A 115,343-nucleotide genomic window follows, 5' to 3' on the forward strand; every position below is an offset into this window, starting at 1 on the left:
GGCTTGGCGCCGCCATTTGTCTGATCGGCGTCTCCATTATTCTCTGGGCACCACGACATTAGAAAGGACATCCAGGTTATGAACTTATCTTCCATTTCGGCAGCCATCGCGCCGCTTGATTTAAGAAGCTGTTTAATCCACACCCAAGGCAGGCTGGTGCTTGAACATTACCGGAACGAACAAATTGTGGACGAGCTCGCCAAAATTAACTCCTGTACGAAGAGCTTTCTCTCCGCCCTGTTCTGCATCGCCTGGGACCGCGGTCTCCTGCCGCCTCCCGACACTCCGATTCGCTGCTTCTATCCGCAGCTGGAGGAAGATCCGGATGAGCGAAAACGTGAGATTACGTTGCGTCATCTGTTAACCATGACGGGCGGGTGGAATTGGACGGAGTTTGGCGGGCATAACTCTTTTCCGCGGATGACCCGTTCGCCTAATTGGGTTCAGTTTGCGCTGGATCAGCCGATGGCTGACCGCCCCGGTGACCGGATGGAGTACAACTCCGGCGCGTCGCAGCTGCTGTCGGCGATCCTGGTCCAAGCCTCCGGTATGCCAGTCGCCCAATTCGCCGAGGAGCATCTGTTCGGCCCGCTGGGCATCGAGACGTACCGATGGGGGCAGGATCCGCAGGGCATCCACACCGGCGGATTTGGCATGTGGCTTCGTCCAACGGACATGTTGAAATTTGGTTTGCTCTACTTGCAGGGCGGTGAATGGGAAGGCCAGCGGGTGATCCAGGCGGAACGTTTGGCGGAATCCGTAAAGCCTGCGATTGATGTCGAAGCTCCTTGGCGCGGCTGTTATGCTTGGCATTGGTGGACGGACGTCTATGGAGAGGACGGGCAGTCGAAATTTGATTTTTTCTATGCTCGCGGATATGGGGGGCAGTTCATTTATGTCATTCCACTCTTGGAGACGGTTGTTGTGCTGACTAACGATAAACGGAAGCGGGACCGACCTCCAACAGAACTGTTCCGTTTATGGATTGCACCTTATTTATAAGGAAAAAAGCGGTAATCCCGCAGTCATCTCAGATGACAGTGGGACAGCCCATTCCAGCGAATTGGAATGGGCTACTTTTAGGTGCGGGTTAAAACTCCACCCGCTTGCTCCAGTGCTTCCTCGGTAATCTGCTTAATATCAATGGGCGAGCTTGTCCCTTCGAGCACCATGTCCGTCAAAATTTCACGGAGGAAATAATCGACGCAATGGAGCCGAATATTTTTGATTTTGATCAACGCATCGCGGTACATCTTGACGAACTCTTTCTCCGTATTGCCCCGCTGCAGCTCGGCAAATGCTTCATAGACCTGATCCAGCTTGTCGGCAACTTCCAGGATCAGCCCTTCAACAGAACCGTCTTTTCCTTCGCGGAGCTGGTTGCGAAAGATCGGCTTAAACTCCACAGGAATATGTTCGTCGATGAAATTGTGCACCATGCCTTCTTCAACTTGCTGAATCAAGTTCCTGAGCTCGGCCGAGGCATGTTTGACCGGTGTTTTGATATCCCCGATAAAAATCTCACCATAATCATGGCTGCTCGTGATTTCGTACAGTTTTTTCCAATCTATAGCAACGCCGTGCTGTTCTTCAATATCAGCTAAAGTCTTGGCGTACTGCACAACCTTCCAGGAATGCGCCGCCACGCTATGTTCTTCGAACTTGAACCTTCCGGGACAGCGATAAATGCGTTCCAATTCGTTTAAGGAGCGAAAATAAGCATGGATTCCCATCGGATCAGCCATCCTTCTGTTTAGGTTTTACCTCTAGTATAGATGGCGATTGTTATCGGCATGTCAAATCCTGCGTTTCCCTTAGCGATCCTTGGGCTCGTTCATCCCCGTCTTTAATCCCCGCTTTCACGAATCAATGGCGCAAATTTCCCTTTGACTTGGGCCGCTAGCTGATGAGGCGTCAGTTCCATCTGCAACCCAATCCGTCCCGCCGATACAAGAATCGTTTCCAATCCTTCGGCCCGGCTGTCGATAAAGGTGGGGAACAGCTTCTTCATCCCAATCGGAGAGCAGCCGCCGCGGACATAGCCGGTATGTTGCTGCAAATCCTTCAGCGGCAGCATCTCAATCTTTTTGACCCCGGCGGCTTTGGCCGCCTTCTTCAGGTCCAGCTCCTCAGCAACCGGAATAATAAACACAAATAACGATGAACCTTGATGCGCCACCAGCGTTTTGTAGACTTGTTCGGCGGGTTTGCCGATCTTCTCCGCCACCGCTGTTCCATGAATTTGCCCGTCCTCGGCATCGTAAGCAAAGATTTGGTATGGCGTTTTGGACTTGTCCAGCATGCGCATGGCATTGGTTTTGACTTCGGCCATGGGTCTCCACTCCTCTAATCTTCCAGGGTTCTGTATAGAAATTATCGTAGCATTTTTGCAGGAAACAGGACAGGCCGGGGACGGTTTAATTTGTTTTTCCGACCAGTAAGCTTTAAGCCGTTGCCGGCGGCTTCGTTTCGGTAGGGAAGGGATCGTCTGCATTCCGCAAGGCATCCGCTTTCCCTCGGTTTAGATTCAGTTTCATCACGACGGCGATTCCTAAGCCAAAAAACAGCAGCAACGACAAGATCCCCATGCGCGAATTGCCGGTAATTTGTCCGATGAGCCCAAAAGCAAACGGTCCAAAGATGGAAGAAATCTTACTTGTAATATTGACGAAACCAAAAAATTCGCCCGTCCGGTTCGGCGGCATCAGCTCACTTAGAATCGAGCGGGAAATCGATTGGCTGCCTCCCTGCACGAGACCCACCATCACGGCGAGAATATAAAAATGCAACGCGCTGCTCATGCCAAAGCCCAAGAGAACGATAACGACGTAGGTCCACAGCGTAGCGATCAACACGCGTTTGGGGCCGAGACGCGTTGCCGCTTTTCCAAGCAGGATGGTACTGGGAAATCCCACAAATTGCGTGATCAACAGGGCCAAAATCAAATCGCTCGTGCCAATCCCCAAGGTCGTGCCATAGATCGTCGCCATCAGGATAATCGTATTGATCCCATCATTGTAAAACCAGAAGGCCGCGATCATCCGAAACAGCTGCGGATAACGGCGAATATCCTTAAACGTACCGCCAAGCCGCTTGGAGGCGGCCCGCAGGTATCCTCCAGCGGTAAGGCCGGATGCTTGTTTCGGGAGGTTGGGTACGTTTCGCATCAACGGCAGCGAGAAGACAAGCCACCAAAACCCCACGGTCAAGAAAGAAAGCTGGGTGCCCGCAAGCTCATCCTTCATCCCAAACCATTGCGGCTGTTGGATCATCAGCAGGTTTACCGCCAGCAATATCCCGCCGCCGATATATCCGGCTGCATATCCTTTTGCCGAAACGTCATCCCGGTATGGCGAGGGTACCAAGTCAGGCAGCAACGCATCATAAAAGGTGAGGCTCCCGGAGAAGCCGACGGTGGTCACCACAAGTAAAGCTGAAGCAAGCAGCCAATCCCCCGGTCCGACGAGCGCGAACCCAAGCGTCCCTGCGATGCCAAGCAGCGCAAACCAGGTCAGGAACGTCGTTTTGCGGCCCGATAAATCCGCGATGGATCCCAGCAAGGGAGAGATAATTGCCACCAGCGCCATGCCGATAGAATGCGTATAGGCCAAATAGGAAGCCGCAGTTGTTTCACTTAACCCTTGCGCAGCCACCCCGGCGTAAAAGATGGGCAGCACGGCAGCCAACACCGTCGTCGCATAAGCGGAATTGGCCCAATCATACAGAATCCAAGCACGGATTGCCGATTTATTCATTTGGGGCTTCCCCTTTCACTAACAAATGGTTAGATTATAATCAAATAACGTTAACTGCGTGTATCGTAATGGTTTGCGCTGAATTAAATCGTTATCGTAAAATAGACCCTTGAAACTTTCAACTTCAGTTTGGAATAGAACGGAGAATGGATATGGCTGATACGTTAAAATCGATTTATAGTGAGGAATTTCTGCGTGAATTCGGCAGCAAAGTGAAGGAGTCCTACGCTTCCTTCGATATGGAACGATTCGTGGCTGACGTGATGGACGAAACTTGGGACAACCTGGAGCTCAAGGCGCGGATGCGGCAGATCTCGTTAAAGCTGGGCGCTTTGCTGCCCGCAAGGTTTTCGGAAGCGCTTGACATCTTGTATGCCATTGATGAAACCTGCGTGGGGTTCCCCTACCTGTTCTTTCCCGATTTCGTTGAGGTGTATGGTAAGGCCGAATCGGACTGGGAGCTTGCAATGCAGGCGCTGGAGCGTTTTACATCGAAATCGTCCGCAGAGTTTGCCGTCCGTTCGTTTATTGAACGGGATCCCGAGCGGATGATGCGGCAGATGCTGGCATGGGCGAAGCATGACAATGAGCATGTACGCCGCTTGGCCAGCGAAGGCTGCAGGCCGCGCCTGCCGTGGGGACAAGCTTTGCCGATGTTCAAACGCGATCCGGCGCCGGTCCTGCCGATCCTGGAGCAACTGAAGGCCGATCCGAGCTTGTATGTCCGCAAGAGTGTGGCCAACAACCTGAACGACATCGCCAAGGACCACCCGGACTTGGTCCTGGAGATCGCCCGGCGCTGGAAAGGATCCCACCCGCACACCGACTGGATCATTCGCCATGGCTGCCGGACGCTGATCCGCCGCGGCGGTCCCGAGGTGCTGGAGCTGTTTGGTTACGCCACTGGCGAGGACAGCAAGCCTCTGGCAACCGATGCGTCGCTCGTCATCGAGCCAAACGCGCTGCGCATCGGCGATAGCAGCGAGCTCCGTTACGAGCTGACGATCCGTTCAGGTCAACCGGCCAAGGTGCGCATTGAATACGGCATCGATTTCGTCAAAGCCGGAGGTCGCACGTCGAGGAAGCTATTTTTGCTCTCGGACAGAACAGTTGCCGGCGGTTCACGCCTCAGCGGCTCCCGGCGGCATAGCTGGGCCGACTTGTCCACCCGCCGCCATTACCCCGGCGAGCACCGCATCGTGCTGCTGGTCAACGGCGTGGAAACGGCGGCAACCCATCTAATGCTGCAAGCTGGTGACGAAGCATAAGAAGTAATCTGGTTGAGCTTGTAATACTTATACGTCTTGAAATCTAAAGAAAGACCTGATCGTAATGATTCAGGTCTTTTCTGTGCTTGTATCTATTCAATGGATTCCGGGGCACCAGGCTTGTCCGAAGCTCCCATTAGCGCATGTCCTACCTTGGTCAAATGGGTCCGCATAAGGTCGGCCGCCGCACGCGGATTCTGTTCTCGGATCGCCTCCAGCATTTGGCGGTGCTCCTGGAACAGGCGGTGCGCCGATTCCTGCTCGCTGAACAGCCACAAGCTCCGGCTGTCGCGGATGGTACGCATCATCATGGCCGAGATACTTTCCATCATTTGACGGAGCAACGGGTTTTGCGTCGCCTTGGCAATTGCCAAATGAAAATTGACGTCATGCACCTGGCTAATTTCCTCGTTCCCGATCGCTTCCTCCATCAGACCAACGATCTCTGAGAGCTCAGCCAAATCAGCTTCACTCCGATGGAGTGCCGCCAGCTCGATGCTCCCGACCTCCAGAATGCTGCGCACCTCCAGCAGCTGCTGCAAGTCCTCGCGGTTCTTGATTTGCTGGGCCGCCATCGATTCCAACGCCTGCGCCCGGACGTAGGTTCCGCCTCCCTGCCTCGTCTCCAGCAGGCCCCGGGCTTTCAAATGGCTGATCGCTTCGCGGACTGTGGAACGGCCAACGCGATAGCGTTTGGCCATATTTTCGATCGTCTCCAGCTTCTCGCCCGGCTTCACCTTCCCGGTTTCAATGATCCGCTCCAGTTCCTCGGTGATGATTTCGTAATTTTTTTTGCCTAAATCCATGACTTCTCCCTCTTCCGACCGCAGCCTTCCTAAAAACAAACATCATTCTTAAATTACAGTCTATACAATTTACCAGCGATATGGTAGATTTATTTCAAATTTAAAATTCATCTGATGACCTGACTAATTATAAGTTTATACCAGAAAGCGGGAGGAATGAGAATTGATTAGTCCCGAAGTGAAAGCGCAGCTTCAAGCCCTCGTCGGCGACAAATGGGTGTTGGACCGTCCTGCCGAGCTGTATGCCTATTCCTACGATGCCACGCCGATGTACCAAGCCTTGCCTGACGCGGTCGTGTTTCCCGCCTCGGCTCAAGAGGTTTCCGGCATTTTGCAGTTGGCCGATACGCACCAGATTCCGATTATCACCCGGGGATCCGGCACCAATCTGGCTGGCAGCACCATTCCAACCCAAAGCGGGATCGTGCTCAACATGAACCGGATGAACCAAATCCACGAAATTGATACGGAAAATTTGACGGCGACGGTTGGCCCCGGAGTTGTAACCGCCAACCTGCATCAAGCCGTAGAAGCAATGGGCCTGTTCTATCCGCCAGACCCCGGGAGCATGCGGATTTCCACGATTGGCGGAAATATCGCCCAAGGGGCCGGCGGGATGCGCGGACTCAAGTATGGTGTAACGAAGGATTATGTCATGGGACTTGAATACGTGCTGCCTTCGGGCGAGATCCTGCGCTGCGGCGGGAAGAACGTCAAGGACGTCGCCGGCTATGATATGACACGATTACTCGTTGGTTCCGAAGGAACGCTTGCCGTCATCACGGAGGTTACGCTCAAGCTGCTCCCCTTGCCGGAAACAAAGCGAACGCTGGTCGCTTATTACCGGAATCTGGTGGATGCGGCCAAAACCGTCGAAGCCATCATCGCCTCTAAAATTATCCCGGCCACCGTGGAGTTCATGGATCAAGGAACGATGAAGGTCGTGGACGATTTCGCGGGCCTCGGTCTCCCCTTGGAAATGAAGTCGATGCTGCTGATTGAACAAGACGGCCCGGCCGAGGTCGTTGACCGCGATATCGAGCGAATCGCTAGGATCGCCAAAGAACATGGCGCTGCCGGAGTAGAGGTGGCAAGCTCCCCGGAGGAAGGCGCGAAGCTGCTGGCCGCGCGGCGTGCGGCGTTGTCCGCCCTCTCTCGGCTCAAGCCAACCACGATTTTGGAGGACGCCACCGTTCCTCGCTCCCGTCTGGCGGAAATGGTGGAGGAAGTCGAACGGATCGCCGAGAAGTATGGATTGCAAATCTGTACGTTTGGTCATGCCGGCGACGGAAACCTTCATCCGACCTGTATGACGGACGAACGGAACCGGGAGGAAATCGAACGCGTTGAGAAGGCGTTTGAGGAGATTTTTCACGCGGCGATTCGCTTGGGAGGGACGATTACCGGCGAGCATGGCGTTGGCTTGGCCAAGAAGGACTTCTTGCACCTGAAGACCGGCGAAGCCAGCCTGGAACTGATGCAGCGCATCAAAGCCGCCTTTGATCCGAATGGAATCCTGAATCCCGGCAAAATATTTACCGTTTCTAATCGGCGAAGATTGGTGGTGCAGCGATGAGCGGAGAAAAACATATGGTACGCAAGGAGTTCACCTCCCCTGTCTGCGGCGGAACTGCGACACTCCCTTTGCCCCATTCGGACGGTAACCGCCTACAACCCTTTAATCTCGATGAAATTATGAACTGCATGCACTGCGGTTTCTGTCTACCTACCTGCCCGACCTATCAGCAAACGGGTCTGGAAACGTACAGTCCCCGCGGACGGATCGCTTTAATGAAGGGCGTGGCTACTGGTCAGCTCCCTGTAAATGAGGAATTCGAGCAGCATATGAACGCCTGCTTGGGCTGTCGGGCTTGTGAAACGGCCTGTCCGGCCGGCGTGCCTTACGGAAGTTTGCTGGAAACGGCTCGCCAGGTCGTACAGGAAACGAAACAAGAGACAGTGAAGCCCTCAGCTTTGCGCAGCTTGATTTTCCAACGAATTTTCCCGTATCCGAAACGCGTTCGTCGTCTGGGGAATATCCTGTGGGGCGTTCAAGCGCTGGGTCTGCAAGCCTTTGCCAATCGGACCGGCCTGATCCGGGTACTGCCTAAGGCGCTGCGCGAAATGCAAAAGGCGGTCGAAACGGTTGCTTCCCCGCGCGAGCGCCGTAAGCGGGAACAACGAATGAAAGCTGAAGGGGAAACCAAGCTGACAGTCGGATTGTTCACCGGCTGCGTGATGGACGTGATGTTCTTCGAGACAAATCAGGCAACGGCGCGGCTGTTAACGAAAGCCGGCTGCGACGTCGTGTTTGTCGAAGCGCAAAACTGCTGCGGGGCCATGCATGCTCATTCCGGCGAGATGGCCGGCGCCAAGGAGTTAGCCAAACGGAATATCGAGGCGTTTGAGCAGGCCGGCGTTGACTTCATCGTCAACAATGCCGGAGGCTGCGGGGCGGCGTTAAAGGAATACAGGCACTGGTTCAAAGGCGATCCGGTTTGGGAGGAACGGGCCAAGCGGTTTGCTGCCCGCAACCGCGACGCGAACGAGCTGCTGGCCGAGCTCCCTCCTCTCCAGTTCAGCAAGCCGCTGAATTGCAAAGTCACGTATCAAGATTCGTGCCATCTCGCCCACGGTCAAGGTGTGCGCAACCAGCCCCGAGAGCTGCTGCGCCGCATCCCGGGACTGGAGCTCGTTGAAATGCGCCAGCCGGATAGCTGCTGCGGCTCGGCTGGTACGTATAACCTTACTCAAATTGAGATGTCGATGCAGATCTTGGACGACAAGATGGAACAAGTCCAGGATACGAAAGCCCACCTCATCGTCACCTCCAACCCGGGCTGTCTGCTGCAAATGAAGCAAGGAATTCACCGAGCCGGCTTGAATGGGCAGATGGAAGCCGTGCATATTATGGATCTATTAGACCGGGCCCTGTAGGTTCTGCTGATCAGACCACAAATAAAAGGCGTTCCCTTGATGTAACCTTAAGGGAAACGCCTTTTGTGCGCCCGGGCGGCTTAGCCCCGCCCGGGTGCAAGCGCGCGCAGCGCCAGCATGACCGCGCCGTAGGCTGCGTCATGCTTGGGCAGCGTGCAGGTGAGCCTAGGGAAGCGCTCGTTCAGCGCTTCCCTGACGCCCGCCTGCACGTGCGCGCTGCGGAGCAGCACGCTCCCGGCCAGCGCCAGCTCGCCCTCCTCCAGGGCGAGCCGGCTGGCCACGGGAGCGGCCATCTCCGCCAAAGCGATCGCGCTGCGCCGCGCGATCGCCAGCGCCGTGCTGTCGCCAAGCTCGCAGGCTGGCGACAGCAGCGGGGCCAGTGCGGCAATGTCCTTCTTGTTCGTGTCCTTGCTGTACACGAATCCGATAAGCTGCCGCACCGAATCGATCTCCAGCTGCGCATAGACCAGCTCCGTGATCGCCGTGGGGCCGCTTCGTCCGTCCGCCGCCCGGACGACCGCGCTCAGCAGCTCGCGGCCAATGGAATAGCCGCTGCCTTCGTCATCGATCAGGTGGCCGCAGCCCCCAGTTCGATGCGTTTCCCCGCGAGCGTTCCGCCCGAAGCAGATCGACCCGGTGCCGGCGATCAGGATCAGGCCGTGCGAGCGGTCTAATGCGCCGCACAAGGCGGTTTCGTGATCGCCAACCAGGTCGAGCCCGCCGCGGTAACTGCCGGATCGGATCAGCGACGTCAGCCGCTCCGCAGCAACAGGGTTGCTAATCCCCGCCGCTCCGAGGCACATCTGCACGCAATGTTCTAGCCCTCCGCAAACCTCCGCTACGATCCGCAGCAGATGATCTAGCGTTTGTTCCACCGATCCGGCATCCTGACCGTTGAGATTAAGCGGACCGACGGCGAACGAGCGAACAACATTCCCCGTCTCATCCGCCACCGTCGCTTTCGTTTTGGTACCGCCGCCGTCGATGCCAACGACATATCTCACCCTAATATCGCCTCCCTTGTCTGCTGCTAATCAATCCGATGAACAACGTCTAAACCTCCGATTTAGCCGCCGATCCCCCTCAGGCATAGAGATGATATTGCTGCTTCATCTCGGCAAACGCCTTGCTTTCTTCCCGAAATTGCTCCAGCATCTCCGGAAGCGGCAAGGTCCCTTCGCGAAGGAGCTTGTCACCGCTCAGCATATCGATGAACGACAAGCGGTTCTCCTTCATCGGCGGCAGGAAAGCAAACGCCTCATAGTTTCGACGAATCGTATCCAGTAGGATATATCCGGTCTCGACCGCTTGCAGCGCCCGAGGATCGGTCACATATAACTGGACGCCGCCGCAGAGCTCATCCTCGTGTTTGGACGTCGTTGGCTTAAAATACACCGGTCGGAACAACACGCCCGGCAAACGCTTCGCATTCATTTCCACCGCCAGTTTCTCCGGTTCAATATAAGGCGCGCCAATCATTTCAAACGGGAAGGTCGTGCCGCGCCCTTCCGATAGATTTGTCCCTTCAAACAAGCAGGTGCCCCCATACAATAAGGCGGTCTCGAACCGAGGTATATTCAGCGACGGGTGTACCCAGATCCGGCCGGTTTCCGGATAGAGCATGCTCCGGTTCCACCCCCGGCATGGGATCACATGCAGTTCGGCGTTCCAGCCCATTTGCTCGTTGACCATGCGGGCCACTTCCCCGGCAGTTAAGCCGTACCGCACGCAAAGCGGGTAGTTGCCGACAAAAGACTCAAACCCCGGCTTGAGCACATTGCCTTCCACCGTGACGCCATCCAGCGGATTTACCCGATCCAGCACAATAAAAGATTTGCCCGCTGCAGCACAATCCTCCAGCGCGTAAAGCAAGGTATAAATGTAAGTATAGTACCGTATGCCCACATCCTGAATATCATAGACGACCGCATCAACTTCCTCTAGCATCTCTGGTGTCAGCCGCTTGGAATCCTTCCGGTAAAGGCTATGTACCGGCACCCCCGTGATCGGATCGATATAGCTGTCTACCAGAGCACCGGCTGCCTGATCGCCGCGAACGCCATGCTCGGGCGAGAACAATGCCGTCAAATGAAACTCGTCATGCAGCACCTGAATCGTAGACACAAAGTCCGAGGTGAGGCCGGTCGGCGCTGTGATCAACCCAAGCCGATGGCCTTGCAGCAGCTTGGCATATTCCGAAAGCCGATCAATCCCGTTTTCAACCATGATGATGCCATCCTCTCTCATGAATTGACGTTGGCCAACTGTCATTCCCGCTCCGGAGGCGAATAACTGATCTTCCCCATCACCACAGGATGAGCCGCCCCGGTTACCCGCGGGAGATTGTTTGGCACCCCGTCCAGCGTGCAGCCGGCTAATAACGCAAACGCCACCGCCTCTTTGGCGTCGCTGTGAAACCCCAGATCCTCTTGAGTCATCACGGCAACCCCCATCGCATTCATCTCGTCCTGCAGCTTGCTCATCAGCACGGGATTATAGCTCCCGCCTCCCCCAACGATCAACACATCGGCCGCATGCTGGGCCCGGACAAACCGGCGATACCCTTCGCCGATCGTCCACGCCGTAAGCCGGGTGACGGTAGCCACCAAATCCTCTGCCGAAAGGCCATACCGAGCCTGATCCTCCAGCAGGCGATCCATGTAGGAAGCACTAAAAAGCTCTCGACCGGTTGACTTCGGAATCGGCTGCTGGTAATAGGGCTCGCGCTTTAATTCTTCAAGCAATCCAGCATGCACTTGGCCGCGCCGGGCCAGACTTCCGCCGACATCCATCGTTGCCGCTCCTTTCGTAAGCCGCGTCACCACCCCGTCGATCAACACGTTCCCGGGCCCCGTATCAAACGCATACACCTCATCGGGCCGGCAGTTTTGGGGTAGAACGGTCATATTGCCGATCCCCCCGATATTTTGCAGCAGCAGCGTCCGCTTCTCCTCCCGGTACAGCAAATATTCCGTATACGGCACAAGCGGAGCCCCTTGACCTCCCACCGCCATATCAGCGACGCGAAAATCGGAGACGCAAGGGATTCCCGTCCGGGCCGCGATCACAGCCCCTTCCCCGATTTGTACGGTATACCGTAAATCAAGGCCGTCCTCGCTACCCGCGTCCGGCGCATGATAAATGGTTTGGCCGTGGGAGCCGATCCAGGCGATATCGCCGGGGGTTAATCCCGCTTTCCGAATCACGGCCAGCGCTGCTTGGGCGAACAGCTCGCCTAGCCAAACGTTCAGACGGCTCACCCGGTCGATCGTCGCTTGCCGGGGATCAAACATCGCAAAGATCTCTGCTCGGACCTGATCCGGATAAGACGTGTTCTCATACGCCACCAGCTGGACTTCCGGTTTTTCGCTCCCATCAAGCTCACCGCGAATGGCCACCACGGCGGCATCGATGCCGTCGACCGAAGTTCCCGACATTAAACCAACCGCATAGCGGTAAACCGCAGAGGTTCCGTTTGGACGTTCCATCTCCTCACCTCCATGTTCAACCCTTCACCGCTCCAACGGTGACGCCTTCCAGGAAATATTTTTGCAAGCTAAAGAACAAAACGAACATGGGCAAGGCCGAGATCGTTGCCCCCGCCATCATGGGAGCAAAATACGTGGTGTTCGCGAATCGGAAGTTTTTGAGCCCCACCTGAATCGTTTGCATGTCCATCGTGTTTGTCACAAGAAATGGCCAGAAGAACGTGTTCCAGCTATCCATAAAGGTTAAAATGGCCATGACCGCCATCACAGTTTTGGAGAGGGGGAGAACGATCTTGGTGAACATTTGAAGCTGGTTGCAACCTTCCACCTTCGCGCATTCCAAAATTTCCGTCGGAATGGAGGTCATAAACTGCTTGGCTAGGAAGATGTTGAATACCGTGACCAGTCCCGGCATAATCAACGCACTATACGTATTTTCAATTTGAAACACGTTAACGATCAAAATGTAAAGCGGCACTTGAGTCACTTGATACGGAATCATCATCGCGCAGAGCATAATCGAAAACAGCACCGATCTGCCGCGGAAACGGATTTTGGAGAAGGCGTAACCAGCCAAGGTCGCAAAGAGGACATTAGACACCATTACGCTGGTTGCCACAATCAGCGAATTTAACAGCCAGCGGTAGGAATACTCGCTATAGTCGAAGAAAAACTTGTAGGAATCCAGCGATATTTTGCCCGGCCACAACGAATAGCTTAAGGCCCCCGCTTCCACGGGATCGCCGAAGGAGGAAATAATCATGAAGTAGATCGGAAACAGCGTCGCCAGCGCAAAAAGCAGAAGAACGATCATGAGCCCTGCGTTGCGGATTCGCCTAACGTATGGATGGCCGGTATGGGTGCTGTATAGTGCCATGGTTCATCCTCCCTCCCGCGCTAATATTCGATGTCGCTGCCCATAAATTTGAACTGGAGCAGCGAAATGCCGGCAATAATCACCGTCAGAATCAAGGATTGTGCCGCCGCCTCTCCGAATTCAAAATACTTGAAGGCATTGTTGAAGATCAGCAACCCCACCATCGTTGTCGCGTTGTCTGGACCGCCTCCGGTCATCAGATAGGCGTTCTGGAACACTTGGAAGGAGCCGATCACGCCGGTGACCAACAGGAACAGCGTTGTTGGCTTAAGGCACGGGATCACGATGTGCCAGAGCTTCTGGAGGAACGAAGCCCCATCTAGCTCCGCCGCTTCGTAGTAACTATTATCAATGCCAAGCAGCGCCGCCAAATAGATGATAATGCTCGTGCCGTGACTGGACAGCCATGCCATCAACACCAGCGAGAACATCGCCGTCGAGCTGGTGCCCAGCCAGTTCTGGTTCGTGATGCCAAACAGGCCCAGCAGCTGGTTTAAGATCCCGCTCGTCATCGGATCAAAGATCCATAGCCAGACGACCGACAAGGCCACACCGGAAGCCACCGCCGGCAAATAATAGATCGCTTTAAATGTCGTTTGCATTCCTTTACGCAGCGGATGGATCATAATCGCGATGACAAAAGACAGGAACAAAGATACCGGAACCGTCAGAAGCGTATAAACGATCGTGTTCTTGATCGATTTCCAAAATAAGGTATCGGAGAAGGTGTTCACATAATTCTCCCCCCCGACAAACTGGGAACCCAGCGGTTTGTATTCCTGAAAACTAATGATCAAAGCACTGACAACGGGATAGGCCGTAAATACTGCATAGACGACCAGCGCCACGGCGATAAAAGCATAAGCCCAGCTAGTGTCTCCCTTGATCCGCAGCATTTTCTTCTTTGTTGGGCCTGCCGTCCGCATTTTTGCCAACTGGGCCATCGTGTCCAAACTCCTTTTCGCTAGTGTAAAAAAAACGGTTCGGATAGCCGCGGTCCATCACGCACGGCTATCCGATCCTTCATTTGCTAGTCGATCACAACGCCGTCTTCCCCAAACATCTTAATCGCTTCTTTTTTGACGGCTTCATACATTTCCTCCGGCGTAATCTCGTCAGCTAACAAAGCTTGCAGCTTCGGAATGATCACTTCATCCTCCAGCTTGATCGCCTGTGCACCAAGCTCTACCGGGATGTCCGGACGTGCCGGGTTGGCATGCGATAACAGGGTTTCGACCGCGGCCACGTTATCCGGGTTACGGTTCACCGTCAGGTCCTTCGCTGCTTCTCTGCCGCTCTTCGTAATGTGAGCCGCAAACAAGTCATTGTTCGTCAACGCTGCTACTTTGCCGCTGGCCAGGAAGTAAGCCGCCTTCACGACGTTAGCCTTATGCTCGGCCGTGGGCTCCTTCTTGCCGCGGAAGGTGACATAACCGTCCACGACCGTGCTGGAGATCGGTTCTTGGCCCAGGAATGTTGGTACAGGAAGCACGATGTATTCAACCGGAATGCTGCCAGCTACCGCACTGCCGTCATTCGCCTTCAGCTTCTCGTTGTTTTGGTTCGCCGAGTTCTCGAAGGTGGCCAACCCTTTCCCGGTAATCATCGTTTGACCGGTCAGGAACATGTTCCAGCGTTTGCCGGCATCGACGGAGCTCAGCTCCTTCGGCATCGAGCCGTCATCGATCATCTGCCGGACCGCCTTCAGCACTTCCAAGTAATTTTTGCTGGTGTAAGCAAATTTCAGGTCCTTGGTGAACGCGGCTGGCATTCCGGCATTTTTGATAAGGATGTTCAGATAATCCTTGGCCGTCACCCCGGCTGTTGCGAACACGAAGCCGTACCGTTTGATCGTATCGCCTTCCTTCACGACGCCTTTTTTGATCGCTTCGCGGAACTCTTCGTACGTCCAACCGTTTTGCTGCACGCTTTTCCAATCGATTCCCGCTTCTTCAAGGAACTGCTTATTGCCGCCAAGGGCGTGAACCTCCATGTAGGCCGGGAACCCGTACAATCCATCCGCTTTCTTCATGTATTCGAGCGGCGTCGGATCAAAATCCGCGACCATTTCCGGGGTCACTGTATCGGTGATGTCCATCAACATCCCTTGCTGCACGTATTTGGAGATCCCATCCGATCCGATAAAGGCAATGTCTGGGGGACTGCCGGCGTTAACCTGCGTATCCAGCTTCTGCGTCATGTCCTCCCAGCTGGCCGGTTCAATCTTTAAGGTTAAATTGGGATAAAGGGCGTTGAAGTCCTTCTCGATTTCCTCAAAACGACTTTGGAAGTTGCCAGAAACCGGCGGGAGTAACGCGGTGATCGTGTCTTTGGCCTCGGCAGGCGCTTCAGCGGCGCCATTCGTGTTGTTGGGAGCGGCGGAATTGCCGCCGTTCGCGGCTTTGTTCCCCGACCCGCATGCCGTCAATAAGCTGATCGACATGGTTAATGCCAATACGGATGCCAATACATGCATTTTTCTCATAGCAAAAAATCCTCCCCCTGGATTATCGTGCTAAACCACTTTGTTTTGTGTGCGAATAGCCAGCTTGAGATTTCCGTCACACTCGCTTAATACGCGCTCGGCCTCCTTGGCCTTCATCCCCGTCTTAATCATCAGGATCGCAAGCTTGCAGTTCAGCGATGCCTCTTCCAGCACTTTCGCAGCGGTTGCGCTGTCGACGCCGGTGGCGATTTTGAGGATGCGGATGGAACGGTCATACAACTTCTTGTTGCTAGCCTTCAAGTCCACCATCAGGTTATTGTACGTTTTCCCCAGCTTCACCATCGTGCAGGTCGTGAGCATGTTAAGCACCAGCTTCTGCGCCGTTCCCGCCTTCAGACGGGTTGAACCCATAATCGCTTCCGGCCCTACGACAGGTGAGATACAAATATCGCAGACGGCCTCCAGCTTGGATGCCTTGTTGTTGACGATGCCAATGGTCGTCGCCCCCAGCTCGGCAGCTTTCTTCAGGCTGGCGATGACGAAGCTGGCGCTGCCGCTGGCAGAAATACCGATCACAGCATCCTTGTTCGTCACCCCAAGCCGTTCGATTAATGCGATCCCCTCCTCTTCGTTATCCTCATAACCTTCGACAGCTGCTCTTAAAGCGATGTCTCCACCAGCGATATGCCCTTGCACCAGCTCAGGATCAACGCCGAAGGTTGGTGGACATTCCGAAGCATCCAGCACCCCCAATCTACCAGAAGTTCCTGCCCCGATATAAAACATTCTCCCCCCCTGCATCAGCAGTTGGTGCAGAAGATCCACCGCCTTGGTGATCTGCGGAATTTCCGCAGCAACGGAGGCGGGCACCGTGGCATCCTCCCGATTCAGCAGACGCAGCATTTCTTCGGTCGAGCATTCATCAATCCTTAGCGTGTTCTGGTTGATAGCCTCCGTCGTCAGACCTGCATAATATTCTTCCATGGCGTCTTCATTCTCCTCACTGATGATCTGGTTTGATCCACCCTTTACTTGAGTCTTAGTTTACGGTGGTAAACTTTACCCCGTCAATAGTTTTTGAAATAAAATTTTACTATGTAATATATTTTTGATTTTTTACTCCTTTTTTCAACAAAAAAAGACATTGGATCGTCAGGATCCCATGTCTCGTGGAGTTGATACTCTTATCTTTTGTGTTTCGCGGCTAAAATACTGTGCGTTTTGGTCAAATACTTCTTCACATTTTGATATTCCGCACTGGCCACCCCAGCAAACAGCATATCAATGATCGTTAGCATCGCAATCCGGGAACCCATCGCCCCGCTACGCATGGTGATCTCGGGTGTGGAAATGCCAAGCAGGATATCCGCCTTATCTGCAAGCTCACTTTTGTTGTATTTGGTAATGGCGACGGTCGTAGCGTTGTTCTTCTTGGCAATCTCCAGTGTCTCTATGATTTCCAAGGTATTTCCGGAGTTAGAGACGAAGATGGCAACGTCACCTTTGCCAAGCAATGTCGCCGCGGTCAACTGACTGTGCCCATCGGTGTACGAATGACACATTTTATTAATTCGTGAAAATTTCTGTTCCCCGTCCTGACACACCAATCCGGAGGCGCCGATCCCAAAGAACACAATGCGGTTGGAGGCACGCAGCGCTTTAACGGCACGGGCAACCTCACCGCGATCCAGCACGCTTAACGTATCCTCAATGGACTTCATATTGTTGCGCGAAATGTTGGCGATAATCGTATCCAGGTCGTCGCCCGGTTGGATATCCGTGTACTGGTCCTTCCGCTCGTCGTCCATCGAGCCAAGCGCCGCTGAAATACTGACGATAAAGCTACGGTAACCGCTGTATCCCATCGTTTTGCAGAACCGAAGCACAGAAGCATCGCTTGTTTTGCTCAGCTTGGCCAAGCTTTTGATCGACAGGTGGGGAATGTCTTCCGTATTAGCGAGAATATATTCCGCTACCATGCGCTCGACCGGCGTCAGATTCTCCTTCATATCGCGAATTTTGATCAAAATATTATCATGAATTGCCATCTTCATACCTACTTCACTATTTGGATATGTTTACTAGACTTGCAATCCTATCTTAAGCGCAAAGCTGACAAAAAACAAGCAAACCATGTGAAATTTTTTGGAAATTCATTCATTAAGTTTTGGAATTTTATTTTAAAGTATAAACATCTTTATGATATTAATTTACGAATTATATTATCGCAATGTAAACAAAAAGTCTCTATCTTACTGAATATATCCCTTATCTCTCATCAAATGTTCTTTCTAAAATAGTGTAAATAAATTGGAGTTAATATCTCCCAGTAATGGATTTTGTCTGATTCGAGTTCGCGGATTCTGGGTATGATGTAAGGGAGTCAAATGTGAATAAGCGAGCGATTTTAAGGGAGGAGATTGATATGCCGATTGACGCATATTTGTATTTCGACGGCAACTGCCGTGAAGCGGTTGAGTTTTACGCCCAGGCGTTTGGCGTGGAGCGGCCGCAAATCATGACCTACGGCGAAGCGCACTCCGCAGAGCCGGATTATACGCTTCCTGAAGAGGCGAAGGATCGGGTCATGCACGCCAACTTGAAGATAAGCGGCAGCAACCTGATGTTCTCCGATGTGTTCCCGGGTTCCCCTTATACCGTTGGAACCAATATCAGTTTGGCGCTGATCAGCACCAATCGGGAGGAAATCACTACCGCGTTTGAGCGCCTCAAAGAAGGCGGCTCGGTTAAAATGGAGCTGCAAGAAACGTTCTGGAGCCCTTGTTACGGCAACCTAAAGGACAAATACGGCATCGAATGGCAGCTCAGTTATGACGACGGGAGAAACAGCAAGTAAACCTGCCATTTCTATCCCAAGTAGTACGAACAAAAAAACAACCCCTTCTCTTTTGATTGAGAAGCGGGTTGTTTCCTCTGGATTGATGAAATTTTAGACAAACACATGTACTAATTCAATATTTCGTTCTCTCGACAAATCCCGGAACTGCCATTCGTCGATTTGCACCAACGGTTTGAAAATATCGGTAGGGTTGTTCCATACGATCGTCGCCGTTTCGCCGTTGCTTAGTTTCACTTTCTTCCCGATGAAATTCGGCAGGAGATTGGCAGTCAACGCTTGAACCGCCTTCTCATTCAGCTTGCCGAATCCGAGATTATAAATGTTTCGCAGCACGGTCAAGATATCCTGCCGCGAACCTGATGCGTCTGGAGACGTCATCGCTATGTATTCATTGGCTACCGCAACAATTTCGGCATAAGGATGGATTTTCTCTTTGCGTAAGCTGGCCGGAAAACCGGAGCCGTCCTCCCGTTCATGATGCTGAAGTGCGACGAGGGCCGTCACTTCTTCCCCTGTCGATCGGCGGATGATTTCATAACCGTAGGAAGTATGACGATTCATTTCCTCCCGTTCTTCCCCAGTTAATTCATGCTCGCGGTTGCGAAGCGATTGGCGTACCTGGCTCTTCCCGATATCGTGCAGATAACCCGCTTTGCTGATTTCATAACATTCATTAGGCGGGTGTCCAAGCCAGGTGGCAATATAATAGGACAACAGACCTACCTGCAACGAGTGGTTATAAATATTAACATCCTCTTCAGTGAAGGCGATCAGGAGTGACACGACATCCTTATTTCGATCCAGGACCTCAAGCATGGGCACTAAATGCTGCTCAACCATGGATTGATTAAACTTCCCTGTCGTCAGCGCCTCTAAAAATAACGTCTGATACCCCTTCACCGTAAAATAAAAGTTATCGCGCAAACGCTGGATGAAGCTTGAATTCTTACCAGAGTTCAGGGCAACTTCCCCTTCGCGCAATTCGATATCGACGTAATCGATACTTTGCCGAATCAGCAGGGCAATTTCCTCCGCATGAATGCTTGTCCCCTTCGGAAGAATGTGCAAACCGGCTCGATTAAACACATCGGTTCTCAGACGGTCCCCTTCCTGAAGCTCCATGACGTGAGTTCTCATATGACCCCCCCTTCTTAATCTGCGCGTACATCGCCTAAAATCTACCTTATACTTATAAATATCGCGCAAACACACTCCGCCCTGAATAGTCCTAAAGGCGTGTTTTGATGGGGTGGCTGCTGCTGCCTTGTTCACTGAAATCCAGGCCAAAAGACCTTAGCTCGTCACTTCCGCTTCCATGGCGGATCTCCATACCCACCTCAGCTATTGTCCTCCTTTCTCATTTGGTTTCCACCGTTGAGCCTCGAACTTTGGTGCGGGCCTTAAATTGGGGCCGCTTCGTGAGCATCGGTAAGGGGGCTCGAATGACCATATCCCGCCAGTCGCGATAAAAGCTGGGGGACAACGGCGTTAAATAAGGAACCCCGGAGCTGTTCAGTCTCGATAGGTGAATGCAGATCATGATGAGGGTCAGGATGATCCCGTAGAAAAGGCCAGCTTGGAAGGAATCATCCCCTGGTGAAAGGACACCAGGGCGATATATAGCGACGGAAATGTTAACGAAATAAAAACCGCCGTATAACATTATTCTTGGCATGAGAACCCTTCTCCAATCAACTGATCCTTTCGATGATGTCGTTACCCTTTATTACCAACTTGCTTCAAAAATAATCTCGTTGCGATTGACTTTGGTTTTTACTCCGGTTCTGCTAAGAATTAGAATATTTCTCCTGTAAACGGCGCATCTTAACTGGGAATAGTCGGCTAGGAAGGAGGACGTTCCATGCCCATCATCAGAAAGCTGCAGCGCCGAAAGCACTCCATCGGGGGAAAGTCTGGCAAAACTCCGACACTTCCCCCAAGCCGTGCGGATTCGCCCGCTCCCGCTGCCGATCAAAGCTTACAAGCTCGGTTAGATTGGTTGAAGCAGGTGCTAAAGGACACCTCAGACATCATCTATCGGGAATTTACAATCAGCTCAGGGCAACCGTGCGCCTTAATCTATGTGCGCGGGATGATTGCGCAGGAGACGGTCCAGCAATTTATCGTTCGCAGCTTGCAGCGAGAATCCGCGCAGCTGCAAGAGAAAGATATTTATCAGTTCCTGTTCGAAGACAAGGCACTAAGCGTATCTCAAGCTACGGTCATCGATGACTTGAATCAAGCGGTTCAAGCCATCCTGAATGCCGGAGCTTTGCTAATGATCGACGGGGATATGCGGATGTTGACATTCTCCATTTCGGCTTACCCGACGCGCAGCATCGATGAAGCCCCCAATGAATCCGTCATCCGCGGGTCGAGAGAAGCCTTTATCGAGGATTTGGAGAAGAACCTGACCATGATTCGCCGCCGGATCAAGAGTCCGCATCTCAAAACGCCAACGGTCAATAAAGGCCGGGAAACACGAACCGGTATCGTGCTGGCTTATGTGGAGGACGTATGTAAACCGGAACTCGTGAAGGAAGTGCAGCGTCGACTTTCTTACCTCGACATGGACGGAATTCTGGGCTCCGCCTACGTGGAAGAAATCATCGAGGATAACCCTTATTCGCCTTTTCCGCAACTGCAGTACACGGAACGCCCTGACGTCGTCACCGCAGCGCTGTTGGAGGGGAGAATTGCCATCATCGTAGATGGTTCACCGATCGTGTTGCTCGCTCCGGTGACATTGCCGATGCTGCTGCAATCGGCAGAGGATTATTACCAGCGTTATATCGCGGCGAACTGGATTCGCTGGATTCGTTATTTTTTCGTATTTGCTTCTTTAACCTTGCCGTCGATTTATATCGCAGTGACCACGTTTCATCCGGAAATGATCCCTTCACAGCTGCTGATTACGATCGCCGCTTCGCGGGAAATCGTTCCCTTTCCGGCGCTATGGGAAGCATTTGCGATGGAACTGGCGTTTGAAGCTCTCCGCGAAGCTTCTATTCGGATTCCAAAATCGATCGGGCAAGCCGTATCCATTATCGGCGCCTTAATCATTGGCACCGCCGCCGTCCAGGCGGGTATTGTCTCGGCGGCCATGGTGATCATCGTATCATTAACGGGGATTGCTTCGTTTATCATCCCCCATTTCGATTTAGGTTTGGCGTTTCGATTGCTGCGTTTTCCGATCATGATCTTAGCTTCCATGTTCGGATTGTACGGTTTGACCTGCGGGTTAATTCTGATTTACATCCATATGGTCAATTTGAGGTCCTTTGGGATTCCCTATATGTCCCCGATTGCCCCGCTGATGGGCAAGGATTTGGGCGACACGTTCCTTCGGGCTCCCTGGTGGAAAATGCGTAAGCGCCCGTTGCAGCTCTCGAACAACGAAATCCGGCAAAACTCAAATCCACGGGGTTGGGCAAAGGAGAAAGGTGAATTGGAGTGACGAGAATCCATCGCGCTATCGTAACTGCAATTTTGGTTTTCTTGCTCTTCATCGGCGTTGGCGGATGCTGGTCTGTCCAGGAGCTAAACAACCGGGCGTTTGTGAACACGGTGCTGATCGATCGAACAGAGGACGGGCAGACGGAGCTGACCTTAGGAATTCCGCTCCCCAACCGGATGATTCCGGGGGAATCCGGCGGGACAGGACAACCCCAAGGGGATCCGTTTAGCTTTGTGACCAGGCGAGCAGAAAATCTAAGCCAGGCCTTAAATTTAATTCAAATCGACGTGCCCCGGAATATTACCTTTGGTCAAACCCGCATCGTCGTGATTGGCCGAAGACAGGCGGAGTATGGCTTGGACCAGGTTGTCGAATTCGTCTTCCGCCAGCCTTCCTTCCGACTGAGTGCTAGCTTGTTTATAACACCCGGCGATGTTAAAGAGATAACGAAAGCACCGATGGTGTTTGAACGTATTCTCAGTGACATCCTGCGAAAATACGTCAACAATCACTATGTACTAGACACCACAATCAAGGATTACAAGCTGGCATTATATGAAGGAGGGGATATTCTAATCCCGCTGATGTATTTCGGGGAACTCCCAGGAGTGGCGCAAGAGGATCCGAAGAAGAACCGTTGGATGGGTTCCGGAGGTGCAGCGATCTTCAGCAACGGTAAAATGGCAAAGACCGTGCTCACCCCTCTCGAGCATCAAACCGCGCTGTGGATCAGCTCCCAGCTTAAAAATACGACGCTCACGATCTCCTCTCCCACCGATGGGAAGGAGATGAGCTTTTACATCGAGGAAATAAAGACGGACATTAAACCGAAAGTACAGGGAGATCAGGTCTCGTTCCGGCTCGTTAGCAGTGCCAAAGCTTATGTGGAATCCTCGCTCTCTCACATCGATTTGAAGGATCCGCAAGTTATTCAACAATTGGAAGAAATCCTGAGTAAAGACGTGGAAGAGCAGTTCATCCGCGTTCTGAACAAGACCCGTCAAGCCCGTTCCGACGCTTTCCTCATGAGACAATATCTGGATTGGAAATATCCAAAAGTTTGGCATACGATGCAGGATCAATGGAAAAATTATTACGCCAACGAACTCCCGATTGAGGTTGACGTTAATATCCGTGTAAACCGTACGGGCGGCGTTTATCGTTCGGTGGTTCACGAAACCAATAGATAGCGAGGGATCGACGTGGTCTATATTGGTATCCTGTATGTACTCATTATGACGGTAGACTGGATGATGCAGAAAAAAGAGGGCGTCCAGCTGAAAACCCGAATGACCGTACTGCTCGTCTCCATCTGTTTCTTCATCACCTCAGAAGTCACATTTAAACTGAAGGAACAATGGAATGTGATCATCATGTTCCAATATTTATGCCATACATTGCTGGGCAGATCGTATTGACACGGGACTTTAGGAGGCGGAAAGCATGCTTAATAACATTACAACCAATCAAATATTTGCGCTTTTCAGCTTGCAATCCTTCACCACAGTCATCGCCTTTTATACAGCGATGCTGCTCGGAGGCAGCAAGTATTCCACGCCGATGGCCGTCTTGGTAGGCGCTTTGCTGGGGCTGCTATTTTGCTACCCGGCCTATAAGCTCGCTTCCTCCCGCCCCAACGAATTTTTTGTTCAATTCGGGAGCAAAGTGGTGGGCCGCCCCCTTCATTTCATTTTCGTCCTTTATATCGTGCTGCTTCATCTCTTTCTGGCTGCCCTCAATTTAAGGGAGCTTGCTGATTTCTTGTTATCGGAATATTTGATTGGTACGCCGGATTGGGCGGTGGTTGCCATCTTTGGAGTATGTGTTGCCTATGCCGTACGCTGCGGGATCTTGACCATCTTCCGAATGGCAGAAGGCTTTTTTCTTGTTTTTGCCGCCGCCTTAATCTGTCTTCCGTTCATCGGATTTCAAGAGATGGAACTGGATATGTTCACCGCCTTGATAAACCATCTGTCGGTGAAGGATATGTGGGCCTCAATTGTAGATACCATGGCTATTTTTGGCGAGATGGCTTTCTTGTTTCTGCTTTTCCCTTATCTAGAAACGCCAAAAAAGGTGTTCCGAACCCTTTTCTGGGCTACACTCACTTCGCTGCTGTTGATCCTGATGCATCTCATTCCGATTCTGCTGACCTTTGGACCGAAGCTGGGAGCTAATCTGGTCTACCCCGACATGGAACTGGTTCGTTTCATTCGCGTTGGCTCGTTTATCGAAACAATGGACCCGATCTTAATTAGTTTGTGGTTAACCAGCATCTTTGTGAAAATGTCGTTTATTGTTTACACAGCGGTCTTATGTCTCGCCCAGTTGGCCGGCGTAAAGGATCACAAACCCTTCACCTTGCCGGTTGTCGCCTTTGTGTCCATATACTCCTTGTCCATTGTTAGAACCCCGCCGGAAATTATTTCTTTCCTGTCCTGGGAGGGGGCGCTTCTGTTCTGCTTTGCCGAGTTTATCATCCCAAGTATTTATTGGTTCATCGGCGCAATACGCAAAAAATCCTCCGGGTCCAAAACAACAAAACCCGCCGGGAGCACTCCGACGGGTTAAGGCTTATTTCGTCGAAAGCCAAGCCCGTTCCTGATTCCATCGCAAAGCGACCGGCGTTTCAAAGAAATCGGATAACCCGGTTTCGTTCAGGACATCCGATGTTTTCCCTTGCGCGTACACTTCTCCCCGCCGAAGCAGCAGCGTATGCGTGAAAATCGGCAAGATTTCCTCGGTATGGTGCGTCACATACAGCATATGCGGCGTATTCGGTTCGGCGGCCAGCTGTGCGATGCTTTCCAGAAGCCCTTCCCGGGAGATGAAATCCAGCCCGTTCGTCGCCTCGTCCAAGATGAGAAGCTGGGGCGAGGCCATCAAGGCCCGGGCAATCAACAGCTTTTGCTGTTCCCCCTGGGAACACGTCTGGTAAGCCCGTCCATGCAGGTGGCTGCAGTGGAGCTGGTTCATTAAGGCTGCAGCCTGTTCATAATCCTCTGTCGTTGGCTTCTCGTAAAGTCCGATGGATGCAAATTTGCCGCTCACCACAAGATCCTCGGCTTTTTGCTCCCCGTGCAGTCTGGCCTGCATCGAAGAACTAACCCACCCAATCGTTTTGCGCAGCTCCCGCAAATCTACTTCGCCAAACCGGTTTCCCAGTACGCTGATTTGGCCGGACGTCGGCCAGAGGTAGCCGCTGATCATATTAAGCAGCGTCGTCTTGCCTGAACCGTTTAAGCCCAGCATCGCCCAATGCTCTCCCTCGCGGACCGTCCAATCGATGCCGTTTAATACGGCCTTCCCATCCCGGAACCAAGTCACTTGATTCATTTCGATGATATCCATTCTTAGTACCTCCGAAAAAATAAGTAGATTTGCAGTACTCTCAAGCTACCCCCGTCCTTGCGGTTTGTCAAGCGCCGGCTGTTGATGGTTTCGCGTGCCAATTTCCTTTCGATCCGCTAGAATACAAATGAAAGGAAGTGAGGTATCATGAATCCGACATGGACTTGGGCTGACGTGGAAGCCCTTCAACAACGCGTAGAGCAGCATGACGGGATTGCTTTGAAGTTAAATTGGGATACCTTGCACTCCCGTAAGGAAGAGAGTGCCGCAGATCTGGTAGAGTTCCGCGAAGGGCAACTGGTAGCCTTCTTGGGATTGTATCCGTTCGGAAGCACGTTGGAAGTCTGCGGCATGGTTCACCCGGATTACCGTAGACAAGGTATCTTCACTTCCCTGCTTAGACGCGGATTAAACACGGCTACTTTGGGTTCGTATCCGAAGATCCTATTGAATGCTCCTGGGAACTCAGACTCGGCCAAGCAATTCCTGGCCGCCTATCCTTGCCGTTTTGAATTCAGCGAATATCAGATGAAATACACCCCGGAAGCAACTGCGGTGAATGCCCCGTCAAGAACGGCACAGATCACGCTTCGCTCGGCTGAGGCAGCGGACCGACCGCTGCTCGCTCGCCTCGACCAGGAGGGGTTTAATCTCGCTGCGGAGGAAACCCGATTGTTCTACGAGAAGTTAACCGAGGAGGAGATCCGCCAGAACGAGCTGATCGTGCATGAGGGCGAGGCCGTCGGGAAAATTCGCGTTTCCCCCCGCGAACGGGAGGCTTGGATTTATGGATTTGTTGTTACTTCATCCCACAGGGGTCAAGGCATCGGCGGTACCGCCTTGCGGCAGGTCGTTGAACGTGAAAGAGCAAAGGGCTTCGACGTTTGGCTGGAAGTAGCACTGAACAACCCCCAAGCCAAAAAGCTTTATGAACAGGCGGGGTTCCGGGTATGCCGATCCCAGGACTACTATGCTTATTTGCGCTGATCTTGAAACGAATAAGACCGCAGGCTCCCCTTAAGAGCTTCTGCGGTCTTCGTTGCTTTAAGGCATTCAAATGTCCGAACTGGGCATGTATTTGATGGACAAGCCGCCGGCCATGATTTTGTAAGCCCAAAGCTTCGTGGCGCGATAGGCATTGTTGTTTTCCTCAAACAGTTTTTGTTCATGCCCTTCGTTCACAAACGCCTGGACTACGCGGATCCCGCCGATGTTCTCCTCTACGCGGGAATTGAAATCAGCGAGCGCGGAAAACAAGCCGCGGTAGGTCTTGGTCATTTTTGCATTGAAATAAAGCGCTGCCACCACGGCACAGCTGAAATCTAGAATAAACAAATGTTTATAAGGTCGGTAATATGAAAAAAACGACGTAACATTTCCAAGACTCTCTCCTTGCCTCTCCAAAACTTGGCGTTTTAATGAAAGACTACCACAGTCGCGGAATTAATTGAAGATCGTTTTCACCAGGAAGGTAGCATGCCGATAGAAAAATAAGGTACAATAACTACCGAATCTACAGAACTTAAGGACATGCCCAAACGGGCGGGCCGCATGAGGCGGCGGAAGGAAGGATCAACACATGTATGTAGCAAACGATTGGCAGGATTATGAAGTAATGGACACCGGAAACGGGGAAAAGCTGGAGCGCTGGGGGGATATCATTTTGCGGCGCCCCGACCCGCAGATCATCTGGCCGATCGCCAATGAGGATCGCCGCTGGCACGATGTGCACGGGCATTACCACCGCAGCTCCTCCGGCGGCGGACAGTGGGAGATGAAGAAGCAGATTCCCGACCGTTGGACGATTTCCTATGACCGGCTGAAATTTTATATCCGCCCAACCAATTTCAAACATACCGGATTGTTTCCGGAGCAAGCCGCCAACTGGCGGTGGATGATGGACAAGATCGCCGGCGCGGGTCGGCCGATTCAGGTGCTGAACCTGTTTGCATATACCGGCGGCGCCACCGTAGCCGTAGCTTCGGCCGGCGCTTCGGTCGTTCACGTCGATGCAGCGAAAGGGATGGTCCAATGGGCTAAGGAGAACCTGGCGCTGTCCGGTTTGGCCGACCGCCATGTACGCTTCATCACGGATGACGTGTTCAAATTCGTGCAGCGGGAGCAACGGCGCGGCAACCGTTATGACGCGATTATCATGGATCCTCCGTCCTACGGGCGTGGTCCGGGCGGTGAGATGTGGAAGCTGGAGACGAGCCTCTACCCGTTCGTGGAATCTTGCTTGTCGATTCTGTCGGACAAGCCGCTCTTCTTCCTCATCAACTCGTATACGACCGGCATTTCCCCTACCGTACTGAACAACATTCTGACGATGACCGTCAAGAAGCGTTACGGAGGACGGATCTCGGCCGGCGAACTGGGACTGCCGATCACCCGCTCGGGGCTTCACCTCCCTTGCGGCATTCTCGGACGCTGGGAGGAATAATCAATGGATTCCGAAGCTAAGCGGACCTCGGGGCAGCCGGCGATGGCAATCCTTTACGAAGACAACCATCTGCTCGGTATCGAGAAGCCGGTGAACATCCCCACCCAGGAGGATGCCAGCGGGGACCCCGATCTGCTGAATTTGCTGAAGGCGGACATCAAGGAGCGGTATGGCAAGCCCGGCAACGTCTATCTCGGACTTGTCCATCGGCTGGACCGTCCGGTCGGGGGCGCCATGATTTTTGCCAAGACATCAAAAGCCGCTTCGCGGTTAGCGGAGATGGTGCGGAGCCGCCGGTTCAGCAAAACGTATGTCGCCGTCGTACACGGAACGCCGCCGCAGCGGCAAGGTCGTTTGACGGATACGCTGCTTAAAGACGAACGCACCAATACGGTGTCTGTCGTTCCCGCGGGGACACCCGGCGGCAAAGAAGCCCGGCTTGATTACCGGGTGCTCGGCACCTCCGCATCGGAGCGGCTGAGCCTTGTGCAGGTGGAGCTGCACACCGGCCGGCCGCACCAGATCCGGGTGCAAATGAGCCAAATCGGCTGCCCCCTGTATGGCGATCAGAAATATGGCGCGGGGCGGAATAAACCAGGCCAACAAATCGCACTTTGGTCGCTGTACGTCGGTTTTCCGCACCCGGTGACCAAGGAGCCGATCGATCTGGTCTCCCTCCCGCCGCGCGCGTATCCCTGGGATCGGTGGGAGGAAGGAACGTATACCCGCCTCGCAGCGCTGCTGCAGGCCGGGGGAAACGGAATAGAAATGTAAAAAAGGCGGGACGTCCGGAGCTGATTATTCAGCTCCCTGACGTCCCGCCTATTCATTGACTCCCTCGTAGGCAAGTTCCTTATTTCGTTCCGGAAATTTTGCCCAGCAGAAATACCAGCAGTTGTTGATTATGGGTGGAGATGCGATTCAACACGCCGCTTAAGTAAGTGTTGCGAACTTCGATGCCCCGCCGGACTTCGGATTGTCCTTTATCAGTAATCGACACCCATACGTTGCGGCGATCGTTCTCGTCCCGGTCACGGCGGATCAGTTCGCCCCGCTCCATTCGGTCAAGCAGCATCGTCACTGCAGCCGGCGTCGTGGAGAGAAACGGAATCAAATCGGACGGCTTCAGATTGCCCTGCTGCTCCAGCAGCTCCAGAACGGTCAACTGCGACGTCGTTAGCGTGGGAGCCAGCTCCTCCTCCATGTGGGCCTGATAATCCTTCACGATGAGATCAAGCAATCTGGCAAATTCAGCGGTATGCAATCTTATCCCTCCTTGCCTTACATCACCACTTGGATAATTCGCTGCTTCCTTCGCAAATTCCTGCTGCCTTGAAGCAATTATCCGGTGGTTTGCGGCAGAGGGGGCACCGCACTGGTTGTTTTATCGGACAGGATACCGCCAGCCGAACGTATCCTCCCGTTCCCCGCGTTGGATTCCTGTCAGCGTGTCGTACAGTTTGGCCGACAATTCTCCGGTCTGGCCTCCGGCAATCTCCATGTCATGACCTTCCCACGTCATGCTGCCGATCGGGGAAATGACCGCCGCAGTTCCAGTGCCAAACGCTTCTTCAAGCCGACCTTCCTTATGAGCCTCAAACAGTTCTTCGATCGAGATCCGGCGTTCCTTGACGGGAACTCCCCACGCCCTAAGCAGCTGAATGACTGAGTCCCGCGTGACGCCAGCCAGGATGCTGCCATTCAGTTCCGGTGTCACAACTTCCCCGCCAATTTTGAAGAACACATTCATGCTGCCCACTTCTTCGATATACCGTTTTTCGATGCCGTCAAGCCATAGCACCTGGGAGTAGCCAAGCGGTTTGACGTCCTCCTGCGCTTTGATCCCTGCGGCATAGTTCCCGGAGGTTTTCGCTTCGCCTGTACCGCCGCGAACCGCCCGGACGTACCGATCCTCCACGTAAATGCGCACCGGATGGATGCCTTCCGGATAATAAGCCCCAACCGGCGACAAAATGACGATCAACCGATACTCCTCCGCAGCCCGCACGCCAAGCCCTGCTTCGGTAGCGATAATAAAGGGGCGGATATACAAGGAATTGCCTTCGCCTTCCGGCATCCACTCCTCCTCCAGGGCGAGCAGACGGCAGATGCCCTCCAGCACTTCCTGCGGATCAACTTGGGGAATCCCAATGCGTGCGCACGAATGGTTCAAGCGGCGCAAATTCATATCGGGCCGGAACAATACCAGCTCTCCCTGCGGTGTCCGGTACGCCTTCATCCCCTCAAACACCTCTTGCCCGTAATGGAACACCATCGCCGATGGATCCAGCGAAATCGGTCCGTACGGCACGATTCGCGGATCGTGCCAGCCTTGATCTGCCGAATAATCCATAAGTAGCATATGATCGGTAAAATATTTGCCAAAGCCCAGCTGATCGGCAGCCGGCTTCGTTTTTTTAGCCGTAGTTAATGTGATGGACCAATTTCCCATGTTAAATTTCCTCTTTTCCCATATCGGATTAACGAACTGACGAAGCAATGAATTCTCTGTCTTTCACTATACCGATTCTTTCTTCATTGATCAATAATATCGTTTCAATTATAATCATTGACAATATCTATGTATCGGGGAGAATCATCCGCTATGGAGCATCGTCTATTGGAATATTTCATCGCAGTCGGCGAGGATTTGCATTTCACCAAAGCCGCGGAAAGACTGGGAATTACGCAGCCGACGCTCAGCCACCAAATTCGCTTGCTGGAGCAAGAGCTTGGGACGGCCCTCATTCAACGGATTGGCAAAAAAAACCATCTGACTCAAGCGGGTTCAATCCTGTTGGAGCACGCCCGCCGAGTGATCTATGAGGTGGAACAGGCTAAATTGGAAATTGGCCAGCTCACCGGCGTCCAGCGCGGACAGCTCCGTATCGGCTGCTCCGGCAACCACCTGCTGGAAGATAAGCTGATCTCTTTCCATCGCCAGTACCCCGGGATCGAGCTGACGGTACTTGAGCTTGCTACTGAGGAGACAAGAGCCGGACTGCTCGCCAACCAGCTGGATCTCGGCGTCGTGTTTCTGCCGCTCCAGGACGAGCACATCGTCAGCCGCCCACTGTTCGACGAGGCGCTGGTGCTGGTTGTCTCCAGCCAGCACGCGTATGCGGAGCTGCCGGAAGTGACGCTGGAGCAGGTCGCGCAGCTGCCGCTTGTGTTATTTCCGCCGAAGTTTTACGTTCGCCAGCTGCTTGATACAGCTTGCGCTGAACAGGGGATCGAGATCCGGCCGGTCATGGAGCTGTCGACGATTGAATCGCAGGTACAGATGGTCATCCACCACGTTGGGGGAACGGTTCTCCCCGGCTCCTATGCCCGGACGTTGACCAGCACGAATCGCCGCAGCGGAATCACCTTCATCCCGTTGGCAGAGCCCGTACCGCACAAAAACGTCGGGTTGGTCTACCGAAGGAGCACGTTTATGGACCCTACGCTCCAAGCGTTTATCCGTCATTTAACCGAGGAAGACACTCAAGCCCCCGTCTCAGCTCCTAAACGTTAATCCTTTCGATCGCAAAGCCTCTTTAAGCTTAGGTATGGAAGCTGGCCCCATGCCATGAAATCGCAGCACCTCTTGTTCACTCAGCTCAGCCAGCTTCTCCAAAGTCGTTACGCCATTCGCTTCCAAGGCCCGTCTAGCCGGTGCAGATAACCGCGTCAGAAAGTCCGCTGCCGGTTCACGCTCCTGTTCACAGATGGGACAAGTCGGACAATCACTGCTTTTGTAGTAGGTATGCCCCTTCGGGCAGGTCCTTTGCGTTTTTGCTTGTGCCGCCATCGTATATTCCATCCCTTCACCACGGATTGATGTAGATCCTAAAAAAAACTCCGGGAAAGTTTCAAGCCCTTCCCCGGAGATTATCGCTTATTCTTTGACGAAGAGATCCACGATCTCGTCGTTTTTGTCCACGGACATCATCGCTTTCCCGATCGACTTCCGGTCCGCTATCGGAGCATCCTCCGAGCTGAAGGTGTGCATCTGCCCTTCCTTCGTGACCGCCTGCAGCAGCACCGGCTCCTTGCAGTGAACGCCGCCGACCAAGCGGCTGCCGTTCGGTTTGACCCGCTTGCCTTCCTTAAATTCAAACGTCTGAACGCCTTTGCCGCCCCGGCTTTGAACCGGATAATCCAGCAGCAGGCTGCGCTTAGCGTAAGCCAAGTCGGACACGACGAGCACTTCGCCTTCCTCGCCTTCGACCCAGAGCGCGGAAACAACTTCGTCATCGTCCTTCAGGTTGATTCCGCGTACCCCTGCCGATACCCGTCCCATCGGGTTCACTTCGTCTTCGGCGAACCGAATCGCCATCCCCTGCTTCGTTAGCAGCAGGATCTCTTGGTTGTTCCGGCTGACGGTGACACTCAGCACTTCATCGCCGTCGCCAACCTTGCAGGCAGCTACCGCGCCGGAGCGCTTCTTCTCGTATTCTTTCAGCTCCGTCCGCTTCACCTGACCGTTCTTCGTCACGAAGACCAAACTGAGCTCCGGATTCTCATCGAAGCTTTTCACCGGAATGACGCTGACAATGCGATCTTCCTTGGCGAGCGGGATCACGTTGACGATCGCCGTCCCGTTATCCTTCCATTTGAACTCTGGAATCTGGTGCACCGGCAAGAGGAAGTATTGGCCCCGCTGCGTAAAGATCAACAGGTTCTGCAGCGTATCTACCTCTAGCAGATACTTAATGTAGTCGCCTTCCTTGACCCCGGAGCCATCCCGCTCCCCGCCGGATCGAGTAAACGACAGCATGCTGGTGCGCTTGATGTATCCCTCACGGGAAATCGTGACCAGCACATCCTCTTGGGCAACCAACACTTCGAGGTTGACCTTGAGCTCCTCGACCTCGTCCTGAATGTGCGAGCGGCGGTCGATCCCATATTTATCGCGGATCTCGATCAGCTCTTTCTTGATCAATGCGATCAGCTTCTTATCGCTTTCCAAGATGCCGCGCAACACGGTGATTTTCTTCTGGATGTCCTCCAGCTCTTTTTGCAGCGTCGTAATTTCCAGATTGGTCAAACGGTACAGCTGCAGGGTCAAAATCGCATCCGCCTGCCGTTCGGTAAACCCGAACATCCATTGCAGGTTGTTTTGCGCATCTTGACGGTTCTTGGAAGCTTTGATCGCCGCGATAACCTCATCCAAAATGTTAAGCGCCTTGACCAAGCCTTCCAATACGTGAGCACGGTCCTCCAACTTCTCCAGCTCATATTGCGTCCGGTAGGTCACAACCTCGCGCTGGTGGGCAATGTAGGCTTCGAGCATCGCTTTGAGCCCCAGCTGACGCGGCGCCTTGTTGACGATCGCCACCATGTTGAAGTTGTAAGTGACTTGCAGGTCGGTTTTTTTCAGCAAATACGCCAAAATCCCCTGTGCATCCGCATCCTTCTTCAACTCGACGACGATGCGCAGTCCGTTCCGGCCGCTTTCGTCCCGCACTTCGGCGATGCCCTCCACTTTTTTCTCCAGACGGATGTTTTCCATCGCCGTAACCAAGCGCGACTTCACCACCTGATAAGGAATTTCGGTGATGACAATCTGCTGCTTACCGCCGCGGAGCGTTTCGATTTCCGTTTTGGAGCGCAAATAAATCCGGCCTTTGCCGGTCTCATAAGCTTCCCGAATGCCTTCCTCGCCCATGATAATTCCGCCCGTCGGAAAATCCGGTCCCTTGACGAACAACCGAATTTCCTCCAGCGTCATTTCCGGCTTCTCCATCAAGGCGATGCAGGCATCGATCACCTCGCGCAGATTATGCGGCGGAATTTCCGTTGCAAACCCTGCGGAGATCCCGCTAGCCCCGTTGACCAGCAGGTTTGGGAACCGCGCCGGCAATACGACAGGTTCCTTCGCCGTGTTGTCGAAGTTGTCCTTGAACGGCACGGTCCGTTTCTCAATATCTCGCAATAGCTCCATCGCGATCGCCGACAGGCGCGCTTCGGTATACCGCATCGCCGCTGCCGGGTCATCGTCCTGCGAACCCCAGTTGCCGTGACCGTCGATGAGCGCATGGCCCATCTTCCATGGCTGCGCCATCCGCACCATCCCTTCGTAGATCGAAGAGTCCCCGTGCGGATGGTAGTTCCCCATGACGTCCCCAACCGTCTTCGCCGATTTACGGTACGGCTTGTCCGGCGTATTGCCGGAGTCGTACATTGCATACAAAATCCGGCGTTGGACCGGCTTCAACCCGTCGCGAATATCAGGGATCGCCCGGTCCTGAATAATATATTTGGAATACCGGCCAAAGCGGTCGCCTACAACCTCTTCCAAGAACGCCGGCAAAAAGTTTTCCAGCATGCTCACATCAATTCACCTTCTATTCCTCAAACTCCGTGAAATCCACGTTTTCCACGATCCATCGCTTGCGCGGATCGACCTTGTCCCCCATCAGCGTAGACACGCGGCGCTCCGCTTTGGCGGCGTCTTCGATCTGCACCTGCAGCATGGTCCGCGTTTCCGGATTCATCGTCGTTTCCCACAGCTGTTCGGGATTCATTTCTCCCAAACCTTTGTAGCGTTGCAGCTCGAAATTTTTGCCGAATTCCTTCAGATAGTTTTGCAGCTGCTCGTCGGTCCACGCATATCTCACCGTCTCCAGCTTGCCGGAACGGCGGGTAATCTTGTACAACGGCGGCTGCGCGATATAGACCCGTCCTGCATCGATCAGCGGCTTCATATAACGGTAAAAGAACGTCAGGAGCAGCACTTGAATGTGTGCACCGTCCGTATCGGCGTCAGTCATGATGATGATCTTGGAAAAGTTACTGTCCTCCAAGGCGAATTCCGGCCCGATGCCCGCGCCAATCGCCGAAATGATCGCCCGGTACTCGTCGTTTTTGAGAATATCCGCAAGCTTGGCCTTCTCCGGATTCATCGGCTTCCCTTTCAGCGGCAAAATCGCCTGAAGCTTCGAATCACGCCCTTGCTTGGCCGAACCGCCAGCGGAATCCCCTTCCACGATAAACAGCTCCGTACGTGTATAATCCTTCGATTGCGCCGGCGTCAGTTTGCCGCCAAGGTTGGAGCTTTCGCTCCGCTTCTTGCCCGAACGCATTTCGTCGCGGGCTTTGCGAGCGGCTTCCCGCGCTTTGGAGGCTTGGATCGCCTTCTTGATCAGCGTCTGGGCGACCTGCGGGTTCTCTTCCAGGAACACCGCCATTTTCTCGCCGACTACCGATTCCACCGCGCTGCGCGCCGATGCGCTTCCGAGTTGGTCCTTCGTTTGACCTACAAACTCCACCTCGGACATCTTAACGCTGATTACGGCCATCATGCCCTCGCGCAAATCATTACCCTCGAGGTTTTTGTCCTTTTCCTTGAGCATTCCGTTCTTCCGGGCATATTCGTTCATCACGCGGGTGTAAGCTGTCTTGAATCCGGTTTCATGCGTTCCCCCGCCCCGAGTTGGGATGGAGTTAACGAACGACACCAGCGTTTCGGTATACCCTGCATTGTATTGCAGCGCCACTTCGACTTCGATGTCATCCCGCTCCGCATAGAAGTGGATGACATCATGCAGCACGTCCTTTCCGTCATTGAGGAACTCAACGAACTGGCTGGCTCCGCCCTCGTAAAAAAACTCGTCAGAACGGCCAGCCCGCTCATCCTTCAAGGTCACCTTCAGGCCCGAATTCAGAAACGCGATCTCTTGCAACCGTTCCGCGAGCGTATCGTAGTTTAATCCGATCCCGCCGGAGAAGACGCGAATATCCGGTTTAAACGTCACCTTCGTGCCGGTCTTGTTCGTATTGCCGATAATCTCCAGCCCTGTGACCGGCTCACCGACGTGTTCAATGCCTTTCTCGTCAACCCAATATTCGAAGCGCATCCGGTGGATTTTTCCGTCTCGATAAATTTCCACTTCGAGCCACTCGGACAAGGCGTTCGTTACCGATGCACCAACGCCGTGCAAGCCGCCGGATTTCTTGTAACCCGCTCCGCCAAACTTGCCGCCTGCATGCAGGATCGTATAAACGACCTGCGGCGTCGGAATGCCGGTTTTATGCATGCCGGTTGGAATCCCCCGGCCGTTATCGAGTACGGTGACAGATCCGTCCTTGTTCAGCGTAATATCAATTTTCGTGCAGTACTTCGCCAGATGCTCGTCGACCGCGTTGTCGACGATCTCCCATACCAGATGATGAAGTCCCGACGAGCTCGTACTGCCAATATACATCCCTGGCCGTTTGCGTACCGCGACAAGCCCTTCGAGCACTTGAATGTCGTCCGCGTCGTATCCCGAAGACGGGCCATCGGCATTCGTGCCGGGTACGTCCTCGAACAAATCGATTTGTTCGGCCATCATGCTCCCCCTTTAATTCTTTAGTCTACCTCTGTATGTAGTAGTCGAACAGATGTTTTGGTGCCTTTGTCCATTTTAATTCAAAATATCTTGTTTCGTAAAGACAAGGAATGAAACGACGAGGGCGCAAGCCCCCCAAATCGCCAGCACAGCCAGCGAAAATCCCAGCGTCATCCCCTCGATCGGAGCCGGTGTCCCCGCCAAATAATTCGTTAAACCGAGATTCACCATAAACAAATATTTGGCGCTGGTCCAGGAGGAAGCCATATTCGTCAAAATATTGCCGGCAATCAGCGTCGCCATCATAATGACAATGCTCGCCGACGTGCTGCGCACCAGCACCGACACCATAAACGCCAAGGCGGCCACCACCACGCTGACAAACCAGATCAGGCCGGCCTGCATGAAAATATACAACCATTGCGGCACTGCATGCACACCCGAAATGTCTACTTCGGCCCCCCGCAGCTGGAATCCTGTAAATACCGGCAGCGCCCATCCGCGGTAACCAAAAAATAACCCTGAAATTAAATAGCATATCAAACAGGTTGATACAATGATCAAGGACACAAACATCATCAGCGTGATGAGCTTGCTTAGCAGGATTTTCCATCGCCTTACCGGCCGAGTAAGCAGCATTTTGACCGTTCCACTCGTCCGTTCCGAAGACACAATATCCGATCCTACGCCCATAATTAACAGCGGAATGAACAGCGTAGCTGCGTTATCCAAGAACTCCCGAGTAAAAGATACGCCGCCCGGTTCTCTGGGATTCACGTCATGCTCCAAATAATATTTCAACTGCTGAATATAAATTTTACGGTATTTCTTCCATTCCTCCGGCACCCGGTCGCTGCCCAGGGAATTCTGATTGTCTGTGATCGCTTGTTGCACTTCCCGGCGCCAGTCCGTCCCGAACTTCTCCCGTTTGTCCTCCGCTTGTCGCAGTTGGGCGTATGCAAACATCGGGACCAGCACGATCAACACGAGCAAGATGACGTAAAAGCGTTTCTTTTTAATCATCTTGATCGTTTCATTTTTTACTAAAGGAAGAATGTTATTCAATGCTTTCACCTTCCGTCATCTCCAGGAACATCTGCTCGAGCGTCGGATTCACCTTCTGCACGGCCTCTACCCGGATCCCTTCCTGCACCAGACGCTGTACGAGGCCAGGGATCAATTCCGGCTGCATTTGAGTTACGATCGCCTGGCCCTGGATTCCCGCCATAATCGTATCGTCCAAGACGTTTCCGGCTTCGGTTACCACGTTGACCCCGCTTGCCGACCGCAGCAGCCGCTCGCCAGGCTCCCGGGGCTCCAATTCCCAGACCACATAACTTCGATTCGCCTGGATCAGCTCATCGACTTTGCCGACGGCGAGTACACGCCCGCGCCCGATAATCGCCACTCGATCGCACAGCAGTTGAATTTCGCTGAGCAGGTGGCTCGATACAAAAACGGCCATCCCTTCTTCCGCGAGCCGGCGGATGAAGCTGCGCATTTCTTTGATCCCCTTGGGATCCAGACCGTTTGTAGGTTCGTCCAGAATCAGAAGCTTCGGCCGGCCCAACAACGCTTGGGCAATACCCAACCGCTGCCGCATGCCCAGCGAATAGGTTTTCACTTTGTCGTCGATCCGGCCCGTTAGCCCAACCATTTGCACAACTTCTTCAATCCGCTTCCCATCGATGCCCGAAATCATGCGGGCGAAATGCTCGAGATTCTCCCGCCCGGTTAAATAGCTGTAAACCTCGGGATTTTCCACGATGGACCCAACGCATCGGAGCGCCAGCTCCGGTTCCCGTTGTACATTGTATCCGCAAATATGTACTTGGCCTTCGGTTGGCCGAATTAAATCGACGAGCATGCGGATCGTGGTTGTTTTGCCGGCTCCGTTGGGACCAAGGAACCCAAAGATCTCTCCGGCGTACACCTCGAAATTCACTTCATGCACGATCCATTTACGTCCGATTTTCTTTTTGAGCCCCTGCACCCTTAGGACAGGTTGACGCTGCTTAGCGATGATCGGCTGCCGTGCTGCCATGGCGTTCACTCCTTCATTTAGACTCCAGCATTAAACCGTCATTAGCGCGCGATGCTTTGGACCATCCGTTCGGCAATCGCCTGGTAGCCATCTCCGTTCGGATGAAAATGGTCGCTCGACAAATAACGGGACGAGTTATTCGTAAACAAGTCATAGGTTGGCACGACCAAGGTGCCGTCATATTCCCCAAGCGTTTTCATCGCCATCGCGTTCCAGCGCGCTACCGCATCGTTACCGATTTCGCGCATCCCATCAAGATCGCTGAACGGATTATATAAACCCACGTAGACGAGGAGCGCTTGCACGTTGATTTTCTTGATTTGTGCTACGATTTTTTCAAAATCCGCCGAGCTCTTCTCAATCGCCGCTTCGATTTCCGTCTGGGTTGGGACTTGCTGTCCCGAGGTTAACGCCTCCGTGCCGTCAAACAGATCATTTCCCCCAATCGACAACAGGATAATCCCCGACTGCTGCAGGGCATATTTCACACCCGGATCGTCCAGCATCGGCAGCAGTTCCTTCGTTGTCAGACCGTTAATTCCCAAGTTATTGACCAGTTTAGACGTGGCGCCCTCTTTATTAAAGAGATCCACCGTCCGGCGGGCAAATCCGCTGCCTGTATCGTCCCCAGTCCCTTTGGCCAAGGAATCCCCGATGGCCGTCACATCCCAGGCCCCCGCTTTCACGGCGGGTTCCGTTTGGGACGGTGAAACTGTCGAATGGCCAGCGGCTGCCGACGGATCGGCAATATCCGACACCGCATATACGAATCCAGCGAGCAGAATTAAAGTCGATACCAGTGACGCCAATCCCGCCCACCGCCAAATCCGGGACGTCCTGCTCATGTAACCCCTCCTGTTTCCTCGCAGTCCCTCATTTACGCTAACTATGAGTAACTCTCCAACTTATGTAAATAACATAAAACTTCTTGCAAAGAGATGCAAATTTTCTCGAAAAAAGGACTAGCATTTTTAGAACTGTAGAGTTATAATAGTTCTTGTCCTTAAGAAACCTTCACATTAAGGAACCTTACATTAAGGGTTATTAGCTTAGCTGGTAGAGCAGCCGACTCTTAATCGGCAGGTCGCAGGTTCGACCCCTGCATAACCCATTTATAGCATCCTCCACTGCATTGGCAGCTTGGGGGATGTTATTTTTTTGTGTGCTTTCGGCGAAAAAAAGCGCGGGAATCGAGGGGATCGCCTCGTTCTCGCGCTTCATCGGGCTTCATCGCGCTTTGGAACAATAGTTGCTTAAAGATTATCGCCTTAATTGGCTCGAATGACTTTGACGTCGGCCGGAATCACCTTAACGCCTTCGTACAACATAAACCGCCCGTTCTGCCATTCGATCCGCAGCAGCTTGCCGTCGTCTGACTGGTACTGCCACACATGCTGTTCCCCGCCTTGAAGGAACGGCGTCTTGCCAACCACAGATACGTAACCGCCGTACTCTTCCTCCAAATAATACAGCGTTCCGTCAAGATCCATCTGGCCCGGCACCTCGGTCGGATCGTTCAGCCGTCCGTCAATCGGCTGATAGAGATGATACTGCAGCGTCTCACGATCCTCGACCAGCAGATAACGGATCTGACTGCCGTCCTGCAGCGTCAGCATAACCGCGTTACGCCCGCGATTGCCGACCCGGCCGGTCACCTCGTAGGAAATGAGCGATACCTCGCAGATATCGCCCGGGGCCAGCGATAGCATGCTCTTCTCTACGACAGGCGGCGCCGGTTTGGCAAACAAATTGCCGAGTCTTTTCCATACGCTCATATTTGGTCTAGCCTCACTTTAGAATCAAGTCGCTTATTTTTTATCCTCATATAGCTTCATCATCTCGGCCAATTCTGCTTCCACGGCAGAATCCTTGTTCAGGCTTTCGAACTCTTCATCCAAGGATTTAGCCTTAGAGTTCAGCTCATTGCTGGCTTCGGCTTGGGCTTCCATTTGCAGCATCTTCTCTTCCATCCGCTTCAGGCCGTTTGCCGCGGAATCGGAGTTAAACCCGGACATCGTCTTGTTGATTTCATTTTGCGCTTTAGCTGCATTGTATCTGGCAACCAACGTTTCGCGTTTATTCTTCATTTCCGTCAGCTGTTTGCGCATTTCCTCAAGCTTCGCCCGAAGATTGTCGGCAGCGGCTTTGTTTTGCTCGTAGCTTGCCTTGTATTCCGCCATTTTTGCCTCAGCGGCTTTCTTCTCTTCAAGTGCGCGGCGAGCCAGGTCAACGTTTTGCGCTTGAGCCGCCTGATGCGCCTGCTGGGTACGCCGCTCGACCAACGCTTGCTGCTCTTCATACAAGCCTTTAAACTTCTTCTCAATCGCGATTTGGGCGGCAACCGCCTTCTCCGCATCTTCGAGATCTTCTTGCATATCCCGGATATATTGGTCGGTCAATTTGATCGGATCTTCCGCTTTGTCGATCAAAGCGTTGATATTAGACATGGTCAAATCGCGTAATCTTTTGAAAATGGACATTTGCTTTTCCTCCCGATTAAAATATCAGATTATGCTTATGTTTACGCTGCAAAGTTCGGGAGGTTTCAATAAAATATCTCAGATTAGACGATGAGCATGAAAGATTGATTTAAAGAGCTTTGGTGGCCGCCGGGTGAAATGTTCTTACGATCGCTGTTGCTCGCGGATTTCTTGGATTCAGTAAACTCCAACACTGTAGAAATCCGCTCCCAAAGGCGACCACTTCGTTTCTCCCGCACCTGATCTCTAACGGAACGTAGAGACGTTATTTAAACATTTCCCGGTCATTTCCCGTTCTAACGGAACCGGAAGCCGTTATTCACCTCAAAATGGACCCAATAGAGCCAAATTCACCCGAATAAGGTCTCCTCGTTCCGTTAGAATTCCCAATCATGCACCTAGAGCCAAATAGCATCTCTCAGTTCCGCTAAAACTCCATTATCCCGTTGAATCACTCTACGTTGGTCCGTCAGCCGACTGCTCAAACACACTTTTCGCTCCCCAGACTCCGCTAAAATACATCAAAGAGCCCGGCTGTCTAGCCGGGCTCTTCCTGCATCCGCCCACATTTCCGGCGTCCTATTGCTTGAAGAAAAGAATAACGAACCTAAGGGAGTTTACGTCCGCATTTGGGAGCCGCTTGTCTTCCTTCCCTCTCATCGATGGACAAACGGCGGACAAGAGCGGCTCGTGGTCGTTATCCTTTTTCGTGGATCAGCAATAGGATGAAGGGAACTTCCTATTTCCCAATAAACTCCTGCACCCAATACCCATTATAATACCCGACGCCGATCAGCTTGTATTTAGGGTTGAGGATATTCGCCTTATGGCCGGGACTCTCCATCCAATCCTTGACCACTTCCTCAGCGGTGCGTTGCCCTTTGCCGATGTTCTCTCCTGCGTAGATGTAGGTAATGTTGAACGCGTCCATCATGTCGAAGGGAGAGCCGTATTTCGGTGATGTATGGCTGAAATACGCGGTTTTGAACATGTCGATGGCTTTGGTTTTGGCCATTTTGGTCAAATTGGTATGTACGATCAGCGGCTTCAGACCGGCTTTCTTACGCTCCTGGTTGACGAGTTCAACTACCTTGGACGCGTTCTGTGTCTGGATCTTCAGGTAGACCGCTGCAAGCGACTTCGAGGAATTGCTGGCGGCAGCTGCGGCATACGCAGTATCCGTACCGAATCCAGTTCCTCCTTGCCACGTCGTCATAACCAAAACCAAGGCTGCAATCAGCAGCCCGGACAAACCGATTTTGCTCCACTTCTTCATGATGGCTTGCTCCCCCCAGCCGATTTCCTATCGCCGATTCTTGTCTTATGATTCTTGTCACATTTTAACATATTTCGACGGCTTCCGCTTGCGTAAAAAATGGAAAAAAGGACGGCACAAAAGCCGCCCTTCACTTAACCCTAAATGACCTTATTTCTTGCTTGCGTATTTCCGCATATCGAACGCTACCGCAGCAACGATGATTGCACCTTTGATGATTTGTTGCCAGTAAGGACCTACGCCTACGAACGTCAAGCCATAGTTGATGACCGTAAAGATCAGCACGCCAGCCATAATGCCTGGAACCGTACCAATCCCGCCGGTGGTGGATACGCCCCCCACGACGCAGGCTGCGATCGCATCAAGCTCGTACATGTTCCCGTAGTTGTTCGTAGCACCGCCGGTTCTGGCTGCTTCCAGCACACCAGCCAAGCCGTAAAGCGCCCCGGCGATCGAGTAGATCATAATCAAGTTTTTGGAGACGTTAATCCCCGATACTTTCGCAGCTTGCTGGTTGCCGCCGATGGCGTACATATTTTTGCCAAGCCGGGTTTTATTGAACATGACCCAAACGATCGCACAAACGACAATCGCAATAATGACGATATATGGAATCGAGAAGCTCCAGTTACTGAACAATGAACCTGAACCTAACGTTGTAAAGTCGTCGCGCAATCCGCCGATCGGCTGGGATTGGTTCGGCTCCGTATCGAAATATAGGGAGTTGATCCCGTAGATGGCAACCATGGTGCCCAGTGTAGCGATAAACGGCGGAACCTTAAACTTGGATACGATAATCCCGTTGATCAGACCAAAGATCAGACCTACAACAATTGCGATCAAAATCGGTACAAACAACGGAAGCTCCGGCAGGTTCGGGAAAAAGCGACGGGCATAACCGACCTCTTGCAGCATGGAGGCAGAGACGACAGCCGTCAATCCGACCATCCGGCCCGCGGACAAGTCGGTACCGCCGGTAATGAGGATAAACGCAACCCCAAGGGCGATGATAACCCGGGTGGACGATTGGATCAAAATATCGCGAAACGTATTTAGTCCGATAAAGCTTGGATCATAAGCGGCGATGCCGATAAGCAGCACGGCCAAAACGATATAAATGGCATTTTCGGTCACAAAGCTCTGAATTTTCTTTGTATTCATGATTTTCTCCTCCTTCAAATCCTTAGTGCTGGGCTGCCAGACGCATAATTTCTTCTTCCGTAGCCTTATCTCCATCCAATATTCCCGTCAGACGGCCTTCGGACATTACCATGACACGGTCGGACATCCCAAGCAGTTCAGGCATCTCGGATGAAATCATGATGATGCTCTTGCCTTGCTGTGCCAAATCCGCAATAATGGAATAAATTTCGTATTTTGCCCCGACGTCGATCCCGCGCGTCGGTTCGTCCAGCAGTAAAATTTCCGGGTTAGTGAGCAACCAACGGGCCAGCAACACCTTTTGCTGATTCCCGCCTGAAAGGTTCATGATCAGCGTTTTAGGCGACGGCGTTTTCGTCCGCAGCTTCTCAACCATTTGATTGGCTTCAGCCTTTTTCTTCCGCTCATTCAGCAGGCCAAAAGGCGTCACATAACGGTCAATGTTGGCAATGGCCGCATTTTCATGAACAGACAATACCGGGAAAATACCGGTTGTCCGGCGTTCCTCCGTCAATAGCGCCAATCCGTATTTTTTGGCTTCACTGGCGCTGCGGATCTTCACCTCTTTGCCGTGAATCGAGATGGTGCCGGACTGAATTTCACGAAGGCCAAACAACGCTTCGATTAACTCGGTGCGCTGCGCCCCAACCAGACCGCCTACGCCAAGGATCTCCCCTTTGCGCAATTCGAACGATACATCTTTAAAAGATTTTGGATCGACGGACGTCAGATGCTCTACCTTCATAATGACGCCGTTTGGCTTGTTGTGGCGATCCGGGAATCGCTGCGTGAGATCGCGCCCAACCATCTTGGAAATAATGAGGTCGGTCGTCATCTCCGACGCTGGCCACGTCCCAATCTTCTTGCCGTCACGCATGATCGTTACATCGTCGGAGATCCGCAAAATCTCCTCCATCTTGTGCGAGATATAGATGATCGACACCCCGCGCTTCTTCAAGTCGTTGATGATCCGGAATAGATGCTCAACCTCTACGCTTGTCAAGGAAGAGGTAGGTTCGTCCATCACGATAATCCGCGAGTTAAACGATACCGCCTTCGCGATCTCGATCGACTGGATTTTGGAAACGGACAGCTTGCCGACAATCGTATCCGGATCCAAATCAATATCTAATTGTTTAAACAGCTCTTCCGTATCCTGATACATCTTCTTATGGTCGACGAATTGGAAGGGTCCCCATCCTTTCATCGGGAAACGTCCGAGCCAGATATTTTCCATCACATTGCGGAAAGGTACCGGATGGAGCTCTTGGTGAATCATCGAGACCCCAAGCTTCAGCGCATCGCTGGAATTGTTGATTTCCGCTTTTTGACCATTCAAATAAATTTCACCGCTGTCCGGCTTATAAATCCCGAACAGACATTTCATCAGCGTGGATTTGCCGGCCCCATTCTCGCCCATCAGCGCATGAACGGTACCCGGTCGAACCTGCAGTGTTACGCCATCCAGCGCTTTAACGCCGGGAAATTCCTTGGTAATGCCCTTCATTTCGAGCATATATTCAGACATGGTTTTCGCCCCCTGATCATTTCTTCCGCTTTAGAGGCACAGCATCGTTTCCTCCTGTGTTCCTATCCCCTGTGAAAAAACAGGAGGTCCGTACCTTTCGGCATCGAACCTCCCATGTTGTTCTAGCGAATATGAGAAGTCCTGCTGATTGACCTGCTCGCCGTACTCTTATTTGAATTCAGCAGCGTTTTCCTTCGTTACTTTTTGGTATGGAATCCACACATATTGATTGTCGGTGATATCAAAACCTACGTTGTCTTTGCTGATCGCTTCGCCTTTGGCCAGCAAGGAAGCCAGGATAACCGCTGCTTTCCCTTGGTTCTCCGCATCGTTCAGAACCGTACCCAGCAATGTACCTTGTTCAAGCGCTTGCAGGGCTGGTGCCGTTGCGTCAACGCCTACAACCGGCATGTATTTGTCACCCGTGAAGTAACCAGCAGCTTTCAGAGCTTCGATCGCGCCGAGTGCCATGTCATCGTTGTTCGCAAGTACGGCTTCAATTTTATCGCCATTTGCGGCCAGGAAGGCTGCCATTTTCTCTTGGCCTTTTACGCGGTCCCACATGGCTGTGTCTTCAGCAACTTTTTCGACCTTAATGCCGGCATCTTCAATCGCTTGGACCGAATATTGCGTACGCAGCTCAGCATCTTGGTGTCCAGGTTCGCCCTTCAGCATAACGTATTGCAGCACGCCGTCACCATTCTTATCTGCTTCCGGATGAGCTTTCCAGTAGTCCACGATGATTTGACCGGACAGTGTACCGGATTCTTCAGCTCTCGCACCAACGTAGTAAACTTTATCCCATTTCTTCATATCTTCCGGCAACGGTTCGCGGTTCAAGAATACAACCGGTGTGTCCTTCGCTTTAGCTTTGTCGATAATGACGCCTGCTGCCGTCCGGTCAACCGGGTTAACAATCAGCGCATTCGTCTTCTTCGTCAAGAACAAGTCGATTTTATCGTTTTGCGTAGGCTGGGAGTTTTGGCTGTCAACGATATCCACTTTCGCGATCCCGTCAGCATTTTTCTCGATCGAGTTACGAACGCCTGTCATAAACGTATCGTCAAATTTGTAAATCGCCACACCTACGTTTGGAGTAGAACCCCCATTTCCTCCGCTGCTCTCTTTATCGCTGCTGTTGGAGCATCCGACCATCGTCGCTCCCAGCATGGCTGCAGCCAGCATGACCGTTGTAAGCTTCTTCATATTTTTTGACCTCCTGAAAGTGTATTTCTAAGTGATATCCTCTTGGATACGTTTTCATTATGCATGGTTTCGGGCACCTTGCGAATCCAAAATTCTAAGATTTTTCTATCAAAATTCTGATGATGTCGAATTAAATATCTAAATCCTTATATCGATAGTCGCAAAAAAACATCAAACAGCAAGCGCCCCGGATTCCCGGTAACCACTTGCTGTTTGCTCGTCCCAGCTTCAACTCTAGAACAACTTGGCTACGCCAACCGTCCACTTCACTCATTTCACGAACGGAAACAGAAGCTTCTGGTTTTCAGGCCACAGCATATTATTCAGGTCGATCAGCTTCGTATCCGTTGGGATTCGATCCTCAAGCTTCTCGCCGCGGGCCGCCTGGACAGCGGCAGCAACCGCCATGTACCCGTTGTTGAACGGGTTCTGTACGACCATCGCCTGCACCTTTTCCTCCTGCAGGAGTTCAAGCATCTCCGGCGGATTATCGAAGGCGATCATCTTCACCTTGCCGCCGTATCCAAGCTCGTCGACGGCCCGGCCTGCGCCAATCGAAGATTCGGCGCTTAGTGAAACGATGCCGTTCAGATTCGGGAACCGCTTCAGCATATCCGCCGTCAGCTTGTAGGCGAGATACTCGTCCGACCCGCAATACTGAATATCGACGACATGGACATCGGGAAAGCGTGCGACGTAATCAAGGAAGCCTTCCTCACGCTGGTTGGCGTTACGGGCGCCTTTCACAAAATTAATAATCCCGATTTCGCTCACAGGCCCGGTGAGATCGACCAAGCGTTCGGCCGCTTTCTGGCCGGCCTCGTAATTGTTTGTCCCCACGAACGTCTTTACCTTGGTGGAAGCGACCTCCGAATCCATTGAAATGACCGGGATGTCGTAATAGGATGTCCGGTCCGTCACCTGCCCCAGCGCTTCATAGTCGGAAGCCGCCAGGATGATGGCGTCCGGACGCCGCTCAATCGCCTCTTCCATCAGGCGAATTTGGCCTTCGACATCGTTTTCGTTCTCCGGGGCGACAAAATTCAACCGGACATTAAACTCCTTGGCCGCGACCTCCGCCCCCAGCTTGGTCGTTTTCCAATAATCGCCGCGATCCATCTTGACGATCATGTCCACGTCGTAAATTTGCTGATGATCCGCCCCGCTCCCGGGACCTCCGCAGGAGGACAGCAAAGTGATCAGCGCTCCTGCCATCAACAGAATGCCAGCTCGATAGATGCACTTCGGCAACCGCTTCATGACTGCATCCCGCCTTGTTCCAGACTTTCCGGCTGTACAGCCGGGATCGTAATCGTGACCGTCGTGCCTTCCTCCGGTTCACTTTCGAAATGAAGCCCGTAACCAGGACCGTAATAGAGCGTGATGCGTTCCTGCACGTTTCGTACCCCCACCCCTGAGCCGCTTTCGCTGCGGATGTTTCCACTGAACAGCTTCTCCACCGTATCGGGAGACATGCCGATGCCGTTGTCACGGATCCGGAAGATCAGGTTTTCTCCTTCCAAACGGGCCTCGATGTCAATGAATCCTTGCTCGGCCGATTTTTCGATCCCGTGATGGATGGCATTTTCGACAAGCGGCTGCAAGATCAGCTTTAAGGTCGAGCATTTCAACGCAGCTTCATCCGCCCGTATCTCATACCGGAACTTGTTCTTGAACCGGATCGTTTGAATGATCAAATAATGCCGCACATGCTCCAACTCGTCCTGCACGCTGATGATATGTTTCCCCTTGCTCAAGCTGATCCGGAAAAACCGCGACAAGGACGTAATCGTCGTCACGACCTCCTCGTTCCGTCCCAGCTCGGCCAGCCGGGTGACCGAATTTAACGTGTTATAGAGAAAATGTGGGTTGATTTGCGACTGCAGCACATCCAGCTCACTCTTGCGTTTGGCTTCCTGCTCCTGGATGATCTGATCCATCAGCTCGCGGATCCGGCGCAGCATCAAGTTAAACCGTTTGGACAGCTGCTCCACCTCATAAGCGCCGCTAACATAGACATTTGTTCCGAAGTCTCCGCGTTCCACCATTTGAACCGAGCGTTCAAGCTTGCGAATCGGCTGCGAGATCCGGGCCGAAACATAAATGCTGATGAACAGAATGATGGCGATGGCCAGAGGTAAAAACCAGGACAAAAAGTCGCCAACTTCCCGTTTCGTCGTCAAAAATTCATCCGCATAAGCCACCCCAACGATTTTCCAGCCAGCTGGCTTTACGGTCTGAATTGTAATGATCCGCGGCTCCCCTTCCAACTCATCGTAATAACGGCCATACGAATAATTCAGCACCGGCTCCAGATTTTCATATTTCAACCCGGCATAAATGAGCTGTTGCTGCGGATGGTATACGATATTTCCCACGGCGTCTATGATGTACACGTACCCTTTTTTGCCTAAGCTGATCCGCCCGCTAAGTTCGTCGATGGTACGGAAGTTGATATCAATCACCAATACGCCTTGCTTCATCTGGCCTTGATCCCGGTAGTCCACGGTTTTGCTCATGGATACGACCCAGCGGTACTGCCATTTGAACAGGTTCTGAATATGCGGCGGAGTAAATTGCAGCTTCCCGGGATTCTGAACCGCAGATTCGAACCATAATTGCTCCTGCAGCCGTGTGTTTTGCCGCATCGGAAGCGTCGGCACGTTGCGCACCAGCTTCCCATCCTCGGTAAACAGCGCCATGGAGACCAGATCTTCGCGAGTACTGAGTACGGTCTGCAACTGTTCTCCAAGCTGATCGTTGGTGGGCAAGTTGGGGGAAACGGAGATTTTTTGCTCCACGAGGTCAAAAATATCCTGCATCCCGCTGACATACAGCTCCAGGTTGGAATGAACCTGTTCAATAATTTGCTCCAGGCTTAAGTAAACGTTCTCTTCCGCAACCTTAGAGAAGCGGTTGTATAGCAACGTCGTGACTAATACAACCGCCAATACGGTAACGGTAATCGAAGATAGAGAAATAAGCACCTGAATATTACGAACATGAAACCCTTGAAACAGACGCGTGAACGAACGCCACAACTTCATGAGCTTCTCGCTCCGATACGATATTCTTTCGGGGAGATGCCGAATTTTTTGCGGAAGCAGAAGCTGAAATAGTTCGGATCGGCAAACCCCACGCGCTCGGCGATCTCAAAAGCCTTCAGATCCGTCGTTGCCAGCAGGTCCTGCGCGGCATCCATCCGTACGCCCATCAGGTAATTGACAAAGGTCGTCTTCGTTTCTTTCTTGAAAATGTTACTGAAATACCCGGTACTGATATGGAGATGCTGACATACCTTAGCGATGGAAATATCATGGTCACCGTAATGCGCCAAAATATATTCCTTCGCCTCGTCCACCAGCTTGTTGTAGCTGGATTGCCGGTCCGTGGCGATGGATTGCTTCAGCTTCATGCATATATCCAGGAACCAGGCTTTTGCTTCATCGGCATGCGAAAATTTGACGAACTGTCCGAGAAATCCAGCCCCATCTCCAAACAATTTGTCGAGGTCAACACGGATGTCCTTGGCGACCTTGATCACTGCGGTCAACAACTCCAGCAAATACAATTGGAAGTCTTGATACGATGCTTTGCTGTCCGTTAATGCCTTGAACAGTTCCTCCAGAAGATTAACCAGCTCCTGGTCACTGCCAACCTTCAAGCAACGGACCAGCTCTTTCTCCTTCATCTCATCCAACGACAACGGGTCCGTTTGCCGCGATTCCACGTCCTCAATCCAAATCACTTTGTTTCCCCCGAGAATGACGCGGTAATCGAGTGCCTTCACCGCCTCTTCATAGGAGCCGGCAAGCTCGCTTAATTGCCCCACCTCAGAACCGGCGCCAATCGTCACCGTCAGCTTGAGGAAGCGCTCCACGCTAAAACGGATTTCTTCCAATAATTGCAGCGTTTGATCCGCAAGCGGTTTGTCCGCACCGGGTTCCCCTACGCTGAGCACCACCACCTCGTCATGATGGATGAATGCCCTGCCTTTCGGATGGAGCCGGACGATTTCCTCCGCAATGTTAAAGACAGCAAAAAGCTGCAGTTGGGTGTCATTCGTATCTTTCAGAGACAACGCTGTACCGTTACCGGGTTCGTGGCTTCCGTCTGATCCCCGCCAAGCTGGCGCGGAATCGATGCGGATCGCAGAAACCATGTATCGATCCCCGCTGAGGTCTAGATCATAATGCTCACATTTCTCACGAATTTCCGCTTCTTGCAGCCGCCGGGATACGAGTGAAGACAAAAATAGACTTTGCAGGATCGGCAGATTTTTACGGTAGTGCTCGGTCAGCAGCTGCACATTTTCCTTCGCAGCCACTTCCTCGTCGAGCTGCAGCTTCACCTTACGTAAAATTTCGGCCAATTCTCCTGCCGAAAACGGTTTCAAAACATATTCATCGATTCCCAGTCGGATGGCCTTCTGTGCATATTCAAATTCCTCGTATCCGGTTAATATGATGATCTTCGTTGCCGGATACCGTTCACGGATCCACTCGGAGAGCTGCAATCCGTTCATAAACGGCATTTGAATATCCGTCACCACAACGTCCGGCGCATGCTTCTCCACGAGCTCAACCGCTTCCTTGCCGTTCTCCGCCGTCTCTTGGACGACGTAACCGAGACCTTCCCAATCGATTAGGCCTAATAGGCCTTCCCGCACATCTTCTTCATCATCGGCTAAGATCAATTTATACATCGATGGACCATCCTCTTCCATGCCCTGATTTCCCCCCGATTTTAACGTATCGGTCCGCAAAAGTAAATTACGGATCACACGGAGCGGCTAGAAGGAACCAAGACCTTAGTCTAGTTTGTTTTCCGCCTTCGGTCCGTTTTGGGATTCCCATAATCCAAGTACCATGTTAATATTCAATGGAACTATCATCAACAGTAAATGGTGGTCGAAATGATGAACAATGAGAAGAAAATTTATGTCCTGCTAAGCAATCCGACAACACTTGTGGCCAAAATGATCGGCCTATATACAAGAGCGCCTTACAATCATGCCTCGATCGCATTTGATCCCGAGCTGCGTGAGGTTTACAGCTTCGGGCGCAAACACCCTTTCATCCCTATCTTTGGCGGCTTCGTCAGAGAGGACATTCATTCCGGAGTATTCGAGAAAGCAACCTGCGCTGTATACAGCTGCAAGGTTAGCGCGGAGAATTACATGCGCATGCGAAATTTTGTGAAAACCTTCGAGGATAACGACGAGCTTTACACCTATAATTTCTTGGGACTCTTAGGGATCATCTTAAATATGGAGCTTGGCGGAAAAAATTCTTTCTTCTGTTCTCAGTTCGTCAGCCGGGTATTCCAAGAAGCCGGCGTCAACCTTCTGGAGAAATCCGCGGGATTAACAACGCCGTCCGATCTTTGCGGCTGTCCGCACCTCCAGCTCGAGTTCCGCGGGCGCCTCGATACGTACCGCGAGCGGTACTGCTATTCGCGCCGCACGGCAGCAGCATACGAGCAAAGCCGGTATTATGCGGCAAATTAATATTCGGCAAAACAAAAACCACGTAGTTTAGGCTACGTGGTTTAATCTGAATTCGGAAGGATTTTTTCGTTAGCCATAAGGTACTTACTCTCCGTGCTCCTTTGCAGGATTATCCCTTTTGATAAGGAGGGACTGTACTCTCTGTTTCTTCGCTCTCTTATTCTATCTAATCAGTTTTACATTCTCCTGATCCAATGGGATAATCGTGCAAAAAGTGTCCGGACAACGATAGGGATCGACCTGCAGCAGGGCTAAGCCAAATAAGCTTCCTTCACCTGCTCATTGGAGAGCAACAAATCGGCTTCGTCCTCCATCAGGATTTCTCCGGTTTGCATCACATAGCCGCGGTGCGCGATTTGCAGCGCTTGAAAAGCGTTTTGCTCGACGAGCAGCACGGTCATCCCCTCGCGGTTTAACTGCTGGATCATCTCGAAAATTTGCTCGACGATAATCGGAGCAAGCCCCATCGACGGTTCGTCCAACAACAGAATTTTTGGCTGCATCATCATGGCCCGGCCGATGGCCAGCATTTGCTGCTCCCCGCCGCTCATCGTCCCGCCCGTTTGCGCCATCCGTTCCCTAAGGCGCGGGAAATGGTCGAACACCCGCTCCATCCGCTGCTTGATCACCTTCTTGTCCCTCACGGAAAAAGCGCCCATCTCCAGATTCTCCTTCACCGTCAACCGCGGGAAGATCCGCCGTCCTTCCGGCACATGTGCGATCCCCGCCAACGCCGCTTGATGCGGGGGTAAGTTGGACATCTCCGTACCGTTAAAGCGGATGGTGCCGGTCGTGTTCACCTGGCCGCAAATCGCCTTGAGCGTCGTGGACTTACCGGCTCCGTTGGAGCCGATCAACGAAACGATCTCCCCTTCCTCTACGGTTAAGGATATGCCTTTTAAAGCTTCGATCGCTCCATAATAGGCGTGAACCTCTTTCAGCTCCAGCAAGCTCATGATATCACCTCGAATCGGACGGTTTCGCCGCTGCCTTGAACCGCGCTTTTGCCCAAATAAGCTTCAATCACTTTAGGGTGGGAACGAATATGATCCGGCCCGCCTTCCGCGATTTTCGTTCCGTAATCAAGCACCAGGATATGCTCGGATAACTCCATCACCAGCTTCATGTCATGCTCGATCAGGATGATCGTCATCCCCGTTTCCTCCTGAATGCGCCGGATCAAGCTGATCAACTCGGTTGTCTCGCGCGGGTTCATCCCGGCGGCTGGTTCGTCCAGGAGCAGCACTTTCGGCTTCGCCGCCAGCGCCCGGGCGATTTCGAGCCGCCGCTGCGCGCCGTACGGCAGGCTCGCCGCCTGTTCGTTCAGCAGCTCTTGCAGCCCGACGAACTCCAGCAAACGGTAAGCCTCTTGATGCACCTGTTCCTCCTCATGTCTGGCTCGGGGCAGCGAGAGCAGCGTACCGAAGATTCCTGTCTTCAGATGGGTATGCATGCCAACCATCACATTTTCCAGCACGGTCATGCTGCCAAACAGGCGGATATTTTGGAACGTCCGGGCGATTCCCAGACTGACGACCTGATGGGGCTTGACGCCAACGATAGACTCACCATCCAACTCAATCGCGCCTTCGTCCGGGGTATAAATGCCGGTGATCATGTTAAAAAAGGTCGTTTTCCCGGCGCCGTTTGGGCCAATTACAGCGGAAATTTTGCCGCGGGGAAACGCAAAGTCGACGCCTCCAACCGCCGTCAGTCCGCCAAAGCGCTTCACGAGCTTGCTTACCTTCAGAATCGTCGTCATTGGCTCACACCTCCGCTTTGTTGATTGGCCGGCGGCAAAGTGGATAACGTATTGCCGGAACGCTGCGCCTTAAGCCGCTCGGCATCCACCTTCTTGTTCTTGGCGGTGATCAAGCCGTTTGGCCTGAAGATGGCGACGAGTAACAGGATTACACCAAAGATCAGGCGTTGCATCTTGGAAGGCGAAATCGAGCTGGGAAGCTGGATGACTCCCTGCAGTGTCAACTGGTTTAACCAGTTGGTGAGCTCCGTCAGCACCTGTAAATTCAGAATTGTAACCAATGCCGCGCCGAGTATGACGCCAGGCACGCTGCCCATGCCGCCCAGCAGCACCATCACCAGAATCGTAATCGATTCAAGCAGCGTAAAGCTCGTCGGATCGATAAACGTTTGCTTCGCCGCAAACACCACTCCCATCATGCCGGAAAAGGAAGCGCCAATCGCAAAAGCAGTCAGTTTGGTGCGGATGAGCGGAATGCCCATCGATTGTGCGGCGATCTCGTTCTCCCGAATCGCCTTCCAAGCCCGTCCCAGCCGGGAATGCTCCAACCGTTTCACGCCGAAAATGACGATCGCCAATATAAAAAGGACGATAAAGTAAAACTGGTTCGGAAACGTAAAGGATAGACCAAACAAGCTCGGCGGCTGAATCGAGGCCAACCCCATCGCCCCGTTCGTAATATTCACCGGTTTATCCAAGTTGTTAAAAATAATCCGGATAATTTCCCCGAACCCAAGCGTAACGATCGCCAGATAGTCGCCCTTGACCCGCAGTACCGGCAAACCAAGCAGCAGCCCAAACAACGCAGCCATAAAGCCGCCAAGAACGATGAAGATCCAGAACGCGCCTCCAGGCAGCGGAAACAGCTGGCCGGAGATAAACTCGTTGGCCTGCGGCGTGGCAAAAATGGCGTACGTATAAGCTCCAACCGCGAAGAACGCAACAAAGCCAAGGTCGAGCAGTCCGGCGAATCCGACGACGATGTTCAGCCCTAACGCCATCGCGATGTAAATGCCGCACTGCGTAGCCACCTCCATATACGACTGATGGGCCGGGCCGCCGGAAGTAGCAAACGGAATGACCACCAGCAGCAGCGCCGCGCCAACCGCCCATTTGATCGAGGTTCGGAAGGTCGTCAAATACAGCAGCAGCAAGGAGCCAAGTAAGAGGAGAAAGGCGATTACCGATTTATTCGAAAAATATACGCTTGCCGCCGTAACAATGACAAACAGTGTAAATAACAAAGCTTGGGCAAGTTGGCTTTGGCCCAGCCAGAGCTTCAGTTGATTCATGGCAGATCACCTACACTTTCTCTTTCACGGCTTTGCCGAATAACCCTTCCGGCTTGAAAATGAGCACCGCGATCAGGATCAGAAAAGCGACGACGTCTTTATACTCCCCGCCCAGCGCGCCGCCTGTGATGACGGACAGGTTCGCGGACGAGAACATTTCCAGTACGCCAATGAACAATCCGCCAAACATGGCACCCCGGATATTGCCAATGCCGCCAAGTACCGCTGCGGTGAAGGCCTTCATCCCCAGGATAAACCCGATATATGGATCGATGGTGCCATACTGCTGGGCGAACAGAACGCCGGTCCCGCCGCCAAGCGCCGATCCGATAAAGAAAGTCAGCGCAATCACCTTATTGACATTAATGGACATCAGCGACGCCGTCTCCCGGTCCTGGGCTACCGCCCGCATGGCGGTTCCCCACTTGGTACGGTTTACGAAAAAATCAAGCCCCGCCATCAGAACGACGGCCACCGCCACAACAATGATCGTATTCGACTTTAGAAAGGCGTCGTCAAACCCGCTCCATAAGGAGGATGCGCCTAGCTTCAGATTTTCCCCGTAAAGTGAAATGCCGGTAACGATAAAATTTCCGGTACGGAGATCCGCGATAAATCGGACGATGTCCTGCAGCAGAAAGGATACCCCGATCGCTGAAATCAATGAGATGAGCTTGGGAGCCCGGCGGAGCGGGCGATAAGCCACCCGCTCGATACCGATCCCCAGCAACCCGGTTGACAGCATCGCCATCGCCAGGATCAGAAAATAAGCAAGTGCGGCGGGCAGCCCGCTGAGCCAACCGGCCGAGTTCATCGTCAGCAAGACTGCGGTGCCCACAAACGCGCCGGTCATAAAGATTTCCCCATGCGCGAAATTAATAAATTCGAGTATGCCGTAGACCATCGTATAGCCGATGGCCACCACCGCGTAGACTGCACCTAACGTTAATCCGTCCACCAAAACCTGGGGGAGTGTTTGCAGGATCATATCCATTTGTCCTTACCCCTTCTGCGTTATTGCCGTTCGTCGATTACTTCGGCTGTTCGATTTCGGATACCATCGTGCCAGGATAAGTTGGTGAATCGAATTTATAAATGAAGACCTTGGCATATTCGTTATCGCCTTTGTCGTCAAAGCTGACTTTCGTGGCGATGCCTTCGAAATCGGTTGTCGCCCGGACCGCATCACGGACCTGTTCACGGGTTGGCAGTTTGCCGCCGTTGTCTTCGATCGCTTTTTTCACAGCATTCAAAATAATATTCATCGAATCATAGGCATAAGCGGAGTAGTTCTCCACGGATTTGCCAAACTTCGCTTGATATTTGTCTGCCCAGTCCTTGTTGGATTTCGTAACGTCTGTAGACACGGAGCTGTACGCGACTTCCGTCAGCTTGTCACCGGCGATGTCCACCATCCCCGAGGAATCGAGCGCATCCCCGCCCATGATCGGCACCGTAATCCCCTTCTCCCGGGCCTGTTTAACAATCAATCCGGCCTCGGCATACATCCCGCCGAAGAAGATGAAGTCCGGCTTCTTGCTGAGCACCTGGTTCAGCACGCCGTTAAAGTCCTTCTCACCCACCGTGATCCCTTCGTATCCGGCGATCGTCGCCCCCAGCTCTTCAGCCGAGCTGAGGAAGGCATCGGCCAACCCTTGGCCATAAGCCGTTTTATCTTGGATCACAAAAATATTTTTCGCACCCACCGTCTTCACGGCATATTCGGCACCCGCTGGTCCCTGGAAGTCGTCGCGAGCGACAATGCGGTTGGCGATCTTCAGCTTCCGGTCGGTAAAGTCCGTTGCCGTACTGGCCGGGGACACCATCGGAATACTATATTTCTCATAGACGACCGAGCTCGGAATCGATACCCCGGAGTTCAAATGCCCAAGCACCGCCAATACCGCTTGATCCGCGCCGATCAATTCGGCGTTGGCGACGCCTTTCTTCGAATCGCCTTGGTCATCGTAAGGAACGAACTGCAGATCAAATCCCAGGTCCTTAAACTCAGCCTGACGCTCCTCCAGCGCCATCTGCCCCCCAAGCTTAATCGATTCCCCTTGAATGGCCGAGCCCCCGGATAACGGGGATTGCGAGGCGATCTTAATGACCGTAAGTCCCCCTCCAGCAGCGCTGGTATTTCCAGCTGCCGGTTTTGCCGCGTTGCCGGACGAATTACACGCCGAGAGCAACCCGATCATTAAACAAGCGCTAACCAGCCAGGCAATTCTTTTTTTCCCCTTCATACACATCCTCCTCAGATCAATCTTGTTCTAGGGCTTCGCCCCATTTATGTCATGTATAAGTCACTTTGTCTAACATAAATCACTTATTATTCCGTTACTTATGTTAGTATTAGTGACATCTGAAATCACCTTACTCCCTCGACTACGTAAAACTACAGTTTCCAACTTGTTCTCCAGCCAAGAAAGTAAAATAAATTTACACAGATGTCTCCCGCCTTCCCTGCAAAACACAAAAAAGCCCCGCCCTTCAAAAGGGCGGAGCTATATCGCGTACAACGCAGTTTGATTTAATTTCTCAGCTTAGTTCAACGGCTTATTCATTCGGTAGCCGGTGCATCTGAAGCCGCAATGTTCATAGAACGCTTTAGCGGACAGATGGTTCTCGCGGGCTGTAGATAATACCAGATCTGTGCTGCCCCGTTCACGGGCCCACATCTCCGCCGCTTCGATCAACCGTCTTCCGATCCCTGTGCCGCGGTGTTTCTCGTCAACGACCAATGCCGTAATCCGGGTTACCGGTCTACTCATGTCATGCGTCTGAAGCTGCTTAAGAAAAGCTGTCCCAACGATCACGCCGTCTAGTTCCGCAACCAGGTTGCCTAGCAACAGCTGGCCTTCCAACATCTCTAAACGTTCCTTTAATACACTGGCCGTCATCGGATAACGCAGTTGACGCATTAAAGGAAGCATGTGTTGAACATCGTCGCAACAAGCCTTGCGAATGACCAAAGCCGGAGCTAACGCCTCACTACTCAATTGGACCAAACCACCTTTAATAAATTTGCCGTTTTAGTATCCTATTCTATTTTCCGGCTTTACGGGCAAGATTGCAATAGTTCTAATTAAATATCTAAATATTTTTCGATAAAAAGTTACAAATACCGAAATTGTGCTTGGACCAAGCCGTAATAGATTCCCTTTCGTTCCATCAATTCCCGGTGAGTGCCCGATTCTCTAATCTCACCATGATCCAGCACGACGATTTTGTCAGCACTTCGGATGGTGGAGAGCCGGTGAGCTACGATAAACGACGTTCTCCCTTTGAGCAGCACCTTCAGCGCTTCCTGGATCTTGAGCTCCGTTTCCGTATCGATGCTGGCCGTTGCCTCGTCAAGGATCAGAATCCGCGGATTAACCAGCAACGCCCGGGCAAAAGATAGCAGTTGGCGTTGACCCATGGACAGCACATTGCCTCGTTCCTCCACCTCGGTATCGTAACCGTTTGGCAGTTTCACGATAAAATCGTGGGCATTCACTGCCTTAGCCGCTGCTTCCACTTCCTCGTCGGTGGCCTCCAATCGGCCAAAACGAATATTCTCCCGAATCGTTCCCGAGAAAATAAACGTATCCTGGAGCACTACGCCAATTTGACTGCGGAGGCTTTGGACCGTCACGTCGCGGATGTCATGACCATCGATGACAACCGATCCGCCGCTAGGATCGTAAAACCGGCTGAGCAGGTTGATGATCGTGCTTTTCCCTGAGCCGGTGTGGCCAACGAGGGCGATCGACTGGCCGGGTTGTACCTCCAGGTCAATGCCTTTTAAGGCAGGGCGTCCTTGTTCATATTCAAAGACGACGTGGTTAAAGCGGATCTCGCCCGTAATCACCGGCAGCGGCTTGGCTCCCGGCTTATCGGCGATATTCGGCTCCTCATCGATAAATTCGAAGATCCGTTCAGAGGAGGCCATCGCCACCAGGAGTTGGTTGTACATTTGTCCCAGGCGGTTGATCGGGTCCCAGAAATTACCCACATAGTTGCTGAACGCCACCAACAGACCAATCGTCAGTTCACCGGACTGAATCAGGTAGACGCCTAGTACAAACAAGACAAACGTGCCGATCCCCCCGGTGATTTCGATTAAGGGGCCAAACGCCTGGTTCATCGCTGACGCTTTATCCCACGATTTCTTGTTGCTCAGGTTCATCGAATCGAAGTACCGCATATTCTCCCGCTCTTGTGTGTAAGCCTGAGTTACGCGAATCCCCTGAATCGACTCGTTCAAATGGGAGTTAATCCGCGAGTTCTTCATGCGGACTTCCTGCCAGGCCATCCGGATTTTTTGCCGCAGTTTGGTGGAGATCAGGAACATGATCGGGACGGTGACCATCACCGCCAGCCCGAGCTTCCAGTTGATCAACAGCAAAATCACGACGATCCCGGCCAGCTGCACGCAATCGATCATCAGGTTGACGACCCCGTTGGTGAACAGATCCTGCAGGGAATTGACGTCATTGGTGACCCGTACCAGCACCGAGCCGGCCGGACGTTTGTCAAAGAAGTTAAACGAGAGCTTCTGAATATGCTTAAACAAATCGGCGCGCAAATCATAGATGACCCTCTGCCCGATGATATTCGTGAACTTGATCCGGTAAACGCCGGAAGCCCATTGGATGAGGTACAGGACAAGGACGGAGGCGGTGATGCCGTACAGCAGCGATAAGTTGGTCTGACCGTTCGCCGGTGCGATCGCGCGGTCGATGGCCAGACTCGTCAAGTAAGGTACGGCCAGCTTCGTCACAGTACCAAGCACCGTCATCAGGATGATCAAAGGCAGCATCTGCTTGGCATACGGCTTCATATAAGCAAAGAGCCGGCGGAATTGCTGCCAGTCAAAGGCTTTGTCAATCAGCTCATCGTCCTGGTACACAAACCGCTCTTCGATTTTGCCAAGGCCGGCATCCTTGCCGGACTTGGGTTTCGACCTGGTCGCGGTATAGGTATTCACGCATCTCCCTCCCCTTCATGCCCAAGGGCTCCAGCCAAATGGTCTGCATATTGGATACGGTACACATCTTGGTACGGACCCGGGATTTCAATCAATTCCTCATGTTTCCCGCGTTGTACTACCCGGCCTTCGTTTAAGACGAGGATCTCATCGGCATGCCGCAGCGAAGAGATCCGATGGGCAATAATAAACGTTGTCCGTCCTCGCATCACTTCCTGGAACCCGGATTGGATCTCCTGCTCGGTCTCCATATCCACCGCGCTGGTGGCATCGTCCAAGATCAGGATTTTTGGATTCTTGAGCAAGGCGCGGGCGATGGCGATCCGCTGCTTCTGGCCCCCGGACAATCCGAGTCCCCGTTCACCTACGACAGTATCGTAACCGTCCGGCAGCTCCATGATAAAATCATGCGCTTTGGCTAGTTGGGCGGCACGAATGATTTCCTCCATCGTTACGTTGGTCATGCCGTAAGCAATATTGTTCTTAATAGATGACGAGAACAGGAACGTCTCCTGAAACACCGTAGCAATTTGGCTGCGCAAGCTGCGCACGCTGAGCTCCCGAATGTCTTGGCCGTCCAGCAGAATGCGGCCTTTATTCACGTCGTAAGCACGCATTAGCAGCTGGATAATCGTTGATTTGCCGGAGCCGGTGCCGCCAAGAAAGCCAATGACGGAGCCGGGCGGAGCATGGAAATCGATGTCCACCACCGCCGGCATTTTGTTCCCGTAAGCAAACGTCACTCGATCGAACCGGACATCTCCGCGAACCTGATCCGGATCAAGCTCTATCGCTTGTTCTTTGTCCTTCACATCGATCGGTTGATTTAGAATTTCCAGCACCCGTTCCCCGGACGCTTTGGATTGCGTATAGTTATTGATATGAAAGCCTAAGCCCCACATCGGACCAATGATAAACCAGATTAAACTGAAGAACGCGACCAGATCACCGAGCGACATCGACCCTTTGATCACCAAAGTCCCGCCAACGGACAGCAGCACCGCAACGCTGATCGAAGCCAGCAGCTCCATAACCGGAAAGAACCGGCTCCACAGCGTGGCCGCGAAGATCTGATTATCTTTATAGCGCTCATTCCGAAGCGAGAACTTCTCGACTTCGTGCGGCTCCCGGGCGAACGATTTGACGGTACGCACGCCCGTCACGTTCTCCTGCACCGCGGTCGTTAAGGAACTCAGCGCCAAACGCATTTCCTGGAACGCTGGATGAATTTTTGACTCAAATTTGAGGGCGACACCGGCCAGGAAAGGGATGGTTATCATCGTGATTAAGGTAAGCTGCCAATGGATGGACAGCATGACCGCTGCCCCAAACGTAACCATCAGGATCAGATTCAGCAGTTGGGCAAAACCAAACCCCACGAAGTTGCGGATGGCTTCCAAATCCCCGGTCAACCGCGACATTAAATCCCCAGTTTTCGCCGTGTCATAATAGCGGAACGATAAAAACTGCAGTTTCTCGTAACATGCGTTACGCAGCCGGTACGCCAGGTAGTTCCCCAGCCTTCCGCCAAAAAAACCGTGCAGGAACTGCAAAAGCGCCTTCACAGCCACAACCGAAACCGCCGTCGCGGCAATCCATACGACTTCTCCATAATTCCCCGGCCGAATTACATCGTCGATCAGCTTGCGAAGCAGCATCGGGTAGACTAAGCCAAGCCCAGTCGCAGCTGCCAAGCATAAAATCGACAACACCAAGTAATTCAACTTTGCCTGGTAATAAACCCGAAGTTGCCTAAGAACCTCCATGTCTCTCCTCCTACACCCGTTTGTGGAACTATACTTCAGATACCCCGTCATAACCAAACGGTTCCGGACGTCTTAGCAGCAAGATCAGGGAGAGTCGTCTGAACGCCGCGAAACCTGTCATCGCCTGAAAGCATGCGCTTTCATGGTCTTAGTCCCTTGCAGTTTATCATCATGATTTTCCCGCGGCAAAGCGTAGAAAAGCCTAATATCCGGTAAATACGGATATTAGGCTTCTATCACGGGTGAAACCCGCCTATTTATCATAAAAAGCTTCCATTTCCTCCACATCCCGCCCGATTTGAGCAAGGATGCTTTTCCAACGCGCCAGCTCCTCCGGAGAGACTTTGGAGCCTTGGATGCTCTGCTCCCATTCCGCCCACAAACCGCGGAACGTTTCAGCCGTTTGCTCCTTCCGCAGCGCGATTTCGTGCTCATAATGTTCCCGGAAAAAGGCTTCCATTTCGCCAACGATCGCCTTCAGCTTGGCGAGCAGCGGCTCCTCGAGCTTCGCCCGCAGCTGCAAACGACCGCCGCCTTCAAAAAACGCCTTTGGATTTTTGAAATACGGCCAATAGGTCTCTGGCGCCAACGATCCGCTGCCCAGCAAGCCTTCAGGAATCGCCGGTGTATCCCAGCTCGTTTCCGCGTTCGAATAGCTGAGCGGCATATCCAATGCCGCCTCATGCCGGCGGCACCAGCCTTCGGCTTCCCGGCGAAGCAGCGCCTCCGCTTTACGCTCCAAACGCAGCGTGGTGGCAAGCAGCTCGCGCTCCAACTCGCCCGAAACTTGATCCAGCCATCCGCGCAGCGCGACGGTAAAATTCCGTTTCAACGGACCGTTATGCTCCTGCAGCAAGGAGGGATGGAAAAATTCCGTGAACAGCTCCAGCGCCTGCAGCCGTACCCGCTGCACAACGTGGAACAGCAGCTCGGCGTTCTCCTGGCTCCATTCCCTGCCGATATCGACCTGAAGAAACTCGGCAACCGCCTGCTCGAACCGATCCCGGCGTCCGCGCAAGGCGGCGAGCTGTTGCTCCGCGTTTTCCGCGCTTTGTCCAGCGGCTTCCGTCCATTTGGACAAACGTTCTTGCATCTGCTTCATCATTTCTACTGCGGACGAAACCGCCAGATTCCCGAGATCCTGTTCCAGGAAAGTCGAAAAGCGTTGCCGGAAAAGGGAGAAGCCTGGGTCATCCGCCGTATTATCCCGCCTTGCAGCCATTGCCCGCATACTGGATACGGCATATACGTTGGGCTGCTGGATGCCGGCGGTACGAAGACCATCCCGTACATGCTCCACGACAGCCGTCAGCTCTTCCTCCGAAGACGCGAGATCGGCGGCGTTGACGACAAAGAACATTTTGTCGAGGGCGAAGCTGCCCTTCATCCGTCCCAGCTGGCTCAGCAACTGTTTATCGGCACGCGAGAACGCGTGATTGTAATACGTCACGAAGATGATCGCATCGGAATCCTTCATATATTGGAACGTGACTCCGGTATGGCGGGCATGGATCGAATCGGCCCCCGGGGTATCCACCAGCACGATGCCTTGTTCAGTTAACGGACAGCGGTAATAAAAATCGATTTCCGCTACGAAGCAGGCTTTCGCTTCGTCTGCCGCATAGCTGCGGAACTGCTCCGCTTCCACGACCTCCACCTGCCCAAGCCGATCAGCGGATTCTGCCCATCCAGCAGCTGCAGCTTGCAAGAAGCTGTAGTGCGCTCGGCCGGCCGCCGGAATGTCTTCGGGCTTCAAGCGCCGTACCGCCTCCATCCAGGCCGTCTCCTTCCATTCCCCTAAGCCGAGGGCTTGGAAGGAGTAGGCCAAGTCTTCGCGGATCGCCTCGGCGCTCTTGAATTTGACGGCGGCCGTGTTATGGCGCTGACCTTCTGCCGGCGCCATCACGCGGATGATCGCCGCGGTGGTCGGATGCGGCGAGACGGGCAACACCGCTTCGCCGAGCAAAGCGCTGGCGAAGGACGATTTTCCGGCGCTGAACGCTCCGAACAGCGCCACGGTGAAGACGCCGTCGCGCAGCTCGGCGGCGCGCCGGGTCAGCTCCCGCACCCCGGTGCCGAAGGCCGGGTGGGGAGCCAGCCGCTCCGCCGCAGCCGCCAGGCGTGCGGCGGCGGCAAGCGCGCGCCCGCGCGCAGGCGCAGCCGGCGGCTCTTGCGCCGCCGCGGCTGGCGCGGGCGCCGTTGCCGCCGGGGCACTGCCCCCGGCGGCCATCGCCTGCGGCGGCGGTGCGGCTGAGGCAGCGGTGCTCGCTGCCTCAGCCGCCGCAGGCGCTCCCGCGCCGCCTGCTGCGCGCGGCGCGGCCGCCTCTGCCCTCACCTCCGGCAGCAGGCCGGGGGTGAGGGGCACGGGCGCGCCCAGCAGCGCGGCACAGCGCGCTGCGCGCGCCTCGGCGGCCGCGTCCAGCTGCGCTAGGGCGCGGGCCGCGGGAAGGCGCGCCGCCAGCTCGGCGCGCCGGGCGAGCGCCGCCTCCGCCTCGGCGGCGCGGCGCGGCGACGGCGCGGCGAGCAGCGCGTCGATCACGTCCACGGCCGCGCGGCGATAGCGCGCGGCGATGCCTGCGGCCACCGCTGCCGCGTAGTGCAGCGTCGACTCGCCGGACAGCATCGCCCCGCCTGGAAGCGGCTCCGTGATCCACGCCTCCGCCGGCTTTGGCATCCGCTCGTCGAGCTGCTGCTCCCAGGCTTCGCCCCAAATCTCCAGCTCTTGGCCGATCGCCCGCAGCTCCTGGCGCACATGCCAGTCCAGCTGCGCTTCGACTTGTTCGGCTAACGCCTGCAAAAACTCGCTTTGCCGCTTCTGCTTCTCCGCTTCCGTCTTCCCGGCAGCGAACCAGCCCTTCACTTTAAAGCCCGGCGCCTGACTCTCTAAATAACGCCCCGCCTGCTCCCGCAACGGCGGCGTCATCATTTGGGCCGTTTCCAACAGGCTGCTGATGCGGCGCAGCCACTCCTGCTTCCGCATATCCCATACCTGCTCTCCCGACGGCCCCGCCATTTCCAGCTGCCGCAGCTCTTCTTCCATCGCGGTCACGTCCGTTTCCCCGCCGGCTTCCGCCACCAACTGCTCACGCTGGGACTGCTCCGCCGCAGCCGCACGGGCCAGATAACCTTCAACCGACTGGGCGGCTGAAGCATAAGCGCTATACTCCAGCAAGCCTTCTCCCCGTGCAAACAAATTGCGGATCACTTTCCGTAACTGCGGAAGCATATTGCCAGGAGCGTCCTCTTTTTTAAGCGAGATATAAAAAATCCCCTGCGCCTTAATATTCCAGTTCCGGAACGCCTGACTGACCGATGCCTGGTACGCAGTGAAGGCCAGCTCCTCTTCCCGGTGCTTATCAATTTGGTTCACGATCATATAGACAGGTTTACCATAATCGCTTAACGATTTGGCAAAGCTTAAATTCGTCTCCGACGATACATGGTTATAATCCATCACGTAAAAAACAACGTCCGCCAAATGCAACGCAGAATACGTGGCCATCGCATGGCCGGCGTCGTTGGAGTCGACCCCCGGCGTATCCAGCAGAACGCCGCCGCGCGGAGGCAGCTCCACCCGGTCCCACAACTCAACGCGGGCATATTCCTCCCCGTTGCGGCAATACGCTACCACCTCGTCCACCGGCACCTCGACCTTCGGTTTCGCCGGATCGGCTGGCGTCAGCAGCGCGCGCGGCTCCCCTTCCCGGATCAGTACCACGTTGGCGCTGGTAGGTAGCGGACTGGCCGGCATCACCGTCTTCCCGCTTAACGCATTAATCAGACTCGACTTCCCTGCCGAAAAATGGCCGCAAAACGCCGCAACCAGCTCCCGTCGGCCCAGCTTATCGCCCACTTCCCGAAGCTCCGCCGCCGCGGTTGCATCTCCTTCCTGCTCCAGCAAGTGCTGCAGCTGATGCAGCCGCTCCTGCAGTTCATAGTCCGTCTTCGTCATCGTCCGATCCATCCAAGCCCCTCCGTTTTCCACGCTGCGAAATCAAGTTTCATTTTAATTATTCATATTTTAACATTTCCCCGGGCGCTTGGAAATGCTCCCTGCCGCAGCTTCCCTGCGGGCTTCCTGTACAACAAAACCGCCCCCAAATGGAGACGGTTCAAGATTTATTAATATAACCCGGCCTCCCGATCCGCTAACACCTTTCCGGTGAGCGACAGATCGTAGTCGCCAAGCGAGGAGAGCACCCCGCGCAGCTCAGAGGATTCCAGCGCTTCGCGCAGCTTGGCGATCCACTCGCGGTTTTCCGGTTTGTTCAGGACGACGAGATCCACCCGCTCCAGGGTAAGCGGGATAAACTCAAGTCCGGCGATCTTAGCCGGTCTCTCACTGCCGATACCTACGTCCGCTTGGCCGAGGGCAATTCGCCCGCCAAGGCCCATATGCGACGTTTCCTCTTGGTTGTATCCGATAATGGAATCCGGCGATATCCCGTGCTTGCGGAGCTGTTCATCCAGCAGCACCCGAGCGCCAGAGCCTTTTTCCCGGTTAATCAACCGAATTCCCGGCCGCGTCAGATCCTCCCAGGAGCGAATCCCCAGCGGATTGCCCTGCTTGACGTAAAATCCAGCCCGGCGTGCCGCAAAATTCAACACCATATAAGGAAGGGAAATAAAAAGTTTGCGGATATAAGGCAAATTGTACTCCCCGGTATCTCCGTCATACAGATGCGTACTCACGATATCTGCCGCACCGTTATACATGGCCACCAAACTGTCCATACTGCTGGCAAAAGAACGCAACGGCCGGCACCCGCGGAGCCTCGATTCCAGCGCTTTCGCCAGCAGGTCGAGTCCTGGATCTTGCCCGGTAATGACCAGCGTTCTTGCACCGAGCGCTTCTCCACCATCGACATCCGGCCGAGGCGGCACGGTATAGGGCACCTGGAATACCGGCACACCAGCGGCAGCATGAGGCGTTGCCCCGCCTTTGGCTCTCTGCTTATAAGCTTCCAGATCGGTGGAATCCACCCGCATCTGTTTACCTACCCGATAAGCAGGAAGCTCTCCTTTTTTGATTAGATCGTAGACAGTTAGCTTGGACACCTTCAACAGCTTGGCGATTTCCTCTGCTGTATAAGAGATCGGTTCGGTCATAGCGTACTCCTTCATCATAGTTCATGCAACTAGACTCATCTTACCGGGGATTTCCCTTTTTTTCAATGAATGCTCCCTAAGTGATCTATACAACTAGTTATGTTTCGTATAATCTAGTTATAATTAGACATAACCAAGGAGGATTCCATATGCAAAAGTTTTTGAAATTGCCCTTTTTGGCCGCATTCGCAGCCATTATTCTACTCCTATCCGCGGGATGCAGCGATCCATCTGCTTCTTCCAGCAACACATCTTCGGTAAGCGCCGATAGCAGCAACGCGGCAAACTCTTCGTCCACAACAGCTGAGAATCCATCTGAACCGGCTGAGCAAGTTGAGCTGCTCATCTCTGCCGCCGCCAGCTTAACCGAAAGCTTGGATGAACTCAAGGGCGTATATGAAGCCGAGCACAGCCAAGTGAAGCTCACTTTTAACTATGCCGCTTCCGGTACGCTTCAGCAGCAAATTGAACAGGGCGCGCCGGCCGACTTGTTCCTCTCCGCTGGAACCAAGCAGATGGATGCCTTGGTCGACAAAGGTCTCATTGACGATCAACTTAAGACCAATTTGCTGACCAATGATCTGGTACTGGTTGTTCCCAAGGACGGTTCCGCAGAGGTCCAAAGCATGGAAGATTTAAGCAAGCTCGGCGATATCGCCATTGGCACCCCTGAATCGGTCCCGGCCGGAAAATACGCGCAGCAAGCTCTTACCTACCATAAGCTTTGGGAGCCGCTGCAATCCCATCTAGTGCTGACGAAGGACGTCAAGCAGGTGTTGTCTTATGTAGAAACCGGCAATGTCGACGCCGGATTCGTGTACAAAACCGATGCAGCCCTTTCGGACAAGGTGAAGGTGGCCTTGACCGCAGAAGCCGAAAGCCATGACCCGATTGAATATCCAATCGGAGTGCTCAAGGACAGCGCTCATCGCAACGAAGCTAAAGCTTTCTACGAATTTTTAAAAAGCGACCAAGCCCAGCAGGTGTTCGTCAAATACGGGTTCACCCCGGCGGAGTAACCTCACATGCGTACATTTGAAATCTCGACTTCGTTCTGGGAGCCGATCACGTTATCACTGCAAGTGTCCATCGCCGCCACTGCCATCGCTTTTGTGGTAGGGTTACTGGTGGCATGGCGCATGTCCGCGGCCTCCTTCTACGGGAAAACGCTGGTGGAAACCGTCTTTCTCCTTCCGCTCGTTCTGCCGCCAAGCGTGGTAGGGTTTATTTTACTGGTGGTGTTGGGAAAAAATAGCTGGATCGGACAGGCAGCGGACCGCCTGTTCAACATCAGCTTTGTGTTTCAGCCGCTTGGCGCGATCGTCGCTGCGGCCGTCGTCAGCTTCCCGCTGATTTATCAAACGCTGAAGTCCGGCTTCCTTGAAGTGGATAAACATTTGAAAGACGCCGCCCGTTCCCAGGGAGCCGGAGAATGGCAGGTGCTTATCTATATCGTGCTGCCGCTCGCCTCTCGTTCGCTGCAGGCGGCATTTATTCTCGGATTTGCCCGTGCGCTGGGGGAATTCGGGGCAACGATGATGATCGCCGGCAACATCCCCGGCCGAACGCAAACGATTCCGACGGCAATTTATTTTGCCGTTGACGCCGGAAACCTGCAGCTGGCCTGGGCGTTAACAGGCTGCACGATCCTGCTCTCCTTCGGACTACTGCTGATCTCCTCGCGCCTAAGAAACGATTGATCATGTATAAGCTCAACAACAAAAATCCCCTCGAATGTGGGTTATTACACCACGCATCCGAGGGGATTTCATTTTCTCTTTTGATGAGAAGGATCTGCGCTCTACTTCACCGCAACTTCTGCGGTTTCTGTTGGAAGCAGGACTTCAAACACCTTGCCATGCTGCAAAATCGTGATGCCGCGCGTCTTATCCTTCATGACGACGACCTCAGGTTTCGCCGACATCCGCCCCAAGTAATGCTCAGGCACTTCACCGGAGTCGCTGACCATTAACCCTTCCACTTCACGTTCGTCGTTTTCACCTAAATTCAAATCAAGGACTTGCTCAAATACGTCCGAGAACTGTTCAAAGTTGTCGGTATACACAGAAATGCATCTCATATGGTCTCTCATCCTCACCTATGGGTTATCTTATTTTGCCGCATTTTTCTTAGGTTTTCTGTTTTGCGGCGTTTTCATACGTTTTTTGCCCTCCCGGCAAACGTCAAGCAGCGGGCAGACATCACATTTGGGGGCTTGCGCCTTGCAGTGATACCTTCCGAAAAAGATCAAGCGATGATGCGTTAATGTCCATTCCTCTTTAGGCACCCGCTTCATCAGCTTCTTTTCCACCTCGAGAACGGAATCGTTCCACCCGGCCAAACCTAACCGTTTGCTGACGCGCTCCACATGCGTGTCAACGGCGATCGCCGGAACGCCAAAGGCATTGGATACGACAACGTTTGCCGTCTTACGCCCAACACCGGGCAGCTCAACCAGCTTCTCATGTTCTCTCGGCACCTCTCCGCCGTACCGTTCCAGCAAGATTCTGCACAAACTTTGAATATGCTTGGCTTTGCTGCGATACAAGCCAATTTTGCGGATATCCTGTTCCAGTTCCTCCAGCGGAACCGATACGTAATCCTCCGGCGTTTTATACTTCTTAAATAAATCAGCCGTAACTTTATTTACCGTAGCGTCGGTGCACTGCGCGGACAGGAGGACGGCAATCGTAAGCTCAAAGGCATTCTCGTGGTTCAACTCACAGCGCGCATCCGGAAACATGGCACCGATGGTGTCTAAAATATGGCGGACATCAGCCGCGTTCATGTCTCCACTCCTTTCCTGGAGGCCCTGCTGGCCGCATGGTTTTATCCGCGAAAAAACCGTCTTGACTCGGGAAACATCCCGCATCAAGACGGTTGATCTCACGAAAAATGATTATTGCTTTTCGACTTCAACCAGCTTGTCTCCGTTGAAATACAAAACAATTTTATCATTAATCTGGAGGGATTGCACGGATATTGTCGTGTCACCTTGGTGAATATACGTATCCGCTGTTACCGCAAAGCGATAATTGTTGTCAGACGTGGAGGACCGCAAGACGATAATTTCCTTGCTTACCCCGTCGTAACGGGAGAATTTGCGTTCTTGCGGCGTCAGCACCTTAACGACAACCGCTCCGTTTGTATCTTTGCGAACCTCAACATGATCACTGGTCGTTAGCGATGTCACACTTGTGCTGACTTCCGTTCCACGTTGAACCTTCACGCCGCTCGCTAAGGAATAGGTTTCCACGTTCCCGGCAAAAGATTTTACCAGCAAGGTCGAACCATCAACGCTTTGAACCTTCCCTAACGTCAGCTTCACGACTTGCAGCGAGATCGCCGTTTGGCCGTTAAACGTAACGTTAATTGTTTGGCCCGCCTTCAAATCGCTGACTTTAATCGCCCCGCCATTTTCGCCAAGCAGTACAGCTTGATCCACATAGAACTCGGAGGTCACACCGTTCGCCGTCGCCCGAATGCGGCTGTTTGCCGTATTTACCGAAACGACTTCAAACTGGATGGAGCTCTTCACCGCCAACGTTTGCAACGCGTCCTGATTCGCCGTCAGCATCGCGGTAACCGCATCCCCGGCTTTGAGATCGGCCAGCGAGGCGTTCGCTTTACCATAAATGCTGATCGTCGGCGTTGTTCCTTGATAAGGAATTTCTACGGTTTTGCCATTGTTCTGCAAAATCGTAATTTTCTTCGATGAGGTATTGGCCGATACATAAGTGCCTTCGTACTTGTAGGTCACATCCACATTAACTGCGCGAGAACCTACAACCGTCAGATCAACCTTGCGCCCTTTGGACAGCAGAGCCTCCAGACCGGACAACGTTGGCGAGGTTGTGTTGTAGCTGTATTTCGTCTTCTCATCGATCACGAACACATACGGTTTCTCCGACGCATCCAAGACAGTAAGCGCCTTGGTTTTCGTATCGTAGTTGATCACCGTTGCGCTCTCCAATTTCTCGGATTGACGCCCCGTAACTACGATCTTCGTCACTTCGTCGTCAGGATTCAGTGTCAATTCGACCTTGTCCCCGCCCTTTTCGTCGGTGATCAGATCGTCCAGGCTTGCATCAGCGATCCCGTTGATTTCCACAGTCACGTTCTTCGCCAGCCGCTTGATTTCGTCACGTCCGCCTGCATTCGTATAGCTCAGCAACGTATCGCCAACGAGATCCAGCAAGGTCCCGGTCACCGTTCGTTCTGTCGCTTGGGTCACAACCAAGGAGGCCAGCACGCCGTCCTTCACTTCAAACGTAACCGATGCCCCTTCGTTCACTTCGCCCATCTGATTCAGAACTTGATTTTGGTAGAGCAAAATCGTCTTATCGTTGAATTTGAACGTTTCTTCATTGCCGTTAGCAAGTTTGATCGTAATGTTCTTACCCGTAAGATCAATTTTCGAAACCGTACCGCTGCCGGATACATTCCCTACAGATTGCAGTTGAATGATCACCGGCTTCTTGTCAGACGTAAATGTCTCACGTTGAACAACTACCGTGCTCTCCGGCGTTAAGTCGCTGACTTTAATGGAGTTCCCGTACTGATCCACAAAAGTGGTATTGCTGTCATAGGTCAACGTCAACGGATTGTTATTGACCAATAATAGCAACTGGTTATTCCCGAGGACACGCAGCAACGTTCCTTCCGAGCGCTCCAACTGCTGGTTCGGATCGGTTACTTCTACATATGCGGCTGAGCCCACCTTATCCACGGCCAGCACTTTCGTATACAGCTTCAAGGCGCTTTGCGTTGTTCTCGTTTCGGAATCCTTCGTGAAATAGACCGAACGGTTATCCAACGTAAAGCTCTTCAGCTGTCCGTTCGTATACAACGTCAGCTTGCTGTCCGTAAGCTCGGTAACAATCCCCTCGTAGACGTTGGCATAGCCCGGGTTTACGTATTCACTGCCGCGGCTAAAGAAGGTTGCGATTTGGGCTCGCGTGACTTTGCCCAGTGGATCGAACCGGTTGCCCTCCACCCCGTTGGTCAGCTTCAGTTGAACCGCAACATTAACGTATCCTCGCGCGTTCGCGGAGATGCTGGTTTGGTCGGCAAAGCCGGTTGGCAGCGTTGCGGAGGCTTTCGCTTCCGCGTCTTTACCCAAGGCGCGAACGAGTAGCTTGGCCACCCATTCCCGGGAAGCCTTCTTCTCACCCCAAGCTTCGCCTTCCTTCGTGGATGCGAGCTCTTCGTTTTTGTCAATCAAATTTTTCGACAGTGCCAGCTCCAAATAAGGTTTAAAATAATTGCCAACTTTCAGATCTGCCGGAGCTCCGGCACCGTTGCCCAGTTGCGAATCCAGGTTCATGAACCGGATCGCCATCGTAATCGCTTCCTGCTGGGTGACGTTGTCGCCCGGACGGAACTTGCCGGCATCGCCTAGCAGAATGCCTTCAGCTGCTAATTTGTATATATGTTTCTCCGCCCAAAAACCGTTCGGTACGTCGCTAAACAAGGATACCGACGCAACGCTTTGCGAGGTGGTTACAGCCGGCGTTTCCTCGGCGAATGCCGCCGTCGTCCCGCCCAAGCACATGGCCGTGACCAGCATCGCGGAGACCGCTTTCCGGGTACTGCGTTGAAACGTGCGTTTATAGGATGCCATCAAATTCTTCCTTTCTACAAAAAAGATCTCCTTAAACCATTCGACGGCGGACGGGCGAGTTCCTCCCCAATCCCTTAATTTCTTACTAATGGATGCGTCAGTTCGACATGACCCATCAAAGTATCCACGGGAGAGCCATCAACCAGCACATCGATCGCTTGCACCTCGTCGAATTGGAACAAAGTGTTCTTCAGCGCATCAAGCGCCAGCGCTTCCCCGCCTGCTCCAAGGCGCGCTTCATCCGGCAGCGTCAAATCAACGGTTACCGTTCCTTCCTTGAAATCGGCGGAATGAAACTCCGCTTTGCCCCATAGGGAGAACTGGCTCGCATTGCTAGGAGCTTGCAGCGCTTTGAGGGCTGCCAAATATTTATCTTGCTTCGCTGGATAAGAGATCTCGCGGCTCTCTTTGCTTAGCTCCAGCATCTGATCATCGGTAAAATAAACCTCGATGCTCTCCGTCATCTGCTGCGGTGCATTCGTTTCGTCCGCTCCTTGCGTCGAATCGGAATTTTGCGGCGTAGCCTCGTCTGGTACTTGCACACTTCCTTGGTTGGCCTCGGCATTCCCCGCTCCGTTATTCGGAGCGGCCTGCGGTTTCTGCCCGCAGCCGCTGCTCAAGGCGAGCAGAAGTACCAGGATTCCAAGGATGCTTCTTCTTCTTCTGTTCACGGTGACTTCCTCCTTCGCCCGGCGATCACTGAAGGCCGAGATATTCTTTAATGCCGTCAACGATACCCTGGGCAACTCTGCTCCGGTACTCATCGGTTGCCAACAGTGCATCATCGTTTTTGTTACTTAAGTACCCGCATTCCAGCAGCACGGCCGGCATCGTAGTTTCCCGGGTCACGTGCAGGCTTTGCGTACGGACTTTGCGATCGGCCAAGCCGGAAGCTTGAACCAGATGCTTATGCATGACCTTCGCCAGATCCAGGCTGGCTGCCCGCGTATAATAGGTCTCCACGCCGCTGGCCGAAGCAGAGCCGGAATTCGCATGTACGGAGATAAAGATGTCTGCTTTTACGTTCTCGGCAATCTTCACCCGGTCAGACAACGTCGGATACGTATCGCTTTCGCGCGTCAACACTAGATTGATGTTCGGATCGTTTTTCAGCAGCTCCTTCACCTTCAGAACGACCGCCAGGTTAAAGTCTTTTTCCTTCTTCTTCGTCACACTGATGGCGCCCGGGTCGCTTCCCCCGTGACCGGCATCCAGCACGACCGTCTTCTTCCCGCTGCCGCCAGAGGTTCCTCCGCCCTGACTTGATTCCGAGTTCAAATTCACAAAAATTAAGCCGTCATTCTCATTGACCAGCTGGTAATTCACCTTGTGATTCAAATCCAATACGATCCGAACCGTCGAGGGATTGTTGCTGAACAACGCATATCTGACCTTGGAAACATCAGGGTATTCCGTTACCTCAATGGACCCGCTCTTGCTGGCATCCAGCGGCGCGCCTCCAGCCAACGCTTCGGCAAATTGAGCTTGCGGCAGATCGATCACGAGCCGTTCCGGGCCGCTCATCGTAAAAATATTAGGCGTCACATTCTTATCGACCGCAATCATCAGGCTGTTGTTATCAAACGCGATTCCGGTCACTTTCGCCAAATTGCTGGTATCTGCCGGAGGTACAACCGTTCCCGGCTGCTGCCCATCGGTTCCGTTGCCGTTCCCGGTGTTGTTGCCAGACCCGGCATTGCCGGTATTTCCGCTTCCACTGCCAGAGCTTGGCGTCGTCAAATAGGCAGCCTTAGCTGTGTTATCCCAAGCCACTTGCAGCCCCATTTGCTCTCCGACAAACCGCATAGGTACGAGCGTAGTATCTTGGGCAAGCTTCGGCGCGACGGGCAGTTTGACCTCGCTTCCATTGACGGAAGCGGTTGTTTGATTAATGACGAGAATAAGCGTTGTACCGGATTGCTTTATGGTTACCGTGCGCGTCTTCTTCTCATAGTTGACGTCAAAACCTAGCTCCTCCGCGACGACACGAATTGGAATCATCACATTTCCATTCACATTTTGGACTTGTCCATTTTCGGGCAAAGCGAGTGCTTTCCCATCCAGATAAATACTCGTAATGCCGGACGCAGCATGTCCTGTTTGCGCCATTACGAAGAGAAGCAACCAGGCGAACATGAGCGTCACCAAACTTTTTTTCTTCATCCGTCACCCCTACCTTTAGAATTTTTGCCTTATGATGCCGTGGGTGTTCACTTCCATTTCGACATCACCAGACGACATATTAGACGCCAAACCGCTTGGAAAGTTGCGAAAATCCGGCATTTTTCTGCTTAACTTTTGCCAGTGTTTCCTACGAAAATCCTAGGTTTCCTGGATGGGAAAGAGAGAATTGGGCCCAAGTTTGCGTTGACCGGTGAAATAACGCCTTAAAAGGGCGCTATCTTCAACAAGGTAGGGGATTTGGCAAAAATAGAGGAACTTTTGGGCGCTATTTTCGTGGGAAGGGGGAAAAAAGCAGGATAATGGGGCGATCCTGGACAAATAAGGCCATGAATTACCGCTATTGTCGTGATAGCGGGTATAAATCATGGAATAAGGCCACAAAGTACCGCTATTGCCGCCAGAGCAAAAAAACAGCCCAGCAAATCCTCAAATGGATTTACTAGGCTGGCTATAGTCTGTTAACGGCTCTTGAGTTCCGTTACATTTCACACGGCGGCCTTTCCGCGCTCTTTGATTTCGTGCTTACCGGGTCATCGGATGTTCCAGATCGACATGGCCCATCAGCGATTCGACTTGCTGACCATCCACCGTCAACTCGATTTGCTGAACTTCATCAAACTGGAACATCGTGTTCTTCAGCGCTTCGATAGCCAGCGACTCCCCACCCGCACCAAGGCGCGCTTCGTCCGGCAAGTGAATATCAATCGTTAGTAGCCCATTCTCCGGTACGAACTTCACCGTATTCAGGACCACCTTCTCCCATAGGGAGAACAGACTGTCATCTGCCGTTTGCAGCGCCTCAAAGGCGCTTTCGTATTTGCTATGGTCCGCTGTAAATTCAATCTCACGCGGCGTCTGCTTCAGCTCCATCATTTCATCATCTGTAAAATAAACCTGAATGGTCAGCTTCTCCGCCCCCGTTTGTTGCGCACCAGCTTGGGGATCCCCCGATTCGCCGGTACCGTTGACCGGCCCTTGCACCTCTTGCATCTGTGTTTCACTTTGCTGCGCCCCGCTGCTTAGGGCGGTTTCCCTTAGATGCTCATTCTCCGGAGGTGAAGCCGCCGGCTTGTTTCCGCACCCTGCGGCAACCCCCAGCATAGCCACCAAAGCCAGCAATACCGCCACTTTTCTTTTCATGCCGCTCCCCTCCTTGTCGTTTCGGCCTCTCTTATCGATTATAAGCCCAGATATTCTTTAATACCCGCGACAATACCTTCTGCAACACGCTGCTGAAATTCCTCCGTGTACATTAATCCGGCATCGATCTTATTGCTGAGATACCCCACCTCAAGCAGCACGGCCGGCATCTTCGTTTCCCGTGTGACATGCAGGCTGCTCTTTCTGACGCCGCGATCCGCCAAGCCCGTTGCCTTCACCAAATGCCGGTGCATGACATTGGCGAGCGGAATGCTCTCGTCCCGGGTGTAATACGTTTCTGAACCGCTGGGGTTGCTTGGAGGATCGATGCTGTTTCCATGGATCGATACGAACACCGAAGCCCCGCGATCGTTGGCCACCTTAACCCGGTCTTGGAGCGACATGGTGACGTCCGTCGTACGGGTCAGGATCACCTCCAACCCGGCTTCCTGCTGCAGCAGCGCCTCGACTTTCAGCGCCACAGCCAGCGTAAACTCCTTCTCCTGTTTCTTGGTGACGCTGATTGCCCCAGGCTGGCTCCCGCCATGCCCCGCATCGATCACAACCAGCGGTCGGCCGCTTCCGCCCGTGCTGGTATTCGGTACGCCTGCGGCTGCTGTCAAGTCGACGGTTACAAGGCCATCGTCGAGGTTCGTGACCGTAAACTCAACGCTCCGGTTCAAATCGATTACAATCCGAACAGTTGACGGCGATTTGCTAAACAGCGAATAGCGGATCTGGGAGACGTCCGGATAATCGCTGACGGCAAATTGACCATTCCGGCCTGAGTCCAAAGGATGAACGTCCCCGAATGTCGGAGCAAAGTCGGCGTTGGGAATATCTATGACGAGACGTTCGGGACCGCTCATTTTAAATACGTTCGGGGTGACGCTGCCGGAAACAGCAAACATCAAACGATTTTCGCTAAAGCTGATGCCTTGGATCAACGCGATAGGGCTCTCAGCTTGGTTCCCGGTTGAAGCTCCCGGGTCGTATGTATCGTCATCCCCCGCTATTGGCTGCCCTCCCGGAACAGAGTTCGGAGTCTCCGACCCTGGGGCTTGGCTGGCCGTACCCGGAACAACACCGGCGGCGGAACCTCCCGCAGGACTGGTTAAGTAAGCGGATTTCGTGGCATTATCCCAGCTGACCTTCATGCCCATCTGTTCACCAACGAAACGTAGCGGAACAAGCGTTGAGTCTCCCTGCAGAAAAGGAGCATTACTCAGCTTGACCAACTGACCGTCAACATAAGCGGTGTCCTGACCCAGCGTGAGCTTGAGCTCGGTGCCCTCCTGCGTGATCGTAATCGTGCCGCTCTTCTTCTCCCAAGCGACTTGATAACCCAAACCTTCGGCAACGACGCGCAGCGGCACCATCACGTTGCCCCTCACGATCCCCGCTTGGGCACCGGCAGGCTGCTCAAGCTCCTGGCCGTCCAACACGATATGTGTCCCGGATGACTCCGCCGAGGCGGCGTAGGCGTTGTTCGCCAATCCCGGAAACACGAGCAAACCAACCAACATAAACATCAATAAGCCGAGTTTCTTCATCCGTAAATCCCTACCCCACCCTCGTATTTTGCCGAATCAAGAATCTCATTGACGGATACGCCACCAGAATGGGATCCAGCGAGCATTGTAAACGCCAACATTCCTAAAACGTTGCTAATTACTTCCATAATATCAGAAAAAACACGGGGCTGATAGACTTATATTTTCATAGATTGACAAAAAAAGCCCCAGCTGCATGTCGCAGCCGGGGCTTCCCGCCAAGTTCAGACGGTTTAAGCCAAATGCGCAAATTTCTTCTTCTCGTATGCCGCAATCAAATCTTCGTGCTGGAGCGTCAAGCCGATATCGTCCAAGCCTTGCAGCAAAAACTGGCGGCGGTGCTCATCCAGATCAAAACTGATGTTCAAGCCGTACTCGTCGGTGATCGTTTTTTGCTCCAGATCCACCGTCAGTTTATATCCCTCATGGGCTGCCGTGCGTTGGAACAGCTCCTCCACTTGTTCTTCCGACAGCTTAATCGGCAGGATACCGTTCTTAAAGCAGTTGTTATAGAAAATATCCGCAAAAGACGGTGCAATCACGCAACGGAATCCATAATCCAAAATGGCCCACGGCGCATGCTCCCGCGAGGAGCCGCAACCGAAGTTGACGCGTGAAATCAGAATGGACGCACCCGCGTACCGCGGTTTATTTAATTCGAACTCCGGATTGGGGTTCCCTTCTGTGTCAAACCGCCATTCATAGAACAGAAACTGGCCAAATCCAGAACGCTCAATCCGTTTCAGAAATTGCTTAGGTATAATTGCATCGGTATCTACGTTAACACGGTCCACGGGACCTACGATTCCAGTATGTTTCACAAATGCTTCCATCGTCTGTTCTCCCCTTTTCCCTCGATTAGCTCAGGACTTCACTCTTGATTTCCCATTCACGCACGTCGACGAAATGACCCTTGATCGCCGCTGCTGCCGCCATGGCTGGAGAAACCAGATGTGTTCTGCCGCCGCGCCCTTGCCGTCCTTCAAAGTTACGGTTGGAGGTCGAAGCGCACCGTTGACCCGGCTGCAAGACATCAGGGTTCATGGCCAGACACATACTGCAACCTGCGTCACGCCATTCGAATCCCGCTTCTTTGAAGATTTTGTCGAGACCTTCTTTCTCCGCTTGCAGCTTCACGCGGCCCGAGCCTGGAACGACGATCGCCGTAACTTTGTCGGAAACCTTGTAGCCTTTAGCGATTTCCGCTGCTGCACGCAGGTCTTCGATCCGGCCGTTCGTACAGGAACCGATAAAGACATAATCGATCGCGATATCCGTCATCGGTGTACCTGGTGTTAAGCCCATGTATTCCAGCGCTTTCTCAGCGGCTTTCCGTTCATTCTCATTTGCGAAGTCGGCCGGGTTCGGCACCACGCCGTTGATCCCCGTACCCATCCCAGGGCTCGTTCCCCAGGTAACTTGCGGAATCAGCGAATCCACGTCGAATTCGACGACACGGTCGTAAGTTGCACCTTCATCGGTAGCCAGCTTCTTCCACTCCTCCACCGCCTGATCGAACGCTGCACCCTGCGGCACATGCTCGCGGCCCCGCAGGTAATTAAACGTCGTTTCGTCCGGGGCAATCAAGCCTGCTCTTGCTCCAGCTTCGATCGACATGTTACAGATCGTCATCCGCTCTTCCATGGACAGCTCCCGGATCGCTTCACCCGTATACTCGATAACATAGCCGGTAGCAAAATCCGTGCCATACTTGGCGATAACGCCGAGGATCATATCCTTTGCAGTTACCCCTGGTTTACGTTTGCCGACAAAACGGACTTCCAGCGTTTTCGCTTTCGCCTGCTGCAAGCATTGAGTTGCCAGTACGTGCTCAACCTCACTCGTACCAATCCCGAAAGCAAGCGCACCAAACGCACCGTGCGTGGAGGTGTGGCTGTCGCCGCAAACGATCGTCTTGCCCGGATGTGTCAGGCCCAGCTCCGGCCCCATAACGTGCACGACGCCTTGGTCAATCGTGTCGAGGTCGTACAAGGTGATGCCAAAATCGCGGCAATTCTTGGCCAGCGTATCGATCTGCTGCTTCGAGATCGGGTCGGTAATGTTATAACGGTCTTTGGTAGGAACGTTATGGTCCATCGTAGCGAAGGTCAATTCCGGGCGGCGCACCTTGCGTCCGCTAAGGCGCAGACCTTCAAACGCCTGCGGTGAAGTCACCTCGTGAACGAGGTGCAAATCGATATAGAGAATGCTCGGCTTGCCTTCCTCTTGATAGATGACGTGGTTATCCCAAATTTTCTCGTACATTGTCTTTTTGCTGCTCATGATCAATCACCCCACAGAAGGATTCGTACACGTGATCAAGGCAAAAGTGCAGATTGCTGCTCCCTCCGGCCTTGAATGTTGAATCCAATATAACATGATCGTGTTAATTGTTCCAAGATATAATATCTATAAATGCAATAGGTTTAACTTATAAGCGGCACAAAAAAGAGGCGTCCGGTCATTGAACCAATCCGCCCCGCAGCGCCATCACAACCACCTGTGTCCGATCTTCGCAGCCGAACTTCTGCAAGATTCGGTGGACATGAGATTTTACCGTTCCTTCGGTAATAAACAACTTGGCCGCAATTTGCTCATTACGAAGCCCGTAGGCCATCTCCTGGAGAATCTCCCGTTCGCGCTCGGTCAACAGTTCCAGCAGCTTTACTGCCTGCACGTTGTGAGGAGCGGACGGCGATGCGTTGGCAATCGCTTCCTGCAGGGCGCCGGAGGCGAGTTTCGTCTTATAGATGGCTTCCCCGCGATAAGGCGGCACGGATCGCTTCGATCATGTCGCTTGCTTCCGCGTCTTTTAAACGTCGTCAAAATAACGATTTTAACCCCTGCTTGCTGCTTCATGATCCGCTTTGTCGCTTCGATACCGTCCATGAACGGCATCTGTACATCCATCAGAATGACATCCGGACGCAGTTCCTCAGCCATTTTGACCGCATCGTTCCCATTTCCCGCTTCACCAACCAACTGCAGATCGGGCTGCAAGCTGAGAATATCGCCAAAGCCTTGACGAATCATGTTCTGATCGTCGGCGAGCATCACTTTAATCCGGTATGATTCTGTCATGGGGCTCCTCCTTTCCTTCCGTATACTGGTGGTTTGGCTCCTGCTATACTTTGTCTCCCAGATCCCCGTCTGGCAGCTCGTCTTGCATCACGCAACGAATTCCGGATGAGGCTTCCAGCCGTGACAACAGGGCGTTTAAGGCCGTTTTGCCGGAGAACGAGGCGTCATCAGCCAGCGCATGGACGGAGTTGCGGATGTCTTGAAGCCCCTGGCGCGCTACGACCAACATCTCATCGATCGTTTGCTCCGCTCGTCCGGTATCCTGCCGGACCATGAACCGCAGCGCTTGGAGCTGGACGATCAAGGACGTGAGACTATGACCTATACAGAATCATGGATGTCCCTCGCGATGCGCGTACGTTCCTCCAAGACCGCAAAACGCATGGACGTCACGGAAGCCTCCTGCAGTTCATCATACGCCTTCCGCAGCTCTGCCATATAGGCGGAGATTTTGCTCATGCATTTCTTGACGCAGCATGCGCCGGCGAATGACGGAGTACAGCAGGATCGCAAGGGAGATGTAGCTGATGATACCCGTTAGGTTCAAGGCGCCGTAGTGTATGAAAAGCACCGCCGTAATAAGCAGCGTCAGGAGTGCAGGCCACAGCGGCTTCGGCAAAATCAAACGGAACAGCGCATAAAACACGACGAGGATTAGGAAATATACCAACTCCCAATCCTGATACCATACCAAATTCACTCCAGTGATCACGAGGAGCAGGCCCAATGCCGCCCGATCCGGTCATTACTGGACGAGCACGATCAACGCCGGCAGCGTCAAAAAGGAAGCGAGGGTCGTCCATACGATACATTTGGACACTAGACCAGGAGCGGCATCAAACCGCTCGGCCAGCACAACGGCATTAACCGCAACCGGCATACAGGCTTGAATGAACAGGACGGAAAACAGCAGGCCCGAAATGCCCAGCAGCTTTAATGCCGCAAGAGCCACAAACGGTGCCAATAACAAACGGATCGCCGTGCCCGTCCAAAATGCGGCTGGCCTTACCTGCTTCGCCTCCGGCCGCCCAACCTTCATCATTTGTGCGCCTAAGATCGTCAGCACCACCGGTGAATAAGCGTCCGCGACCATGGCAATACCTTGCTCCAGCCCGGCGGTCAGGTGAAGCCCAAAGCATTTTAGAAACACGGCCAGCGCCGCCGCATACACCGCCGGCAGGGTAAACACCGATTTTACTGCGTTTTGGACAGAAAACTGGGAACGTGCCGCGAAATAAACTCCTGCCGTATTTACAATGATCATTTGTGTGATGACGTATACGGAAGCTTTATCCAAACCCAGTTGGCCAAAGGCCAGCAGCACGAGCGGCAGTCCGTAATTGGCGCTATTCGTTAAGGTGGAGATCAGCGTCAGGCCGGCTTGCTCCGCCGGATCCAGCCGGGCGATCTTCCCGATCGCTTGGGCAATGCCCCACATGAGCAGCAGGTTAACGAGCGCGAAGCCGATCGTGCTGTACAGCTCATCCGAGGAAATATGAGCATTTCGCAACGTGTCGAAGATGATAGCCGGGCTTAGCACGTACAAATACAACGTGAGCAGCGGCTTCGTGTCCCAGGCGCGAAACCGGGCCAGCAATGCCCCGGCGGCAACCGGAACTGCAAGCGGCACCAGGACGCCTAGCAGCGTCGATCCAACCGATTGGAGCATAACAGCACCCCCTTCTTTGAATTGCCTCCTATTTTAACGACCGGATAAAGCCATCGTCCAAGACTAGAAAACAATATAGTTGATAGACAAAACCTATACCTCATCCCCAATAAAAAAAGAGCAACCCGTCCGAGAAACTTCCCGGCTTCGGATTGCTCCATTACCTCTGCTTCTAAAACGAATCGATCCCCATCACATGATCAAGCGGCACCGGCCCGATGCTGCGGCTGTCGTTGCTGTTGTTCCGGTTATCCCCCATCACAAATACGTGGTTCTCCGGCACATGCCATACCTGCGCCGCGCTTGGATCCATCTGCTCCTTGATGTAGGGTTCCTCCAGTTGTTGTCCATTGCGGAACACGTGTCCGTCCTTCACTTCAATCGTGTCACCGGGCAAGCCGATCACGCGTTTGACGTAAAAAACATCGTCCTCTTCCCTGCCGGAAAGCCAGGTAATGATCGGATGCTCCTTCACGTCGTCCCAGAACGTACGGTTCCGGTCTACCCGGCTGTCGATAATGACGATGTCGCCATAAGCCGGCAGTTTCTCCAGCACATGCGTAAATTTCCAAGCGTAAATGCGTTGATTGTCCGTTAAGGTTGGTTCCATCGAATGACCGTCAACTTTATAAGGTTGAATGATAAAAATGCCGATAATCATGCTAAGTACAAAGCCTAGGACGATGGAGAAGCCCCATCCGCCGAGTTCTTTCCACCATGTTTTCCGTTTCAAGCGAAAAACCTCCACACTCTTGATGTTTGTCTCTTATTATAAAGGCAAGTCACATACCAATACAAACATCTATATGATATAGTGGACTTATAGGTTATACTTATAAGATAAAGAAGGGTTATTTCTTAAAGAACCAAAGGGGTTATTTCTATGGAACTTCGTCAACTTCTATACACGTTAAAAATCGCCGAGGAAAAAAACTTCTCCCGGGCCGCCGACAAGCTTCATATCGCCCAGCCGTCACTAAGCCAGCAGCTGTCCAAGCTGGAACAGGAGCTCGGGGTGAAGCTGTTCCAACGCAATACGAGTACTGTTGAGCTAACCTACGCCGGCGCCAGCTTTATCGCGCACGCGCAAAAAATCATGGACGCCGTTGCCCAGCTCCGTCAGGAAATGGACGACATCTCTCAGCTCAGAGCAGGCCGCGTTGTGGTCGGCAGCATGCCGATTACCGGCTCTCACCTGCTCCCTTACGTGCTCCCGGCGTTTAAAGCGAGCTACCCGAACATTCAAGTGACTCTGTTGGAAGATACATCCTTGAACCTGGAGAAACTGACGGCCGAAGGCGGCACGGATCTCAGCCTCCTGTCGCTGCCGTTGCTGGAGCCAACGCTCTCCTACGAACCGATTGGCGAAGAGATCATCGATCTGGCGGTTCCCCCGGACCATCCGCTGACGAAAACGCCCGGGGTGTTGGAGCAGGGCGTTGAGATGAAGCAACTGGAAAATGAACCGTTTATCGTGCTCAAAAAAGGCCAGGGATTCCGCAAAATGACCGCCGACTTATGCCGGGAGGCCGGGTTCGAGCCCAACGTCGTCTTTGAAAGCAACAATATCGAAACGGTGCAGTCGCTGGTTGCCGCCGGGATGGGCATTACGCTGGTGCCGCGGTTTATCGCCCGGGCGAAACGCAGCGAGTTGATCCCGGCGTATTTGCCTCTCGCCGCTCCGGCCCCAAGCCGGACGCTGGTCATCGCCTACCGCAAAGGACGTTATCTGTCCAAGGCAGCGGAGGCTTTTATTGAGACGTTTAAAAAGACGATGGAGGAACGCCAAACGCTTCATCAATCGTAAGCCAGCGGACGGCGGTCATCGAAGACGGGAATACGGCGACGGACTTGATCAACCAACGTCAAGTCAATGCTGCCGGTGACAATTTCCTCCGCTTCACCGCCCTCGGCCACAATCTCGCCCCAGGGGTCGATGATCATCGAGTGGCCGAAAAATTCATCGCCGCCGCCCTTCCCTGTCCGGTTGCAGGCGATGACATACATTTGGTTTTCGATCGCCCGCGCGATGAGCAGCGTGCGCCAGTGGTTGAGCCGCGGGAGCGGCCATTCCGCCGCCACGAACAGCAGCTTCGCTCCGCGTAACGCCAAGCTGCGGGTCAGCTCCGGGAAGCGGATGTCGTAACAGATCTCTGCCCCAGCCGGCAAGCCATCCAATTCAAACGTTACGCTCCGTTCCCCCGGTTGCAAATACTTATCCTCTTCCATCAGTCGAAACAGATGAATTTTAGAGTAAGCAGCCACCTCTTCACCGCTGCGGTTAAATACCAGCATGGTATTGTAGACCTGACCGCTGCGATTTTCGGCAATCGAGCCGCCTATGACATGGATCCCATGACGCCGGGCGAAGGCAGCCAGCCATGCCCGGCTGTTTTGGCCCTCTGGATCGGCCAACCGGCCAATTTCCGTCAAGGCGTATCCCGTATTCCACAGCTCCGGCAGCAGGATGACGTCCGGCTTCTCCGCAGCGCGAGCTGCCCGATCCATCGCCGCCTCGAGCTTGGCCCGGTTCACTTCGGGTTGCCCTAAGACGATATCGCATTGAATCAGGGCGATCCGCCATCGGTTAGAACGAGAAGGATCTTGGTTTTGGGCTTGGTTTTGCACATGGTTTGACTCCAAATTCACCGGCATCCCACACCGCCTTTCGTACGCTTCGATTTACTAAGTCTCATCATAATGGCGACCCTGCGGATTCGCAAGACGGACGCGAATGGGAGTGGAGGAAGCGATGGTTACGCCATTTCGGCGCTTTTCCCTTTGCAATGCTAGGGGACGCGTGGTATGCTTACATTAAATGAGAACCATAAACGGACTTTTTTGAGAAAACGCATTGACGGGACCAGTACGAAAGCACGCGGCGAGACAGAGAGTAAATTCCACCGGCTGAAAGAATTTACATGCTAGCCCTTTCCGAATCCTATCCCTGAGCGGCCGGCCGAACAAGCCGGACAGCGCCCCTGTTACCGGGCATTGAAGTTGGATGAGCTCGTCTCATCAATAAAGGTGGTACCGCGGAAGTCAAAACTTTCGTCCTTTGCATGCAAAGGCGAAAGTTTTTTTTATTTTATTCATCGTTTGAGGAGTGATCCCCATGCTGCGACGCATCGTCGTCAAAATTGGCAGCAGTTCGCTGACATCGTCGGAAGGAGGATTAAACCGGGAGGCGGTTGCGTATTACGCATCCGAATTGGCCGGGCTGATTCAGGCCGGTTACCAGCCATTGCTTGTGACCTCCGGCGCGGTGGCCGCCGGGTTCCGCGAAATCGGCTACCCCGAACGGCCCAAGCTGCTGTATGAGAAGCAGGCTTCGGCTGCCGTTGGTCAAGCGCTGCTGATGCAAGCTTATCGCGAAGAACTGGCCCGTCACGGAGTAACCGCGGCCCAGGTGCTGCTGACCCGGTCCGATTTTCAGAACCGCAAGCGAACGGGTAACGCCAGCATGGCGATCGAAGAGCTGCTGAAGCGAAACGTGTTGCCGATTATTAACGAGAACGACACCGTCTCGCTCGATGAGTTGAAATTCGGCGACAACGATACGTTGTCCGCCCTCGTCGCCAACCTGATTCACGCCGATCACCTGCTGATCTTGACCGATATGGACGGACTGTACACCAAGGATCCGCGCCTGGATCCGCAGGCCCAGCGCATCAGCCGGGTCACGGAAATCACCGGCCAGATCTATGCCATCGCCGGCGGCGCCGGCTCATCCGTCGGCACAGGCGGCATGCGGTCGAAAATCGACGCCGCGAAAATCGCTTCGCTCGGAGGCGTTCCGGTCTTCGTCGGAAAGGTCGCCTCTCCTGGCGATCTGCTGGCCGCTTTGCGCGGCGACGGGCACGGCACCTATTTCGAAGCTCATGGTGCCTCGCTGCCGCGGAAGAAGCAATGGCTGGGCTTCTTCTCCACCCCGATCGGGACGCTGACGGTGGATGCCGGTGCCGAGGAGGCTTTGATCCGCGGTGGACGAAGCCTGCTTCCGGTCGGCGTCAAAGAGGCCAGCGGACAGTTCCATACCGGCGACGTCGTAGAAGTCGTCAGCTCAGGCGGCGAGGTACTGGGACGGGGCATCGTCAATTATGATGCAGAACAGCTCCATCACATCCTCGGGCTCCCCAGCACCGAGGTCTTCAAGAAGTTGGACAGCGTCCATCGTCTGGAGGTCATCCACCGGGACGAATGGATTTCGCTAAAAGCATAATCACCCCATCCTTTTTCACTGGATTTTAAGGAGGTATACCTAAATGAGTGAAGTGAGAGAAAAAGCGAAGCTGGCCGGAACGGCCGTGTCCGTCCTAAATCGTTTGACAACGGCGCAAAAAAACGAAGCTCTGCTGGCAGTCGCCGATGCGCTGGTACGCAATAGCGACGCGATACTCGCGGCGAATGAAGAGGATCTGCAGCGGGGACGCGACAACGGGACGTCTTCCTCCATGCTTGATCGCCTGGCATTAACCCATGAGCGCATTGAAGGGATCGCTGAAGGACTGCGGCAAATCGCCGAGTTGCCCGACCCGGTTGGCGACGTGCTGGAGACGATCGACCGTCCGAACGGGCTGCATATCATCAAACGCCGAGTCCCGCTTGGCGTCATCGGGATCGTCTATGAAGCGCGGCCAAACGTGACAGTGGATGCGATGGGCTTATGCCTGAAGACAGGCAACGCCGTTGTGCTGCGCGGCGGCTCCTCCGCGCTGTCCTCCAACCGAAAAATCGTGGAGATCATCCATAGCGCACTTGCGGGAACTCAAGTTCCGGTCGATGCCGTCCAGCTGATCGAGGATCCGAACCGCTCCTCCGTTGACGAAATGCTAAAGCTAAACGGATTGCTGGACGTCGTGATTCCGCGCGGCGGCAGCTCTCTGATTCAAACGGTCGTGCAAAACGCCACGGTCCCGGTCATTGAGACGGGCGCCGGCATCTGCCATACGTACTTGGATGCCTCGGCCGATCCCGTGATGGCGACGGAGATCGCTATGAATGCCAAAGTTCAGCGCCCGTCGGTCTGCAACTCGATGGAAACGCTGCTGGTGCATGAGGCATTCGCCGAACAACATTTGCTCGAGCTGGCGAACCGTTTCAAGGAAGCCGGGGTCGAGCTGCGGGGCGATGAGGCTGCAAGACAGCTAATCTCTTGGGCTGCGCCAGCGACGGATGAAGATTATGCCACGGAGTACAACGACTATATTCTCAACGTTAAAATCGTTCGCAACCTGGACGAAGCGATGGCGCATATCGCCCGCTTTGGCACGAAGCACTCCGAGTGCATCGTTACCCAGGACAGCGCGAATGCCGAACGGTTCCAGCAAGAAGTGGACGCTGCGGCGGTTTACCACAACGCCTCTACCCGCTTCACCGACGGCTTCGAGTTCGGGTTCGGCGCAGAGATCGGCATCAGTACCCAAAAGCTGCATGCCCGCGGACCGATGGGCCTAACTGCGCTCACCTCAAGTAAATATATCATCCAGGGGAACGGACAAATCCGGCAGTAACGGGGTGTCCCCCTTTTTTTCCACCATTAAAACCGGAGGTCATATGCTATGAATACCATACCCACTTTGTCCGCCTCCACCATCTGTTTCTATGGAGCGGGTTCGATGGCTGAAGCGATCGTACGCGGCTTGCTCCATAAGCAAGTTGCTGGCGCGGATCAAATTGTGATGCTGAATCGCTCGAACCGGGAACGGCTCGATTATTTAGCGCAAACCTACCAGGTACAAACAGCGGCTGAAGAGGACGCGAAACGGGTCTACTTGCGGGATGCATCGATTATCGTCCTGGCGATGAAGCCGAAGGACGCCGGCGAAGCTTTGGCTGAACTTGGACCGCTTCTGCGCGAGGGTCAGTTGATCGTCTCCCTGATCGCCGGCTTATCTATCGCGACGATTCAAGTCCTGCTTGGCAGTCCGGTCGCAGTGGCTCGCACGATGCCAAACACCTCCTGCTCCATCGGACATGGAGCTACCGGGATCTCCTTCTCTCCGGAGACCACCGAGGCGCAGCGCGCCCAAGTCTTGTCGATGTTTGAAGCCGTTGGAATGGTTAGCGTTATCCCGGAAGAACAAATGGAAATTTTGACGGGCGTATCCGGGAGCGGACCTGCATATGTTTATTATCTGATGGAAGCGATGATTGAAGCGGGCATCGAAGGCGGGCTAACACCAGAGCAATCCCGCGAGCTTACCGTGCAAACGGTGCTGGGCGCTGCCCTCATGATGTCGGAAACCGGCGAAGCGCCTACCAAGCTGCGTGCGGACATCACCTCGCCAAACGGTTCGACGCAAGCGGCGATCGGCGTGCTGGAAGCCGGCAGCTTTCAGCCGAACGTAAAGGCTGCGGTCCACCGGGCTGCCGAACGCTCGAAAGAAATGGGCGAAGCCGTGAGACAAGCGCTGTTGTAGCAGCGAAGCCGTGTGGTGCAGCGATGGCCGGCAATGCACTTAAGGCCAGTATGAAAGGGGGACGGCAGCATGAACTACGTCGATATCCCATGGGAAGAAAAGCAAGCGGCGCTGGACGCCATCCAACGCCTGCGGGAGGAGTTCGCCGCCCGCGGTTGGTTCCCCGCTTCCAGCGGCAGCTTGTCGATGAGGGTCGGCCGGTATACGCCGGACCGGTTCGTGTTTGCCGTAACAGCCGACGAGACGTATAAGTCGGAGCTGTCAGCGGCACCCTCCCCTCCGGCAGGCGTGCTGTTCGTCGATGCCGCCGGCGCACCCTGTGAGCCAACGCGGCTCAAGCCTTGCGCCGACGCACCGATACACGCGAGAATCTACCGGATGACCGGCTGCGGCGCGATCGCGCACGTACATACGACGTTCAATAATGTGCTCAGCGACTATTTCGCAGCGGATGGCGGCGTCCCACTCAAGGGAAACGAACTGCTCAAAAGCCTAGAGATATGGGAGACGCAAGCGGAGATCCGAGTGCCGATTCTGCCAAACGCCGCCGAGCTCCCTGCCATCCTCAAGCAAATCCCGGGCAGTCTGGATACAAGTGTGCCCGCGTTGTTGCTGCAAAATCACGGGATCTATGCCTGGGGGGCTAACATCACCAAGGCCAAGCGCCATCTGGAAGCGCTGGAGTTTATGTTTGAAGCGCTGTACCGTTCCCTGCTGTTGCCCCCCAAAGGGCATCATGCCTAAAAAACAACTCGCGACAAGCGATAGCGGAGTTATGCTGACCGAACATCAGCGGCTTCCGCGATTACGCTGACCGCGAGTTTCTTACTTTGCCCGAAATCTTGCTTTATCTCTCGATAAATTCCGCATACGCCTTCGCGTCCATCAAATTCGCCAGCGCGACGTTTGCGTCTTCCTTCAAACGAATGTGAACCATCCAGCCCCCGTCGTACGGCTCTTCATTCACGAGCTCCGGCGCGGTATCCAGCTCCCGGTTCACCGCCAGCACAGTCCCGCTGACCGGCGTAAACAAATCGGCGACCGTCTTAACGGATTCGATCGTTCCGATGCCTTCCTGCGCTTCGAATTCCTGCCCCGGTTCGGGCAGCTCCACGAACACGATGTCGCCCAGCCGATGTTGGGCTACGTCGGAGATGCCGATCTTCACCGTCCCATCCCCCAAATCAAGCACCCATTCATGCTCATCGCTGTACAACACGTTTTCCCTGATCTCACTAGCCAAAGCTTGCTCCTCCTCTTTCGGATGATCTAGCATACCTTACACATTGTGAATTATCTATCTTCGTATTTCCCTCGTTCAGATTATTCCAAACCTAGCTCTTATGTCAATATTATTAACACATTTGATAGAGTCTAGCAAAATGTAAGCGTAGCCTTTTCCAGTAAACGAATTTAATTAAAATTATTATGATAACTTTATTGACATCTAGGCGGTTTTTGAGTATTAATGAGATGTGTAAGCTGCGGTTGATGGCAGGGGGAGAGATTACAATTACCGTATTGTAACGCCGAAGGAGCAAGCCGCGAAGCGGTGAATCTCTCAGGCAAAAGGACCTCTGCCGGACGCAACTCTGGAGAGCATTCACGTAGAGGTATCCTCTACGTGAATCACCCAAGGGGAAACCTGCGCGAGCTTCGAGCCTTAGCACAGGGTAACTCTCAGGTACAAGGGACAGAGCCGGGAAGAACCGTTAGGTAGGCTAGCGGGTTTTCTTTGGCCTGTCCTTTTTGCTGTTCTCAAAAATTGGCCGATCCGGCCCTTACGAGGTGATGGCAATGTCCGAATCCGCATTGCGGCGTACGCCGCTCTATCCCGGATATGCGCGTTATGAAGGAGTCCGCTGTATCGATTTCGGCGGTTGGGAGCTGCCGGTGCAGTTCAGCGGCATCCAGAAAGAGCACGAAGCCGTGCGCGAGCGCGCCGGTCTGTTTGACGTATCGCATATGGGCGAATTTTTCGTGGAGGGCCCTGAGTCGGAACGCTTTTTGCAACACATGACAACCAACGACGTGACTCTGCTTCAGCCGGGGAAAGCCCAATACACCTTGCTCTGCTATCCCGATGGCGGCGTGGTGGACGATCTGTTGATCTATCAACTGGATGAAGGCAAGTACATGCTGGTGGTCAACGCCTCGAATATTGAAAAAGACTGGGACTGGCTGCAGCAGCACCTTCCTGCTGAAGGTGTAACCATGCGGAACGCATCCGACGAGACGGCGTTGCTTGCCGTTCAAGGGCCGCTGGCCGCCTCCCTCCTCTCCCCTCTTAGCGAAGGGGAGGATCCAGGGGCCTTGCGTCCGTTCACATTTATCCGGGAAGCGCGGATTGCCGGCATACCTGCCTTGCTGTCCAGAACCGGGTATACCGGCGAGGACGGATTTGAGTTGTATGTAGCAGCCGAGCAAGCGCAAGCGCTTTGGGACATACTGATGGAGGCCGGGGAGAGCCATGGCCTTCTCCCGGCCGGGCTGGGCGCTAGAGATACGCTGCGCTTCGAAGCTTGCCTGCCTCTGTACGGCCAGGAATTGGGACCTGAGATCACCCCGCTCGAAGCGGGCTTAAACCGATTCGTGAAGCTGGAGCAAGGCGACTTCATCGGCCGCGATGCATTGATCAAACAACGGGATGAAGGCATCCCTCGCCGCCTCGTCGGCCTGGAGATGATCGATCGCGGGATTCCGCGTACGCATTACCCGGTGTTTGCCGAAGGCTCTGAGGAACCGATCGGAGAAGTCACGACAGGCACGCAATCGCCTACCCTGAAAAAAAACCTCGGGATGGCGATCCTCACCAACCGCTATACCAAACCCGGCACGATTGTGGAGGTCGACATCCGCGGCAAGCGGCTGAAGGCCAAGGTCGTCCCGCTGCCGTTCTATCGCCGAAACCCTGCCGCCAAGCGGTGAAAGGAGAACACGAAATCAGATGCTAAAACATCGTTATTTGCCGTTAACCGAACAAGACCAAGCGGAAATGCTGCAAACGATCGGCGCAAGCTCCGTCCAAGAGCTGTTCAAGGACATTCCGGAGAGCATTCGCATTCAAGGTGAACTCCCGGTATCCCCTCGTTTAGACGAATACGCGCTGACCCGCCACTTAGCAGAACTTGCCGGTCGTAATGCCGACACCGACCGATTCACCAGCTTTCTTGGTGCCGGGATTTATGACCATCACATTCCTTCCGTCATTCAGCACGTCGTGTCCCGTTCGGAATTTTATACCGCGTACACGCCGTATCAGCCGGAAATTAGCCAAGGCGAGCTGCAGGCGATTTTCGAATTCCAGTCGTACATCTGCGAGCTGACCGGACTGAAGGTCGCCAATGCCAGCATGTACGACGGAGCTACCGCTTTAGCCGAAGCCGGCAACCTGGCCGCGGCTGCCACCAGACGCAAACAGCTTGTCGTCTCCCGCACCGTCCATCCGGAAGCACGCGAGGTGCTCGCCACCTACGCTCACGGTCTGAATCTGGAGATCGTTGAGGTTGGCTGGGAGCAAGGCGTAATTGATCGTGAGGCGCTTGCTGCGGCCGTCACCAAGGACACCGCTGCCGTCTTGATCCAGAACCCGAACTTCTTTGGCTCCCTGGAGGATCTTCGTGCCATCGGCGAACTGGCCCATGCCCAAGGGAGCTTGCTGATCGTCAGCAGTAATCCGCTCGCACTTGGCTTGCTGGAAGCGCCGGGCAAGCTTGGAGCCGACATCGTCGTTGGCGACGCCCAGCCGCTGGGGCTGGCTCCTTCCTTCGGCGGACCAACCTGCGGTTTCTTCGCCGTATCGGAAGCGCATATGCGCCGGATCCCCGGCCGGATCGTCGGGCAGACCACCGATCGCAACGGCAAGCGCGGGTTCGTCTTGACACTGCAAGCCCGTGAGCAGCATATCCGCCGCGAGAAAGCAACCTCCAACATCTGCTCCAACCAGGCCCTGCTTGCCTTGGCTGCCTCTGTCTACTTATCCGTGATGGGCAAGCAAGGAATGGCCGAAGTTGCGGAGCTGAATTTGCAGAAAAGCCATTATGCCAAACAGGTGTTCACCGCCATCCCTGGCGTAAGCGCCGCTTTTGAGTCGCCGTTCTTCAACGAGTTTGTGCTTCGGCTGCCGGAGGGCACCGACCCGGCTCAGTTGCAGCGGGATCTGCTTAACGCCGGGTTTATCGGCGGGTACGATCTGGGACGCAGCTATCCCGAACTCGCCGGCCATCTGCTGATCGCCGTGACGGAGAAGCGCAGCAAAGCAGAAATTGACCAATTCGCCCGCGTACTGGAGGAATCAATATGCTCGAAATAAAAGAGACGACGAAATCCGATGAACTGTTGATTTTTGAGCGCAGCCGCCCTGGGCGGATCGGCTATTCTCTGCCGGAATGCGACGTTCCGACCGTCCCGAAGGAAGATCTCGTGCCGCAGGGCATGCTGCGGAGCGAAGGCCTCGCTTTTCCCGAAGTTTACGAGGTGGACGTGATTCGGCATTATACCGCGTTGTCCCGCCGGAATTTCGGGGTGGACAACGGCTTTTATCCGCTGGGCTCCTGTACGATGAAGTACAATCCGAAGGTCAATGAGGACGTCGCGCGTTACCCCGGTTTGGCGAAAATCCATCCTTACCAGCCGGAGGAAAGCGTACAAGGGGCACTCGAGCTGATGTACCGCCTGCAGCAGGATTTGGCCGGACTCACCGGCATGGACGCGGTGACGCTGCAGCCGGCGGCTGGAGCCCATGGTGAATGGACCGGCTTGATGATGATCCGCGCCTACCACGAAAGCCGCGGCGAGAAACGCACCAAGGTGATCGTGCCGGACTCTTCGCACGGCACGAACCCGGCCAGCGCCTCGGTCGCCGGCTTCGAGACGGTGACCATCCCTTCCACCAAGCGCGGCATGGTGGACCTGGACGCGCTGCGCGCTGCCGTTGGCGAGGACACGGCTGCGCTGATGCTCACCAACCCGAACACGCTGGGCTTGTTCGAGGAACAGATCCTGGAGATCGCCGACATCGTGCACGAAGCCGGCGGATTGCTGTATTATGACGGCGCGAACTCCAACGCCATCATGGGGATCGCCCGCCCCGGCGACATGGGCTTTGACGTGGTGCACCTCAACCTGCACAAAACGATGAGCACCCCGCATGGCGGCGGAGGTCCGGGCGCCGGTCCAGTTGGCGTCAAGGAGCGGCTGATTCCGTTTCTGCCTGAACCGAGGATCGTCAAAGACGAATCCGGACGGTATACCATCCGCGGCGCACGTTCCGAAGAGGCAGCAGGTGGCGCCACGAGCGGATCGGCCAGCTCGATTGGCCGGGTGAAAGCTTTTTACGGCAACTTTGGTATCCTCGTCCGCGCGTATGCGTACATCCGCAGCTTAGGTCCCGATGGACTCCGCCAAGTCTCGGAAAATGCCGTGTTAAACGCCAACTATATGATGAAGCGTTTAGCGCCTTATTACGAGCTGCCGTACCCGGATCAACTGTGCAAGCACGAATTCGTGATGTCCGGCAGCGGGCTGGCGAAATACGGCATCCGCACGCTGGACGTCGCCAAGCGGCTGCTGGATTTCGGCTATCATCCGCCAACCATCTACTTCCCGCTGAACGTAGAGGAATGCATTATGATTGAGCCGACGGAAACCGAAAGCAAGGAAACGCTGGACGGCTTTATCGACGTCATGATCGCCATCGCGAAGGAAGCCGAAACGAATCCGGAAATGCTGCGGAGCGCCCCGCACACCACCCCGGTGACGCGCCTGGACGAAACCGGCGCCGCCCGGAAGCCGGTGCTGAACTGTGCTTGCGGCTAAGCCCAAACAAACATAAAAGAGATGCTGCTAGATGGCAGCATCTCTTGTTTTTTGCATACAACTTAGAAATAAACAACCCAGATCACAAGCGCCAGCAAAATGCGGTACACCGCAAACGGCACCAGCTTGATGCGGTCGATCAGCTTCAGGAAAAACCGGATCGCCAACAACGCAAACACGAAGGCGCTGATAAAACCGACTACAAAGAACGGCAGCGCATCGATCGTAAAGTATTCCAGGTTCTTCACCAGTGAAATCAAGCTGGCCCCGGCCATGATGGGAACAGCCATGATAAAGGTGAAATCGGCCGCCGCCCGGTGGCTCAAACCAAGCAGCACCCCGCCGGAAATCGTCGAACCCGAACGGGAGAAGCCCGGCCAGATCGACAGACATTGGAACAACCCGATCCCCAGCGCCTGCCTGTACGTAATTTGGTCGACGGTCTCCACGCTTGCGCGCTTTGGCGCGAACCGGTCGGCGGCGATCATCAGCAGCGCCCCAATCACCAGTCCAATCAACACCGTTGCGGTGGAAAACAGGTGCTCATCGATAAAATCCTCAAACAACACGCCAAGAATTCCGGCAGGAATCAACCCAACAATCACCTGCATCAGCTTCAACCGTGGTCCGCCCTGTCCGGCTGTTGCTGCCCCTTTGGCCCTCCCCGGCATCCAGCGCGACAGCCCCAGCAAATCGATAAATCGGTTGCGGAACACGACCAGGACGGCTAAAATCGAGCCGAGTTGAATCACGACTTTAAACGTGTTCGCCACATACTTTGAACCGAGCAACTCCCCGGTTTTCAGCCACATATCATCCACAATGATCATATGCCCTGTGGAGGACACCGGCGCAAACTCCGTGAGTCCCTCCACCAGGCCAAGAATAATCGCTTTTATGAGTTCCAACAAGTTCATTTCCTAGGTTTCTCCTTATCTCTCTATTTTGATGTTGCCGCTTTGCTCCTTTTTTCTCCGGCGCAGCCAGAGAAAGCCCACCAACAGCACACCTAAAGCAATAACCGCATAGGCGATGTGGGAATACACGTCCATAAAGGCGACGATTTCTGACCAGGAACCCCCTACCGCTGCACCAAGCAAGACAAGCGCCACGTTCCAAATGAGCGTCCCGATCGTGGTGAACAGCAAGAACAGGCCAAATTTCATTTTCGACATGCCGGCAGGGATGGAGATCAAGCTGCGAATCAGCGGGACCATCCGGCAGAACAGCACCGTCCGATAGCCATACCGATCAAACCAGGCATCCGCGCGGCGGACGTCTTCTTTTTTCAGGCGCAAGAACCTGCCGTAACGATCGATCCACCCTTCCAATCGGTCAACGTTCACCAGATATCCGATCCCGTACAGGATCACGGCGCCAAACACCGAACCCAGCGTCGAGAAGACGATAACCCCTGCCGGCGTTAAGCTCGTATAGGTGGTCATAAATCCGCCAAATGTTAAGATCACCTCTGACGGAATCGGGGGAAATACGTTTTCCAGGGCAATCAGCAGGAAGACGCCAAAATAGCCAAACCTCTCCATAAAGTCTGTAATCCAGTTCTCCACGTTGTACCTCCAGTATTTTAGCGAATCGCTTTTTTGACGTTGCGTAAGTATCGGGACCGAATAAAGAAGAAGTAGACCACTTGCACCAGCAAAAAGCTAGCCAAGATCAACACCGTCTGCCAAGCGACAGAGAAGTTAAACAAGTTTTGCATGGCCTTAAACGCAAACAGGCTATGAATAATGGCCAGCGCCATCGGCACGAAGAACAACAGTCCCGCCTGGCGGGAAATGATCCGCGCAAGTTCGCCAGACCGCGGGTGATCTCCGGAGCATCCACGTAAAACCCGGTGAACCGGTCCATACGCACCCCTCCGCCCTCCTCCGCCGAAGCCGCCATGCGCCGTTCCAACAAGGCATCACTGACCACCAGCCCGGAGAACGAACCCTCCCGATCGCCGGCGGTGATCGTTAGATTCTCGGGGATGGCGACATGCTGTGTAACGCCGATCTCGCGGACCTTCAGCTGCCATCACCTGGTCCATCTTCCCTTCACGTGCCGACAAGAACACGATTGGACAGGTCGATAAGTTGCGGATCTGGCGACACCAATAGTAGCCGTCGTATTTCGGCAGGTTGACATCCAGCAGCTCTACTAGCGGCTTGTCGTCTTCCGCAATATAGATTTTGAACATAACGTTTCTCCTTATTCTAGCAATCCCACTCCCAGCATTGTAGCAAATATCGCCCCCAGAAATAAAATAGAGAGGCTTAGCCGTGAAGCTGTCACCTCTCATATCGTCATCTAAGTGTTAGATTTCCTCGTCGCTCCAAAGCATATTCCGCCGTTTCGGCCGGGCGAGCAGTTTGATTCCCCCGCCGATCAGCAGGACGGCGACGATCGTGGGCCGGAGGTATTTTTCAATTCGAGAATAGATGTGAAGCTCAGGGAAATGGGTATCCAGTATCGGAACGATCAGTTCCATCCCAACGAAATAGATTCCTAGCAGAATAAGCGCAATGCCAAGCCAATGCTGGTATTCGCCGCGGGTTTCCATGAGCGGCCGATCCTCCATCGGCAAGATACCGTACCGGCTCGTCTGCTGCAGGCCGTCAAAGAAGCAATAGAACCAGATGATCGGGATGATGAATAAAAACACCGATAACCGCAGCACGTCAATGACGTAAAAGCTGCCCAGAAACAGGGCCATCATCTGCAGGCCGCGTTTCTGCAGCCCGAGGTACATTTGACCTGCCCCAGGAAATGCAGACAGCATCGTCGCCAGCACCTTGCTGCGCCGCCCCTCAATTCGGCCGGCCTCCCAATCGTCAAAGGGGGTTCGGTCAACAAGCGGCTCCCCCGCCAATTTTCGGTGCACCAGCTGCACTGCGTCGAACATGCTGTACAGCCAAATGATCGGCAACAAACCAAGGAACAGTAAAAATACCGATTCATGCGTAATTCCAGTCACAAAGAACATCATCGTGATCAAGCCGAAAAAGGCGATCAAAAATGAAAGCCCCCGCTGCATGAGTCCCAGCTGAAAATGGCCCAAGCCTGGCACAAACGACAGCAGAATGGTAAAGAATTTCTCCGACTCTCTTCCTTCGCCGGTCATCTGCCGAACATGCTCCCGGTAAGCCCGTTCCTCCGGCGTTTCTCGAAGCATGATGATCAGTAGATCAAACATCGAGAACAGCCATAAGATGGCGGCGGCGATCAGCGTGAGTATGGCGAGGTCATCGCTATGCGCGGCGATTGAAACGGCGAATCCAAAAAATATCCCGCCGAAGAACAGGATCGGGTACGTGATTCCCCTTCCTTTTTTGCCCCAGTAGAGATGCCCCACACCGGGGATGAAGTTTAACAGTAAAGCTAGCAGTCGATTTCGCTCATACGGCATATGTTCTCTTCCTTTCCTCTATCATTCCTATGAAATATTGATTTGTTATCGTTGCCAGCCGTCAAGCCAGCCGGTTGTCGCCTTCATCATCCGTTCGCTCAGGGAGGATGAATTCGGACGATTCATCAGTTGATTGCTCGTTACCGCGATATGATCGAAAACACCGCTGCCAAGCAGCAACGCTGTCAATGTCGCCGCAATCACATAGTGCAGCAGCGGATGGCGACTCCAGGTTCTGCGGCTGCTGGTTCGCGCCTTAATCTCCCTTGCATGCGGAAGCTGCTCTATGATCGATTGCCGATAGGCTTCTTCATCCTTTGGTCCCGGAAGCTCGCTTTCCAAGGAGGATAGTGCAGCAGCATAATCGGTAAAGGCCGCCTCATCCCCTTGCAGCAAGGCTTCCAAGCGCGACTCCGTGTTCGCATCCAGTTCGCCGCATATATAACTGCGCCATAACGCCAAATTCTCTGGGTTTTGTTGGCTCATCCCCAATCCTCCCTTGACCAGTGCTCGCGAATATAGGCCCTTGCCCGGTACAGCTTCGATTCCACCGTTTTCACCGCCACTCCTAACTCTGCGGCGATTTGCTCATGACTTTTGCCTTCCAGGTAAAATTTCGTGACGATCTGGCGATGCCCCGCCGGAAGCGCAGCAATTCTTTGACGGACCTCCACCGTCCGCTCGGCATCGATTAACCCAAACAAGTTGCCTTCATCCGAATCCGTTGCGTGCAGGTCCAGATCCGCCGGGTCCCAATGCTCTTCCTTGCGCCGGTCCCTCTTCCGCTTGATGTCGATCGACTTGTTGACGGCGATCCGGGTCATCCAGGTCTTGAGACCTTGAGAGCGATACTCCGGGAGAGATTTATAGATTTGCAGGAAGGTTTCCTGCGCAGCATCCTCTGCTTCCTTCGCATCATGTAGCACCGAATAGGCTACCCGGTACACATAGGTCCCATATTCCTGGACCAGCCACGGAAAGACGCTGCGATCTCCCTGCTGAAATCTTAGAACAAACGATCTTTCATCAATAACTCTCCCCTCCTCCCAACATATTGACGACGGTTGTCCGCCCTGCCCCTGCACACTATTTGAAAAAACGTTTGAACCCGCAAAAGTGCTACAAACTACCGAAAATGAAATCAATGTCATAAAATATTACATTGAATTTGGATATTTTAAATATTTTAAAACAACTGTCGTGATCAACATAGAAAGTGTAAATGCTTGATATTCATAGGTTTAAGCGTTTTATTCGCCTTTCAACTCGTTTGTCAATATACATGACATCAAACTATAATTTCTCTCAAGTTAACGAATTTTGCGTCAGGTTTAATTACATATCGTTAACTAAAAAAACATCTTGGAGGTTGATGGAATGAAGAAGTGGACATCTCGAAGTTTGAAGACCTTATTAGTCACCGGCCTCGCCGTGACCGCACTGCTCCCCAATTTATATCTCTCTCCAGCTTCTGCAGCCGAAACGGTTACAGGTACCGTTACCGCGACCGAAGTTGTAAAGAAGCTGCCGAAAGTACAGGTCATCGCCACCGGCGGCACGCTTGCCGGGCAATCCACGGATGAAACGAGCTTCCAAACCTATCGAGCCGGCTCGCTGCCGATTGCCGATCTGGTAGCCTCCCTCCCAAATAAAGATCAAATCGCTGAAGTTTCTACTTATCAATTCGGTAACTCTGGTTCCAGCGCCTATACGATCGAGCAATTATATGATCTTTCTTTGAAAGTAGATGAAGCACTCAAAACGCAAGATGGGGTAGTGGTTACAACCGGTACGGATACGATGGAAGAAATCGCCTACTTCCTAGATCTGACCGTACGCAGTCCAAAACCGGTCGTTGTCACAGGTTCTATGCGGCCTTGGACAGTGATCGGGACGGATGCTCCAGCCAACCTCTATAATGCGATTAAGTTGGCGGCGAGCGGCAAGACGAAATATTTCGGCACCGTCGTCATGCTGAACGACGAATTCCATGCCGCCCGCGAAGTTACGAAAACGAACTCCTACCGTACCGATACGTTCGTGACTCCGGAAATTGGGGCTCTTGGATATATCGACGAAAAAACAATCCGCGTTTACCGCGCACCATTCCGCGCTCTGAAATCCGCTGCAGATTGGGCAACTCCGTTTGATCTGAGCAAAATCAGCAAAAAGGACTTGGCGAAGGTCGAAATCGCCTACTCCTATCAAGATGCAGGTGCAGGTGCGATCAGCGGATTTGTCGCCAATGGAGCCAAAGGCATCGTTACGGCTGGCACCGGGGCAGGCGGCATCTCGAAGGCCATGACCGAGGAGCGTAAAGCCGCCATCGAGAAAGGCGTCGTGTTCGTTACGACGACCCGGACCGGCTCGGGCAGCAACTATTCCAGCGGTGAAGGTATTATCGCCGGCGACAACCTGAATGCGGCTCATGCCCGAATTCTCCTGCTCTTGTGCTTGTCCTTCTCCAATGACTTCGATACGGTCAAGGATTGGTTCACCACGGTTGGGTACGGCCAAATTGAGCTTCCGGCCAAATAAGGAGGGCTACCTCCATAAAACAAGCTGCGCGTTCACTATGAACACGCTGCTTGTTTTTTCGCCCGATTGACGAGCTTGTGGGGAATCGGTAAGATTTGGGTGGAGGTGTTGATCCAAAATGACTTTACTGCTTACTTTGGGCGGAATCATGATGTTTCTCGCGGTTGCGCTGGGGGCTTTCGGCGCACACGCCCTCAAAAACCGCTTAACCGAAGATCGGCAAAAAACGTATCAAACCGGCATCCAATACCATATCGCCCACGGAATCGGGTTAATTCTGCTGGGTCTTACCGCAGCACAGCTCGAGAGCGGAGGTCTAATCGTCCTCGCCGGTTGGCTCCTGCTTGTCGGGATCATTCTGTTCTCCGGCAGTTTGTATGCCTTGAGCTTGACCGGCATCCGCAAGCTGGGCGCCATCACGCCCCTAGGCGGTGTTAGTTTCCTCGCGGGCTGGGTAATCTTTGTCATCGCTGTGATTCAGGGCTAAAAGATCCCCACAAAAAAGAGTGCCCTCTCCTCTTGGAGAAGGCACTCTATTACTTCGCCCTATGATCGCAACCCTCCGCGGAAGCGTTGCGTATAAGCTTTGACGTCCTCCGCTGTACGCACGCGGTTGCGGCTCCATTCCAGCAATATCCGGTCAATGTACCGGAAATGGACCTTTCCGGCGAATACCGCTTCCTTCAGCGCCAAACGGATCAGTTCTTCCGGATAACGGTCCTGGTCCACCCAGCTGGAAATCGTCTCGCATTCCATCGGCGAAAGCGGACGGGCAAATTCTTTTTCGAAGATGACAAATAGATTCCGTTCCGGCTCCTCACGAACTTCAGGATCGGATTTTACCGGCTTGTGGCCGGACGCGGCCGGTTGCTGCGCAGCCAGCCACTCGCCCAACCGCTCGTACATTCCGTACAAATTATAATGCTCCGAATGGATGCCGGTTGCTTCATCAACCGTCTCGTCGATGCTGATCCAGCCTTCCTTCAATAAACCGCGAATGACCGGGGCAAGCGTTCCGGGTGCCATGTCCATCCGTGATTCCAGCTGTTCAATCGACGGGAAATCGTTACGCTCGATTTGCTGGAAAGCCAGTAGCTGGATCAGCAACATCGCTTCCGTATCGCTTAAACGGAGCTTCCGGTAATGGGCGAGCAGCGGGTAAGGGACGTTCACCATCCCCGCCTCCATCCCAAAAGCCATTCCCTTCGCCCAAGCGTTGTTGCCTTCTTTCATGGCCATAGCAAGCTCACCTTTCACTAGTTGCCTTATGGATACAACCGGTACAGCATCCGCGGGAACGGAATCGTCTCACGTACGTGATCCAGACCGCAGATCCAAGCAACGGTCCGCTCCAATCCGAGGCCGAAGCCGGAATGCGGCACCGAGCCGTATTTACGCAGGTCCAGGTACCATTGGTACGTTTCCGGCGACAGGTTATGCTCCTTGAAGCGTTCCTCCATCAGAACCGGATCGTCGATCCGTTGCGAGCCGCCGATAATTTCCCCATAGCCTTCCGGAGCAATCATATCGGCGCACAGCACGACCTCCGGACGATTCGGATCCGGCTTCATATAGAACGCCTTGATTCCCGCCGGATAATGGGTGATAAATACCGGCTTGTCGTAACGTTCGGCAATCGCCGTTTCATGCGGCGCCCCGAAATCCTCACCCCAAGGAATATCAAAGCCTTGCGAATGCAGGTATTCGATCGCTTCGTCATACGTGATCCGCGGGAACGGCGCTTGGATTGCTTCCAGCTTGGACACGTCGCGGCCTACCGCTTCCAGCTCAGCCCGGCAGTTTTTCAATACCGATTGCACCACATGAGTGATGAAGTTCTCCTGAATCTTCAAGCTTTCCTCATGATCCGTGAAGGCCATTTCCGGCTCGATCATCCAGAACTCGATTAAATGGCGGCGCGTCTTGGATTTCTCAGCACGGAACGTCGGTCCGAAGGAGTACACTTTCCCTAACGCCATCGCAGCAGCTTCCATGTAGAGCTGGCCGCTTTGCGTCAGATAGGCGTCTTCGTCAAAATATTTCGTATGGAACAGGTTCGTGGTTCCTTCCGCTGAAGTTGGCGTGAGGATTGGCGGATCCACCAAAGTAAACCCGTTTTGATCGAAAAACTCTTGCACGGCGCGAATAATTTCAGCCCGAATGACCATAATCGCCCGCTGCTTCGAGGAACGAAGCCACAGATGACGATGGTCCATCAAGAAATCGACCCCGTGTTCTTTAGGCGTAATCGGATAGTTTTCGGTCAATTGGATGATTTCAATGTCGGAAACCGTCATTTCATAACCGGACTTGCTTCGCGGCTCCTCACGAATCACACCCGTTACGTACATCGAGGATTCCTGGGTCAAGCTCTTCGCCTTGTTCCAAGTTTCCTCGGACACTTCGTTCTTTACAACAACGGCTTGGATGTAACCCGTGCCATCCCGAAGCTGCAAAAATTGAATTTTACCGCTGGAGCGTTTGTTATTGAGCCAGCTGCCGATGACGACCTGTTCCCCGACATGCTCATTCACTTGACGAATCACAGTTTTGACCGCCATGCTTATATCTCTCCTCTAACGATAACGATATTTAAAACCCAAAGGTTTAAATTCGCCGTATTTTACTTCGATTCCTGCACGATCCGCAGCGTATCGCGAGCAATCATCAGCTCTTCGTTGGTCGGGATGACCAAAACCTCAACTTTGGAGTTCGGAGTCGAGATCCGGCGTGGTTCCCCGGAACGAACCTTGTTCAGTTCTTTGTCCAGCTCAACGCCCAAATAGCTGAGGTTTTCACAGGTTTTCTCGCGGACGATCGCCGAGTTTTCGCCGACGCCGGCCGTAAAGACGATGACGTCAACCCCGTTCATTGCCGCAGCATACGCACCGATGTATTTGCGCAGGCGATATTCGTACATTTCAAAGGCCAGCGTTTCATTGGGTTTGCCGGCTTCCCAGCCGTCTGTAATGTCCCGCATGTCGCTGCTGCTGCCGGAGATGGCGAGCAGACCGCTATGCTTGTTCAGCATCGAGTTCACTTCGCTGATGGACAGCTCTTCCTTATTCATCACAAAGGTAACGACCGTTGGATCCAAGTCACCGCTGCGCGTACCCATCATCAAGCCTTCCAAAGGCGTCAGACCCATGGAGGTATCCACCGATACTCCGCCTTTAACCGCAGTCAAGCTGGCTCCATTCCCGATGTGGCAGGTGATGATCTTCAGCTCTTCGATCGGACGGTTCAAAAATTCCGCTGCCACACGGCTGACATATTGGTGCGAAGTGCCGTGCGCGCCATAACGGCGGATGCGATGCTTCTTGTACAATACCTTCGGAATCGGGTACAAGTACACCTTCTCTTCCATCGTTTGATGGAAGGCCGTATCAAAGGCCACTACGTTTGGAACGCCTGGCATATTCGCCTCAGACGCATTGATCCCCATGATCGCCGGCGGGTTATGAAGCGGCGCCAGATCAAACAAGCGGCGGATTTCAGCTTTAACTTCCGGCGTAACGAGAGCAGAACCTTTAAACGCTTCGCCGCCATGCACGACGCGGTGACCTACCGCTTGAATCTCATCAACCGAGGACAGAACGCCATGCTCTTTGTCGGTCAATTTCTCAAGCACTTTACGGATCGCCGTCGTATGCTCCAGAATTTCACTGACCTCCGTCACTTCTTCTTTACCCGTTGGTTTGTGGGTCAGGATCGAGGAATCCATGCCAATCCGTTCGACCAGGCCTTTGGCCAAAACGGACTCATTCGTCATATCGTACAGCTGATATTTCAAAGAGGAGCTTCCTGCATTAATAACTAACACTTTCACAGCCGATCACCGTCCTTATCGTATTTAAAGAAGCCTTCGCCCGTTTTAACACCCAAATTGCCGGCGCGGACCATTTTCTTGAGCACGAAGGAAGGACGGTATTTCAGTTCACCAAATTCGCGGAACATCCGTTCCAAAGCGGCCAGCACCGAATCCAGACCAAAGCGGTCGGCCATTTCCAGCGGACCGTATTGGAATTGGTAACCCATGCGCATCGCTTCATCGATTTCTTCTGCGGAAGCAACGCCTTCGCCCAGTACATGCAGCGCTTCATTGATCATAACGCAAATAATCCGGGATGTTACAAAGCCCGGAGATTCGTATACCATGATGCCGCGTTTCTCCACGACCTCTTCAACGAACCGCTTCGTCTCTTCAAACGTCGTATCCGAAGTTTTCAGACCGCGGATGATTTCCACCAGATTGATTTTGGCAACAGGATAAATAAAGTGCATGCCGATGACGCGCTCCGGATATTTCGTTCCGCCGGCAATCTCGGTCAAACTCAGCGTGGATGTATTACTTGCTAAAATAATGTTGCTTGGACAAACTTGGTCCAGTTGCTTGAATACCTCTTTTTTGGCATTCAAATCTTCCGAAATGGTCTCGATCACCATATCGCAGGTACCGAGTTCGGCAAAGTGTGTAACTTTATGAATACGGGATAAGATCAATTTCTTCTCCGCTTTTGTGATCGCCCATTTCTCGAGCTGTTTCTCCAGACTCGTCTCGATCATGTTATATGCATGATCCAATTTATCGGCTGTCTCCTCCACGAGCAACACGTCCAGCCCTTTAGCAGCCAGCATTTCACTGATGCCTTGACCCATTGTGCCGCCGCCGATGACACCAATTCGTTTGTAATTCATGGTCCTCTCGCTCCATCCTTTCATCATCTGTACATAATATGGTTTTCCAGATGTCGAAACATACATCTTTTAACACCCAACATATAATAATATCTTAGCACGAAGAAAAAGTAAAAAAAAATAACCGGCATCATGAATTATGCCGGTAAATGGGCGCTGTCACGAAATTGACAACGAAATTGCTCGCCGGAGAGACGTTCTTCTTTTAACAATATCTCTAAGGATTTGTCGAAAACTGCTGAATGCTGTTCGAGCAATCGCTTTGTTCTGGCGGCAAGATCCTCCAAAATTCGCGTATTTTCGTTCATCAGCACCTCGGTCGTCACCATGTCCATATTCACGATTCCAAGCTCGGTCAGTCCCGACGTCATCATCGTATGCACGATCTTTAACGCCTGCTCGAAATCGTTGCTTGACCCGGTGCTGCGCCCGCCGTAGTAAATTTCTTCTGCGGCTGCTCCGGCCAAGGCGATCATAATTTGACCTTCCAAATACGATTTGGTGTACAAGTACTTCTCGTCCTGCGGATTGTGCCGGACATACCCCAGCGCTCTTCCGCGCGGGCTTAATGCAACCTGACTGACGCTGCCTGGGGCAACAACCTCCGCGGCAATCGCATGGCCCAATTCGTGGATGGCCACGCGGCGCTTCTCCTCCTCGGCGGCCTGCCGGTCGGTCTGCTCACCCATCAGCACTTTATCGATTGCAACCGACAAATGTTCCTGAGTGATTTGATCCACGCCATCCCGCATCGCATAGATCGCCGCTTCATTCATCACGCTTTCCAGTTGAGCACCGGAGAAGCCAAACGATTCTTCGGCGATTTTGTCCAAATCAACGTCCTCCCGCAGCGGTTTGTTGGCTGCATGCAGTTCGAGGATATGACGGCGTCCCTTCTTGTCTGGCAAATCAACCTGGATATGCCGGTCAAAACGGCCCGGCCGCAGCAACGCGCTGTCCAGCATCTCCTTGCGGTTGGTCGCCGCGATCAGCAAGATCCGCGGCGTGTCGGACGTATAGATGCCGTCCATTTCCGTAAGCAGCTGGTTGAGCGTTTGATCGTATTCACGCTGCTGTCCGCCTTCCCGCTTACCGCCGATCACTTCGATTTCATCAATGAAAATAATCGCGTTTTCTTTGTTTTCCTTAACCGCGCGGGTTCTGGCTTCCTTAAACAGATCACGAATCCGGCTTGCCCCCACGCCGACATACATTTCAACGAATTCACTGCCGGAAGCGGCCACAAACACCGCGTTCGTATAATGCGCCGCCGCTTTGGCCAGCAATGTTTTCCCGGTTCCGGGAGGCCCGGTCAGCAAAATCCCTTTGATCGGCCGGATACCAAACTTGCTGATTTCCTCATGGCGCACCATGAAGTCCAGCGCTTCGCGAAGCTCCTGCTTGGCGCTCTCCTGACCGCCGATCTGCTCGAAGGTTAGCTTCGCCGGCCCGCGCTTTTTGCGTTTCCGTTCCTGGGCAGCTCCAATCGTGATGCCGCCGCGTATTTTGAGCATTGCAAATACTGCGCCGAACAACACGATGGCCGTAACGAGCGGAATCACGTTAACGCCGATCACTGCCAGAAACACGATCAGTACGAGAATAAAGCCAAGCGCGGCTTCAATCATCCATTTACGCATTTGGCCATACCCCCATCCGTTCCGGCGAACGCGGCAAAATGATAAATTTGCTGTATTGTCCGTCCGTTAAGGTGATATACACGTTCTTCTCATCCATCTCTGCCGTAGCTTTCAGCTTGCTGTTTTCTTGCTCCATCTGTTTCAATGCAGCTGTAATTTGTGTATATTGCTTATTTTCCATAGCCTGAGCAACGGTAAACATGGCGTTTTCCCACAGCTGGTCAAGTTCCGGCGAAGAATGATCCTCGATATCCAGCTTCAAAGTTCGGCTACCGATTTGCTTCTCCCCGTTCTTCTCAATTTGACGCACCAGAGCACCAAGATCCGTCCCCGGCTTTAAATTCAGCTTAAGCTCCAGCTCGTCCGCTTTCACGTTCATATCGACATGATTTACTCCATCTACACTCTTCACAATATTCTCCAGCGGACGCTCAATCGCCCACTGCCGATATAGGAACCATCCACCAAATAATACAAGGGCGGAAATAGCAATGCTTGCAGCAATTGGTCCAATACGCAGTTTCACGTGATGCCCCCCTTATCTATATAAACTATCAACTCTGTGATATATATTCCCGTATATCAAAACTACAAATATGAGTATATCACATCGTATATCAAATTTCGAAGAAAAGTGTGAAGATATTTAAAAATGAACGCTAGTAGTTCTACCCCGAAATGCTACTTTTTCTCAAGCCAAAAAATAAAAACGGTTCCGCGATTCAGGCTCTTCGCCTAAACAACGAAACCGTTTATTTATGATTGATCCATAGACCCCCTGTCAGCGGTTCGGCAGGGTGAACACTTCCGGCAAAGCTTCGCCGGTCGTGAAACTGAAAAACCGATAATAATGGTGGTCCTTCTCTTTATAGAACAGCTGCCACACCAATTGGTTATTGTATATGCCTGGCAGCAGCCGAACCACCCGGATACCCGGCAACGATTGTTTGATGATCTCACGCATTTGGCTCTCGGACTTGCCATCGGACAGCAAGCGTACCTCTGGATCATGTCCTTCCCTTAGCCAGACCATCATTTGGCGGCCGGATGCATCCTCCCCTTGCACGACCCAGGTAACTTCATCCCATACCGACTTCCAAACCTTGTCGCCCCGGACGAGATCCGTCTCCTGCTTCGCCTGCTGGATAGCGGCTCTTTCGGCTTTCCACGTATCCTCATGAATGTATAGATAAAACCGGTGGAGACCCAGGAGCACGATCAACAGAATCACGAGGGACAGCAGGATCCATTTCGTTCGCTTTCTCAAGCTACTCTTCCTTTCCCTTCCTAAGCAAGCAGCCTCCTTCAGGAAACCGCGCGCCGCTCATTATCGTGCCAACAGTCCCTCAAACGCCGCTTGCGCCTCGTAGCGGATGCGTTCTTCATCCAGTGTCAGACAAGCACCGTGCTTGACTACCTGCTTACCGTTGACCCAGACATGCTCTACATCTTTGGCGCCAGCGGAATAAACGGTATGGGAGATATAATCCGTTCTCGGCAGGAAATGGGCTTGCTCCGTATTTAAGGCGATGATATCCGCCTTCATGCCAGCAGCCAGCTTGCCTGTATTTTGCAAGAAGACCGATTTCGCGCCGTATTCCGTCCCCATTTTCAGAGCTTCCAGCGCAGGAACCGCCGTTGGATCGCCGGATACGCCTTTATGAATCAGCGCAGCCAAACGAATCTCCTCCAGCATATCCAGGTTATTATTGCTCGCCGGACCGTCGGTACCCAGCGATACAACTACGCCCTTCTTCAGGAGTTCTGGTATGCGGGCGACCCCGCTGGCCAGCTTCAGGTTACTGCCTGGGTTATGCGAGATGGTAACGCCGTGCGCTGCCAAGATGTCGATTTCCTCGTCCGTCAAATGCACAGCGTGGGCAAGCAGGGTCGGGCGGGAGAACATCCCCAGCTTCAGCAAATGTTCTACCGGGCGGACGCCGTAATCGTTAACGTTCTGCTCTACCTCGGCGCGCGTCTCCGACATATGCGTGTGCATCGGCAAATCGAGATCATGGGCAGCTTGCACAAATTTCTCGATAAAGGCTGGCGGGCAGGTGTATGGTGCATGCGGCGACATCATCGTGGTGATGCGGCCTTCTGCCTTGCCGTGCCAGTTCTGAGCAAACGCGATCGCTTCTTTGAGCTTCTGATCTTGCTCTTCCGGGGAGCACAACCCGATGGCCCCGCGCATCAACACGGCGCGAATACCCGATTCCTCCACGACTTTGGCCACTTCGTCCATGTGATCGTACATATCCAGGAACGTCGTCGTCCCGCCCTTGAGCATTTCCAACACAGATAACGCCGTACCGGCATACACATCCGCCGCAGTAAATTTGGCTTCCATCGGCCACATTTTCTCCTGCAGCCAGGTTTGCAGCACCATATCATCCCCATAGCCGCGCAGCAGCGACATCGCCGCATGGCCATGGGTATTGATCAGGCCCGGCAGGAACAACAACCCTTTGCCGTCCAACGTTTCGGCGCCTTCCACGCCTTCCGGGCGCTCTTCGCCAATATAGCTGATCGTATCGCCCTCAACGAGCATATATCCGTGAATTACAGGACGGTCCGCATTTAAGACGGCAAACGTCCCGTTCTTAATTAACCATTTACGACTCATACGTTGCTTGTTTCCTTTCCGTCTTCCAAGTAGTAAGCCAAGCTCAGCAAATCAGTAGTGAAGTCAGCCGCATGGATCCGAACTTCCGGCGGAACCTTCAGAATCGTTGGCGCGAAGTTCAGAATCGCACCGATTCCGGCGGCAACCAGCTCATCCGCTACGCGTTGCGCCTCCGTATCCGGCACGGTGATGATGCCGATGCGGATATTTTTCGCCCGGACGGTTTCCGCCAGCTCTTCGATCGGCTGAATCGTGATGTTGTTGATCTGCTTGCCGATCTTAGCCGGTGAAGCGTCGAACACCGCAACAATCTTCATATTATCCTTCAAATACGCATTATAATTCGAAAGGGCTTGCCCCAGATTCCCGGCACCCACCAGCGCGACGTTAATCTGTTGGTCCAGATTGAGAATTTGTTGAATTTTTTCAATCAAATAAGCGACATCGTAGCCGATCCCCTTCCGGCCAAAATCGCCGAAATAAGCCAAATCCTTACGGATTTGCGCCGGATTGAGATCCAGCTTCTGTCCGAGCTCCTGGGAGGACACCGTTGGCACCTCCCGTCGGCTGAGTTCATTTAAGAAACGCAGGTAAACCGGCAGTCTGCGGACGACAGCGTCCGAAATTTTATCTGACTTCATGCTTGTTCCCCCTATTCTTCAATGCGATCTATGAAGCGGCTTAGGCTTCGGGATTTAACCATTCCGAGATGCGCGGAACCATCTGAGTTAATGGCATATGCTCCATCTTCGGTCCGGGCAAAGAGTATAAGAAATATTTTCCATAATAAGATTCCAGGATCCGGGTATCATAAACGATCACGATGCCGCGGTCCTGCGACGAGCGGACAAGTCGTCCGAATCCTTGCTTAAAGCGGATAACCGCTTGCGGGACGGACAGTTTCATGAATGGATTCTTCTTCTCCCGCTGCAGGCGTTCGCTCTTCGCTTCCATCAGCGGGTGGTTTGGCGGCTGGAACGGCAAGCGTACGATCGCTAAACTGGTCAGCGCCTCGCCAGGAATATCCACCCCTTCCCAAAAGCTGCTTGTCCCGAGCAGCACCGATGCGCTGTTCCCTTGGAACCGCCGGGTCAGCTTGGTGCGGCTGCCGCTGTCCATCCCTTGTCCGATCACCGTGATTCCCTCCGCTGCGAGCAGTTCCTTCAGCGGGTCATACACCTGCCTGAGCATCCGATAGGATGTAAACAGCACCAGCATGCGACCTTGCGTCGCCACCGCGGCATCCGCCAGCGATTGCACCAGCGTATGAATGAAATGGTCATCCCCCACGCTGCCCTTCACACTTGGAAAATCGCGCGGGATCACCAGCAACGCCTGATCGCGGTAGTTAAACGGCGAGGGCAGCATCGCTGTGATCAACCGATCCTCTTCCGCCGCCTCAGTCAAGCCAAGCTGCTCGATCATATATTGGAACGATTTATCCACCGATAAAGTCGCGGACGTCATTACGACGCTCTTCTTCCGGTCGAAGAAAAATTGCTTCAATTGAGCGCTGACGTCAATCGGCACCGCATACATTTGGAGCGACCGGCTACGGAAGTTCCCGTTCGCCTCCATCCAATAGACGGTGTCCTCGCTCTCCAGCTTCATGAAGAAGCGCAGCGCTTCCCGTTCCCCGGCTAAATCTTTAAACAAGCCGCTGATATCGGTGATCAGGCTCTCCGCTGCATAATCGTCCTGCTCTTCTCGGATTTCGGACAGGAGGCGCTCCCCTTTCCGAAGCACGTCGCCAAGACCTACGTAAATTTGATTTTCGAGCGCGGTCAGCGTCTCCCAATCCTTTGGTTTTCGATTCGGCAACAGCCGGTACACGAATTGCCCGGGATCGCCAGGGGCGGCGTCGCTGCGGTCAGGCATCAAGCTGAACAGCAGCTCGCTGAGCTTGTCCCAGCTCTCCTTCACGTCCACCAGCGTTGGATAGATTCCGTCGATGACTGAGCACCATTCTGAGGCTTTCTCCGCGCCCGACGCTTCAAGCGAGCTGCGAAGGTTGGCCAGCTGCCCCGTCTTGCTGTCTTTAAATAACCGGGTCAGCGTATGCACGACCGTAAAATACTTCATATGAATCCCCAAATGCTTGCCGGCCACATCCTCTAAATGATGCGCTTCATCGATAACCAGCCGCTCGTAACCCGGCAGCAGTTGATGCCCCGCCTGGATGTCCGTAAACAGCTTAGAGTGGTTCGTAATGACCACGTCCGCGACACCGGCTTCGTGTTTTGCGCGATGATAGAAGCATTTGCGGAACCAAGGACAGGATCGGCCTAAGCAGGATTCCGACTCACTGGCCACCGTCTCCCATAAATCACCGCCGCGATTGCCGAGATTCAGCTCTTCGTCATCGCCGCTTTCCGTTTGGGTAAGCCATACGACCATTTGCGCGGCCGTCATCACCTCTTCTTTAGGTGTTGAGAAGTCTTTTCTATTTATTTTATGTTCAAATTTGCGCAAGCACAAATAATGCTGCCTACCTTTAAAAACGGCTGCACGAAACGGAAAAGGCACGACCTCCGTCAACAACGGCACATCGCGCTCCCTAAGCTGCTCCTGCAGGTTGATGGTGTGCGTGCTGACCATGACCTTCTCTTCGTTCTTGACGCTGTGGTAAATGGCCGGCAGCAGATATCCTAAGGATTTGCCCGTTCCCGTTCCAGCTTCAACAAGCAAATGCTTGTCTTCCTCAAAAGCCCGCATGACCTCATTCAGCATCATGTTCTGGGCTTCCCGCTCCTCATACTGCGGCAAACGCTCCCGCAATCGTTCCCGGACCTGCTCCATAAACTGCTCGAAGGTCACGCCCGCCAGCGGATTGCGCTCCGTGCTGTCCCTTGGCGCTTCAATGTCAAGCCAATCTTCAACCTGCAAGGCGAATTGGCGGTAGTATACAAAGCCGTCTTCGCTTGGCAGCGCTTCGCGCTCCTTCTCCTGCACCATGGCATCAAAAAACCACCCGAGATCGCTGTCCTCACCTGCAAACAGATCGGCCAAACGCTGTAAGGTCAGCAGCGGCAGTCGGTCACATTCCTCCAAGCATTTGAGGAAAATCAGCGCCGTCGCCAGCGCGTCACTGTCCGCCTGGTGCGGACGCTCATGCTCCACCTCGAACTCCGCCGCCACCATCCCCAGCTGGTAAGAAGTCAGCGAAGGGAACAGGATTTTCAAGAAATCCATTGTGTCCAGGATCCGTCCGGTGAACGGCAAGTAGCCCGTTTTGTCCAAGGCGCTCTGCAGATAATTAAAATCAAATGCTACGTTGTGCCCAACCAACACGACGTCGTTCAGGAGTGGAACCATCTCCATCATCACTTCGTCCAGCTCCGGCGCATCCTTCACATCCTCATCGGTGATGCCCGTTAACCCCGTAATAAACGGTGGGATCGGAACGCCTGGCTTGACGAAGGAACGATACACCTGAGAAATCGATCGATCCGGCTCTATAATGGCAAGTCCCACTTGAATAATATCATCGGAGGACTGGTTACCCGTCGTTTCAAAATCAAGCACAGCATATTTCATTGCAATTAGTTGTCCCTTCATTCCAGTCTCTTTACAGCATAACAGAAGATAGCCAATTTGAAAATTAATACAAACCATATCTGTAATAAAAATCACAAAACAAAACAAGCGATGCGCCGCCATGAGCGGTGTTCGCATCGCTTCCAAAAACATGCCGTAAATAAGTGCGTGACCTGCAGTTAATGAATCATAAATCCTACAATAGCGAAGTTAACTCGGGGCCGTAATGCAGTTTACCTGTACTGTTCGCACAAGCCTCCAAATTGGCCAACGGCTCGGGCAAGGACGGATCGCTGTGATGAGCCAACTTGAAGTACTCTTTTGCCTTCTCAAATACGCCCTTGTGCGCCTCGATACACCCCAGCGCGTTGTATATAATGGAACGCAGCCGCTTGTTCGCAGCCTTTTCCAGCACGATCCAGAAATGCTTGGCGGCTTTGTCAAATTGCTCGAGGTGCAGATGGCACATCCCTAGATAAGTCCGAGCCAACACGCTGTCCGTAAATTGCTTCACCACCTGCTCAAATTGAGCAGAAGCCTGGGGAAACATCAGCAGCTTGTAATACCCTTGGCCTTTCACAAAGGCGGGGTCATCCAATTCAGGAAGATCGGGGGTCTCTCTGGACTCCAGGCTCCGGAACGCATGGCGTAAATATCCCATTTTCTCCTCAAAGCTCAGCCATTCCTCGATAATGCCGTCGCTCATATGCTGAAGCAGGCTCCATTTCTTCGCGAGCTCCTGCTTCTGGGCATGGCCGGCCAAGGGGTATTTCCTCGTGATTTCGTCCAACATCTCATTCATTTCCGCAAACACATGCTGAAACATCATTCGCATCCCCCTAACGAAAATGAAATCAGTCCGAGCCTTACGTACATTTTTTGTTTCGGGGGACGATTTCATTCCGGCAGGGAGGAATTACACTTTTTGATGGCCCGTTTCTCTGATTGGATGTGAAAAATCGAATACATTTCAGCGTTTGTTGCGATTTACAGCTCATTGTATTCGAAATTTCATACAAAATTGTGGGTTGAGCGGGCAATTTCCCAAATTCTATATGAAAAATCGAATAGATTGGGGGTAATGCGAACTACGGCCCAATTATATGCGAAAAATCGAATACAATTCAGCGGCATGAATAGTGTAGCGCGGCCGCATCATAATTAAACATACGAAGGGCCCGGCTGACGCCGAGCCCCTTCCCCCATGGCCTCCTCGTGATCCGAAGATGCTTTTTGAACAACCTTATTAACGGATCATGGCATGGAGTTCTTGATGCGCCTTATCCACCGGCTTGTTGTTTTCGTCAACGAACACGACGGTTGGTTTATGGCTGCGGACTTCTTCCGGCGACATTTGGGCATAAGAAATAATGATGACACTGTCGCCCGGCTGCACAAGTCGTGCCGCCGCACCGTTCAAACAAATCACGCCGCTGCCGCGAGGTCCCGGAATCACATACGTTTCCAGGCGGGCGCCGTTATTGTTGTTGACGACTTGCACCTGCTCGTTCTCCAGCAGATCGGAAGCCTCCATCAGATCCTCGTCGATCGTAATGCTGCCCACATAGTTCAGGTTAGCTTCCGTCACGGTTGCGCGGTGAATTTTCGATTTCATCATCGTTCTATACATTAATGGTTCACCTTCTTCGTTAAAATGACGTTATCGATCAGCCGCGTCGTGCCAAATTTCACGGCAACGGCGATCAACACACCTTTTTGGCGGCCAGCGGCATCAACACATTCATCGTCCGCTAAAGGCGACAATTCCGGAAAATCCGAAATTTCCACATAATCGATATTCGCCAGCGGTTCAGCGCTGATTGTGTCGCGGATTTCCGCCCGCAGCTCCCCTGCGGTCACCGGACGTTCTCCCTCTGCTTTAGCTCTTGCGCGCTCGAGACTGCGGGACAAGACAAGTGCAGCCTGCCGTTCTTCCGCACTCAAGTACACATTTCGAGAGCTGAGCGCCAGTCCATCGGCCTCACGAACAATCGGGCAAGGAATGACTTCGACATCGAAGTTCAAATCCTCTACCATGCGCGTGATTACCGCCACCTGTTGGGCATCCTTTTGCCCGAAATAAGCGCGGTCCGGCTGCACGATATGAAACAGCTTACCGACAACGGTGGTTACCCCGTCGAAATGGCCCGGTCGCGAAGCACCGCACAGCACGTCCGTCAAACCAGCGACCTTAATATGGGTGCGGGTCGGTTGGGGATACATTTCTTCAACGCTAGGCAAAAAGACGAAATCCACGCCCTCACGCTCGGCCAAGGCCAGGTCTTTCTCCGGATCGCGGGGATAGCGCTCAAAATCCTCGTTGGGCCCGAACTGAATCGGGTTTACGAAAATGCTCAGCACTACCAGATCGTTCTCCGCCCGTGCTTTACGCAACAAGCTTGCATGCCCCTCGTGCAGATATCCCATCGTTGGCACGAGCGCAACTTTGATTGATTTTCCTTCTTTCGCTGCTGTGAACCGCGCATCCTTCAACTGTTCACGGAGCGGGACAATCTTGTTAAAGGTCTTCATGACCGGACTTCCACCTTTCCTTTGCCATACAAAGTTCCCAGTGATTCCTGCACGCCTTGATCCGCGCGGAACACATGCTCTTCTGCCGGGAACGAGCGGTTTTTGACATCCGTAACGTATTCTAAAATCCCTTGGCGGATCTGCGCGCCAATATCGGCGTAGGTTTTCACAAACCGTTTATCCCGGTAATCCGCCGTATATTTCAACACGTCATGGTACACCAGCACTTGACCGTCGCAGCCGCGTCCCGCGCCAATGCCGATGGTCGGAATACTCAGCTCGCGGGAGATCGCCGTTGCCACTTCTTCCGTTACCAGCTCCAGCACAATACCAAAGGCACCGGCGCATTCCAACGCCTTGGCATCCTCCATGAGCCGCTTCGCATCAGCAGCGTCTTTGCCCTGCACCCGGTAACCGCCGATCTGGTTAACAGATTGAGGCGTCAATCCGATGTGCCCCAGCACCGGCACCCCGGCTTGCACGATGGCTTGGACGGCGGGAGCGATCTCCGCACCGCCTTCCATTTTGACGGCATGGGCATGACCTTCTTGCATCAAACGGCGGACGTTCCGCAACGTTTCGTCAATACTTCCGTGATATGTCATAAACGGCATGTCAACCACGATGAAGGTATGCTGCGCCCCGCGTGCAACGGAACGGGCATGGTATACCATATCGTCCAATGTTACGGGGATCGTCGAATCATACCCGAGAACAACGTTGCCCAGCGAGTCTCCGACGAGCAGCAAATCCGCACCCG

The 115,343-nt window shown here is 53.4% G+C and carries 106 protein-coding genes, 1 tRNA gene, 2 pseudogenes and 2 riboswitches (2 of these 111 only partly in view); of the genes and pseudogenes, 28 read left to right on the plus strand and 81 right to left on the minus strand.

Annotated features, from left to right (window positions below):
- Positions 1–62 carry the 3' end of a YnfA family protein gene (locus tag U9M73_RS07020; RefSeq protein WP_036645906.1) on the plus strand. 265 nt of this gene lie to the left of the window's left edge, so 62 of the gene's 327 nt are visible here — the last part of the coding sequence; its start codon lies beyond the left edge, outside the window; its stop codon occupies positions 60–62.
- Positions 63–78: 16 nt separating this feature from the next.
- On the plus strand, positions 79–1,002 hold the full coding sequence (locus tag U9M73_RS07025; RefSeq protein ID WP_323076632.1) for a serine hydrolase domain-containing protein: 924 nt from the start codon (positions 79–81) through the stop codon (positions 1,000–1,002).
- A gap of 77 nt (positions 1,003–1,079) precedes the next feature.
- On the opposite strand, the gene U9M73_RS07030 is transcribed toward U9M73_RS07025, so the two are convergent.
- From U9M73_RS07030 to U9M73_RS07040, 3 genes are all read right to left on the minus strand, one after another.
- A complete protein-coding gene (locus tag U9M73_RS07030) occupies positions 1,080–1,733 on the minus strand; it encodes a YfbR-like 5'-deoxynucleotidase (RefSeq protein ID WP_323076635.1) in 654 nt (217 codons plus the stop codon).
- Positions 1,734–1,846: 113 nt separating this feature from the next.
- The gene (gene ybaK, locus U9M73_RS07035) at positions 1,847–2,332 is read right to left on the minus strand and encodes a Cys-tRNA(Pro) deacylase (protein ID WP_009225988.1); all 486 of its coding nucleotides are present in this window, start codon (positions 2,330–2,332) and stop codon (positions 1,847–1,849) included.
- A gap of 112 nt (positions 2,333–2,444) precedes the next feature.
- A complete protein-coding gene (locus tag U9M73_RS07040) occupies positions 2,445–3,755 on the minus strand; it encodes an MFS transporter (RefSeq protein WP_323076639.1) in 1,311 nt (436 codons plus the stop codon).
- A gap of 152 nt (positions 3,756–3,907) precedes the next feature.
- Here U9M73_RS07040 and U9M73_RS07045 point away from each other — a divergent pair, with 152 nt between their 5' ends.
- Positions 3,908–5,023, plus strand: a complete 1,116-nt coding sequence (locus U9M73_RS07045) for a DNA alkylation repair protein (protein WP_260070778.1) — start codon at positions 3,908–3,910, stop codon at positions 5,021–5,023.
- Positions 5,024–5,115: 92 nt separating this feature from the next.
- On the opposite strand, the gene U9M73_RS07050 is transcribed toward U9M73_RS07045, so the two are convergent.
- Positions 5,116–5,829 (minus strand): FadR/GntR family transcriptional regulator, encoded by a 714-nt coding sequence (locus tag U9M73_RS07050; protein WP_260070777.1) that lies wholly within the window; start codon positions 5,827–5,829, stop codon positions 5,116–5,118.
- 163 nt (positions 5,830–5,992) lie between these two features.
- Between U9M73_RS07050 and U9M73_RS07055 the strand changes: the two genes are divergently transcribed.
- Positions 5,993–7,405 (plus strand): FAD-binding oxidoreductase, encoded by a 1,413-nt coding sequence (locus U9M73_RS07055; protein ID WP_009225984.1) that lies wholly within the window; start codon positions 5,993–5,995, stop codon positions 7,403–7,405.
- Positions 7,402–8,766: a (Fe-S)-binding protein gene (locus U9M73_RS07060; RefSeq protein ID WP_323076642.1), complete on the plus strand. Its 1,365-nt coding sequence runs from the start codon at positions 7,402–7,404 to the stop codon at positions 8,764–8,766. Before U9M73_RS07055 ends, U9M73_RS07060 begins: the two co-directional genes overlap by 4 nt.
- Positions 8,767–8,846: 80 nt before the next feature.
- Here U9M73_RS07060 and U9M73_RS07065 read toward each other — a convergent pair whose 3' ends face one another.
- The 8 genes from U9M73_RS07065 to U9M73_RS07100 form a co-directional block, all read right to left on the minus strand.
- Entirely contained in the window at positions 8,847–9,770 is a 924-nt protein-coding gene (locus U9M73_RS07065; RefSeq protein WP_323076643.1) for a BadF/BadG/BcrA/BcrD ATPase family protein, read from the minus strand.
- Between the two features lie 79 nt (positions 9,771–9,849).
- Entirely contained in the window at positions 9,850–10,992 is a 1,143-nt protein-coding gene (locus U9M73_RS07070; protein WP_260070774.1) for an exo-beta-N-acetylmuramidase NamZ family protein, read from the minus strand.
- Positions 10,993–11,033: 41 nt separating this feature from the next.
- Positions 11,034–12,254 carry an anhydro-N-acetylmuramic acid kinase gene (locus U9M73_RS07075; protein ID WP_323076644.1) on the minus strand — a complete coding sequence of 407 codons (1,221 nt, stop codon included), beginning with the start codon at positions 12,252–12,254 and terminating at the stop codon, positions 11,034–11,036.
- A 16-nt stretch (positions 12,255–12,270) separates the two neighbouring features.
- Positions 12,271–13,131, minus strand: a complete 861-nt coding sequence (locus U9M73_RS07080) for a carbohydrate ABC transporter permease (protein ID WP_260070772.1) — start codon at positions 13,129–13,131, stop codon at positions 12,271–12,273.
- A 20-nt stretch (positions 13,132–13,151) separates the two neighbouring features.
- Positions 13,152–14,075, minus strand: coding sequence for a carbohydrate ABC transporter permease (locus U9M73_RS07085; RefSeq protein ID WP_323076645.1), 924 nt, complete (start codon positions 14,073–14,075; stop codon positions 13,152–13,154).
- Positions 14,076–14,161: 86 nt separating this feature from the next.
- Positions 14,162–15,616 carry an ABC transporter substrate-binding protein gene (locus tag U9M73_RS07090; protein WP_260070770.1) on the minus strand — a complete coding sequence of 485 codons (1,455 nt, stop codon included), beginning with the start codon at positions 15,614–15,616 and terminating at the stop codon, positions 14,162–14,164.
- A gap of 30 nt (positions 15,617–15,646) precedes the next feature.
- The gene (gene murQ / locus U9M73_RS07095) at positions 15,647–16,561 is read right to left on the minus strand and encodes an N-acetylmuramic acid 6-phosphate etherase (RefSeq protein ID WP_323076647.1); all 915 of its coding nucleotides are present in this window, start codon (positions 16,559–16,561) and stop codon (positions 15,647–15,649) included.
- Positions 16,562–16,761: 200 nt separating this feature from the next.
- The gene (locus U9M73_RS07100) at positions 16,762–17,625 is read right to left on the minus strand and encodes a MurR/RpiR family transcriptional regulator (protein ID WP_036645902.1); all 864 of its coding nucleotides are present in this window, start codon (positions 17,623–17,625) and stop codon (positions 16,762–16,764) included.
- A gap of 377 nt (positions 17,626–18,002) precedes the next feature.
- Between U9M73_RS07100 and U9M73_RS07105 the strand changes: the two genes are divergently transcribed.
- The gene (locus U9M73_RS07105; RefSeq protein WP_009225973.1) at positions 18,003–18,434 is read left to right on the plus strand and encodes a VOC family protein; all 432 of its coding nucleotides are present in this window, start codon (positions 18,003–18,005) and stop codon (positions 18,432–18,434) included.
- A gap of 93 nt (positions 18,435–18,527) precedes the next feature.
- Here the strand turns inward: U9M73_RS07105 and U9M73_RS07110 are convergent, their stop codons facing one another.
- From U9M73_RS07110 to U9M73_RS22165, 3 genes are all read right to left on the minus strand, one after another.
- Positions 18,528–19,574, minus strand: coding sequence for an HD-GYP domain-containing protein (locus U9M73_RS07110; protein WP_260070768.1), 1,047 nt, complete (start codon positions 19,572–19,574; stop codon positions 18,528–18,530).
- Between the two features lie 220 nt (positions 19,575–19,794).
- Positions 19,795–19,977, minus strand: a complete 183-nt coding sequence (locus U9M73_RS22160; RefSeq protein WP_397376606.1) for a spore germination protein — start codon at positions 19,975–19,977, stop codon at positions 19,795–19,797.
- Between the two features lie 8 nt (positions 19,978–19,985).
- Positions 19,986–20,081, minus strand: a complete 96-nt coding sequence (locus U9M73_RS22165; RefSeq protein ID WP_407673973.1) for a spore germination protein — start codon at positions 20,079–20,081, stop codon at positions 19,986–19,988.
- A 217-nt stretch (positions 20,082–20,298) separates the two neighbouring features.
- On the opposite strand from U9M73_RS22165, the gene U9M73_RS07120 reads away from it, so the two are divergent.
- From U9M73_RS07120 to U9M73_RS07135, 4 genes are read left to right on the plus strand one after another with little or no spacing between them, the layout of a single operon-like run.
- Positions 20,299–21,894: a spore germination protein gene (locus U9M73_RS07120; RefSeq protein ID WP_260070766.1), complete on the plus strand. Its 1,596-nt coding sequence runs from the start codon at positions 20,299–20,301 to the stop codon at positions 21,892–21,894.
- Positions 21,891–23,084 (plus strand): Ger(x)C family spore germination protein, encoded by a 1,194-nt coding sequence (locus U9M73_RS07125; RefSeq protein ID WP_260070765.1) that lies wholly within the window; start codon positions 21,891–21,893, stop codon positions 23,082–23,084. Before U9M73_RS07120 ends, U9M73_RS07125 begins: the two co-directional genes overlap by 4 nt.
- A 12-nt stretch (positions 23,085–23,096) precedes the next feature.
- Positions 23,097–23,312 carry a hypothetical protein gene (locus U9M73_RS07130; RefSeq protein ID WP_260070764.1) on the plus strand — a complete coding sequence of 72 codons (216 nt, stop codon included), beginning with the start codon at positions 23,097–23,099 and terminating at the stop codon, positions 23,310–23,312.
- Positions 23,313–23,337: 25 nt separating this feature from the next.
- Complete coding sequence (locus tag U9M73_RS07135; RefSeq protein WP_260070763.1) at positions 23,338–24,465, plus strand: GerAB/ArcD/ProY family transporter; 1,128 nt, start codon at positions 23,338–23,340, stop codon at positions 24,463–24,465.
- A gap of 3 nt (positions 24,466–24,468) precedes the next feature.
- Here the strand turns inward: U9M73_RS07135 and U9M73_RS07140 are convergent, their stop codons facing one another.
- Complete coding sequence (locus tag U9M73_RS07140) at positions 24,469–25,245, minus strand: ABC transporter ATP-binding protein (protein ID WP_323076648.1); 777 nt, start codon at positions 25,243–25,245, stop codon at positions 24,469–24,471.
- 147 nt (positions 25,246–25,392) lie between these two features.
- Between U9M73_RS07140 and U9M73_RS07145 the strand changes: the two genes are divergently transcribed.
- On the plus strand, positions 25,393–26,232 hold the full coding sequence (locus U9M73_RS07145) for a GNAT family N-acetyltransferase (protein ID WP_323076650.1): 840 nt from the start codon (positions 25,393–25,395) through the stop codon (positions 26,230–26,232).
- 66 nt (positions 26,233–26,298) lie between these two features.
- Here the strand turns inward: U9M73_RS07145 and U9M73_RS07150 are convergent, their stop codons facing one another.
- Positions 26,299–26,550, minus strand: coding sequence for an ABC transporter transmembrane domain-containing protein (locus U9M73_RS07150; RefSeq protein ID WP_323076652.1), 252 nt, complete (start codon positions 26,548–26,550; stop codon positions 26,299–26,301).
- Positions 26,551–26,824: 274 nt separating this feature from the next.
- Between U9M73_RS07150 and U9M73_RS07155 the strand changes: the two genes are divergently transcribed.
- Positions 26,825–27,688, plus strand: coding sequence for a class I SAM-dependent methyltransferase (locus U9M73_RS07155; protein WP_009225961.1), 864 nt, complete (start codon positions 26,825–26,827; stop codon positions 27,686–27,688).
- Positions 27,689–27,691: 3 nt separating this feature from the next.
- Complete coding sequence (locus tag U9M73_RS07160) at positions 27,692–28,462, plus strand: RluA family pseudouridine synthase (protein ID WP_260070760.1); 771 nt, start codon at positions 27,692–27,694, stop codon at positions 28,460–28,462.
- 79 nt (positions 28,463–28,541) lie between these two features.
- Here the strand turns inward: U9M73_RS07160 and U9M73_RS07165 are convergent, their stop codons facing one another.
- Both U9M73_RS07165 and U9M73_RS07170 read right to left on the minus strand, forming a co-directional pair.
- Positions 28,542–28,952, minus strand: a complete 411-nt coding sequence (locus U9M73_RS07165; RefSeq protein ID WP_260070759.1) for a MarR family transcriptional regulator — start codon at positions 28,950–28,952, stop codon at positions 28,542–28,544.
- A 120-nt stretch (positions 28,953–29,072) separates the two neighbouring features.
- Positions 29,073–30,140 carry a branched-chain amino acid aminotransferase gene (locus U9M73_RS07170; protein ID WP_036645895.1) on the minus strand — a complete coding sequence of 356 codons (1,068 nt, stop codon included), beginning with the start codon at positions 30,138–30,140 and terminating at the stop codon, positions 29,073–29,075.
- A gap of 153 nt (positions 30,141–30,293) precedes the next feature.
- Between U9M73_RS07170 and U9M73_RS07175 the strand changes: the two genes are divergently transcribed.
- Positions 30,294–31,205 (plus strand): LysR substrate-binding domain-containing protein, encoded by a 912-nt coding sequence (locus U9M73_RS07175; RefSeq protein ID WP_323076654.1) that lies wholly within the window; start codon positions 30,294–30,296, stop codon positions 31,203–31,205.
- Here the strand turns inward: U9M73_RS07175 and U9M73_RS07180 are convergent.
- From U9M73_RS07180 to U9M73_RS07205, 6 genes are all read right to left on the minus strand, one after another.
- The gene (locus U9M73_RS07180) at positions 31,188–31,481 is read right to left on the minus strand and encodes an RNA polymerase alpha subunit C-terminal domain-containing protein (RefSeq protein WP_260070757.1); all 294 of its coding nucleotides are present in this window, start codon (positions 31,479–31,481) and stop codon (positions 31,188–31,190) included. The two genes, U9M73_RS07175 and U9M73_RS07180, sit on opposite strands and share 18 nt — an antisense overlap.
- A gap of 87 nt (positions 31,482–31,568) precedes the next feature.
- The gene (parC, locus tag U9M73_RS07185; protein ID WP_260070756.1) at positions 31,569–34,007 is read right to left on the minus strand and encodes a DNA topoisomerase IV subunit A; all 2,439 of its coding nucleotides are present in this window, start codon (positions 34,005–34,007) and stop codon (positions 31,569–31,571) included.
- A gap of 13 nt (positions 34,008–34,020) precedes the next feature.
- Positions 34,021–36,006, minus strand: coding sequence for a DNA topoisomerase IV subunit B (parE, locus tag U9M73_RS07190; RefSeq protein ID WP_009225954.1), 1,986 nt, complete (start codon positions 36,004–36,006; stop codon positions 34,021–34,023).
- A 75-nt stretch (positions 36,007–36,081) separates the two neighbouring features.
- Complete coding sequence (locus U9M73_RS07195; RefSeq protein ID WP_036645926.1) at positions 36,082–37,071, minus strand: ABC transporter permease; 990 nt, start codon at positions 37,069–37,071, stop codon at positions 36,082–36,084.
- Positions 37,064–38,050 (minus strand): ABC transporter ATP-binding protein, encoded by a 987-nt coding sequence (locus U9M73_RS07200; protein ID WP_323076656.1) that lies wholly within the window; start codon positions 38,048–38,050, stop codon positions 37,064–37,066. The genes U9M73_RS07195 and U9M73_RS07200 overlap by 8 nt, the downstream gene beginning before the upstream one ends.
- A 41-nt stretch (positions 38,051–38,091) precedes the next feature.
- Positions 38,092–38,895, minus strand: coding sequence for a GDSL-type esterase/lipase family protein (locus U9M73_RS07205; protein WP_009225951.1), 804 nt, complete (start codon positions 38,893–38,895; stop codon positions 38,092–38,094).
- 193 nt (positions 38,896–39,088) lie between these two features.
- Here U9M73_RS07205 and U9M73_RS07210 point away from each other — a divergent pair.
- A tRNA-Lys gene (locus U9M73_RS07210) sits at positions 39,089–39,161 on the plus strand.
- A 157-nt stretch (positions 39,162–39,318) separates the two neighbouring features.
- Here the strand turns inward: U9M73_RS07210 and U9M73_RS07215 are convergent.
- From U9M73_RS07215 to U9M73_RS07255, 9 genes are all read right to left on the minus strand, one after another.
- Positions 39,319–39,825, minus strand: coding sequence for a DUF4178 domain-containing protein (locus U9M73_RS07215; protein ID WP_009225950.1), 507 nt, complete (start codon positions 39,823–39,825; stop codon positions 39,319–39,321).
- 33 nt (positions 39,826–39,858) lie between these two features.
- Entirely contained in the window at positions 39,859–40,530 is a 672-nt protein-coding gene (locus U9M73_RS07220; RefSeq protein WP_323076659.1) for a PspA/IM30 family protein, read from the minus strand.
- Between the two features lie 739 nt (positions 40,531–41,269).
- Complete coding sequence (locus tag U9M73_RS07225) at positions 41,270–41,806, minus strand: CAP domain-containing protein (protein WP_009225948.1); 537 nt, start codon at positions 41,804–41,806, stop codon at positions 41,270–41,272.
- Between the two features lie 150 nt (positions 41,807–41,956).
- The gene (mglC, locus tag U9M73_RS07230; protein ID WP_323076661.1) at positions 41,957–42,967 is read right to left on the minus strand and encodes a galactose/methyl galactoside ABC transporter permease MglC; all 1,011 of its coding nucleotides are present in this window, start codon (positions 42,965–42,967) and stop codon (positions 41,957–41,959) included.
- 22 nt (positions 42,968–42,989) lie between these two features.
- Entirely contained in the window at positions 42,990–44,495 is a 1,506-nt protein-coding gene (locus U9M73_RS07235) for a sugar ABC transporter ATP-binding protein (protein WP_009225946.1), read from the minus strand.
- A 168-nt stretch (positions 44,496–44,663) separates the two neighbouring features.
- Positions 44,664–45,701, minus strand: coding sequence for a galactose ABC transporter substrate-binding protein (locus tag U9M73_RS07240; protein WP_009225945.1), 1,038 nt, complete (start codon positions 45,699–45,701; stop codon positions 44,664–44,666).
- Between the two features lie 270 nt (positions 45,702–45,971).
- Positions 45,972–46,961: a substrate-binding domain-containing protein gene (locus U9M73_RS07245; RefSeq protein ID WP_009225944.1), complete on the minus strand. Its 990-nt coding sequence runs from the start codon at positions 46,959–46,961 to the stop codon at positions 45,972–45,974.
- Positions 46,958–48,748 (minus strand): sensor histidine kinase, encoded by a 1,791-nt coding sequence (locus U9M73_RS07250; RefSeq protein WP_009225943.1) that lies wholly within the window; start codon positions 48,746–48,748, stop codon positions 46,958–46,960. The genes U9M73_RS07245 and U9M73_RS07250 overlap by 4 nt, the downstream gene beginning before the upstream one ends.
- Positions 48,745–50,406: a response regulator gene (locus U9M73_RS07255; protein WP_323076662.1), complete on the minus strand. Its 1,662-nt coding sequence runs from the start codon at positions 50,404–50,406 to the stop codon at positions 48,745–48,747. Before U9M73_RS07255 ends, U9M73_RS07250 begins: the two co-directional genes overlap by 4 nt.
- Positions 50,407–50,619: 213 nt before the next feature.
- On the opposite strand from U9M73_RS07255, the gene U9M73_RS07260 reads away from it, so the two are divergent.
- Complete coding sequence (locus U9M73_RS07260; RefSeq protein WP_036645887.1) at positions 50,620–51,210, plus strand: C40 family peptidase; 591 nt, start codon at positions 50,620–50,622, stop codon at positions 51,208–51,210.
- A 251-nt stretch (positions 51,211–51,461) separates the two neighbouring features.
- Here U9M73_RS07260 and U9M73_RS07265 read toward each other — a convergent pair whose 3' ends face one another.
- The 10 genes from U9M73_RS07265 to U9M73_RS07310 form a co-directional block, all read right to left on the minus strand.
- The gene (locus U9M73_RS07265) at positions 51,462–52,166 is read right to left on the minus strand and encodes an ABC transporter ATP-binding protein (protein WP_260070749.1); all 705 of its coding nucleotides are present in this window, start codon (positions 52,164–52,166) and stop codon (positions 51,462–51,464) included.
- Positions 52,163–52,972, minus strand: coding sequence for an ABC transporter ATP-binding protein (locus U9M73_RS07270; RefSeq protein WP_009225939.1), 810 nt, complete (start codon positions 52,970–52,972; stop codon positions 52,163–52,165). The genes U9M73_RS07265 and U9M73_RS07270 overlap by 4 nt, the downstream gene beginning before the upstream one ends.
- Positions 52,969–54,264: a branched-chain amino acid ABC transporter permease gene (locus U9M73_RS07275; protein ID WP_323076667.1), complete on the minus strand. Its 1,296-nt coding sequence runs from the start codon at positions 54,262–54,264 to the stop codon at positions 52,969–52,971. Before U9M73_RS07275 ends, U9M73_RS07270 begins: the two co-directional genes overlap by 4 nt.
- Before the next feature lie 10 nt (positions 54,265–54,274).
- Positions 54,275–55,258, minus strand: a complete 984-nt coding sequence (locus tag U9M73_RS07280; RefSeq protein WP_323076668.1) for a branched-chain amino acid ABC transporter permease — start codon at positions 55,256–55,258, stop codon at positions 54,275–54,277.
- Positions 55,259–55,295: 37 nt separating this feature from the next.
- Positions 55,296–56,510 (minus strand): branched-chain amino acid ABC transporter substrate-binding protein, encoded by a 1,215-nt coding sequence (locus tag U9M73_RS07285; protein ID WP_323076669.1) that lies wholly within the window; start codon positions 56,508–56,510, stop codon positions 55,296–55,298.
- 300 nt (positions 56,511–56,810) lie between these two features.
- A complete protein-coding gene (locus tag U9M73_RS07290) occupies positions 56,811–57,266 on the minus strand; it encodes a GNAT family N-acetyltransferase (protein WP_036645881.1) in 456 nt (151 codons plus the stop codon).
- A 116-nt stretch (positions 57,267–57,382) separates the two neighbouring features.
- The gene (locus U9M73_RS07295; RefSeq protein ID WP_323079084.1) at positions 57,383–59,176 is read right to left on the minus strand and encodes an ABC transporter ATP-binding protein; all 1,794 of its coding nucleotides are present in this window, start codon (positions 59,174–59,176) and stop codon (positions 57,383–57,385) included.
- 59 nt (positions 59,177–59,235) lie between these two features.
- Positions 59,236–61,005 (minus strand): ABC transporter ATP-binding protein, encoded by a 1,770-nt coding sequence (locus tag U9M73_RS07300; RefSeq protein WP_036645878.1) that lies wholly within the window; start codon positions 61,003–61,005, stop codon positions 59,236–59,238.
- 253 nt (positions 61,006–61,258) lie between these two features.
- Positions 61,259–64,969 carry a dynamin family protein gene (locus U9M73_RS07305; RefSeq protein ID WP_323076672.1) on the minus strand — a complete coding sequence of 1,237 codons (3,711 nt, stop codon included), beginning with the start codon at positions 64,967–64,969 and terminating at the stop codon, positions 61,259–61,261.
- Positions 64,970–65,127: 158 nt separating this feature from the next.
- Positions 65,128–66,114 carry a substrate-binding domain-containing protein gene (locus U9M73_RS07310; protein WP_323076674.1) on the minus strand — a complete coding sequence of 329 codons (987 nt, stop codon included), beginning with the start codon at positions 66,112–66,114 and terminating at the stop codon, positions 65,128–65,130.
- Positions 66,115–66,263: 149 nt separating this feature from the next.
- Here U9M73_RS07310 and modA point away from each other — a divergent pair, with 149 nt between their 5' ends.
- A complete protein-coding gene (modA, locus tag U9M73_RS07315; protein WP_085169184.1) occupies positions 66,264–67,133 on the plus strand; it encodes a molybdate ABC transporter substrate-binding protein in 870 nt (289 codons plus the stop codon).
- Positions 67,134–67,139: 6 nt separating this feature from the next.
- Positions 67,140–67,814, plus strand: coding sequence for a molybdate ABC transporter permease subunit (gene modB / locus U9M73_RS07320; protein WP_009225930.1), 675 nt, complete (start codon positions 67,140–67,142; stop codon positions 67,812–67,814).
- 101 nt (positions 67,815–67,915) lie between these two features.
- Here the strand turns inward: modB and U9M73_RS07325 are convergent, their stop codons facing one another.
- From U9M73_RS07325 to lepB, 14 genes and pseudogenes are all read right to left on the minus strand, one after another.
- Positions 67,916–68,194, minus strand: coding sequence for a hypothetical protein (locus tag U9M73_RS07325; RefSeq protein ID WP_009225929.1), 279 nt, complete (start codon positions 68,192–68,194; stop codon positions 67,916–67,918).
- Positions 68,195–68,224: 30 nt separating this feature from the next.
- Entirely contained in the window at positions 68,225–68,902 is a 678-nt protein-coding gene (gene nth, locus U9M73_RS07330; RefSeq protein ID WP_009225928.1) for an endonuclease III, read from the minus strand.
- A 111-nt stretch (positions 68,903–69,013) separates the two neighbouring features.
- Positions 69,014–71,737 (minus strand): S-layer homology domain-containing protein, encoded by a 2,724-nt coding sequence (locus U9M73_RS07335; RefSeq protein WP_323076678.1) that lies wholly within the window; start codon positions 71,735–71,737, stop codon positions 69,014–69,016.
- Positions 71,738–71,811: 74 nt separating this feature from the next.
- Complete coding sequence (locus U9M73_RS07340; RefSeq protein WP_323076680.1) at positions 71,812–72,408, minus strand: GerMN domain-containing protein; 597 nt, start codon at positions 72,406–72,408, stop codon at positions 71,812–71,814.
- A 25-nt stretch (positions 72,409–72,433) separates the two neighbouring features.
- Positions 72,434–73,900 carry an N-acetylmuramoyl-L-alanine amidase family protein gene (locus U9M73_RS07345; RefSeq protein ID WP_323076681.1) on the minus strand — a complete coding sequence of 489 codons (1,467 nt, stop codon included), beginning with the start codon at positions 73,898–73,900 and terminating at the stop codon, positions 72,434–72,436.
- Positions 73,901–74,443: 543 nt separating this feature from the next.
- Positions 74,444–75,061 (minus strand): GerMN domain-containing protein, encoded by a 618-nt coding sequence (locus U9M73_RS07350; RefSeq protein ID WP_323076683.1) that lies wholly within the window; start codon positions 75,059–75,061, stop codon positions 74,444–74,446.
- Between the two features lie 38 nt (positions 75,062–75,099).
- Entirely contained in the window at positions 75,100–76,614 is a 1,515-nt protein-coding gene (locus U9M73_RS07355; protein ID WP_323076684.1) for an N-acetylmuramoyl-L-alanine amidase family protein, read from the minus strand.
- 233 nt (positions 76,615–76,847) lie between these two features.
- Positions 76,848–77,447, minus strand: a complete 600-nt coding sequence (gene leuD / locus U9M73_RS07360; RefSeq protein WP_009225922.1) for a 3-isopropylmalate dehydratase small subunit — start codon at positions 77,445–77,447, stop codon at positions 76,848–76,850.
- A gap of 25 nt (positions 77,448–77,472) precedes the next feature.
- Entirely contained in the window at positions 77,473–78,897 is a 1,425-nt protein-coding gene (leuC, locus tag U9M73_RS07365; protein WP_036645872.1) for a 3-isopropylmalate dehydratase large subunit, read from the minus strand.
- Positions 78,898–79,075: 178 nt separating this feature from the next.
- Positions 79,076–79,695, minus strand: a pseudogene (locus U9M73_RS07370) (LuxR C-terminal-related transcriptional regulator).
- 43 nt (positions 79,696–79,738) lie between these two features.
- Positions 79,739–80,020 (minus strand): histidine kinase dimerization/phosphoacceptor domain-containing protein, encoded by a 282-nt coding sequence (locus U9M73_RS07375; RefSeq protein WP_323079086.1) that lies wholly within the window; start codon positions 80,018–80,020, stop codon positions 79,739–79,741.
- Positions 80,021–80,107: 87 nt separating this feature from the next.
- Positions 80,108–80,395: a hypothetical protein gene (locus tag U9M73_RS07380; RefSeq protein WP_323076686.1), complete on the minus strand. Its 288-nt coding sequence runs from the start codon at positions 80,393–80,395 to the stop codon at positions 80,108–80,110.
- Between the two features lie 45 nt (positions 80,396–80,440).
- A complete protein-coding gene (locus tag U9M73_RS07385) occupies positions 80,441–81,364 on the minus strand; it encodes an AEC family transporter (protein WP_009225917.1) in 924 nt (307 codons plus the stop codon).
- A gap of 172 nt (positions 81,365–81,536) precedes the next feature.
- Complete coding sequence (lepB, locus tag U9M73_RS07390; RefSeq protein WP_260070815.1) at positions 81,537–82,097, minus strand: signal peptidase I; 561 nt, start codon at positions 82,095–82,097, stop codon at positions 81,537–81,539.
- A gap of 150 nt (positions 82,098–82,247) precedes the next feature.
- Between lepB and U9M73_RS07395 the strand changes: the two genes are divergently transcribed.
- On the plus strand, positions 82,248–83,171 hold the full coding sequence (locus U9M73_RS07395; protein WP_009225915.1) for a LysR family transcriptional regulator: 924 nt from the start codon (positions 82,248–82,250) through the stop codon (positions 83,169–83,171).
- Here U9M73_RS07395 and U9M73_RS07400 read toward each other — a convergent pair.
- The gene (locus U9M73_RS07400) at positions 83,162–84,019 is read right to left on the minus strand and encodes a carbon-nitrogen family hydrolase (protein WP_323076688.1); all 858 of its coding nucleotides are present in this window, start codon (positions 84,017–84,019) and stop codon (positions 83,162–83,164) included. The two genes, U9M73_RS07395 and U9M73_RS07400, sit on opposite strands and share 10 nt — an antisense overlap.
- A gap of 460 nt (positions 84,020–84,479) precedes the next feature.
- Between U9M73_RS07400 and proB the strand changes: the two genes are divergently transcribed.
- From proB to mtnB, 4 genes are all read left to right on the plus strand, one after another.
- Positions 84,480–85,586 carry a glutamate 5-kinase gene (proB, locus tag U9M73_RS07405; protein ID WP_323076689.1) on the plus strand — a complete coding sequence of 369 codons (1,107 nt, stop codon included), beginning with the start codon at positions 84,480–84,482 and terminating at the stop codon, positions 85,584–85,586.
- A gap of 43 nt (positions 85,587–85,629) precedes the next feature.
- The gene (locus tag U9M73_RS07410) at positions 85,630–86,877 is read left to right on the plus strand and encodes a glutamate-5-semialdehyde dehydrogenase (protein WP_009225912.1); all 1,248 of its coding nucleotides are present in this window, start codon (positions 85,630–85,632) and stop codon (positions 86,875–86,877) included.
- 48 nt (positions 86,878–86,925) lie between these two features.
- The gene (gene proC, locus U9M73_RS07415) at positions 86,926–87,786 is read left to right on the plus strand and encodes a pyrroline-5-carboxylate reductase (RefSeq protein WP_260070813.1); all 861 of its coding nucleotides are present in this window, start codon (positions 86,926–86,928) and stop codon (positions 87,784–87,786) included.
- A gap of 69 nt (positions 87,787–87,855) precedes the next feature.
- Entirely contained in the window at positions 87,856–88,530 is a 675-nt protein-coding gene (mtnB, locus tag U9M73_RS07420) for a methylthioribulose 1-phosphate dehydratase (RefSeq protein WP_323076691.1), read from the plus strand.
- Positions 88,531–88,633: 103 nt separating this feature from the next.
- Here the strand turns inward: mtnB and gcvH are convergent, their stop codons facing one another.
- Positions 88,634–89,029, minus strand: a complete 396-nt coding sequence (gene gcvH / locus U9M73_RS07425) for a glycine cleavage system protein GcvH (RefSeq protein WP_009225909.1) — start codon at positions 89,027–89,029, stop codon at positions 88,634–88,636.
- A gap of 245 nt (positions 89,030–89,274) precedes the next feature.
- Positions 89,275–89,373: riboswitch (glycine riboswitch) on the plus strand.
- Positions 89,374–89,493, plus strand: a riboswitch (glycine riboswitch). It abuts the riboswitch before it with no gap.
- Positions 89,494–89,583: 90 nt separating this feature from the next.
- Between gcvH and gcvT the strand changes: the two genes are divergently transcribed.
- The 3 genes from gcvT to gcvPB are packed head-to-tail and all read left to right on the plus strand — an operon-like array spanning position 89,584 to position 93,603.
- Positions 89,584–90,714, plus strand: a complete 1,131-nt coding sequence (gene gcvT / locus U9M73_RS07430; protein ID WP_260070811.1) for a glycine cleavage system aminomethyltransferase GcvT — start codon at positions 89,584–89,586, stop codon at positions 90,712–90,714.
- Positions 90,715–90,733: 19 nt separating this feature from the next.
- The gene (gene gcvPA / locus U9M73_RS07435) at positions 90,734–92,098 is read left to right on the plus strand and encodes an aminomethyl-transferring glycine dehydrogenase subunit GcvPA (protein WP_323076693.1); all 1,365 of its coding nucleotides are present in this window, start codon (positions 90,734–90,736) and stop codon (positions 92,096–92,098) included.
- Positions 92,086–93,603 (plus strand): aminomethyl-transferring glycine dehydrogenase subunit GcvPB, encoded by a 1,518-nt coding sequence (gene gcvPB / locus U9M73_RS07440; protein ID WP_323076694.1) that lies wholly within the window; start codon positions 92,086–92,088, stop codon positions 93,601–93,603. Before gcvPA ends, gcvPB begins: the two co-directional genes overlap by 13 nt.
- A gap of 62 nt (positions 93,604–93,665) precedes the next feature.
- Here gcvPB and U9M73_RS07445 read toward each other — a convergent pair whose 3' ends face one another.
- The 7 genes and pseudogenes from U9M73_RS07445 to U9M73_RS07475 form a co-directional block, all read right to left on the minus strand.
- A complete protein-coding gene (locus U9M73_RS07445; RefSeq protein ID WP_009225905.1) occupies positions 93,666–94,520 on the minus strand; it encodes an undecaprenyl-diphosphate phosphatase in 855 nt (284 codons plus the stop codon).
- A gap of 15 nt (positions 94,521–94,535) precedes the next feature.
- Entirely contained in the window at positions 94,536–95,171 is a 636-nt protein-coding gene (locus U9M73_RS07450; protein ID WP_323076695.1) for a DedA family protein, read from the minus strand.
- Between the two features lie 17 nt (positions 95,172–95,188).
- Entirely contained in the window at positions 95,189–95,371 is a 183-nt protein-coding gene (locus U9M73_RS07455; RefSeq protein ID WP_397376608.1) for an ABC transporter permease, read from the minus strand.
- Between the two features lie 246 nt (positions 95,372–95,617).
- A pseudogene (locus U9M73_RS07460) lies at positions 95,618–95,803 on the minus strand (response regulator); the annotation flags it as partial.
- Between the two features lie 117 nt (positions 95,804–95,920).
- Positions 95,921–97,012: a membrane protein gene (locus U9M73_RS07465; protein WP_009225901.1), complete on the minus strand. Its 1,092-nt coding sequence runs from the start codon at positions 97,010–97,012 to the stop codon at positions 95,921–95,923.
- 45 nt (positions 97,013–97,057) lie between these two features.
- The gene (locus U9M73_RS07470) at positions 97,058–97,498 is read right to left on the minus strand and encodes a hypothetical protein (protein WP_323076696.1); all 441 of its coding nucleotides are present in this window, start codon (positions 97,496–97,498) and stop codon (positions 97,058–97,060) included.
- Positions 97,495–97,959, minus strand: coding sequence for an RNA polymerase sigma factor (locus U9M73_RS07475; RefSeq protein WP_036645861.1), 465 nt, complete (start codon positions 97,957–97,959; stop codon positions 97,495–97,497). The genes U9M73_RS07470 and U9M73_RS07475 overlap by 4 nt, the downstream gene beginning before the upstream one ends.
- Positions 97,960–98,389: 430 nt before the next feature.
- Between U9M73_RS07475 and U9M73_RS07480 the strand changes: the two genes are divergently transcribed.
- Together U9M73_RS07480 and U9M73_RS07485 are read left to right on the plus strand one after the other, a co-directional pair.
- The gene (locus U9M73_RS07480; RefSeq protein ID WP_009225898.1) at positions 98,390–99,550 is read left to right on the plus strand and encodes an asparaginase; all 1,161 of its coding nucleotides are present in this window, start codon (positions 98,390–98,392) and stop codon (positions 99,548–99,550) included.
- A gap of 118 nt (positions 99,551–99,668) precedes the next feature.
- The gene (locus U9M73_RS07485) at positions 99,669–100,037 is read left to right on the plus strand and encodes a DUF423 domain-containing protein (protein ID WP_323076697.1); all 369 of its coding nucleotides are present in this window, start codon (positions 99,669–99,671) and stop codon (positions 100,035–100,037) included.
- 59 nt (positions 100,038–100,096) lie between these two features.
- Here the strand turns inward: U9M73_RS07485 and U9M73_RS07490 are convergent, their stop codons facing one another.
- From U9M73_RS07490 to panB, 14 genes are all read right to left on the minus strand, one after another.
- Complete coding sequence (locus U9M73_RS07490; protein WP_323076699.1) at positions 100,097–100,789, minus strand: DnaD domain-containing protein; 693 nt, start codon at positions 100,787–100,789, stop codon at positions 100,097–100,099.
- Between the two features lie 26 nt (positions 100,790–100,815).
- Positions 100,816–102,111 carry an asparagine--tRNA ligase gene (asnS, locus tag U9M73_RS07495; protein ID WP_009226965.1) on the minus strand — a complete coding sequence of 432 codons (1,296 nt, stop codon included), beginning with the start codon at positions 102,109–102,111 and terminating at the stop codon, positions 100,816–100,818.
- A 62-nt stretch (positions 102,112–102,173) separates the two neighbouring features.
- Positions 102,174–103,379 (minus strand): acetate/propionate family kinase, encoded by a 1,206-nt coding sequence (locus U9M73_RS07500; protein ID WP_009226966.1) that lies wholly within the window; start codon positions 103,377–103,379, stop codon positions 102,174–102,176.
- On the minus strand, positions 103,376–104,248 hold the full coding sequence (locus U9M73_RS07505) for a 3-hydroxyacyl-CoA dehydrogenase family protein (RefSeq protein WP_260070805.1): 873 nt from the start codon (positions 104,246–104,248) through the stop codon (positions 103,376–103,378). Before U9M73_RS07505 ends, U9M73_RS07500 begins: the two co-directional genes overlap by 4 nt.
- 137 nt (positions 104,249–104,385) lie before the next feature.
- Positions 104,386–105,888, minus strand: coding sequence for an AAA family ATPase (locus tag U9M73_RS07510; protein WP_323076702.1), 1,503 nt, complete (start codon positions 105,886–105,888; stop codon positions 104,386–104,388).
- Positions 105,881–106,414, minus strand: coding sequence for a hypothetical protein (locus U9M73_RS07515; protein WP_009226969.1), 534 nt, complete (start codon positions 106,412–106,414; stop codon positions 105,881–105,883). The genes U9M73_RS07510 and U9M73_RS07515 overlap by 8 nt, the downstream gene beginning before the upstream one ends.
- 255 nt (positions 106,415–106,669) lie before the next feature.
- Positions 106,670–107,155 carry a cell wall elongation regulator TseB-like domain-containing protein gene (locus tag U9M73_RS07520; RefSeq protein WP_009226970.1) on the minus strand — a complete coding sequence of 162 codons (486 nt, stop codon included), beginning with the start codon at positions 107,153–107,155 and terminating at the stop codon, positions 106,670–106,672.
- Positions 107,156–107,215: 60 nt separating this feature from the next.
- Entirely contained in the window at positions 107,216–108,514 is a 1,299-nt protein-coding gene (locus U9M73_RS07525; protein WP_009226971.1) for an amidohydrolase, read from the minus strand.
- The gene (locus tag U9M73_RS07530) at positions 108,511–109,155 is read right to left on the minus strand and encodes a redox-sensing transcriptional repressor Rex (RefSeq protein WP_009226972.1); all 645 of its coding nucleotides are present in this window, start codon (positions 109,153–109,155) and stop codon (positions 108,511–108,513) included. The genes U9M73_RS07525 and U9M73_RS07530 overlap by 4 nt, the downstream gene beginning before the upstream one ends.
- Positions 109,156–109,195: 40 nt before the next feature.
- Positions 109,196–112,051: an ATP-dependent DNA helicase DinG gene (gene dinG / locus U9M73_RS07535; protein WP_260070837.1), complete on the minus strand. Its 2,856-nt coding sequence runs from the start codon at positions 112,049–112,051 to the stop codon at positions 109,196–109,198.
- Between the two features lie 196 nt (positions 112,052–112,247).
- Positions 112,248–112,877 carry a tetratricopeptide repeat protein gene (locus U9M73_RS07540; protein ID WP_260070836.1) on the minus strand — a complete coding sequence of 210 codons (630 nt, stop codon included), beginning with the start codon at positions 112,875–112,877 and terminating at the stop codon, positions 112,248–112,250.
- 420 nt (positions 112,878–113,297) lie between these two features.
- Positions 113,298–113,681 carry an aspartate 1-decarboxylase gene (panD, locus tag U9M73_RS07545; protein WP_009226975.1) on the minus strand — a complete coding sequence of 128 codons (384 nt, stop codon included), beginning with the start codon at positions 113,679–113,681 and terminating at the stop codon, positions 113,298–113,300.
- Entirely contained in the window at positions 113,681–114,583 is a 903-nt protein-coding gene (gene panC / locus U9M73_RS07550; protein ID WP_009226976.1) for a pantoate--beta-alanine ligase, read from the minus strand. The genes panD and panC overlap by 1 nt, the downstream gene beginning before the upstream one ends.
- Positions 114,580–115,343: the 3' portion of a 3-methyl-2-oxobutanoate hydroxymethyltransferase gene (gene panB / locus U9M73_RS07555; protein ID WP_323076707.1), read on the minus strand. 115 nt of this gene lie beyond the right edge of the window; the window shows 764 of its 879 coding nt (coding positions 116–879); its start codon lies off the right edge, out of view — the gene reads right to left on this strand; its stop codon occupies positions 114,580–114,582. Before panB ends, panC begins: the two co-directional genes overlap by 4 nt.

The sequence above is a fragment of the Paenibacillus phoenicis genome (assembly GCF_034718895.1).
Taxonomy (GTDB): Bacteria; Bacillota; Bacilli; order Paenibacillales; family Paenibacillaceae; genus Fontibacillus; species Fontibacillus phoenicis.

Excerpts from the sequence above, each read along its gene's own strand:
- U9M73_RS22160 (WP_397376606.1), bottom strand. The coding sequence starts at position 19,977 with ATGATCTGCATTCACCTATCGAGACTGAACAGCTCCGGGGTTCCTTAT.
- U9M73_RS07170 (WP_036645895.1), bottom strand. The coding sequence starts at position 30,140 with ATGGGAAATTGGTCCATCACATTAACTACGGCTAAAAAAACGAAGCCG.
- parE (WP_009225954.1), bottom strand. The coding sequence starts at position 36,006 with ATGGCCGAACAAATCGATTTGTTCGAGGACGTACCCGGCACGAATGCC.
- U9M73_RS07240 (WP_009225945.1), bottom strand. The coding sequence starts at position 45,701 with ATGAAGAAGCTTACAACGGTCATGCTGGCTGCAGCCATGCTGGGAGCG.
- U9M73_RS07470 (WP_323076696.1), bottom strand. The coding sequence starts at position 97,498 with ATGAGCCAACAAAACCCAGAGAATTTGGCGTTATGGCGCAGTTATATA.
- U9M73_RS07395 (WP_009225915.1), top strand. The coding sequence starts at position 82,248 with ATGGAACTTCGTCAACTTCTATACACGTTAAAAATCGCCGAGGAAAAA.
- U9M73_RS07260 (WP_036645887.1), top strand. The coding sequence starts at position 50,620 with ATGAACAATGAGAAGAAAATTTATGTCCTGCTAAGCAATCCGACAACA.
- dinG (WP_260070837.1), bottom strand. The coding sequence starts at position 112,051 with ATGAAATATGCTGTGCTTGATTTTGAAACGACGGGTAACCAGTCCTCC.
- U9M73_RS07280 (WP_323076668.1), bottom strand. The coding sequence starts at position 55,258 with ATGGATATGATCCTGCAAACACTCCCCCAGGTTTTGGTGGACGGATTA.
- leuC (WP_036645872.1), bottom strand. The coding sequence starts at position 78,897 with ATGAGCAGCAAAAAGACAATGTACGAGAAAATTTGGGATAACCACGTC.
- U9M73_RS07245 (WP_009225944.1), bottom strand. The coding sequence starts at position 46,961 with ATGAAGCGGTTGCCGAAGTGCATCTATCGAGCTGGCATTCTGTTGATG.
- U9M73_RS07310 (WP_323076674.1), bottom strand. The coding sequence starts at position 66,114 with ATGACCGAACCGATCTCTTATACAGCAGAGGAAATCGCCAAGCTGTTG.
- U9M73_RS07090 (WP_260070770.1), bottom strand. The coding sequence starts at position 15,616 with ATGAGAAAAATGCATGTATTGGCATCCGTATTGGCATTAACCATGTCG.
- leuD (WP_009225922.1), bottom strand. The coding sequence starts at position 77,447 with ATGGAAGCATTTGTGAAACATACTGGAATCGTAGGTCCCGTGGACCGT.
- U9M73_RS07160 (WP_260070760.1), top strand. The coding sequence starts at position 27,692 with ATGGATTCCGAAGCTAAGCGGACCTCGGGGCAGCCGGCGATGGCAATC.
- gcvPB (WP_323076694.1), top strand. The coding sequence starts at position 92,086 with ATGCTCGAAATAAAAGAGACGACGAAATCCGATGAACTGTTGATTTTT.
- U9M73_RS07180 (WP_260070757.1), bottom strand. The coding sequence starts at position 31,481 with ATGGCGGCACAAGCAAAAACGCAAAGGACCTGCCCGAAGGGGCATACC.
- U9M73_RS07105 (WP_009225973.1), top strand. The coding sequence starts at position 18,003 with ATGCCGATTGACGCATATTTGTATTTCGACGGCAACTGCCGTGAAGCG.
- U9M73_RS07445 (WP_009225905.1), bottom strand. The coding sequence starts at position 94,520 with ATGAACTTGTTGGAACTCATAAAAGCGATTATTCTTGGCCTGGTGGAG.
- U9M73_RS07175 (WP_323076654.1), top strand. The coding sequence starts at position 30,294 with ATGGAGCATCGTCTATTGGAATATTTCATCGCAGTCGGCGAGGATTTG.
- U9M73_RS07200 (WP_323076656.1), bottom strand. The coding sequence starts at position 38,050 with ATGGCAGCACGGCAGCCGATCATCGCTAAGCAGCGTCAACCTGTCCTA.
- U9M73_RS07275 (WP_323076667.1), bottom strand. The coding sequence starts at position 54,264 with ATGAATCAACTGAAGCTCTGGCTGGGCCAAAGCCAACTTGCCCAAGCT.
- U9M73_RS07155 (WP_009225961.1), top strand. The coding sequence starts at position 26,825 with ATGTATGTAGCAAACGATTGGCAGGATTATGAAGTAATGGACACCGGA.
- murQ (WP_323076647.1), bottom strand. The coding sequence starts at position 16,561 with ATGGAAGAATATTATGCAGGTCTGACGACGGAGGCTATCAACCAGAAC.
- U9M73_RS07410 (WP_009225912.1), top strand. The coding sequence starts at position 85,630 with ATGAGTGAAGTGAGAGAAAAAGCGAAGCTGGCCGGAACGGCCGTGTCC.
- panC (WP_009226976.1), bottom strand. The coding sequence starts at position 114,583 with ATGAAGACCTTTAACAAGATTGTCCCGCTCCGTGAACAGTTGAAGGAT.
- U9M73_RS07345 (WP_323076681.1), bottom strand. The coding sequence starts at position 73,900 with ATGAAGAAAAAAAGTTTGGTGACGCTCATGTTCGCCTGGTTGCTTCTC.
- U9M73_RS07540 (WP_260070836.1), bottom strand. The coding sequence starts at position 112,877 with ATGTTTCAGCATGTGTTTGCGGAAATGAATGAGATGTTGGACGAAATC.
- U9M73_RS07100 (WP_036645902.1), bottom strand. The coding sequence starts at position 17,625 with ATGGCAATTCATGATAATATTTTGATCAAAATTCGCGATATGAAGGAG.
- U9M73_RS07530 (WP_009226972.1), bottom strand. The coding sequence starts at position 109,155 with ATGAAGTCAGATAAAATTTCGGACGCTGTCGTCCGCAGACTGCCGGTT.
- U9M73_RS07050 (WP_260070777.1), bottom strand. The coding sequence starts at position 5,829 with ATGGATTTAGGCAAAAAAAATTACGAAATCATCACCGAGGAACTGGAG.
- U9M73_RS07205 (WP_009225951.1), bottom strand. The coding sequence starts at position 38,895 with ATGAGCAGGACGTCCCGGATTTGGCGGTGGGCGGGATTGGCGTCACTG.
- U9M73_RS07025 (WP_323076632.1), top strand. The coding sequence starts at position 79 with ATGAACTTATCTTCCATTTCGGCAGCCATCGCGCCGCTTGATTTAAGA.
- U9M73_RS07325 (WP_009225929.1), bottom strand. The coding sequence starts at position 68,194 with ATGAGATGCATTTCTGTGTATACCGACAACTTTGAACAGTTCTCGGAC.
- U9M73_RS07135 (WP_260070763.1), top strand. The coding sequence starts at position 23,338 with ATGCTTAATAACATTACAACCAATCAAATATTTGCGCTTTTCAGCTTG.
- U9M73_RS07300 (WP_036645878.1), bottom strand. The coding sequence starts at position 61,005 with ATGGAGGTTCTTAGGCAACTTCGGGTTTATTACCAGGCAAAGTTGAAT.
- U9M73_RS07270 (WP_009225939.1), bottom strand. The coding sequence starts at position 52,972 with ATGACGACGATTCTGAAGGTAAGCAAGCTCGTGAAGCGCTTTGGCGGA.
- U9M73_RS07225 (WP_009225948.1), bottom strand. The coding sequence starts at position 41,806 with ATGAAGAAGTGGAGCAAAATCGGTTTGTCCGGGCTGCTGATTGCAGCC.
- U9M73_RS07350 (WP_323076683.1), bottom strand. The coding sequence starts at position 75,061 with ATGAAAAGAAAAGTGGCGGTATTGCTGGCTTTGGTGGCTATGCTGGGG.
- gcvT (WP_260070811.1), top strand. The coding sequence starts at position 89,584 with ATGTCCGAATCCGCATTGCGGCGTACGCCGCTCTATCCCGGATATGCG.
- U9M73_RS07335 (WP_323076678.1), bottom strand. The coding sequence starts at position 71,737 with ATGGCATCCTATAAACGCACGTTTCAACGCAGTACCCGGAAAGCGGTC.
- U9M73_RS07145 (WP_323076650.1), top strand. The coding sequence starts at position 25,393 with ATGAATCCGACATGGACTTGGGCTGACGTGGAAGCCCTTCAACAACGC.
- panD (WP_009226975.1), bottom strand. The coding sequence starts at position 113,681 with ATGTATAGAACGATGATGAAATCGAAAATTCACCGCGCAACCGTGACG.
- U9M73_RS07525 (WP_009226971.1), bottom strand. The coding sequence starts at position 108,514 with ATGAGTCGTAAATGGTTAATTAAGAACGGGACGTTTGCCGTCTTAAAT.
- U9M73_RS07080 (WP_260070772.1), bottom strand. The coding sequence starts at position 13,131 with ATGGCACTATACAGCACCCATACCGGCCATCCATACGTTAGGCGAATC.
- mglC (WP_323076661.1), bottom strand. The coding sequence starts at position 42,967 with ATGAATACAAAGAAAATTCAGAGCTTTGTGACCGAAAATGCCATTTAT.
- U9M73_RS07040 (WP_323076639.1), bottom strand. The coding sequence starts at position 3,755 with ATGAATAAATCGGCAATCCGTGCTTGGATTCTGTATGATTGGGCCAAT.
- mtnB (WP_323076691.1), top strand. The coding sequence starts at position 87,856 with ATGAACTACGTCGATATCCCATGGGAAGAAAAGCAAGCGGCGCTGGAC.
- nth (WP_009225928.1), bottom strand. The coding sequence starts at position 68,902 with ATGAACGCGGCTGATGTCCGCCATATTTTAGACACCATCGGTGCCATG.
- U9M73_RS07465 (WP_009225901.1), bottom strand. The coding sequence starts at position 97,012 with ATGCCGTATGAGCGAAATCGACTGCTAGCTTTACTGTTAAACTTCATC.
- modA (WP_085169184.1), top strand. The coding sequence starts at position 66,264 with ATGCAAAAGTTTTTGAAATTGCCCTTTTTGGCCGCATTCGCAGCCATT.
- proC (WP_260070813.1), top strand. The coding sequence starts at position 86,926 with ATGAATACCATACCCACTTTGTCCGCCTCCACCATCTGTTTCTATGGA.
- U9M73_RS07505 (WP_260070805.1), bottom strand. The coding sequence starts at position 104,248 with ATGAATTACAAACGAATTGGTGTCATCGGCGGCGGCACAATGGGTCAA.
- U9M73_RS07110 (WP_260070768.1), bottom strand. The coding sequence starts at position 19,574 with ATGAGAACTCACGTCATGGAGCTTCAGGAAGGGGACCGTCTGAGAACC.
- U9M73_RS07085 (WP_323076645.1), bottom strand. The coding sequence starts at position 14,075 with ATGGCCCAGTTGGCAAAAATGCGGACGGCAGGCCCAACAAAGAAGAAA.
- U9M73_RS07075 (WP_323076644.1), bottom strand. The coding sequence starts at position 12,254 with ATGGAACGTCCAAACGGAACCTCTGCGGTTTACCGCTATGCGGTTGGT.
- U9M73_RS07060 (WP_323076642.1), top strand. The coding sequence starts at position 7,402 with ATGAGCGGAGAAAAACATATGGTACGCAAGGAGTTCACCTCCCCTGTC.
- asnS (WP_009226965.1), bottom strand. The coding sequence starts at position 102,111 with ATGGCGGTCAAAACTGTGATTCGTCAAGTGAATGAGCATGTCGGGGAA.
- U9M73_RS07220 (WP_323076659.1), bottom strand. The coding sequence starts at position 40,530 with ATGTCCATTTTCAAAAGATTACGCGATTTGACCATGTCTAATATCAAC.
- U9M73_RS07510 (WP_323076702.1), bottom strand. The coding sequence starts at position 105,888 with ATGCGTAAATGGATGATTGAAGCCGCGCTTGGCTTTATTCTCGTACTG.
- U9M73_RS07400 (WP_323076688.1), bottom strand. The coding sequence starts at position 84,019 with ATGCCGGTGAATTTGGAGTCAAACCATGTGCAAAACCAAGCCCAAAAC.
- U9M73_RS07070 (WP_260070774.1), bottom strand. The coding sequence starts at position 10,992 with ATGGTTGAAAACGGGATTGATCGGCTTTCGGAATATGCCAAGCTGCTG.
- gcvPA (WP_323076693.1), top strand. The coding sequence starts at position 90,734 with ATGCTAAAACATCGTTATTTGCCGTTAACCGAACAAGACCAAGCGGAA.
- U9M73_RS07140 (WP_323076648.1), bottom strand. The coding sequence starts at position 25,245 with ATGGATATCATCGAAATGAATCAAGTGACTTGGTTCCGGGATGGGAAG.
- U9M73_RS07285 (WP_323076669.1), bottom strand. The coding sequence starts at position 56,510 with ATGAAGGGGAAAAAAAGAATTGCCTGGCTGGTTAGCGCTTGTTTAATG.
- ybaK (WP_009225988.1), bottom strand. The coding sequence starts at position 2,332 with ATGGCCGAAGTCAAAACCAATGCCATGCGCATGCTGGACAAGTCCAAA.
- U9M73_RS07490 (WP_323076699.1), bottom strand. The coding sequence starts at position 100,789 with ATGGCCATGAAAGAAGGCAACAACGCTTGGGCGAAGGGAATGGCTTTT.
- U9M73_RS07235 (WP_009225946.1), bottom strand. The coding sequence starts at position 44,495 with ATGTCTGAATATATGCTCGAAATGAAGGGCATTACCAAGGAATTTCCC.
- U9M73_RS07250 (WP_009225943.1), bottom strand. The coding sequence starts at position 48,748 with ATGAAGTTGTGGCGTTCGTTCACGCGTCTGTTTCAAGGGTTTCATGTT.
- U9M73_RS07255 (WP_323076662.1), bottom strand. The coding sequence starts at position 50,406 with ATGTATAAATTGATCTTAGCCGATGATGAAGAAGATGTGCGGGAAGGC.
- U9M73_RS07030 (WP_323076635.1), bottom strand. The coding sequence starts at position 1,733 with ATGGGAATCCATGCTTATTTTCGCTCCTTAAACGAATTGGAACGCATT.
- U9M73_RS07265 (WP_260070749.1), bottom strand. The coding sequence starts at position 52,166 with ATGAGCTTGCTGGAGCTGAAAGAGGTTCACGCCTATTATGGAGCGATC.
- U9M73_RS07385 (WP_009225917.1), bottom strand. The coding sequence starts at position 81,364 with ATGCTCCAATCGGTTGGATCGACGCTGCTAGGCGTCCTGGTGCCGCTT.
- U9M73_RS07305 (WP_323076672.1), bottom strand. The coding sequence starts at position 64,969 with ATGGATCGGACGATGACGAAGACGGACTATGAACTGCAGGAGCGGCTG.
- U9M73_RS07045 (WP_260070778.1), top strand. The coding sequence starts at position 3,908 with ATGGCTGATACGTTAAAATCGATTTATAGTGAGGAATTTCTGCGTGAA.
- U9M73_RS07480 (WP_009225898.1), top strand. The coding sequence starts at position 98,390 with ATGAAGAAGTGGACATCTCGAAGTTTGAAGACCTTATTAGTCACCGGC.
- U9M73_RS07120 (WP_260070766.1), top strand. The coding sequence starts at position 20,299 with ATGCCCATCATCAGAAAGCTGCAGCGCCGAAAGCACTCCATCGGGGGA.
- U9M73_RS07215 (WP_009225950.1), bottom strand. The coding sequence starts at position 39,825 with ATGAGCGTATGGAAAAGACTCGGCAATTTGTTTGCCAAACCGGCGCCG.
- proB (WP_323076689.1), top strand. The coding sequence starts at position 84,480 with ATGCTGCGACGCATCGTCGTCAAAATTGGCAGCAGTTCGCTGACATCG.
- U9M73_RS07355 (WP_323076684.1), bottom strand. The coding sequence starts at position 76,614 with ATGAAGAAACTCGGCTTATTGATGTTTATGTTGGTTGGTTTGCTCGTG.
- modB (WP_009225930.1), top strand. The coding sequence starts at position 67,140 with ATGCGTACATTTGAAATCTCGACTTCGTTCTGGGAGCCGATCACGTTA.
- U9M73_RS07485 (WP_323076697.1), top strand. The coding sequence starts at position 99,669 with ATGACTTTACTGCTTACTTTGGGCGGAATCATGATGTTTCTCGCGGTT.